This is a genomic window from Metapseudomonas otitidis (assembly GCF_011397855.1).
Lineage (GTDB): Bacteria > Pseudomonadota > Gammaproteobacteria > Pseudomonadales > Pseudomonadaceae > Metapseudomonas > Metapseudomonas otitidis.
Map to the genome: position 1 here is coordinate 57,672 of NZ_AP022642.1, position 110,794 is coordinate 168,465.

105 protein-coding genes (2 of these 105 only partly in view) are annotated in these 110,794 nt (G+C 69.5%); 58 read left to right on the forward strand and 47 right to left on the reverse strand.

The features are described from left to right. Positions 1-1,307 carry the 3' portion of a SulP family inorganic anion transporter gene (locus PotMrB4_RS00315; RefSeq protein ID WP_172432233.1) on the forward strand. 223 nt of this gene lie to the left of the window's left edge, so only the last 1,307 of its 1,530 coding nucleotides appear in the window; the start codon falls outside the window, past its left edge; it ends in the stop codon at positions 1,305-1,307. 3 nt (positions 1,308-1,310) lie between these two features. Here the strand turns inward: PotMrB4_RS00315 and PotMrB4_RS00320 are convergent, their stop codons facing one another. Next, positions 1,311-1,970, reverse strand: a complete 660-nt coding sequence (locus PotMrB4_RS00320; protein WP_044410208.1) for a hypothetical protein — start codon at positions 1,968-1,970, stop codon at positions 1,311-1,313. Positions 1,971-2,341: 371 nt separating this feature from the next. Between PotMrB4_RS00320 and coxB the strand changes: the two genes are divergently transcribed. Genes coxB through PotMrB4_RS00340 form a run of 4 tightly spaced genes read left to right on the forward strand, consistent with a single transcriptional unit; the run spans position 2,342 to position 6,532 of the window. After that, positions 2,342-3,469 carry a cytochrome c oxidase subunit II gene (gene coxB / locus PotMrB4_RS00325; protein ID WP_172432234.1) on the forward strand — a complete coding sequence of 376 codons (1,128 nt, stop codon included), beginning with the start codon at positions 2,342-2,344 and terminating at the stop codon, positions 3,467-3,469. Between the two features lies 1 nt (position 3,470). Continuing rightward, positions 3,471-5,075 (forward strand): cytochrome c oxidase subunit I, encoded by a 1,605-nt coding sequence (gene ctaD / locus PotMrB4_RS00330; protein ID WP_172432235.1) that lies wholly within the window; start codon positions 3,471-3,473, stop codon positions 5,073-5,075. Between the two features lies 1 nt (position 5,076). Further along, positions 5,077-5,622, forward strand: coding sequence for a cytochrome c oxidase assembly protein (locus tag PotMrB4_RS00335; RefSeq protein WP_044410214.1), 546 nt, complete (start codon positions 5,077-5,079; stop codon positions 5,620-5,622). Positions 5,623-5,644: 22 nt separating this feature from the next. Next, entirely contained in the window at positions 5,645-6,532 is an 888-nt protein-coding gene (locus PotMrB4_RS00340) for a cytochrome c oxidase subunit 3 (RefSeq protein WP_172432236.1), read from the forward strand. Positions 6,533-6,546: 14 nt separating this feature from the next. Here the strand turns inward: PotMrB4_RS00340 and PotMrB4_RS00345 are convergent, their stop codons facing one another. After that, entirely contained in the window at positions 6,547-6,750 is a 204-nt protein-coding gene (locus PotMrB4_RS00345) for a twin transmembrane helix small protein (protein ID WP_044410219.1), read from the reverse strand. 31 nt (positions 6,751-6,781) lie between these two features. Here PotMrB4_RS00345 and PotMrB4_RS00350 point away from each other — a divergent pair, with 31 nt between their 5' ends. The 14 genes from PotMrB4_RS00350 (at position 6,782) to PotMrB4_RS00415 (ending at position 21,726) form a co-directional block, all read left to right on the forward strand. Further along, positions 6,782-7,552 (forward strand): SURF1 family protein, encoded by a 771-nt coding sequence (locus tag PotMrB4_RS00350; protein ID WP_232060779.1) that lies wholly within the window; start codon positions 6,782-6,784, stop codon positions 7,550-7,552. Beyond that, positions 7,527-8,105 (forward strand): hypothetical protein, encoded by a 579-nt coding sequence (locus PotMrB4_RS00355; RefSeq protein ID WP_044410227.1) that lies wholly within the window; start codon positions 7,527-7,529, stop codon positions 8,103-8,105. The genes PotMrB4_RS00350 and PotMrB4_RS00355 overlap by 26 nt, the downstream gene beginning before the upstream one ends. Before the next feature lie 21 nt (positions 8,106-8,126). Continuing rightward, the gene (locus tag PotMrB4_RS00360) at positions 8,127-9,170 is read left to right on the forward strand and encodes a COX15/CtaA family protein (protein WP_107331451.1); all 1,044 of its coding nucleotides are present in this window, start codon (positions 8,127-8,129) and stop codon (positions 9,168-9,170) included. Between the two features lie 23 nt (positions 9,171-9,193). Then, the gene (gene cyoE, locus PotMrB4_RS00365) at positions 9,194-10,099 is read left to right on the forward strand and encodes a heme o synthase (RefSeq protein ID WP_074969925.1); all 906 of its coding nucleotides are present in this window, start codon (positions 9,194-9,196) and stop codon (positions 10,097-10,099) included. A 146-nt stretch (positions 10,100-10,245) separates the two neighbouring features. Next, positions 10,246-10,881 carry an SCO family protein gene (locus tag PotMrB4_RS00370; protein ID WP_074969927.1) on the forward strand — a complete coding sequence of 212 codons (636 nt, stop codon included), beginning with the start codon at positions 10,246-10,248 and terminating at the stop codon, positions 10,879-10,881. A gap of 84 nt (positions 10,882-10,965) precedes the next feature. Further along, positions 10,966-11,478, forward strand: coding sequence for an RNA polymerase sigma factor (locus tag PotMrB4_RS00375; protein ID WP_044410239.1), 513 nt, complete (start codon positions 10,966-10,968; stop codon positions 11,476-11,478). Positions 11,479-11,545: 67 nt separating this feature from the next. Next, positions 11,546-12,535 (forward strand): FecR family protein, encoded by a 990-nt coding sequence (locus PotMrB4_RS00380; protein ID WP_160483322.1) that lies wholly within the window; start codon positions 11,546-11,548, stop codon positions 12,533-12,535. A gap of 147 nt (positions 12,536-12,682) precedes the next feature. Continuing rightward, positions 12,683-15,343, forward strand: coding sequence for a TonB-dependent receptor (locus tag PotMrB4_RS00385; protein WP_197939503.1), 2,661 nt, complete (start codon positions 12,683-12,685; stop codon positions 15,341-15,343). A gap of 77 nt (positions 15,344-15,420) precedes the next feature. Further along, on the forward strand, positions 15,421-16,023 hold the full coding sequence (locus PotMrB4_RS00390; RefSeq protein ID WP_044410248.1) for a heme acquisition protein HasA: 603 nt from the start codon (positions 15,421-15,423) through the stop codon (positions 16,021-16,023). A gap of 156 nt (positions 16,024-16,179) precedes the next feature. Further along, the gene (locus PotMrB4_RS00395) at positions 16,180-17,955 is read left to right on the forward strand and encodes a type I secretion system permease/ATPase (RefSeq protein ID WP_172432238.1); all 1,776 of its coding nucleotides are present in this window, start codon (positions 16,180-16,182) and stop codon (positions 17,953-17,955) included. 13 nt (positions 17,956-17,968) lie between these two features. Continuing rightward, positions 17,969-19,291 (forward strand): HlyD family type I secretion periplasmic adaptor subunit, encoded by a 1,323-nt coding sequence (locus tag PotMrB4_RS00400; RefSeq protein ID WP_172432239.1) that lies wholly within the window; start codon positions 17,969-17,971, stop codon positions 19,289-19,291. Further along, positions 19,291-20,625, forward strand: coding sequence for a TolC family outer membrane protein (locus tag PotMrB4_RS00405; protein ID WP_107330552.1), 1,335 nt, complete (start codon positions 19,291-19,293; stop codon positions 20,623-20,625). The genes PotMrB4_RS00400 and PotMrB4_RS00405 overlap by 1 nt, the downstream gene beginning before the upstream one ends. 116 nt (positions 20,626-20,741) lie before the next feature. Then, a complete protein-coding gene (locus PotMrB4_RS00410) occupies positions 20,742-21,335 on the forward strand; it encodes a biliverdin-producing heme oxygenase (RefSeq protein ID WP_044403861.1) in 594 nt (197 codons plus the stop codon). Next, the gene (locus PotMrB4_RS00415) at positions 21,328-21,726 is read left to right on the forward strand and encodes a YbaN family protein (RefSeq protein WP_069565927.1); all 399 of its coding nucleotides are present in this window, start codon (positions 21,328-21,330) and stop codon (positions 21,724-21,726) included. The genes PotMrB4_RS00410 and PotMrB4_RS00415 overlap by 8 nt, the downstream gene beginning before the upstream one ends. A 562-nt stretch (positions 21,727-22,288) precedes the next feature. Here the strand turns inward: PotMrB4_RS00415 and PotMrB4_RS00420 are convergent. From PotMrB4_RS00420 to PotMrB4_RS00435, 4 genes are all read right to left on the reverse strand, one after another. Further along, positions 22,289-23,059 (reverse strand): MetQ/NlpA family ABC transporter substrate-binding protein, encoded by a 771-nt coding sequence (locus PotMrB4_RS00420; RefSeq protein WP_172432240.1) that lies wholly within the window; start codon positions 23,057-23,059, stop codon positions 22,289-22,291. A 55-nt stretch (positions 23,060-23,114) separates the two neighbouring features. Beyond that, positions 23,115-23,780, reverse strand: a complete 666-nt coding sequence (locus tag PotMrB4_RS00425) for a methionine ABC transporter permease (RefSeq protein ID WP_044403853.1) — start codon at positions 23,778-23,780, stop codon at positions 23,115-23,117. Next, complete coding sequence (locus tag PotMrB4_RS00430; RefSeq protein WP_044403850.1) at positions 23,780-24,787, reverse strand: methionine ABC transporter ATP-binding protein; 1,008 nt, start codon at positions 24,785-24,787, stop codon at positions 23,780-23,782. The genes PotMrB4_RS00425 and PotMrB4_RS00430 overlap by 1 nt, the downstream gene beginning before the upstream one ends. Positions 24,788-24,965: 178 nt before the next feature. Then, positions 24,966-25,778, reverse strand: coding sequence for a hypothetical protein (locus PotMrB4_RS00435; protein WP_172432241.1), 813 nt, complete (start codon positions 25,776-25,778; stop codon positions 24,966-24,968). Between the two features lie 234 nt (positions 25,779-26,012). Here PotMrB4_RS00435 and PotMrB4_RS00440 point away from each other — a divergent pair, with 234 nt between their 5' ends. Further along, a complete protein-coding gene (locus PotMrB4_RS00440) occupies positions 26,013-27,662 on the forward strand; it encodes a GMC family oxidoreductase (protein ID WP_172432242.1) in 1,650 nt (549 codons plus the stop codon). On the opposite strand, the gene znuB is transcribed toward PotMrB4_RS00440, so the two are convergent. The 3 genes from znuB to PotMrB4_RS00455 are packed head-to-tail and all read right to left on the reverse strand — an operon-like array spanning position 27,659 to position 29,740. After that, complete coding sequence (gene znuB / locus PotMrB4_RS00445; RefSeq protein ID WP_044403842.1) at positions 27,659-28,444, reverse strand: zinc ABC transporter permease subunit ZnuB; 786 nt, start codon at positions 28,442-28,444, stop codon at positions 27,659-27,661. The two genes, PotMrB4_RS00440 and znuB, sit on opposite strands and share 4 nt — an antisense overlap. Beyond that, positions 28,437-29,243: a zinc ABC transporter ATP-binding protein ZnuC gene (gene znuC, locus PotMrB4_RS00450; RefSeq protein ID WP_172432243.1), complete on the reverse strand. Its 807-nt coding sequence runs from the start codon at positions 29,241-29,243 to the stop codon at positions 28,437-28,439. The genes znuB and znuC overlap by 8 nt, the downstream gene beginning before the upstream one ends. After that, positions 29,240-29,740: a Fur family transcriptional regulator gene (locus PotMrB4_RS00455; protein ID WP_044403839.1), complete on the reverse strand. Its 501-nt coding sequence runs from the start codon at positions 29,738-29,740 to the stop codon at positions 29,240-29,242. The genes znuC and PotMrB4_RS00455 overlap by 4 nt, the downstream gene beginning before the upstream one ends. Between PotMrB4_RS00455 and PotMrB4_RS00460 the strand changes: the two genes are divergently transcribed. From PotMrB4_RS00460 to PotMrB4_RS00475, 4 genes are all read left to right on the forward strand, one after another. Then, complete coding sequence (locus PotMrB4_RS00460) at positions 29,739-30,716, forward strand: zinc ABC transporter substrate-binding protein (protein ID WP_172435025.1); 978 nt, start codon at positions 29,739-29,741, stop codon at positions 30,714-30,716. The genes PotMrB4_RS00455 and PotMrB4_RS00460 overlap by 2 nt on opposite strands. A 147-nt stretch (positions 30,717-30,863) precedes the next feature. Beyond that, positions 30,864-32,999, forward strand: a complete 2,136-nt coding sequence (locus PotMrB4_RS00465) for an adenosylcobalamin-dependent ribonucleoside-diphosphate reductase (RefSeq protein WP_172432244.1) — start codon at positions 30,864-30,866, stop codon at positions 32,997-32,999. 12 nt (positions 33,000-33,011) lie between these two features. Beyond that, positions 33,012-33,698 (forward strand): TSCPD domain-containing protein, encoded by a 687-nt coding sequence (locus PotMrB4_RS00470; RefSeq protein WP_044403830.1) that lies wholly within the window; start codon positions 33,012-33,014, stop codon positions 33,696-33,698. A gap of 396 nt (positions 33,699-34,094) precedes the next feature. Beyond that, positions 34,095-35,174: a DUF4419 domain-containing protein gene (locus PotMrB4_RS00475; protein WP_172432245.1), complete on the forward strand. Its 1,080-nt coding sequence runs from the start codon at positions 34,095-34,097 to the stop codon at positions 35,172-35,174. Here PotMrB4_RS00475 and PotMrB4_RS00480 read toward each other — a convergent pair. Together PotMrB4_RS00480 and PotMrB4_RS00485 are read right to left on the reverse strand one after the other, a co-directional pair. Further along, positions 35,171-36,121, reverse strand: a complete 951-nt coding sequence (locus PotMrB4_RS00480) for a homoserine kinase (RefSeq protein WP_172432246.1) — start codon at positions 36,119-36,121, stop codon at positions 35,171-35,173. The two genes, PotMrB4_RS00475 and PotMrB4_RS00480, sit on opposite strands and share 4 nt — an antisense overlap. Before the next feature lie 32 nt (positions 36,122-36,153). Beyond that, positions 36,154-36,438: a DUF2782 domain-containing protein gene (locus PotMrB4_RS00485; RefSeq protein WP_044403825.1), complete on the reverse strand. Its 285-nt coding sequence runs from the start codon at positions 36,436-36,438 to the stop codon at positions 36,154-36,156. Positions 36,439-36,515: 77 nt separating this feature from the next. Between PotMrB4_RS00485 and polA the strand changes: the two genes are divergently transcribed. Continuing rightward, positions 36,516-39,266 (forward strand): DNA polymerase I, encoded by a 2,751-nt coding sequence (gene polA / locus PotMrB4_RS00490; RefSeq protein WP_074969959.1) that lies wholly within the window; start codon positions 36,516-36,518, stop codon positions 39,264-39,266. A gap of 248 nt (positions 39,267-39,514) precedes the next feature. Here polA and yihA read toward each other — a convergent pair whose 3' ends face one another. After that, a complete protein-coding gene (gene yihA / locus PotMrB4_RS00495; protein WP_172432247.1) occupies positions 39,515-40,171 on the reverse strand; it encodes a ribosome biogenesis GTP-binding protein YihA/YsxC in 657 nt (218 codons plus the stop codon). A 177-nt stretch (positions 40,172-40,348) separates the two neighbouring features. Here yihA and PotMrB4_RS00500 point away from each other — a divergent pair, with 177 nt between their 5' ends. The 5 genes from PotMrB4_RS00500 (at position 40,349) to PotMrB4_RS00520 (ending at position 45,083) form a co-directional block, all read left to right on the forward strand. Continuing rightward, complete coding sequence (locus tag PotMrB4_RS00500; protein WP_044403820.1) at positions 40,349-40,639, forward strand: c-type cytochrome; 291 nt, start codon at positions 40,349-40,351, stop codon at positions 40,637-40,639. A gap of 54 nt (positions 40,640-40,693) precedes the next feature. After that, the gene (locus PotMrB4_RS00505) at positions 40,694-41,299 is read left to right on the forward strand and encodes a c-type cytochrome (RefSeq protein WP_044403817.1); all 606 of its coding nucleotides are present in this window, start codon (positions 40,694-40,696) and stop codon (positions 41,297-41,299) included. 151 nt (positions 41,300-41,450) lie between these two features. Continuing rightward, positions 41,451-42,083, forward strand: a complete 633-nt coding sequence (locus tag PotMrB4_RS00510; RefSeq protein ID WP_074969963.1) for a thiol:disulfide interchange protein DsbA/DsbL — start codon at positions 41,451-41,453, stop codon at positions 42,081-42,083. Positions 42,084-42,102: 19 nt separating this feature from the next. Then, positions 42,103-42,978, forward strand: coding sequence for an endonuclease/exonuclease/phosphatase family protein (locus tag PotMrB4_RS00515; protein WP_139233606.1), 876 nt, complete (start codon positions 42,103-42,105; stop codon positions 42,976-42,978). After that, on the forward strand, positions 42,975-45,083 hold the full coding sequence (locus tag PotMrB4_RS00520; RefSeq protein ID WP_172432248.1) for a GGDEF domain-containing protein: 2,109 nt from the start codon (positions 42,975-42,977) through the stop codon (positions 45,081-45,083). Before PotMrB4_RS00515 ends, PotMrB4_RS00520 begins: the two co-directional genes overlap by 4 nt. 7 nt (positions 45,084-45,090) lie before the next feature. On the opposite strand, the gene PotMrB4_RS00525 is transcribed toward PotMrB4_RS00520, so the two are convergent. After that, positions 45,091-46,509 (reverse strand): DASH family cryptochrome, encoded by a 1,419-nt coding sequence (locus PotMrB4_RS00525; RefSeq protein WP_044406225.1) that lies wholly within the window; start codon positions 46,507-46,509, stop codon positions 45,091-45,093. Between the two features lie 194 nt (positions 46,510-46,703). On the opposite strand from PotMrB4_RS00525, the gene PotMrB4_RS00530 reads away from it, so the two are divergent. The 3 genes from PotMrB4_RS00530 (at position 46,704) to PotMrB4_RS00540 (ending at position 48,772) form a co-directional block, all read left to right on the forward strand. Further along, positions 46,704-47,324 carry a hypothetical protein gene (locus PotMrB4_RS00530; RefSeq protein ID WP_172432249.1) on the forward strand — a complete coding sequence of 207 codons (621 nt, stop codon included), beginning with the start codon at positions 46,704-46,706 and terminating at the stop codon, positions 47,322-47,324. 72 nt (positions 47,325-47,396) lie between these two features. Beyond that, a complete protein-coding gene (locus PotMrB4_RS00535; RefSeq protein WP_142013132.1) occupies positions 47,397-47,990 on the forward strand; it encodes a MarC family protein in 594 nt (197 codons plus the stop codon). Beyond that, positions 47,987-48,772 carry an N-acetylmuramoyl-L-alanine amidase gene (locus PotMrB4_RS00540; protein ID WP_107331767.1) on the forward strand — a complete coding sequence of 262 codons (786 nt, stop codon included), beginning with the start codon at positions 47,987-47,989 and terminating at the stop codon, positions 48,770-48,772. The genes PotMrB4_RS00535 and PotMrB4_RS00540 overlap by 4 nt, the downstream gene beginning before the upstream one ends. Before the next feature lie 9 nt (positions 48,773-48,781). Here PotMrB4_RS00540 and PotMrB4_RS00545 read toward each other — a convergent pair whose 3' ends face one another. Both PotMrB4_RS00545 and algB read right to left on the reverse strand, forming a co-directional pair. After that, positions 48,782-50,569: a KinB sensor domain-containing domain gene (locus PotMrB4_RS00545; RefSeq protein ID WP_044406237.1), complete on the reverse strand. Its 1,788-nt coding sequence runs from the start codon at positions 50,567-50,569 to the stop codon at positions 48,782-48,784. Beyond that, entirely contained in the window at positions 50,566-51,915 is a 1,350-nt protein-coding gene (gene algB / locus PotMrB4_RS00550) for a sigma-54-dependent response regulator transcription factor AlgB (protein WP_044406239.1), read from the reverse strand. Before algB ends, PotMrB4_RS00545 begins: the two co-directional genes overlap by 4 nt. 285 nt (positions 51,916-52,200) lie before the next feature. On the opposite strand from algB, the gene PotMrB4_RS00555 reads away from it, so the two are divergent. The 6 genes from PotMrB4_RS00555 (at position 52,201) to PotMrB4_RS00580 (ending at position 55,328) form a co-directional block, all read left to right on the forward strand. Continuing rightward, positions 52,201-52,635, forward strand: coding sequence for a ferritin-like domain-containing protein (locus PotMrB4_RS00555; protein ID WP_044406241.1), 435 nt, complete (start codon positions 52,201-52,203; stop codon positions 52,633-52,635). A gap of 40 nt (positions 52,636-52,675) precedes the next feature. Next, complete coding sequence (locus PotMrB4_RS00560; protein WP_044406243.1) at positions 52,676-52,939, forward strand: hypothetical protein; 264 nt, start codon at positions 52,676-52,678, stop codon at positions 52,937-52,939. A gap of 17 nt (positions 52,940-52,956) precedes the next feature. After that, complete coding sequence (locus PotMrB4_RS00565; protein ID WP_074969975.1) at positions 52,957-53,163, forward strand: hypothetical protein; 207 nt, start codon at positions 52,957-52,959, stop codon at positions 53,161-53,163. Positions 53,164-53,191: 28 nt separating this feature from the next. Next, positions 53,192-53,353, forward strand: coding sequence for a DUF1328 domain-containing protein (locus PotMrB4_RS00570; protein WP_044406249.1), 162 nt, complete (start codon positions 53,192-53,194; stop codon positions 53,351-53,353). A gap of 9 nt (positions 53,354-53,362) precedes the next feature. Further along, positions 53,363-53,827 (forward strand): inhibitor of vertebrate lysozyme family protein, encoded by a 465-nt coding sequence (locus PotMrB4_RS00575; protein ID WP_142013126.1) that lies wholly within the window; start codon positions 53,363-53,365, stop codon positions 53,825-53,827. Positions 53,828-54,101: 274 nt separating this feature from the next. After that, a complete protein-coding gene (locus tag PotMrB4_RS00580; RefSeq protein WP_172432250.1) occupies positions 54,102-55,328 on the forward strand; it encodes a nucleoside recognition domain-containing protein in 1,227 nt (408 codons plus the stop codon). 290 nt (positions 55,329-55,618) lie between these two features. On the opposite strand, the gene PotMrB4_RS00585 is transcribed toward PotMrB4_RS00580, so the two are convergent. The 5 genes from PotMrB4_RS00585 to PotMrB4_RS00605 form a co-directional block, all read right to left on the reverse strand. Then, positions 55,619-56,650: a DUF5924 family protein gene (locus PotMrB4_RS00585; RefSeq protein WP_172432251.1), complete on the reverse strand. Its 1,032-nt coding sequence runs from the start codon at positions 56,648-56,650 to the stop codon at positions 55,619-55,621. 79 nt (positions 56,651-56,729) lie between these two features. Then, on the reverse strand, positions 56,730-58,103 hold the full coding sequence (locus PotMrB4_RS00590; protein ID WP_172432252.1) for a M16 family metallopeptidase: 1,374 nt from the start codon (positions 58,101-58,103) through the stop codon (positions 56,730-56,732). 69 nt (positions 58,104-58,172) lie between these two features. Next, the gene (locus PotMrB4_RS00595) at positions 58,173-59,756 is read right to left on the reverse strand and encodes a methyl-accepting chemotaxis protein (RefSeq protein WP_142013124.1); all 1,584 of its coding nucleotides are present in this window, start codon (positions 59,754-59,756) and stop codon (positions 58,173-58,175) included. Then, on the reverse strand, positions 59,753-61,984 hold the full coding sequence (locus PotMrB4_RS00600; protein WP_172432253.1) for a putative bifunctional diguanylate cyclase/phosphodiesterase: 2,232 nt from the start codon (positions 61,982-61,984) through the stop codon (positions 59,753-59,755). The genes PotMrB4_RS00595 and PotMrB4_RS00600 overlap by 4 nt, the downstream gene beginning before the upstream one ends. A 152-nt stretch (positions 61,985-62,136) precedes the next feature. After that, on the reverse strand, positions 62,137-62,451 hold the full coding sequence (locus tag PotMrB4_RS00605) for a hypothetical protein (RefSeq protein WP_044401429.1): 315 nt from the start codon (positions 62,449-62,451) through the stop codon (positions 62,137-62,139). A 179-nt stretch (positions 62,452-62,630) separates the two neighbouring features. On the opposite strand from PotMrB4_RS00605, the gene PotMrB4_RS00610 reads away from it, so the two are divergent. Then, positions 62,631-63,542, forward strand: coding sequence for a bile acid:sodium symporter family protein (locus tag PotMrB4_RS00610; RefSeq protein ID WP_044401433.1), 912 nt, complete (start codon positions 62,631-62,633; stop codon positions 63,540-63,542). Further along, positions 63,530-64,477, forward strand: a complete 948-nt coding sequence (locus PotMrB4_RS00615; RefSeq protein ID WP_172432254.1) for an SDR family oxidoreductase — start codon at positions 63,530-63,532, stop codon at positions 64,475-64,477. Before PotMrB4_RS00610 ends, PotMrB4_RS00615 begins: the two co-directional genes overlap by 13 nt. An 11-nt stretch (positions 64,478-64,488) precedes the next feature. On the opposite strand, the gene PotMrB4_RS00620 is transcribed toward PotMrB4_RS00615, so the two are convergent. Then, positions 64,489-65,526 (reverse strand): AraC family transcriptional regulator, encoded by a 1,038-nt coding sequence (locus PotMrB4_RS00620; protein ID WP_172432255.1) that lies wholly within the window; start codon positions 65,524-65,526, stop codon positions 64,489-64,491. 42 nt (positions 65,527-65,568) lie between these two features. Next, positions 65,569-67,266 (reverse strand): Na/Pi cotransporter family protein, encoded by a 1,698-nt coding sequence (locus PotMrB4_RS00625; protein WP_044401442.1) that lies wholly within the window; start codon positions 67,264-67,266, stop codon positions 65,569-65,571. A gap of 314 nt (positions 67,267-67,580) precedes the next feature. Here PotMrB4_RS00625 and recC point away from each other — a divergent pair, with 314 nt between their 5' ends. From recC to recD, 3 genes are read left to right on the forward strand one after another with little or no spacing between them, the layout of a single operon-like run. Beyond that, a complete protein-coding gene (recC, locus tag PotMrB4_RS00630) occupies positions 67,581-70,829 on the forward strand; it encodes an exodeoxyribonuclease V subunit gamma (RefSeq protein ID WP_172432256.1) in 3,249 nt (1,082 codons plus the stop codon). Continuing rightward, a complete protein-coding gene (recB, locus tag PotMrB4_RS00635) occupies positions 70,826-74,365 on the forward strand; it encodes an exodeoxyribonuclease V subunit beta (RefSeq protein WP_172432257.1) in 3,540 nt (1,179 codons plus the stop codon). The genes recC and recB overlap by 4 nt, the downstream gene beginning before the upstream one ends. Next, positions 74,362-76,227 (forward strand): exodeoxyribonuclease V subunit alpha, encoded by a 1,866-nt coding sequence (recD, locus tag PotMrB4_RS00640; protein ID WP_172432258.1) that lies wholly within the window; start codon positions 74,362-74,364, stop codon positions 76,225-76,227. Before recB ends, recD begins: the two co-directional genes overlap by 4 nt. Positions 76,228-76,361: 134 nt before the next feature. Here recD and PotMrB4_RS00645 read toward each other — a convergent pair whose 3' ends face one another. The 5 genes from PotMrB4_RS00645 to PotMrB4_RS00665 all read right to left on the reverse strand — a co-directional run bounded on the left by PotMrB4_RS00645 (position 76,362) and on the right by PotMrB4_RS00665 (position 81,420). Further along, positions 76,362-77,702, reverse strand: coding sequence for a hemolysin family protein (locus PotMrB4_RS00645; protein ID WP_172432259.1), 1,341 nt, complete (start codon positions 77,700-77,702; stop codon positions 76,362-76,364). Between the two features lie 112 nt (positions 77,703-77,814). Next, the gene (gene phoR / locus PotMrB4_RS00650; protein ID WP_044401457.1) at positions 77,815-79,119 is read right to left on the reverse strand and encodes a phosphate regulon sensor histidine kinase PhoR; all 1,305 of its coding nucleotides are present in this window, start codon (positions 79,117-79,119) and stop codon (positions 77,815-77,817) included. Positions 79,120-79,146: 27 nt separating this feature from the next. Beyond that, the gene (phoB, locus tag PotMrB4_RS00655; RefSeq protein ID WP_044401460.1) at positions 79,147-79,836 is read right to left on the reverse strand and encodes a phosphate regulon transcriptional regulator PhoB; all 690 of its coding nucleotides are present in this window, start codon (positions 79,834-79,836) and stop codon (positions 79,147-79,149) included. Between the two features lie 110 nt (positions 79,837-79,946). Continuing rightward, positions 79,947-80,837 carry a 4-hydroxybenzoate octaprenyltransferase gene (gene ubiA / locus PotMrB4_RS00660; RefSeq protein WP_172432260.1) on the reverse strand — a complete coding sequence of 297 codons (891 nt, stop codon included), beginning with the start codon at positions 80,835-80,837 and terminating at the stop codon, positions 79,947-79,949. 28 nt (positions 80,838-80,865) lie between these two features. Further along, positions 80,866-81,420 carry a chorismate--pyruvate lyase family protein gene (locus PotMrB4_RS00665; protein WP_172432261.1) on the reverse strand — a complete coding sequence of 185 codons (555 nt, stop codon included), beginning with the start codon at positions 81,418-81,420 and terminating at the stop codon, positions 80,866-80,868. Between the two features lie 161 nt (positions 81,421-81,581). On the opposite strand from PotMrB4_RS00665, the gene PotMrB4_RS00670 reads away from it, so the two are divergent. The 6 genes from PotMrB4_RS00670 (at position 81,582) to PotMrB4_RS00695 (ending at position 85,108) form a co-directional block, all read left to right on the forward strand. Next, entirely contained in the window at positions 81,582-81,749 is a 168-nt protein-coding gene (locus tag PotMrB4_RS00670) for a rubredoxin (protein WP_044401468.1), read from the forward strand. 169 nt (positions 81,750-81,918) lie between these two features. Beyond that, on the forward strand, positions 81,919-82,086 hold the full coding sequence (locus tag PotMrB4_RS00675; RefSeq protein WP_044401471.1) for a rubredoxin: 168 nt from the start codon (positions 81,919-81,921) through the stop codon (positions 82,084-82,086). Positions 82,087-82,152: 66 nt separating this feature from the next. Then, complete coding sequence (locus tag PotMrB4_RS00680) at positions 82,153-83,301, forward strand: NAD(P)/FAD-dependent oxidoreductase (protein ID WP_172432262.1); 1,149 nt, start codon at positions 82,153-82,155, stop codon at positions 83,299-83,301. A 188-nt stretch (positions 83,302-83,489) separates the two neighbouring features. After that, complete coding sequence (locus PotMrB4_RS00685; RefSeq protein WP_044401477.1) at positions 83,490-83,762, forward strand: HU family DNA-binding protein; 273 nt, start codon at positions 83,490-83,492, stop codon at positions 83,760-83,762. Between the two features lie 127 nt (positions 83,763-83,889). Beyond that, a complete protein-coding gene (locus PotMrB4_RS00690) occupies positions 83,890-84,282 on the forward strand; it encodes a helicase (RefSeq protein WP_074966932.1) in 393 nt (130 codons plus the stop codon). A gap of 94 nt (positions 84,283-84,376) precedes the next feature. Further along, positions 84,377-85,108 (forward strand): hypothetical protein, encoded by a 732-nt coding sequence (locus PotMrB4_RS00695; RefSeq protein ID WP_074966934.1) that lies wholly within the window; start codon positions 84,377-84,379, stop codon positions 85,106-85,108. 61 nt (positions 85,109-85,169) lie between these two features. On the opposite strand, the gene PotMrB4_RS00700 is transcribed toward PotMrB4_RS00695, so the two are convergent. The 6 genes from PotMrB4_RS00700 to exbB form a co-directional block, all read right to left on the reverse strand. After that, positions 85,170-86,570, reverse strand: coding sequence for an aminoacyl-tRNA deacylase and HDOD domain-containing protein (locus PotMrB4_RS00700; protein ID WP_074966935.1), 1,401 nt, complete (start codon positions 86,568-86,570; stop codon positions 85,170-85,172). A 90-nt stretch (positions 86,571-86,660) separates the two neighbouring features. Continuing rightward, entirely contained in the window at positions 86,661-88,736 is a 2,076-nt protein-coding gene (gene recG, locus PotMrB4_RS00705; RefSeq protein ID WP_044401489.1) for an ATP-dependent DNA helicase RecG, read from the reverse strand. Further along, positions 88,733-89,671, reverse strand: a complete 939-nt coding sequence (locus PotMrB4_RS00710) for a hydrogen peroxide-inducible genes activator (RefSeq protein WP_044401492.1) — start codon at positions 89,669-89,671, stop codon at positions 88,733-88,735. The genes recG and PotMrB4_RS00710 overlap by 4 nt, the downstream gene beginning before the upstream one ends. Before the next feature lie 87 nt (positions 89,672-89,758). Next, on the reverse strand, positions 89,759-90,505 hold the full coding sequence (locus tag PotMrB4_RS00715) for an energy transducer TonB (protein ID WP_074966937.1): 747 nt from the start codon (positions 90,503-90,505) through the stop codon (positions 89,759-89,761). Then, on the reverse strand, positions 90,506-90,928 hold the full coding sequence (gene exbD, locus PotMrB4_RS00720; protein ID WP_044400642.1) for a TonB system transport protein ExbD: 423 nt from the start codon (positions 90,926-90,928) through the stop codon (positions 90,506-90,508). It abuts the gene before it with no gap. A 3-nt stretch (positions 90,929-90,931) separates the two neighbouring features. After that, positions 90,932-92,077 (reverse strand): tonB-system energizer ExbB, encoded by a 1,146-nt coding sequence (gene exbB / locus PotMrB4_RS00725; protein WP_172432263.1) that lies wholly within the window; start codon positions 92,075-92,077, stop codon positions 90,932-90,934. Between the two features lie 196 nt (positions 92,078-92,273). Between exbB and PotMrB4_RS00730 the strand changes: the two genes are divergently transcribed. From PotMrB4_RS00730 to PotMrB4_RS00740, 3 genes are all read left to right on the forward strand, one after another. Further along, on the forward strand, positions 92,274-93,131 hold the full coding sequence (locus PotMrB4_RS00730) for an NAD-dependent epimerase/dehydratase family protein (protein WP_172432264.1): 858 nt from the start codon (positions 92,274-92,276) through the stop codon (positions 93,129-93,131). Position 93,132: 1 nt separating this feature from the next. Then, positions 93,133-93,933 carry a helix-turn-helix transcriptional regulator gene (locus PotMrB4_RS00735; protein WP_172432265.1) on the forward strand — a complete coding sequence of 267 codons (801 nt, stop codon included), beginning with the start codon at positions 93,133-93,135 and terminating at the stop codon, positions 93,931-93,933. Positions 93,934-94,017: 84 nt separating this feature from the next. Next, positions 94,018-94,638: a LysE family translocator gene (locus PotMrB4_RS00740; protein ID WP_044400653.1), complete on the forward strand. Its 621-nt coding sequence runs from the start codon at positions 94,018-94,020 to the stop codon at positions 94,636-94,638. A gap of 13 nt (positions 94,639-94,651) precedes the next feature. Here the strand turns inward: PotMrB4_RS00740 and PotMrB4_RS00745 are convergent, their stop codons facing one another. The 6 genes from PotMrB4_RS00745 to PotMrB4_RS00770 all read right to left on the reverse strand — a co-directional run bounded on the left by PotMrB4_RS00745 (position 94,652) and on the right by PotMrB4_RS00770 (position 100,012). Continuing rightward, complete coding sequence (locus PotMrB4_RS00745; protein WP_172432266.1) at positions 94,652-95,389, reverse strand: putative periplasmic lipoprotein; 738 nt, start codon at positions 95,387-95,389, stop codon at positions 94,652-94,654. A 60-nt stretch (positions 95,390-95,449) separates the two neighbouring features. After that, positions 95,450-95,830, reverse strand: a complete 381-nt coding sequence (locus PotMrB4_RS00750) for a RidA family protein (protein ID WP_044400660.1) — start codon at positions 95,828-95,830, stop codon at positions 95,450-95,452. 120 nt (positions 95,831-95,950) lie between these two features. Further along, positions 95,951-98,059 carry a bifunctional GTP diphosphokinase/guanosine-3',5'-bis pyrophosphate 3'-pyrophosphohydrolase gene (gene spoT / locus PotMrB4_RS00755; RefSeq protein WP_044400662.1) on the reverse strand — a complete coding sequence of 703 codons (2,109 nt, stop codon included), beginning with the start codon at positions 98,057-98,059 and terminating at the stop codon, positions 95,951-95,953. A gap of 61 nt (positions 98,060-98,120) precedes the next feature. Beyond that, positions 98,121-98,384: a DNA-directed RNA polymerase subunit omega gene (gene rpoZ, locus PotMrB4_RS00760; RefSeq protein WP_044400664.1), complete on the reverse strand. Its 264-nt coding sequence runs from the start codon at positions 98,382-98,384 to the stop codon at positions 98,121-98,123. A 132-nt stretch (positions 98,385-98,516) separates the two neighbouring features. Beyond that, entirely contained in the window at positions 98,517-99,137 is a 621-nt protein-coding gene (gene gmk, locus PotMrB4_RS00765) for a guanylate kinase (RefSeq protein ID WP_044400666.1), read from the reverse strand. A gap of 11 nt (positions 99,138-99,148) precedes the next feature. Beyond that, positions 99,149-100,012, reverse strand: a complete 864-nt coding sequence (locus PotMrB4_RS00770; protein ID WP_044400669.1) for a YicC/YloC family endoribonuclease — start codon at positions 100,010-100,012, stop codon at positions 99,149-99,151. Between the two features lie 131 nt (positions 100,013-100,143). Here PotMrB4_RS00770 and rph point away from each other — a divergent pair, with 131 nt between their 5' ends. Further along, complete coding sequence (rph, locus tag PotMrB4_RS00775; protein WP_172432267.1) at positions 100,144-100,863, forward strand: ribonuclease PH; 720 nt, start codon at positions 100,144-100,146, stop codon at positions 100,861-100,863. A gap of 29 nt (positions 100,864-100,892) precedes the next feature. Continuing rightward, positions 100,893-101,258: a DUF4870 domain-containing protein gene (locus PotMrB4_RS00780; protein WP_044400674.1), complete on the forward strand. Its 366-nt coding sequence runs from the start codon at positions 100,893-100,895 to the stop codon at positions 101,256-101,258. A gap of 54 nt (positions 101,259-101,312) precedes the next feature. Here the strand turns inward: PotMrB4_RS00780 and PotMrB4_RS00785 are convergent, their stop codons facing one another. Further along, a complete protein-coding gene (locus tag PotMrB4_RS00785) occupies positions 101,313-102,092 on the reverse strand; it encodes an exodeoxyribonuclease III (protein ID WP_044400676.1) in 780 nt (259 codons plus the stop codon). Between the two features lie 84 nt (positions 102,093-102,176). Between PotMrB4_RS00785 and pyrE the strand changes: the two genes are divergently transcribed. Next, complete coding sequence (pyrE, locus tag PotMrB4_RS00790; RefSeq protein ID WP_044400679.1) at positions 102,177-102,818, forward strand: orotate phosphoribosyltransferase; 642 nt, start codon at positions 102,177-102,179, stop codon at positions 102,816-102,818. A gap of 26 nt (positions 102,819-102,844) precedes the next feature. Beyond that, positions 102,845-103,429: a DUF4124 domain-containing protein gene (locus PotMrB4_RS00795; protein ID WP_044400682.1), complete on the forward strand. Its 585-nt coding sequence runs from the start codon at positions 102,845-102,847 to the stop codon at positions 103,427-103,429. Between the two features lies 1 nt (position 103,430). On the opposite strand, the gene PotMrB4_RS00800 is transcribed toward PotMrB4_RS00795, so the two are convergent. The 5 genes from PotMrB4_RS00800 to coaBC form a co-directional block, all read right to left on the reverse strand. Then, complete coding sequence (locus tag PotMrB4_RS00800) at positions 103,431-103,877, reverse strand: acyl-CoA thioesterase (protein WP_172432268.1); 447 nt, start codon at positions 103,875-103,877, stop codon at positions 103,431-103,433. Positions 103,878-103,985: 108 nt separating this feature from the next. Beyond that, positions 103,986-104,891, reverse strand: a complete 906-nt coding sequence (gene argB, locus PotMrB4_RS00805) for an acetylglutamate kinase (protein WP_044400686.1) — start codon at positions 104,889-104,891, stop codon at positions 103,986-103,988. A 15-nt stretch (positions 104,892-104,906) separates the two neighbouring features. Beyond that, a complete protein-coding gene (gene algC, locus PotMrB4_RS28085) occupies positions 104,907-106,301 on the reverse strand; it encodes a phosphomannomutase/phosphoglucomutase (protein WP_197939519.1) in 1,395 nt (464 codons plus the stop codon). Between the two features lie 1,271 nt (positions 106,302-107,572). Next, complete coding sequence (dut, locus tag PotMrB4_RS00815) at positions 107,573-108,028, reverse strand: dUTP diphosphatase (protein WP_044400693.1); 456 nt, start codon at positions 108,026-108,028, stop codon at positions 107,573-107,575. A 6-nt stretch (positions 108,029-108,034) separates the two neighbouring features. Continuing rightward, the gene (coaBC, locus tag PotMrB4_RS00820) at positions 108,035-109,243 is read right to left on the reverse strand and encodes a bifunctional phosphopantothenoylcysteine decarboxylase/phosphopantothenate--cysteine ligase CoaBC (RefSeq protein ID WP_160480716.1); all 1,209 of its coding nucleotides are present in this window, start codon (positions 109,241-109,243) and stop codon (positions 108,035-108,037) included. A 141-nt stretch (positions 109,244-109,384) separates the two neighbouring features. On the opposite strand from coaBC, the gene radC reads away from it, so the two are divergent. After that, entirely contained in the window at positions 109,385-110,059 is a 675-nt protein-coding gene (gene radC / locus PotMrB4_RS00825) for a RadC family protein (protein ID WP_172432269.1), read from the forward strand. Here the strand turns inward: radC and PotMrB4_RS00830 are convergent. Then, positions 110,056-110,616 carry a DUF2867 domain-containing protein gene (locus tag PotMrB4_RS00830; RefSeq protein ID WP_172432270.1) on the reverse strand — a complete coding sequence of 187 codons (561 nt, stop codon included), beginning with the start codon at positions 110,614-110,616 and terminating at the stop codon, positions 110,056-110,058. The two genes, radC and PotMrB4_RS00830, sit on opposite strands and share 4 nt — an antisense overlap. Further along, positions 110,613-110,794, reverse strand: the 3' end of a protein-coding gene (locus tag PotMrB4_RS00835) for an ABC transporter substrate-binding protein (RefSeq protein ID WP_172432271.1). 1,396 nt of this gene lie beyond the right edge of the window; only the last 182 of its 1,578 coding nucleotides appear in the window; its start codon lies beyond the right edge, outside the window; its stop codon occupies positions 110,613-110,615. The genes PotMrB4_RS00830 and PotMrB4_RS00835 overlap by 4 nt, the downstream gene beginning before the upstream one ends.

Genomic DNA, 110,794 nt, shown 5'->3' on the forward strand with positions numbered 1-110,794 from the left:
TCGAACTGGTGCGCGAGCACGGCGTGGCCATGCTCGGGCCGATCCTGGTGCTGGCCGGCGCCCTGCAACTGCTGGCCGGCCGCTTGCGCCTGGGCTGCTGGTTCCGCGTCACCGCCCCGGCGGTGGTGCAGGGCATGCTGGCCGGCATCGGCATCCTCATCGTGCTGTCCCAGGTCCACGTGATGTTCGACGCCAGCCCCCAGGCCTCCGGCCTGGACAACCTGCTGGCCTTCCCCGCCACGCTGCTGGAGGCGGCCCGCCAGTTCGGCCCCGGCGGCGACCTCGATGCCGCCCTGCTGGGGCTCGGCACCATCCTCGTGATGCTGGCCTGGGAACGCTGGCGGCCGGGCGCGCTGCGCTTCCTGCCCGGCGCGCTGATCGGCGTCGGCCTGGCCACCCTGGCGGCCAGCGGGCTCGACCTGCAGGTGAACCGCGTGCAGGTGCCGGCCACCCTCGGCGAGGCCATCGACTGGCTGCAGCCGGCGGACCTGCTGCGCCTGGCTGACCCTGAGCTGCTGCTGGCGGCGCTGGTGCTGGCCTTCGTCGCCAGTGCCGAGACGCTGCTCTCCGCCGCCGCGGTGGACCGCATGCACAGCGGCCCGCGCTCCGACCTGGACCGCGAGTTGTCGGCCCAGGGCGTCGGCAACCTGCTGTGCGGGGTGCTCGGCGCGCTGCCGATGACCGGGGTGATCGTGCGCAGCTCGGCCAACGTCCAGGCCGGCGCGCGGACCCGCCTCTCGGCGGTGCTGCACGGCGCCTGGCTGCTGGCCCTGGTGGCGCTGCTGCCGGGCCTGCTGCAGCAGATTCCCATCGCCAGCCTGGCCGGTGTGCTGGTCTACACGGGCATCAAGCTGGTGGACTTCAAGAGCCTGCGCGGCCTCGGCCGCTACGGGCGCGCACCGCTGGCGATCCATGCTGCCACGGCGCTGGGCATCGTCGCCTTCGACCTGCTCACCGGGGTGCTGATCGGCTTCGGTTTGACCCTGGCCAAGCTGGCCTGGAAGGCCTCGCGGCTGAAGATCGTCCTGGCGCCCATCGGCCCGAACGAGGCGGAGCTGCGCCTGGTGGGCGCAGCCACCTTCCTGCGGGTGCCGCAGCTGGCCGCGACCCTGGAGGGCGTGGCACCGAGCATGCGGCTGCACGTACCGCTGGACCGGCTCAGCTACATCGACCACGCCTGCATGGAACTGCTGCAGGACTGGGGCCGCAACGCCGAGCGTCAGGGTGGCGAGCTGTGCATCGAGGCGCGCGGGCTCAACCGGCGCCTGGAGGGGCGACGGCTGAGCCTGCGGGGGCGGACGGTCTGAGGGTCAGGCGGTGGCGCAGGGCGCCGGGTCCAGCTGCAGTTCGACGCCGAGCTGGCGCGACAGGCAGGGCCAGCGCTTCCACGCCGCCTCCACCTTCGGGTCGTGCAGCCGCGCGCGGTACTGCTGCACCGACTCGCGCTGGAACACGCCCGGGTCCAGCATGCCGTCCACCGCCAGGTGGACGGCCTCGTCCAGCTGGTTGGCGAAGGGCTCGCCGATGAGCTGGTGGGCGATCAGGTTGGCCACCGTGGTGTCCAGCGGGATCAGCGGTTCGCCCAGGTGGGCGATGTAGCGGTCGTTCACCTCCTCCACCAGGCGATGGGCCAGGTAGGCCTCGTCCAGCAGGCCGTCCAGCCCTTCGTGCCCGTGCACCACGCTGGGCGGCTGCAGGAAGAAGTGTTCGGCCACCTTCAGCACCGGCTTCACCTCCGCCTCGATACCGGCTTCGGCCGCGACGCTGGCGGCGGCGTCGAGCACGTCCGGCACCTGGTCGATGTAGGCCGCGACGAAGCGCGAGAGCACCCCGTGGGCATCATCGCCGGGCAGGCGGATGGCCGGGTGCAGGCGGGACAGCTGGGCATCGAGCAGGCGCGCCAGGTGGCCGTGGACGGCTTCCTGGGCGTGGGCCTGGCGGATCAGTTCGCGCAGGGCGAGGGTGTTCATGACTGCTCCTGATTCAGGACATGGGAAAGAGACGAACAGACCTTAGCCTGCCGTGGCCGGCGGCTAAGACCGGATTGTCATAATCGCGTAACGCTTATGCATCCAAGCGATAACGGGTCCCATTTACTTTACCAGCGAAGCCACGTCCGGCGCGGCCTGCGGCGCTGGGAACGTTCCGCACAGGATAAATTTCCCCGCGAATTGCCAGGTCGGACCCCCTGTCTATACTCCGACCCGAAGGCGTTACCTGATGACACCCGACTGTGCACCACGTGCTAGAGGTCGGCCGTTAAAGTCAGCCGTATTGACGACCGTCCCCCAGCCGCTGGCCCAGCCGGCGGGAAGAACAAGAACGATAAGGGGAACCCGCAATGATGCGACATCCGCGTGCCTGGATGGGATTCCTGCTGTGGTTGACGTTGACCCCGGTCCAGGCGGCCTGGACGGTCAACATGACGCCCGGCGCCACTGAAGTCAGCCAGACCGTTTTCGACCTGCACATGACGATCTTCTGGATCTGCGTCGTGATCGGCGTGGTCGTCTTCGGCGTGATGTTCTGGTCGATGCTCGTCCACCGGCGCTCCACCGGCCAGGAACCGTCCCACTTCCACGAAAGCACCACGGTGGAGATCCTCTGGACCGTCGTGCCCTTCGTGATCCTGGTGGCGATGGCGGTGCCGGCCACCCGCACCCTGATCAACATCTACGACACCTCCGAGTCGGAGCTGGACATCCAGATCACCGGCTACCAGTGGAAGTGGAACTACAAGTACCTGGGCCAGGACGTGGAGTTCTTCAGCAACCTGGCCACGCCCGCCGACCAGATCCACAACAAGGCCGAGAAGGGTGAGCACTACCTCTTGGAGGTGGACGAGCCGCTGGTGATCCCGGTGGGCACCAAGGTGCGCTTCCTGATCACCGCCGCCGACGTGATCCACTCCTGGTGGGTGCCGGCGCTGGCGGTCAAGCGCGACGCCATCCCCGGCTTCGTCAACGAGGCCTGGACCCGCATCGAGAAGCCCGGCCTCTACCGCGGCCAGTGCGCCGAGCTGTGCGGCAAGGACCACGGCTTCATGCCCATCGTGGTCGAGGCCAAGTCCCGCGAGGACTTCGCCAAGTGGCTCGACGAGCGCAAGGCCGAGGTGGCCAAGGTCAAGGAACTGACCGAGAAGGACTGGACCCTCGACGAACTGGTGGCCCGTGGCGACAAGGTCTACCACACCACCTGCGCCGCCTGTCACCAGCCCGAAGGGCAGGGCATGCCGCCCATGTTCCCGGCGCTCAAGGGCTCGAAGATCGCCACCGGGCCGAAGGAAGGCCACCTCGACATCGTCTTCCACGGCAAGCCCGGCACCGCCATGGCCGCCTTCGGCAAGCAGCTGTCGGAGGTCGACATCGCCGCCGTGATCACCTACGAGCGCAATGCCTGGGGCAACGCCAAGGGCGACATGGTCACGCCCAAGGAAGTCCTGGCCCTCAAACAAGCCGAGGAGAAATGACATGAGTGCAGTGATCGATCCGGACCACACTGGTCACGATCATGCCGGGCATGATCACCACCACGGCCCGGCCAAGGGCCTGATGCGCTGGGTGCTCACCACCAACCACAAGGACATCGGCACCATGTACCTGTGGTTCGCCTTCACCATGTTCCTGGTGGGTGGCTCCATGGCCATGGTGATCCGCGCCGAGCTGTTCCAGCCCGGTTTGCAGATCGTCGAGCCGGCCTTCTTCAACCAGATGACCACCATGCACGGCCTGATCATGGTCTTCGGCGCGGTGATGCCGGCCTTCGTCGGCCTGGCCAACTGGATGATCCCGCTGATGATCGGCGCGCCGGACATGGCCCTGCCGCGCATGAACAACTTCAGCTTCTGGCTGCTGCCGGCGGCCTTCGGCCTGCTCATCAGCACCCTGTTCAGCGCCGGCGGCGGACCCAACTTTGGCTGGACCTTCTACGCCCCGCTGTCCACCACCTACGCGCCGGAGAGCGTCACCTTCTTCATCTTCGCCATCCACCTGATGGGCATCAGCTCGATCATGGGGGCGATCAACGTGATCGCCACCATCCTCAACCTGCGTGCCCCGGGCATGACCCTGATGAAGATGCCGCTGTTCGTCTGGACCTGGCTGATCACCGCCTTCCTGCTGATCGCGGTGATGCCGGTGCTGGCCGGCTGCGTGACCATGATGCTGATGGACATCCACTTCGGCACCAGCTTCTTCAACGCCGCCGGCGGTGGCGACCCGGTGCTGTTCCAGCACGTGTTCTGGTTCTTCGGCCACCCCGAGGTGTACATCATGATCCTGCCCGCCTTCGGTGCGGTCAGCTCGATCATCCCGGCCTTCGCCCGCAAGCCGCTGTTCGGCTACACCTCGATGGTCTACGCCACCGCCTCCATCGCCTTCCTCTCCTTCATCGTCTGGGCGCACCACATGTTCGTGGTGGGCATCCCGCTCACCGGCGAACTGTTCTTCATGTACGCCACCATGCTGATCGCCGTGCCCACCGGGGTGAAGGTGTTCAACTGGGCCACCACCATGTGGCAGGGCTCGATGACCTTCGAGACACCCATGCTGTTCGCCGTGGCCTTCGTCATCCTCTTCACCATCGGCGGCTTCTCCGGGCTGATGCTGGCCATCGCCCCGGCGGACTTCCAGTACCACGACACCTACTTCGTGGTGGCCCACTTCCACTACGTGCTGGTGCCTGGCGCCATCTTCGGCATCTTCGCCTCGGCCTACTACTGGCTGCCCAAGTGGACCGGCCACATGTACGACGAGACCCTCGGCAAGCTGCATTTCTGGATGAGCTTCATCGGCATGAACCTCGCCTTCTTCCCCATGCACTTCGTGGGGCTGGCCGGCATGCCCCGGCGCATCCCGGACTACAACCTGCAGTTCGCCGACTTCAACATGATCTCCTCCATCGGCGCCTTCACCTTCGGCGCCACCCAGCTGCTGTTCCTGTTCATCGTCATCAAGTGCATCCGTGGCGGCAAACCCGCCCCGGCCAAGCCCTGGGACGGTGCCGAGGGCCTGGAATGGAGCGTGCCCTCGCCGGCGCCGTACCACACCTTCAGCACCCCGCCCGAGGTGAAGTGACATGGACGGCGAGCTGGGAACCCGCCGCCTGATCCTGCGACTGCTGGTGCTGGTGGTGGCGATGTTCGGCTTCGGTTTCGCCCTGGTGCCGATCTACGACGTCATGTGCGTCGCCTTCGGCATCAACGGCAAGACCAACGCCAGCGCCTACGAAGGCAGCCAGGTGCAGGACGCCCAGCGCCAGGTGCGGGTGCAGTTCCTCGCCACCAACGCGGCAGACATGACCTGGGAGTTCCGCTCCAAGGCGGACGACCTGGTGGTGCACCCGGGGGCCAGCAACGAAATGCTGTTCATTGCCCACAACACCACCGACAAGCCCATGACCGCCCAGGCGATCCCCAGCATCTCGCCGTCCAAGGCCGCCGCCTATTTCCACAAGACCGAGTGTTTCTGCTTCACCCAGCAGGTGCTGCAGCCGGGTGAGCGCATCGAGATGCCGGTGCGCTTCATCGTCGACCGCGACCTGCCGGCGGACGTGCACCACCTGACCCTCGCCTACACGCTGTTCGACATCACCGCCCGCAAGCCGCCAGTCGCCAAGAACTGAGGCGCGCAAGGAGAACGACACGATGGCTAGCCACGAGCAGTACTACGTCCCCGCCCAGAGCAAGTGGCCGATCATCGCCACCCTGGGCATGCTCATCACCGTCTACGGACTGGGCACCTGGTTCAACGACCTCAAGGCCGCGCGGCCCGAGTCCAACGGCCCGCTGATCTTCTTCATCGGCGCCCTGTGCCTGGCCTACATGCTGTTCGGCTGGTTTGGCGCGGTGATCAAGGAAAGCCGCGGCGGGCTCTACAGCCCGCAGATGGACCGCTCGTTCCGCTGGGGCATGAGCTGGTTCATCTTCTCCGAGGTGATGTTCTTCGCCGCCTTCTTCGGGGCCCTGTTCTACATCCGCATGTGGTCCGGCCCCTGGCTCGGCGGCGAGGGCGCCAAGGGCGTGGCCAACATGCTCTGGCCGAACTTCCAGTACACCTGGCCGCTGCTGAACACCCCCGATCCCAAGCTGTTCCCCGGGCCCAAGGCGGTGATCGACCCGTGGCACCTGCCGCTGATCAACACCCTCCTGCTGGTGTCCTCCAGCTTCACCGTCACCTTCGCCCACCACGCGCTGAAGAAGAACAACCGCAAGCTGCTGAAGATCTGGCTGGCCCTGACCATCCTGCTCGGCGCCAGCTTCCTCGCCCTGCAGGCCGAGGAATACGTGCACGCCTACCACGAGCTGGGCCTGACCCTCGGCTCCGGCATCTACGGCGCCACCTTCTTCATGCTCACCGGCTTCCACGGCGCCCACGTGACCATGGGCACCCTGATCCTCACCGTGATGCTGGTGCGCATCCTGCGCGGCCACTTCGACGCCGAGCACCACTTCGGCTTCGAGGCCGCCAGCTGGTACTGGCACTTCGTGGATGTGGTCTGGGTGGGGCTATTCATCTTCGTCTACGTGCTCTGAACCGCCCGCAGGCATTACCAGGTGGCGTGGGACACCAGCTGGCCGCTGTAGAAGCCCCAGGCCACCAGCGCCAGGATCGACGCGGCCAGCACCACACGGAGGGTCAGGGCGTTCACCAGGCGGGGGCCCTTGCCGGCGTCCTTGACCAGGAAGAACAGCCCGCTGAACAGGCTGGCCACCATGGCCAGCAGCAACACCAGGATGAGCGCCTTGAGCATGGGGCGACTCCGTCGACAGAAGGGGGACGTCGTGCAGTATAGCCAGCCCTACCCGGGCACCCGGCGACCCCGGGCCCGGCGCTTCCGACCCGGCTGGGTGCCCACCCTGGCGGTGCTCCTGCTGCTGCCTTTGCTGGTCGGCCTGGGCCTCTGGCAGCTCGGCCGCGCCGAGGAGAAGCGCCAGCTGCTGGCCGGCTACGAAGCCCGCCGGCAGGCCGACCCGGTGAGCGTGCTGGACCTGGAGCGCCAGCCCGACCCCGCCTTCATGCGGGTGCACCTGCAGGGCCGCTTCGACGCCCAGCACAGCCTCCTGCTGGACAACCGCATCCGCAACGGCCGCTCCGGCGTCGAACTGCTGCAACCCTTCTACGACCCCGCCAGCGGGCTCTGGGTGCTGGTCAACCGGGGCTGGCTGCCCTGGCCCGACCGCCGCACCCCGCCGACGTTCGACACCCCCGCCGCCGCCCAGGTGCTCGATGCCTGGGTCTACGTCCCGCCCGGTGCCAGCCTCGAACTGCGCCACGTGGAGAGCCGCGACTGGCCGCAACTGATCAACCAGGTGGACGCCACTGCGCTCTGGCAGCGCCTCGGCCGTGGCGGCCTGCCCCTGGAACTGCGCCTGGAGCCCGGCAGCGCCGCCTACGACACCGACTGGCCGGTGGTGGCCATGGGCCCCGAACGCCACCTGGGCTACGCCGTGCAATGGTTCGCCATGGCCGTCGCCCTCTGCGCCCTGTACCTCTACCTCGGCATCCGCCAAGCACGGGAGCTTCCTGATGACGCCAGCCCTCGCTCTGCCTGAACGCCCGCGCCGCGCCCGTGGGCGCCTGCAACTGCTGCTGATCCTCGCCGTGGTGATCGGCCCCATGGTGCTGGCCTCGGCCATGTACCACCTGCGCTTCTGGGTGCCCGACGGGCGCAGCTACCACGGCACGCTGATCGGCAACGGCCAGCAGCGCGAAGACCTTGGCGTGCAGGGCGCCGCCGCCCCCGAGCGCTGGCAGTTGCTGGTGACCGCGCCGGCCGGCTGTGCCGCCGACTGCCAGCAACTGGTCTACCTCGCCCGGCAGATCAACATCGGCCTGGGCCGTGAAGCCAATCGCGCCGACCACGCCCTGGCCCTGGGCGGCAGCCTCGACGAAGCCTTCCGCCAGACCCTGGAGCGCGACTACCCGCGCCTGGCCCGCTACGGCCTCGACCCGGCCACCTACAGCAAGGCCAGCGGCGGCAGCGTCCCGCAGCTGTGGATCGTCGACCCCCACGGCAACCTGGTGCTGCGCTACGACGGCCAGGTACCCGGCAAGCGCGTGCTCGACGACCTGCGCCACCTGCTGAAGCTGTCCAACATCGGCTGACCCGGCCCGCAGGAGACTGCCATGCCCCGCACCTCCCGACCCGGTTTCCCCCTCGCCGCCGTCGCCACGGTACTGGCCCTGGTGGTGGTGCTGCTCGGCGCCTACACCCGGCTCACCCACGCCGGCCTCGGCTGCCCCGACTGGCCGGGCTGCTACGGCTTCATCGGCGTACCGCAGACCGACGCCCAGCTGGCCCACGCCGAGCGCCACTTCCCCGAAGCGCCGGTGGAAGCGCAGAAGGGCTGGAACGAAATGGTCCACCGCTACTTCGCCGGCACCCTCGGCCTGGCCATCCTCGGTCTTGCGGTGCACGCCCTGGTGCGGCGCGGGCGTGACGGCCAGCCCCTGCGCCTGCCGCTGGTGCTGCTCGGTGTGGTCATCACCCAGGCCGCCTTCGGCATGTGGACGGTCACCCTCAAGCTCTGGCCCCAGGTGGTCACCGCCCATCTGCTCGGCGGCTTCACCACCCTGGCCCTGCTGTTCCTGCTCAGCCTGCGCCTCTCCGGTGCGCTGCCGGCGCTCGGCCTGCCGGCGAGCCTGCGGCGGCTGGCGGCAGCGGCCCTGGCCCTGGTGATCGGGCAGATCGCCCTGGGCGGCTGGGTCAGCTCCAACTACGCGGCGGTGGCCTGCGTCGACCTGCCCACCTGCCACGGCCAGTGGTGGCCGGCGATGGACTTCGCCAACGGCTTCCACCTCACCCAGCACATCGGCCCCAACTACCTGGGCGGCCAGCTGGACAGCGACGCCCGCACCGCCATCCACATGACTCACCGCCTCGGCGCCCTGGTGGTGACCCTGACCCTGCTGGCGCTGGCCTGGCGCCTGCGCGGCGAAGGCCTCGGCCGCCTCGCCGGGCTGCTCCTGGCGGTGCTGGCGCTGCAGGTGGGGCTGGGCATCAGCAACGTGCTCTTCCACCTGCCGCTGCCGGTGGCCGTGGCCCACAACGGCGGCGGCGCCCTGCTGCTGCTGACCCTGGTGCTGGTGAACTACCGCGTGCGCGCCCCAGCCCTGGCAACCGAACCGGGCGACCCCGCCCTGCGCCTGCCTGCCGGCAAGCCCGCCTGACGACAAGAAGAAGGAGAGACGCCATGGCCACGCTGCTCCAGCATGGACACACCCAGGTCCACGCCACCTGGCGGGACTACCTGGAACTGACCAAGCCCAAGGTCGTGCTGCTGATGATCATCACCTCCCTGGTGGGGATGTTCCTCGCCACCCGCGCCGGCGTGGCCTGGGAGGTCCTGGTGTTCGGCAACCTCGGTATCGCCCTCTGCGCCGGCGCGGCGGCGGCGGTGAACCACGTGGTGGACCGGCGCATCGACGCCATCATGGCGCGCACCCTCAAGCGCCCCGTCGTCAGCGGGCGCGTCTCGCCGCTGGCGGCCCTGGCCTTCGCCCTGTTGCTGGCGGTGGCCGGCCTGGCCCTGCTGCTGCGCTTCACCAACGAACTGGCGGCCTGGCTCACCCTCGCCTCGCTGCTGGGCTACGCCGTGCTCTACACCGGCTTCCTCAAGCGCGCCACGCCGCAGAACATCGTCATCGGCGGGCTGGCCGGGGCCGCCCCGCCGCTGCTGGGCTGGGTCGCCGTCACCGGCCACGTCTCCGCCGAGCCGCTGCTGCTGGTGCTGATCATCTTCGCCTGGACCCCGCCGCACTTCTGGGCCCTGGCCATCCACCGCAAGGCCGAGTACGCCAAGGCCGACATCCCCATGCTCCCGGTCACCCATGGCGAGCACTACACCAAGGTGCACATCGTCCTCTACACCCTGGTGATGTTCGCCGTCAGCCTGCTGCCCTACGCCATCCACATGAGCGGGCTGCTCTACCTGGCCTGCGCCGTGCTGCTCGGCGGGCGCTTCCTGCAGTGGGCCTGGAGGCTCTACCGCGACAGCCGACCGCACGCCGCCATCGGCACCTTCAAGTACTCTATCGCCTACCTTTTCCTGCTCTTCATCGCCCTGCTGCTGGATCACTACCTGCTGCTGGCGGTCTGAGCCCCCGGGCCCTGAGCAGGTCCTGATGCGTCGCCCCTCGCGCCCCGCGCCGCGAGGGGCAGGCCGCATCCCCGCGTTCGGACGAGCCCCGGCCCACCGGGCCTGATAGGCTTGCCGGCACCGCCCATTCCAAGCGAAGAGCAACCATGACCCGCGTGCAGAAAACCGTATTCGTCCTCATCGCCCTGGTGGCCCTGGTCCTGGGCCTGACCGTGAACAAGGTGCTTAACGGCCAGCGCCAGGCCGACCCCACCCGCCTGCTCGACGCCGGCATCGTCCTGCTGCCCCAGCCACGCACCGTGCCGGCCATCAGCCTGACCGACCAGGACGGCAAGCCGATCGCCATGAACGAACTGAAGGACAAATGGAGCCTGCTGTTCTTCGGCTACACCTTCTGCCCCGACATCTGCCCCACCACCCTGGCGCAGATGCGCGAGCTCAAGGGCCTGCTGCCCGAGGCCGCGCGTGACCGCGTGCGCATCGTCATGATCAGCGTCGACCCCAACCGCGACACCCCGCAGCAGCTCAAGCAGTACCTGGGCTACTTCGACCCGGCCTTCCTCGGCGCCACCGGCGAGCTGGCCAGCATCCAGAAGCTGGCCAACGCCGTCAGCATCCCGTTCATCCCGGCCGACACCAGCAAGGAGAACTACACCGTCGACCACAGCGGCAACCTGGTGGTGATCGGCCCCGACGGCACCCAGCGCGGCTTCATCCGCGCCCCGCTGAACAACCAGAAGCTCAAGGAACAGCTGCCGGTTCTGGTGACCCCGGCCAGCTGATTCCGTATCGATTTCTTATTTGAAATTGATTCTCAATAAAACTAGGATGGCGCTCCCTTCTCCTGTCAAAGCCAGGGAGCGCGCTTGTCGGAGCCCGATCTCAAGAGCCTGTTCATCCAGCACGCCAAGGCCCTTCGCAGCCTGCTGACGCGCAAGGTACGGGACCCGCAACTGGCCGCCGACCTGGTACAGGAAAGCTTCCTGCGCCTGGCCGAGCAGCGCGGCAAGGACGCCATCGACAACGGCCCCGCCTACCTCTACCGCACCGCCCACAACCTGCTGGTGGACCATGTGCGCCAGCAGGCCCGCCGGCGCACCGACCTGGTCCCCCAGGAAGCCCTGCACGAGATCGTCGAAGACGCCCCGCCCCTGGACGAACAGGCCGCCGCCGAGCAGCATCGGCGCCGCCTGCGTGAGGCCCTGGCCGAGCTGCCGCCGCGCACCCGCGAGATCTTCCGCCTCAACCGCCTGCACGGCCTGACCCATGCCGAAGTGGCGCGCCAGCTGGATATCTCCGACAGCTCGGTGCAGAAGCACCTGGCCAAGGCCCTCGCCCATGTCATGCAGCGCCTGCAGGACGGCCCGCGGAGCGACTGACGGATGGTTTACGGTGAATGGCGTCCCCGAACGTCAGCCTTCCTATAACGAGAAACGAGAGACCGACGTGATCAGCCAGCACCTGCGGGAGCAGCAAATACGCGAGGAAGCCGCCGACTGGGCGGTGCGCCTCAGCCAGGGCGACCCGGACCCGGCGACGGCCGAGGCCCTGGCGCGCTGGTGCCAGGCCGACCCGCGCCACCCCGAGGCGCTGGCCTTCGCCCAGGCCACCTGGGACGCCCTTGGCCAACTGGCCGACGAACCGGCTGCCGGTGAACCGCCGCGCCGCCGTGCACCCAGGGAAGCCGCGCGCCCGGCCCCCCGCACGCGCCGTCGCTGGCGCTGGGCCAGCGGGGTCGCTGCGCTGCTGCTGGTGGCGGTGCTCGGCGTGGACGCGGGCCGCCCGCTGCTGATGCCCCTGCTGGCCGACTACGCTTCCGGCACCGGCGAGGTACGCCGGGTCACCCTGCCCGATGGCAGCGAGGTGGAGCTGGACTCCCGCAGCGCCATCGACGTCCTCTACAGCGACGGCGAGCGGCGCGTCCGCCTGCTGGCCGGGGAAGCCTGCTTCAGCGTCGCGCCCATGGGTGGCGACGAACGCCGGCCCTTCGTGGTGGAAAGTGCCGGTGGCACCACCCGCGCCCTCGGCACCCGCTTCCTGGTGGGGGAGCGCGGGCAAGGGGCCTGGGTCGGCGTGCTCGAACACAGCGTCGCGGTGAACCTCGAAGGCGTTCCCGGTGAACGGGTACTGAGCGAGGGCCAGAGCGCCCGCTACGACCGCGTCCAGGGCATCCAGCCCCTGCTCGGGCTTGATCTGCAGCGGGCCAGCAGCTGGCGGCGCGGGGTGCTGGTGTTCGACCGGGTGCCCCTGGCCGAAGTGGCCGAACAGCTCAACCGCTACCGCACCCGCCGCCTGGTGGTCACCGACGCCCGCCTGGCGCGCCGGGAGGTCAGCGGCGTGTTCCGCCTCGACATCCTCGACGAGGCCCTCGACACCCTCACCCACGAACTGCACGCCCAGCGCCTGGACGTGCCCGGCGCCACCTTCCTCTATTGACCCTCCCGGGCCCGTATCGACGGGCCTGCGGCCTGCCCTCCCACCCGCGCGGAAATTTCTTTTACTGACTTTGCGTGAGTGGCGCGTCTTGCTGTTGAGAGTGATTTGCATTCACCAAACAACACCAAGCAGCCACAGGAACACACGATGAACGCACGCAAAGGGATGGGCCGGCGATTCCGCCGTTCGCTGCTCGTCTTGGGGGGACACTGGGCCCTGATCGGCGCGGGGGCCCTGCCCCTGGTCGCGGTGGAACAGGTCCACGCCGAAGCCGTCCAGGTCGCCTTCGACATCCCGGCCCAGGCCCTCGACCAGGCGGTGCTCACCTTCGCCGAACAGTCCGGCGTGCAGGTGATCTTCGACGCCTTGCGCTTCGCCGACCTCCAGGGCGCCCCGGTGCAGGGCCGCTACGCCGCCGACGAGGCCCTGCGCCGCCTGCTGCGGGGCACCCCGGTGAGCTTCCGCTTCACCTCCCCGCGTGAAGTCAGCCTGGTGCGCGAAGCCAGCGGCGACGCCCTGGAGCTGGGCGCCACCCAGGTTCAGGGCCAGGCCAACGCCCACGACTGGGTCTACGAGTCCCCCCGCTCGGTGGCGGTGATCGACCGCGAGCAACTGGACCGCAACCCGCCGCGTCACGCCGCCGACATGCTCGAACAGAGCGCCGGCGTCTACACCGCCGTCAGCCAGCAGGACCCGGGCCTCTCGGTGAACATCCGCGGCCTGCAGGACTACGGCCGGGTCAACATGAACATCGACGGCATGCGCCAGAACTTCCAGCAGAGCGGCCACCAGCAGCGCAACGGCACGATGTACATCGACCCGGAACTGCTCTCCGCCGTGACCATCGAGAAGGGCGCCACCTCCGGCATGGGCGGCGCCGGGGTGATCGGCGGGGTGGCCGAGTTCAGCACCCTCAACGCCCGCGACTTCATCCACGAAGGCAAGGAGTTCGGCGGCCGCGTGCGCGCCACCACCGGCCTGGGCGGCTACGCCAACGGCACCGACTTCATCGGCAGCAGTGCCTTTGCCCTGGGCAACGAGGTCGGCGACCTCCTCTTCGCCGCCAGCGAGCGCCACCTGGGCGACTACGACCCCGGCACCCACGGCAGCATCGGCCAGCTGCGCACCGGCTCCAGCTTCAACCCCGGCGTCGAGGAGCGCATCAAGCACTCGCCGGTGGCCTACTCCGGCTCCACCATGCGCTCGCGCCTGGCCAAGCTCGGCCTCAACCTGCCGGCCGACCAGCGCGTGCAGCTCAGCTACCTGCGCACCCAGGTGGCCTACGACGACGCCAACATGATGAACGTGGAGAAGGCCGAGCTCTGGGAGAAGCTCGGCAGCAGCAACGTGGTGTCGCAGAACATCGCGCTGGACTACAGCTACAGCCCCGACGACCTGCTGGTGGACTTCAAGGCCAAGCTCTACCACGTCGACAACCGCAACCGGCAGACCACCCTGGCCCGTGGCAGCAGCGCCGGCTACGCCATCACCTACCAGACCGACACCTACGGCCTGCAGCTGGAGAACACCTCCACCTTCCTGCTCGGCGAGCTCACCACCCTCAAGGCCAACTACGGCCTGGAGTACTTCCAGGACAAGGTCCGCCCCGACTCCACCCAGGCCGTGGCCAGCGGCTCCGCCGTGGGCTTCCCGGTGTCCGAAGGCATGACCCCCAAGGGCGACCGCGCCATGGGCAGCCTGTTCGCCAACCTGCAGCTCGACTACGACGACTGGCTGACCCTGGACGCCGGCCTGCGCTACGACCGCTACCACCTGGAGGGCGAAACGGGCTTCAACATGACCCTCTATCGCCTCAACACCCCCGGCAACCCCACCTACAACGTCCCGCTGCGCTACGAGGTGGACCGCGAGGAAGGCGCGTTCTCGCCCACCTTCGGCATCGCCCTCAAGCCCGGCCCGGACTGGTTGCAGCTCTTCGCCCGCTACGGTGAGGGCTGGCGCCCGCCGGCGGTGACCGAGACGCTGATTTCCGGGCGCCCCCACGGCAGCAGTGCGGAAACCATGTACCCCAACCCCTTCCTCAAGCCGGAAAGCTCCCAGTCCTGGGAAGTGGGGTTCAACATCTTCAAGCAGAACCTCTTCACCGACGGCGATGCCCTGGGCCTGAAGGTGGCCTACTTCGACACCCGCATCGACGACTTCACCTACATGTCGGTCGGGCTGCAGCGCCCGGGGGTGGGGGTGGCCGCCCTGGGGGTGTCGGCTTACGTCAACGACCGCACCAGCACCCGCTTCCGGGGCGTCGAGTACGCCCTCGACTACGACATGGGCGCCTACTACGGCAACCTCGCCTACACCCACATGATCGGCGAGAACCAGTACTGCTCGAACGACGCCTGGCTCGGCGGCGCGGTGTCCCCCGTCTACGGCAGCGGCCGCCGTCCGCCGGTGACGGGCTACGTGCCCAACGCCACCGCCAACGCCATGGTGAGCTGCGGCGGCCACATGGGCAGCGCCGAGCACATGCCCATGGACCGCGGCAGCCTGACCCTCGGCACCCGCCTGCTCGACCGCCGCCTCGATCTCGGCGCGCGGGCCCGCTACAGCGAGGGCTACGCCCTGGACGCCGGCGACGACGCCGCACGCGAGCAGGTCTACCCGGCGGACTGGAAGGCCTACACCGTCTACGACCTCTACGGCAGCTACAAGGCCACCGACAACCTGACCCTGCGCCTGGCCCTGGAGAACGTCACCGACCGCGCCTACCTAGTGCCCCTGGGGGACGTGCTCGCCTTCACCCTCGGCCGGGGCCGCACCCTGCAGGGCACCGTGGAATACACCTTCTGACCCGGATTTGCCCATGACGGGCAAAGCCGTCGCGCAGCGCCGTGCCGCGCGGCGGAAACCTCAACTGGAGACACTGCATGAGCCTTTCGATTTCCTACTCCGCCACCTACGCCAGCTGGACCATCACCGACTACCTGGCCGACTGGGCCGGCTACTTCGGCGATGCCAACCACCGCCCCGGCCAGGTGCAGGACGGCGTCAACACCGGCGGCTTCTACCCCGGCGCCCTCAGCGGCACCGAGTACGCCCTGACCAGCCCCAACAGCGACGCCGGCTTCGTTGCCGAAGGCAACCTCAGCTACTCGCTGTTCTCCAGCCCGGCCCACACCCTGTACGGCAACCTGGACAGCGTGTCCCTGGGCAGCGACCTGACCAAGACCGCCTCGGGCTTCGAGTTCGGCGCGGGCAAGGAAGAGGCCAGCTTCAGCGGCCTGGGGCTGTCGAGCCTGCTCAGCGAAGGCCACGCCGGCGCGGTCCACCAGGTGGTCTACGGCCTGATGGGCGGCAACACCAGCGCCCTGGAAAGCGTGCTGAACGACCTGCTGGACGACTACGGCGTGTCCACCGCCAGCACCTTCGACGCCGTGGCGGCCGCCCTGGCAGCCGGCCCGCTGAGCGTGGCACCGGCCGAAGCGGTGGGCCTGCAGCAGCCGCTGGACGACCTGGCCCTGGCGGCCTGATCGGCGGGAAAAGGAGACGCGAATGGAGGGTGACCCCCATTCGCGTGGAGTGACCCCCGCAGCCCGAGTCTTGGCGGGCGAGGGCTGCGGAGGGTGCGAATTCTGTGAGCCGCCGGGGTGGGCGTCAACCTGCCGCCGGCGCCTCTGGGGCCGTCCATGACCACCCTTCACCCTGATGACCTGCGCCAGGCCCTGGCCGCCAGCCGCCCGGCGCTGCTCAACGTCGGCCTGTTCACCGCCGTGATCAACCTGCTGATGCTGGTGCCGGCCCTGTACATGCTGCAGGTCTACGACCGCGTCCTGGCCTCGGGCAACGCCATGACGCTGCTGATGCTGACCCTCATGGCCCTCGGCCTGTTCGCCTTCATGGGCGCGCTGGAGTGGCTGCGCAGCCTGGTGGTGATCCGCCTCGGTGCGCGCCTGGACATGGCCTTCAACGCCCGCATCCACGATGCCGCCTACCGCGCCGCGAGCCGCAGCGGTGCCAGCCCGGCCCAGGCCCTGGCCGACCTCAACAGCCTGCGCCAGTTCGCCACCGGGCCGGCGCTGTTCGCCTTCTTCGACGCCCCCTGGTTCCCGGTGTACCTGGTGGTGATCGGCCTGTTCAGCCCCTGGCTCGGCCTCTTCGCCCTGGTCGGCGCCCTGGCGCTGGTGGCCCTGGCCTGGCTCAACGAGCGGGTCAGCCACGGCCTGTTGCAGCAGGCCGGGCAACTGGCGCAACAGGCCAGCCAACAGGCCACCGGGCACCTGCGCAACGGCGAGGCCATCGACGCCATGGGCATGCTCGGCCGCCTGCGGGCGCGCTGGCTGGCGCAGCACCGCGGCTTCCTCGCCTGCCAGGGGCTGGCCAGCGAACGTATGGCCGCCGTCGGCGCCCTCTCCAAGGGCGTGCGCCTGGGCCTGCAGTCCCTGGTGCTGGGGCTCGGCGCCTGGCTGGCGCTGGAACACCTGATCACCCCGGGGATGATGATCGCCGGCTCGATCCTCATGGCGCGGGTGCTGGCGCCCATCGACCAGCTGATCGCCGTGTGGCGCCAGTGGAGCGGCGCCCGCGACGCCTGGCAGCGCCTGCAGGCCCTGTTGCAGGCCGAACCGCCGCGCCGTGCCGGCATGCCCCTGCCGGCGCCACGGGGGGCGCTGGAGGTGGAGCAGCTGTCCGCCTTCGCCCCCGGCAGCCGGCGGCCCTGCCTGGCCGCCATCGGCTTTGCCCTGGAGGCCGGGCAGTCCCTCGGCATCATCGGCGCCTCCGGTTCCGGCAAGTCCAGCCTGGCGCGCCTGCTGGTGGGTGCCGCCGAGCCGGCCGGCGGCAAGGTCCGCCTGGACGGCGCCGACCTCGCCCAGGCCGACCGCGAGCGCCTGGGCGACCACATCGGCTACCTGCCCCAGGACGTGCAGCTGTTCGCCGGCAGCGTGGCCGAGAACATCGCCCGCTTCGCCGAGCCGGACCCCGAGCAGGTGGTGACGGCCGCGCGCCTGGCCGGCGTGCACGAACTCATCCTGCGCCTGCCCGAGGGCTACGACACGCGCCTGGGCGAGGGCGGCGCCGGCCTCTCCGGCGGGCAGCGCCAGCGCATCGGCCTGGCCCGCGCGCTCTACCGGCTGCCGGCCCTGGTGGTGCTGGACGAGCCCAACGCCAACCTCGACGAAGACGGCGAACGCGCCCTGCTGGACGCCCTCGCCCGCCTGGGCGAAGCCGGCCGCACCCGCGTGCTGATCACCCACAAGCCCAGCCTGCTGGCCAGCGTCGACCACCTGCTGGTGCTCAAGGGCGGCCAGATGCAGGCCTTCGGCCCCGCGGCGCGGGTGCTCCAGGCCCTGCAGCGCGAGCCCGCCGCTGCACCGCCCGCCGTCGCCCCGGCCCCTGCGCCCGCCCCCCGCCGGGCCGCCTCCGCCTACAGCCTCAACTACCGCCTGGATGCCACCCGCTCCTGAGCCGAGGATTGCCATGCCCGCCTTGCCCGATGCCTCCCGCCCCCTGGCCGATGTGCTGCCCCTCGACGACCACCGCCCCGCGCGGCTCGGCCGCTGGCTGGTGCTGGCTGGCTTCGGCGGCTTCCTGCTCTGGGCCGCCCTCGCCCCGCTGGACAAGGGCGTCGCCGTCAGCGGCAGCGTGGTGGTCGCCGGCCACCGCCAGGCCGTGCAGCACCCCACCGGCGGCGTGGTGGCGCGCCTGCTGGTGCACGACGGCGAGGCCGTGAGCGCCGGCCAGGTGCTGCTCACCCTCGACGCCACCCGCCCGCGCGCCGAACGCGACACCCTGCGCCAGCAATACCGCGACGCCCAGGCCGCCGCCGTGCGCCTGGCGGCCGAAACCGAAGGGCAGGCGCAGCTGCGCTTCCCGCCGAGCCTGCCGGCCGACGACCCCGACATGCAGGCCAGCCAGGCCCTGCACCAGCAGCTGTTCGCCAGCCGCCGCGAAGCCCAGCGCCTGCAACAGGCCGCCCTGCGCGAGGGGCTGGCCGGTGCCCGCGCCCACCTCGCCGGGCTGGAAAGCGCCCAGCGCTACCGCCGCGAGCAGCGCGAAGCCCTGCTGCAGCAGCTCCAGGGGCTGCGCGGGCTGGCGCAGGAGGGCTACATCCCGCGCAACCGCCTGCTGGAGAACGAGCGCCTGCTGGCCCAGCTCGACGGGGAGCTGGGCGAAGCCGTCGGCGCCATCGGCCACGCCCACCAGCAGGTGCAGGAGCTGGGCTGGCGCGAACGCCAGCAGGCCGAGGAGTACCGCCGCGACCTGCACCAGCAGCAGGTGGACAACCGCCTGCGCCTCGGCGAACTGGCCAGCCGCCTGGCCAGCGCCGAATTCGAACTGGCCCACACCGAGGTGCGCGCCCCGGTGGCCGGCACCCTGGTGGGGCTGGCGGTGTTCACCCCCGGCGGGGTCATCGCCCCCGGCCAGCAACTGATGGAGGTGGTGCCCCGCGATGCGCCGCTGCTGGTGGACGCCCGCGCCCCGGTGGAGCTGGTGGACCGCCTGCGCCCCGGCCTGCCGGTGGAGCTGCTGTTCGCCGCCTTCAACCAGAGCAGCACGCCCCGGGTGCCCGGCGAGCTGGTGCTGGTGTCCGCCGACCGCCTGCTCGACGAGCAGACCCGCGAGCCCTACTACCAGGTGCGCATCCGCGTCAGCGAGGACGGTGCCCGGCAACTGGCCGGCCTCGACATCCGCCCGGGCATGCCGGTGCAGGCGTTCGTCCGCACCGGCGAGCGCTCGCTGCTCAACTACCTGTTCAAGCCCCTGGCCGACCGCCTGCACCTGGCCCTGTCGGAGGACTGATGCGCGCCCTGCTCCCCGCCCTGCTGCTGGCGCTCGCCTGGCCGGCCAGCGCCCTCGACCTGCGCGACGCCTACGCCCTGGCCCTGCGCAACGACCCGACCCTGCAAGCCGCCCTGGCCGAGCGCGATGCCGGCCAGGAGGCCCGCGCCATTGGCCGGGCCGGGCTGCTGCCGACGCTGTCCTACAGCTACAGCAGCGCGCGCAACGACTCCGAAGTGACCCAGGCCAGCACCCAGGGCAACGTCACCAGCCAGCGTGACTACCGCAGCCGCGCCTCCACCCTGACCCTGCAGCAGCCGCTGTTCGACTACGCCGCCTGGGCCGCCTACCGCCAGGGCGAGGCCGAGGCGCTGATGGCCGACGCGCGCTACCGCGGGCGCAGCCAGGAACTCTTGGTGCGCCTGTTCAGCGCCTACAGCGAGGCGCTGTTCGCCCAGGACCAGATCGCCCTGGTCCAGGCCCAGCGCCGCGCCTATGCCGAGCAGCTGCAGCTCAACCAGCGGCTGTTCCAGGCCGGCGAAGGCACCCGCACCGACCTGCTGGAAACCGGCGCCCGCCTGGAGCTGGCCCGCGCCCAGGAGATCGAGGCTGTGGATAACCTCGACGCCGCCCTGCGCCAATTGCAGGCCATCGTCGGCGAGCCCCTGGCGGTGCAGGACCTCACCCCACTGGCGGAGGACTTCACCCTGCAGCCGCTGCAACCGGCGCGCTTCGAGACCTGGCGCGACCTCGCCCTGGCCGCCAACCCGGAGCTGGCCGCCCAGCGCCACGCCCTCGACCGGGCCCGCTACGCGGTGGAGCGCAACCGCGCCGGGCACCTGCCCACCGTCAGCGCCTACGCCAGCACCAGCAAGACCCGCTCCGGCTCCGAGAGCACCTACAACCAGGAATACGACACCGACAGCATCGGCCTGCAGATCAGCCTGCCGCTGTTCGCCGGGGGCGCCGTCAGCGCCTCCACCCGCCGCGCCGTGGCCGAGGTGGAGCAGGCCAGCCACAGCCTCGACGCGCAGACCGCCGAGACCCTCAACCAGCTGCGCCAGCAGTTCAACCTCTGCGCCAGCAGCGCCGCCAAGCTGCGTGCCTACGCCCTGGCGGTGGAGTCCGCCAGTACCCTGATCGAAGCGACCCGGCGCAGCGTGGCCGGGGGCGAGCGGGTCAACCTCGACGTGCTGGATGCCGAGCAGCAGCTCTACAGCGCCCGCCGCGACCTGGCCCAGGCGCGCTACGGCTACCTGCGTGCGTGGCTGCAGCTGCGGTATCTGGCGGGGCAGCTGGTGCCGGGGGATCTGGAGGCGCTGGCGGGGTACTTCAGCGACGAGGCGCGGGGCTAGCCGACACGGCATGACGGCGCTGTCCAATTATTTTTACTGAGTCTCGTTCGCTAAAACGTCATGTGTGAAAGGCCCGGCGCTTCGCCTGGGCAGTTCACTCGAATCGAGACATCGCCATGACCGCATCCCAGCCGCAACTGTCCCATCCCCTGCGCTCCCAGCGCCTGAACCAGGTCACCCACGAGCCCCACAGCCGCCTGGACGCGCTGGTGAAGAGCCACGACCCGTTCGGCAAGCGTGAGCACTTCGCCCGCTTCGTCGCGGCGCAGTACCTGTTCCAGATGGACCTGGCCGGGCTGTACGCCGACGCCAGCCTGGGCCAGCTGTTCGAGGACCTGCCGGCCCGTGCCCGTCACGAGCAAGCCAAGGCCGACCTGGCGGACCTGGGCCACCCGCTGCCGGCGGTCGAGGGCGAGGCGCCCACCGTGGGGCTGAGCCTGGGCGCGGCCCTGGGCTGGCTGTTCGTCTCCGAGGGTTCCAAGCTCGGCGCGGCGTTCCTCTACAAGCGTGCCGAGGGCCTGGGCCTCTCCGACACCTTCGGCGCCCGCCACCTGGGCGAGCCGGCCGGCGGCCGCGCCCAGGGCTGGAAGGCCTTCGTCGCCACCCTCGACGGCCTGGCCCTGGACGCCGAGCAGGAGCGCCTGGCCGAGGCCGCCGCCATCGCGGCGTTCAACCGCTTCACCGACCACCTGGAACGCTGCTTTGCCTGATACCCCCGCCCCCACACCTGGCCGCCTGCGCTGGCTGTGGGTGGCCCTGGCCTACCTGGCCATCGGCCTGGCGCTGCTGGGCGTGGTGCTGCCGGGGCTGCCCACCACCGAGTTCGTGCTGCTGGCGGCCTGGGCCGCCTCCCGCGGCTCGCCGCGCCTCAGCGCCTGGCTGGAGAACCACCGCCTGCTGGGCCCGCCGCTGCGCAACTGGCGCCGTGGCGGGGTGATCACCCGCCGCACCAAGCTCGCGGCCAGCGTCAGCATGAGCCTGGGGCTGACGCTGATGGCCTGCACCGTGTCGCACACGCCGTCGGTGGTCATGGCCGGAGTGGGGATGGCGTTCGGGGCCGCGTGGATCTGGTCGCGGCCGGAGCGGGTGGAGATCGGCTGATGGCGCTCGCCGGGCCTGCGCTCTGAAGGATGCTTCTTTCAATTCCGGCTCGAACGCGGCCTACACAATCGTCATGTACTGATCTTCTGTTGCCGCTCTCCAAAGCCCTGCAACTGACCCGGCCCCCACTCCCTGTATCGAAAGCGTTAGCAAGTCGTGAGCGCACGCTGTGCTTGCATTGAGCGTGTGAGGGTGGGGCGGCGACAGTGCCCCTTCAGTAGGCCGAGTGGAATCGTTGTGGAAGGGGTTGAGCGACATGGATGTCGCGAGAGCGCCGCCGGGCCATGGATGGCCCGTCGGCGCGTGCCCCTGTAACGACGATGGAGTGAGGGGACCCGGCGTAGCTGGGCGGGGACGCCAAGTTCGGATGCAGGGGCGAGCCTTTTTGGTTTCTTTTTTGTGGGCGGCATTCCGACGACTGAAAAAAGAGACTCGCCCGGGAGGGCGAAACGAAAAACACCCGCAAAACTCGATAACCGGCTTGGCTCCGCAACAAAGCACTGAGACAGCACCCACAAAAAAGCCCGCTCGATGAGCGGGCTTCTTCATGACCGGGAAGCGATCAGAACGCCGGTACCACAGCGCCCTTGTACTTCTCCTCGATGAACTTCTTCACCTCGGGGCTGTGCAGGGCCTTGGCCAGCTTCTGCATGTCGGCGCTGTCCTTGTTGTCCGCGCGGGACACCAGGATGTTCACGTAGGGCGAGTCGCTGCCTTCGATGGCCAGGGCGTCCTTGGTGGGGTTCAGCTTGGCTTCCAGGGCGTAGTTGGTGTTGATCAGGGCCAGGTCGACCTGGGTCAGCACGCGCGGCAGGGTGGCCGCTTCCAGTTCACGCACCTTGATGCCCTTGGGGTTCTCGGCGATGTCCTTGGGGGTGGCGGTGATGCCGGCCTCGGGCTTGAGGGTGATCACGCCGGCCTTGGCCAGCAGCAGCAGGGCGCGGCCGCCGTTGGTGGCGTCGTTGGGGATGACCACCGAGGCGCCCTGGGGCAGTTCGTCGAGCTTCTTGATCTTGGTGGAGTAGGCGCCGAAGGGCTCGATGTGCACGCCGGCGACGCTCACCAGCTGGGTGCCCTTGGACTTGTTGAACTCATCCAGGTACGGCTGGTGCTGGAAGAAATTGGCGTCCAGACGCTTCTCGGCCACCTGCACGTTGGGCTGCACGTAGTCGGTGAAGACCTTGATCTTCAGGTCCACGCCTTCCTTGGCCAGCTGGGGCTTGATGAATTCGAGGATCTCCGCGTGGGGCACCGGGGTGGCGGCCACGGTCAGGGTGTCGGCCTGGGCGGAGAAGGCGGCGAAGGCGGCAGCGGCCACCAGCAGTTTTTTCATGGAACGCTCCTTATGGGAATGCGAGGGCCGGGTCGGGTGGACGCCGGCCATCCTTTCATTTGCGGGAGAAATGCACCACCAGCTTGTCGCCGACGGTCTGCAGGATCTGCACCAGCACCAGCAGCAGGACCACGGTGACCACCATCACGTCGGTCTGGAAGCGCTGGTAGCCGAAGCGGATGGCCAGGTCGCCGAGGCCACCCGCGCCCACCACGCCGGCCATGGCGGTGTAGGACACCAGGGTGATGGCGGTGACGGTGATGGCGGCGATGATGCCTGGCCGGGCTTCCGGCAGCAGGGCGTTGACCACGATCTGGCGGGTGGTGGCGCCCATGGCCTGGGTGGCCTCGATGATGCCGCGGTCCACTTCGCGCAGGGCGGTTTCCACCAGGCGGGCGAAGAACGGCGTGGCGCCCACCACCAGCGGCGGGATGGCGCCGGCGACACCCAGGGAGGTGCCGGTGATGAGGACGGTGAAGGGGATCATCACGATCAGCAGGATGATGAACGGCAGCGAGCGCAGCACGTTCACCACCAGCGACAGCAGGCTGTAGACGGCGCGGTTCTCGAACAGCTGGCGCGGGCTGGTGAGGAACAGCAGCACGCCCAGCGGCAGGCCCAGCAGGACGGTGAACAGCAGCGAGCCGCCCAGCATCATGAGGGTGTCGAGGCTGGCCAGCCAGATTTCGTACCAGTCGATGTTGGCGATGAGTTCGTTCATCAGCGCAGGACCTCCAGGTGAACGTCCGCTTCACGGAAGCAGGCCAGCGCGGCCTCGATGTCGCCGCCGGTGAGGGCCAGGGTCAGCTGGCCGTAGGGGGTGTCCTTGATGCGGTCGATGCGCCCGGCCAGGATGCTGAAGTCCACCCCGGTCTGGCGGGCGACGGTGCCCAGCAGCGGAGCGTAGGTGGCTTCGCCCTGGAAGGTCAGGCGCAGGATGCGGCCCTGGACGTGGGCGAAGTCCTCGCGCTGCTCGCCTTCGTCCACCTGCTCGTCCTCCTGGACGAAGCGCTGGGTGGTGGGGTGCTGCGGGTGCAGGAAGACGTCGGCCACCGGGCCCTGCTCGACGATGACGCCGGCGTCCATCACCGCAACGCGGTCGCACACGCGGCGGATCACGTCCATCTCGTGGGTGATGAGGACGATGGTCAGGTTCAGCTCGCGGTTGATCTCCGCCAGCAGCTGCAGGACCTGGCCGGTGGTCTGCGGGTCGAGGGCGCTGGTGGCCTCGTCGCAGAGCAGGATCTTCGGCCGGGTGGCGAGGGCGCGGGCGATGCCGACGCGCTGCTTCTGCCCGCCGGAAAGCTGGGCGGGGTACTTGCGGGCGTGGGCGGCGAGGCCGACCCGGGCCAGCAGTTCCTCGACGCGCTGCTCGATCTCGGCGCGGGACAGTTCGCCGGCCAGCTTCAGCGGCAGGGCGACGTTGTCGGCGACGGTCTTGGAGGACAGCAGGTTGAAGTGCTGGAAGATCATGCCGACGCGCTGGCGGAAGCGCCGCAGGCCTTCGGCGTCGAGGGCGGTGATGTCTTCGCCGTCGATGACGATGCGCCCGCCGCTGGGCTCTTCCAGGCGGTTGATCAGTCGCAGCAGGGTGCTCTTGCCGGCACCGGAATGGCCGATCAGGCCGAACACTTCGCCTTGGGCCACGCTCAGGTCGGTCGGTCGCAGCGCGGGGATGTCGCGGCCTTCGACTCGATACGCCTTGTGGACGTCATGGAATTCGATCACGTAGGGAAACCTTGTGGGGCTCTCGGGGGCCCGATGGGGCCTAAAAAGCCGCGTAGTCTACCGCTTCGCGGGGGGTGGCCGAAAATCTTTGTCGGCCTAGGGGTATAGCCACTTGGAATAACGCGGGGGCGAAAGCGGGGTTTTGCGGCCCGGCCCGTGAGGGGGCCGGGCGCGGGGATCAGCGTGCGGGGTTCAGTTGCAGGCGCGGGGTCTGGCTGGGGTCGATGCTGTGGGCCAGGCGCAGCTTGTAGGCAGGGTCGAGCTTCTTCACCCGGGCCTGGAGCAGGGCCACCACCCAGGGGTATTGCTTGGCTTCGCGCACATGCAGGCGCACGTCGCAGTCGAAGGCGACCACGTCGGCGGCCACTGCGTCGAGCAGGCTGCGCAGGCGCTCGTTGTCGTCGTTGTCCAGCATCGGCAGGGCCACGTCGTTGGCGACGCGGCGCACCGGCCGTGCGGGGGCGGCGGGCTTCTCCTCCACCGGCTGGGCCTGGGGCGCCGGGGTGGCGGCCTGGCGCTGGGCGGCGAGCTGCTGCTGGCGCGCCTGCTCGGCACGGGCGGCGGCTTCACGGGCGGCGGCCAGTTGGGCGGCACGCTCGCTTTCGCTGGCTCGGGCGTGGGCGATGGCGCCGTCCAGGCCGGTGGTCAGCGCCGGGGCCTGGGGCATCAGGCTGCGGGCGTGGCTGAGGGCGGTGGTGGCGCTGTTGAGGTCACCCTGCTGCAGGGCGGCCTGGCCCTTCTTCAGCCAGGCTTCGGAGAGCTGGCGCTGGTACTGCTCGAGGCGGGTGTCGCCGGCGGCGCTGGTCTGCAAGGCCTTGAGCTGGGTCTCGGCCTCGGCGAGCTGGCCGTTGGCCAGGGTCAGGTCGAGCTGGCGGAAACGGGTGACCAGTTCATCGGCGGGGATGACGGTGTCCTGGGGTTTGCTCTGGCACGCGGCTAACAGCAGGGAAATCGCGATAACGGGAAGGTATCGGGTTGCGAACGGCTTCATTCCTGCGATTCTCGGTTTGTTCAAAAAACGCGCAATTCTACACGGCGCGACCGGGCAGGACAAAAGTGTAGGCGCGGGCCTGCCCTCAGCGTGCTATCAGACCCGTTGCCTGGCCTGGCGTTCGCCGGCTGTCGGGAAAATCAGCCGAGGCGGGTCCGACCTTTCCGGCCGACCGGGCCGGCGGCCTGCTAGGCTCGGCCCTGCCCGACAAAACGACAATAAGAGGAAGGCCCCATGGACCTCGAACCCCTCCCCTACGACTACCTGATCGTCGGCGCCGGCCCGGCCGGCTGCCTGCTGGCCAACCGGCTGTCGGCCGACCCGGCCTGTCGCGTGCTGCTGCTGGAAGCCGGCGGGCGCGACAACCACCCGTGGATCCACATTCCCGTGGGCTACCTGTTCTGCATCGGCAACCCGCGCACCGACTGGTGCCTGCGCACCGAGGCCGAGCCGGGGCTGAACGGCCGTTCCCTGGGCTACCCGCGCGGGCGGGTGCTGGGGGGCAGCTCGTCGATCAACGGGATGATCTACATGCGCGGCCAGGCGGCGGACTACGACCACTGGGCGGCGCTGGGCAACCCCGGCTGGGGCTGGAGCGAGGTGCTGCCGCTGTTCAAGCACTGCGAGGACCACTTCGGTGGCGCGTCGGCGCACCACGGCGCAGGGGGCGAGTGGCGGGTGGAGCGGCAGCGCTTGTCCTGGGCGCTGCTGGAGGCCTTCCGTGCCGCCGCCGGGGAGACCGGCATCGCCCCGGTGGATGACTTCAACACCGGTGACAACGAGGGCTGTGGCTACTTCCAGGTGAACCAGCGCGGCGGCGTGCGCTGGAACGCCTCCAAGGCCTACCTGCGGCCGGTGCTGGGCCGGCCGAACCTGCGGGTGCTGACCGATGTGGAGGTGGAGCGGGTGGTGCTCGAAGAGGGCCGCGCCTGCGGCGTGGTGGCGCGCTGGCGGGGCGACCTGTGCAGCTTCGCCGCGCGGGAGGTGGTCCTCGCGGCGGGGGCCATCGGTTCGCCGACGCTGCTGCAGCGCTCGGGGATCGGCCCGCGCCCGCTGCTGGAGCGCCTCGGCATCGGCGTGCGGCACGAGCTGCCGGGGGTGGGCGGCAACCTGCAGGACCACCTGCAGCTGCGGCTGATCTACAAGGTCAGCGGCGTGCCGACCCTCAACCAGATGGCCGGCAGCCTGTGGGGCAAGGCCGGCATGGGCCTGCGTTACCTGCTCAGCCGCAGCGGCCCGCTGGCCATGGCGCCGAGCCAGCTGGGCGCCTTCGCCCGCTCCGGCCCGGAGCAGCAACGGGCGAACCTGGAGTACCACGTGCAGCCGCTGTCCCTGGAGCGCTTCGGTGAGCCGCTGCACCCCTTCCCCGCCTTCACCGCCTCGGTGTGCAACCTGCGTCCGGCCAGCCGGGGCCGGGTGGACATCCGCACCGCCGAGGCGAAGGCGCCACCGCTGATCCAGCCGAACTACCTGAGCGAGGAGGAGGACCTGCGGGTGGCCGCCGACGCCATCCGCCTGACCCGGCGCATCGCCGCCGCGCCGGCACTGGCGCCGTACCGGCCGGAGGAGTACCTGCCGGGCCCGGCGTTGCAGAGCGAGGCGGAGCTGCGCCAGGCGGCGGGCGACATCGGCACCACTATCTTCCATCCGGTGGGCACCTGCCGTATGGGCGCGGACCGCGAGGCAGTGGTGGACGCGCGCCTGCGGGTGCACGGGGTGCCGGGGCTGCGGGTGGTGGATGCGTCGATCATGCCGACCATCGTGTCGGGCAACACCTGCTCGCCGACGCTGATGATCGCCGAGAAGGCGGCGCGGATGATCCTCGAGGATCGCCGCTCAAGCGTCCTCCAGCCCGCGCGCAGCGAGCCGGCGACGGTCGGCTAGGTGCGGCGCGGGGCGGCGAAGCTGAGCAGGAACAGCGCTGCCGCCGAGACCACGATGGACGGGCCGGCGGGGGTGTCCTTGAACCAGGACAGCGCCAGGCCGGCGCACACCGCCACCAGGCCCAGCAGGCTGGCGCCGACGGCCATCTGCTCGGGGGTGCGGGCGTGGCGCTGGGCAGCGGCGGCGGGAATGATCAGCAGCGAGGTGATCAGCAGCACGCCGACGATCTTCATGGCCACGGCGATCACCACGGCGATCAGCAGCATCAGCGCCAGGCGGATGGCGGTGACCGGCAGGCCCTCCACCCGCGCCAGCTCCTCGTGCACGGTGATGGCCAGCAGCGGCCGCCACAGCGGCACCAGCAGGCCCAGCACCAGGGCGCTGCCGCCGAGGATCCAGGCGAGGTCGGTGGGGCTCACCGCCAGCAGGTCGCCGAACAGGTAGCCCATCAGGTCCACCCGCACTTCGCTCATGAAGCTCAGGGCCACCAGGCCGAGGGACAGGGTGCTGTGGGCGAGGATGCCCAGCAGGGTGTCCGAAGCCAGCGGCTGGCGCTGCTGGAGGGTCACCAGCAGCACCGCCAGCAGCACGCAGCCGACGGTCACCGCCAGGGTCGGGCTGATGTCGAGCATCAGGCCCAGGGCCACGCCCAGCAGGGCGGCGTGGGACAGGGTGTCGCCGAAGTAGGCCATGCGCCGCCACACCACGAAGGAGCCGAGCGGGCCTGCCACCAGGGCCAGCGCAAGGCCGGCGAGCAGGGCGTTGACGAGGAAATCAGCCATGGTTGCAGTCGGGGCCGTGCTTGTGAACGGGGGTGAAGCGGGTGCCGGTGGGGAAGCCGGGGCGCTCGATCACTTCGCCGTGGAGGTCGTGTTCGTGGTCGTGGTGATGGTGGTAGACGGCCAGGCTCTGGGCGTCCTTGCCGAACAGCTCGACGAAGGCCGGGTCGAAGCTGACCTGCTCGGGGTGGCCGGAGCAGCACACGTGGCGGTTCAGGCACACCACCTGGTCGGTGGTGCTCATCACCAGGTGCAGGTCGTGGGAGACCATCAACACGCCGCAGCCGAGGCGATCACGCAGCTGGGTGATGAGGCGGTACAGCTCGGCCTGGCCGGCGACGTCGACGCCCTGCACGGGTTCGTCCAGCACCAGCAGCTCGGGCTCGCGCAGCAGGGCGCGGGCCAGCAGCACGCGCTGCAACTCGCCGCCGGAAACGGTCTGCAGCGGGCTGTCGATTACCTGGGGAGCGCCCACTTCGCTGAGGGCGGCGAGCGCCGCGGCGCGGTCGACCCCCGGCACCAGCCGCAGGAAGCGCAGCACGGTGAGCGGCAGGGTGGCATCCACCTGGAGCTTCTGCGGCATGTAGCCGATGCGCAGGCGCGGCTTGCGCCAGACGCTGCCGCGCTGGGGCTGCAGCAGGCCGAGCACGGTGCGCACCAGGGTGGTCTTGCCGGCGCCGTTGGGGCCGATCAGGGTGACGATCTCGCCGGGGCGCAGGGTCAGCCCCACGTCCTGCAGCACCGCCTGGCCGGCGAAGGTGACGCCGACGCCCTCCAGGCGGATCAGCGCGTCCTGGCTCATGCCTTGCCCCGGCAGGTGGCGCACAGGCCGACCACTTCCACGGTCTGCCCTTCCACGGCGAAGCCGACGGCCTGGGCGCTGGCGACGATGGCGTCGCTGATGGCCGACTGTTCCAGCTCGATGGCGGTCTGGCACTGGCGGCAGATCAGGAACTGGCCCTGGTGGGCTTCGCCGGGGTGGTTGCAGCCGACGAAGGCGTTGAGCGAGGCGATGCGGTGCACCAGGCCGTTCTCCAGGAGGAACTCCAGGGCGCGGTACACCGTGGGCGGTGCGGCGCGGCGGCCGTCTTCCTCGGTCAGCACGCCGAGGATGTCGTAGGCGCCCAGCGGCTTGTGGCTGGCCCAGACCAGCTCCAGCACGCGCTTGCGCAGGGCGGTCAGACGCAGGCCGTCGCGGGCGCAGAGGGCTTCGGCCTCGGCCAGCGCATCCCGCACGCAGTGGGAGTGGTCGTGGGGGCGGCAGGCCAGGGGGGCTTGGGTCTTGATCGGCTTGAGCATGGCGGCGACGTTGAGTCAAAGAGACGTTATTCTATTACGCCTTTGTGTCGGAGTCCTCCCCGTGTCGCGTCTCGTCCTGCTCGCCCTCCTTGCCTGCCTGGCGCTGCCGGCCGGCGCCGACGTCCGTGTGCTGACCAGCATCAAGCCGCTGCAGCTGATCGCCGCTGCCGTTCAGGACGGCGTGGGTGAGCCCGAGGTGCTGTTGCCGCCGGGGGCCTCGCCGCACCAGTACGCGCTGCGGCCGTCCGACGTACGGCGGGTGCGCGAGGTGCCGCTGCTGTATTGGGTCGGCCCGGACCTGGAAGGCTTCCTGCCCAAGGTGATCGCCGGGCGCAGCGCGCCGGCCGTGGCGGTGCAGGACCTGCCGGGCATGCAGCTGCGCCATTTCGAGGCCCTCGGCCACGACGAGCATGAGCACGAGGACGCCCATGAGCACGACCATGACCACCGCCCCGGCTCCCTGGACGCCCACCTCTGGCTGCTGCCGGCCAACGCCCGGGTGATCGCTGCCCGCATGGCGGCGGACCTGTCGGCGGCGGACCCGGCCAACGCGGCGCGCTACCAGGCCAACCTGAAGGCCTTCGGTGAGCGCCTGGACCAGCTCGATGTTCGCCTCAAGGCCCGCATGGCGGCTGTCAGCGGCAAGCCGTTCTTCGTCTTCCACGAGGCCTTCGACTACTTCGAGAGCGCCTACGGCCTGCGTCACACCGGGGTATTCAGCGTGGCGGCCGAGGTACAGCCGGGTGCCCGCCACGTGGCGGCGATGCGCGAGCGACTGCGGGCGGCCGGCCCCAGCTGCGTGTTCAGCGAGCCGCCGGTGCGCCCGCGCCTGGCCGAAACCCTGACCCAGGGCCTGCCGGTGCGCCTGGCCGAGCTGGATGCACTGGGCATGCAGGTGCCGGTGGCCGCAGGTGGCTACGAGCGCCTGCTGGACGACCTGGCCCAGGGCCTGGCGGGGTGCCTGGAGGCGCTTTGAGGCGCCCCAGGCCACTTATCCACAGCGCGTAACCTGCGCGCGCCCAAAAGCCACACCATCGGTCGAGTCGCGACGACTTTTCTTGGGTCGACGGTCTAACTTCCTCTCGGGACATCTCTGCCCCGGCGACAGGAGGCTCCGACCCCCATGACCCGCACCGGCTCCCCCGCGAAGACCCGCCTGCCGCTGCCCTTGCAGGCGGCTTCCGAAGACATCTGGGACAGCAAGTACCGCCTGCGCCGGCGCGACGGTACGCCGCTGGACGACACCCCGGACCACAGCCTGCAACGGGTGGCCCGGGCCCTGGCCGAGGTGGAGCCGAAGGACGTCGAGCACTGGTACGAGCGCTTCCTCTGGGCCCTGCGCCAGGGTGCGCTGCCGGCCGGGCGCATCCTCTCCAACGCCGGTGCCCAGGCCCACAAGCCGGCCACCTCGACCATCAACTGCACCGTCTCGGGGGTGATCCATGACGCCATGGACGACATCCTCGGCAAGGTCCACGAAGCCGGCATGACCCTCAAGGCCGGATGCGGCATCGGCTACGAGTTCAGCACCCTGCGCCCCCGGGGCGCCTTCGTTTCCGGTGCCGGGGCGCACACCAGCGGGCCGCTGTCGTTCATGGACGTGTACGACCGCATGTGCTTCACCGTCAGCTCCGCCGGGGGACGGCGCGGGGCGCAGATGGCCACCTTCGACATCGCCCACCCGGACGTGCGCGAGTTCATCCGCGCCAAGCGCGAGGACGGCCGCCTGCGCCAGTTCAACCTCAGCCTGCTGGTGACCGATGCCTTCATGCAGGCCGTGGAGCAGGACGCCGAGTGGCCGCTGGTGTTTCCCCTGCATGCCCGCGAGCTGGACGAGGTGGACCTGGACGACCCGACCCAGGTGCTCTGGCGCGACTGGCCGATCCACGCGGGCTACCAGGTGCGGGAGGATGGCCGGGTGGCCTGCCGCATCTACGGCCGGCTCAAGGCGCGGCACCTGTGGGACATGGTGATGGCCTCCACCTACGACTACGCCGAGCCGGGCTTCATCCTCATCGACCGGGTCAATGCGCTGAACAACAACTGGTGGTGCGAGGCGATCCGGGCCACCAACCCCTGCGGCGAGCAGCCGCTGCCGCCCTACGGTTCCTGCCTGCTGGGCTCGATCGACCTGACCCGCTTCGTCGACGACCCGTTCACCGACCAGGCGCGGTTCGACTGGGAGCGCTTCCGCGAGGTGGTGAAGGTCTTCACCCGCCTGCTGGACAACGTGGTGGAGATCAACGGCCTGCCCCTGGCGCAGCAGCGCGAGGAGATCACCGGCAAGCGCCGCCATGGCATGGGCTTCCTCGGGTTGGGGTCGGCGCTCGCCCTGCTCGGCCTGCGCTATGGCAGCCCGGAATCCTGCGTGTTCACCGAGGAGGTGGCCCGGGAGATGGCCCTGGTGGGCTGGCAGGCGGCCCTCGACCTGGCGAAGGAGAAAGGCCCGGCACCGCTGCTGGCGCAGCGCTTCACGGTGACCGAGGCGATGCTCCGGCAGCGCCCGGAGATGGCCGCCGACGGCTACAAGGTGGGTGACTCGGTGCCCGGCAGCGTGCTGCACGCGCGTTACTCGCGCTACATGCAGCGCATCGCCGAGCACGCGCCGGAGCTGGTGGCGCAACTGGCCGAGGTGGGCGCGCGCTTCACCCACCACAGCTCCATCGCCCCCACCGGCACCATCAGCCTGAGCCTGGGCAACAACGCCTCCAACGGCATCGAGCCGAGCTTCGCCCACGTCTATTCGCGCAACCTGATCCGCCCCGGGCGCAAGACCAAGCAGAAGGTCGAGGTGGTCAGCTACGAGCTGCTGGCCTACCGCGCCCTGGTGGACCCGCAGGCGGCGCCGGGGGCCGAGTCGGCGGGCCATGGCCTGCCGGAGTGGTTCGTCACCGCCGAGGACATCACCCCCGCCCAGCACGTGGACATCCAGGCGGCGGCGCAGAAGTGGGTCGACTCCTCCATCTCCAAGACCGCCAACGTGCCCACCGACTACCCCTTCGAGGCCTTCAAGGACATCTACCTCTACGCCTGGCGCCAGGGCCTGAAGGGCTGCACCACCTTCCGCTTCAACCCGGCGGCCTTCCAGGGCGTGCTGGTGAAGGACGCGGACCTGGAGAAGACCCGCTACCGCTTCGAACTGGAGGACGGCAGCGTGGTGGAGCTGAAGGGCAACGAGGAGGTGGAGTACGACGGCGAGGTGCACACGGCGGCGAACCTGTACGAGGCCCTCAAGGAGGGCTACTACGGGCGTTACTGAGCGGAGGCGGCGATGAGCGTGAAGATCAACCAGCGGATCAAGGGTTTCCAGGTGGTGGACGTGGAGGCCGAGCGCGCCCGCCGCGCCGCCGAGGAAGCGGCCGCCGTGGTGCAGATGGACGAGACCCTGCAGCGCCCGGAAACCCTGGTGGGGGCGACCTACAAGATCAAGTCGCCGCTGTCGGAGCACGCGCTGTACGTGACCATCAACGACATCGTCCTCAACCCCGGCACGCCCCACGAGCAGCGCCGGCCCTTCGAGATCTTCATCAACTCCAAGGGCATGGAGCACTTCCAGTGGATCGTCGCCCTCACCCGCATCATGTCGGCGGTGTTCCGCAAGGGTGGCGACTGCACCTTCCTGGTGGAGGAGCTGAGCGCGGTGTTCGACCCCCGTGGCGGCTACCTCAAGCGCGGCGGGCTGTACATGCCTTCCCTGGTGGCCGAGATCGGCGCCGTGCTGGAACGCCACCTGGTGGCCATCGGCCTGATGCAGGGCCCCCAACCCGACCCGGAGCAGCAGCGCTTCCTCGCCGAAAAGCGCGCCGCCTACGAAGCCAGCCTCGGCACCACCACCGCCGAACCCGGCGAAGGCTTCCCCCCCGGCGCCCAGCTCTGCGGCAAGTGCAACACCCAGGCCGTCGTCCGCATGGACGGCTGCGCCACCTGCCTCAACTGCGGGCACTCGAAATGTGGGTGAGCCGGATCAGGCGAAGCATGCTTCGCCCCGGCGAACGACCGGCCATGGATGGCCGGGCCGGGGCTGAGCTTGGGCAGCGGAGTACCGACAGGGATGTCTGCGCCTGAGTGGATCTTCACGCCAGACAAGCATGCGTTGCGCCGGCGAACCCCTTGAAACCGCCATGCACGACCGTCTACACCCCGCCATCCCTGGGCTGAAGCCCAGGCTACGGTTTGCGGTGTGCCCGAGCTTGGGCAGCGGAGTATCGACGGGGATGCCTACGACAGACCGGCAACCGCGTGGGCTGAAGCCCACCCTACGGTCCATCCCGACATGCTCGACAGACCCAGTGCGTAATCCACCCGGACCCGGCACCATGGCCGCTTCGTCATTCCACGGAAAGGAGTCACCTGCATGGTCCGTTTCACCCTTTCGGACGTGGCACAGGGCGCGCGCTACCCACGCCTGCCGGCCGACACCGTCATGCGTGTGCTGCTCAATCGGCCGGTGGAAGCGCTGGACTGCATGACCGCCGAACTGCTGGAGGAGGACAACTGCAACGCCTTCGCCAAGGCCGCATGCCGTGCCTTCTATGGTCACCACCCGCTGGTCATCCGCCCGGACGACATCTGGTTCTGCATCACCCAGGGCTTCGCGAACCATATGGCCCTGCATGGCGAGCGGTTGCGCCCTGACCTGGTGAGCCACCAGGGCAAGAAGACGCTGAGGGTGCTCTGCCCGGACTATCCCTTTGCCGACAAGAGCCGCTGGGTCGAGCTGTTCGGTGATTTTTCCCAGCAGATCGCCGGGGAGATACCGCAGCTCTCCGACTTCATCGCCACCGCCTTCTCCACCACCGGGCCCATCGAGCAGGCGGCCTTCTCGCTGTGCTGGATGGATGCGTTCAGCGGCTACTTCGACTACGAGATGCTGGCCGGCTGCGGCATCCCCGAGATCGAACTGCAGGGCACCGAGGACGACTGGCGCCTGATCATCGAGCGCCTCACCGCCCTGGAGGGCTACGGCCTGGGCCATTGGGTGGCGAGTCTGAAGCCGGTGCTGGAGGTGATCGCCCGCACCGCGGCCGGCGAGGTGGACCGTGCCTTCTGGGAGTCCTTCTTCCGCTATCGCAGCGGCTCGGGCCCGTCGGAGCTGACGGGCTGGATCCTGACGCTCTTCCCCTACATCGTCGACACGGCCACCGACGCGCTGCGGCCGAACCCCTACCTGTGGGATTGGCAGGTGCGTTTCGAGCGGGCGGGCGTGGCGGCGCTGAGTGGTGACTGGCTGATGCCGGACCAGGCCCAGGGGCCGGACATGCAGGCCATCCCCAAGAGCCTGGTGAGCGCGGCGCTGCTGATCGATGAGTTCACCATCGGCAAGAAGCGCAATGCACGGTTGGTGGGCGGGCTATTCGGCGTGGCCCAGCGCGACGAGGACGGCGCGCTGTACCCCGCCTTCGGCTGGGCAGTGGTGGAAGAGCCGGCCGCCTAAAGCGCAAAGGGCAGCGGCAGCTCCACCACCTGGCGATGGGCCAGGCGGCGCTGGAATTCGGCGGGGTCGTGGATCAGCACGTCCTGGCCGGCGAAGGCCTCGGCGGCGATCAGGCGCGACAGCCAGAAGCGCACGCAGGCGACGCGCAGCAGCGTCGGCCAGAGTTCGGCCTCGGCGGCGGTGAAGGGGCGCAGGGCAACGTAGGCGCCGAGCAGGGCGCGGGCGCGGGCCTCGTCGAGCTGGCCGTCGTCGTCTGAGCACCAGTCGTTGAGGGTGATGGCCAGGTCGTAGAGCATCGGGCCGGAGCAGGCGTTGTAGAAGTCGATCACCCCCGCCAGGTGCGGGCCGTCGAACAGGGCGTTGTCGCGGAACAGGTCGGCGTGCAGGTTGGCCCGTGGCAGGGCCTGGATGCGGGGCTTGAGGCGTTCGATCTCGGCCAGGGCCTGCTCCAGCAGCGGGCGGGCCTGGGCGTCGAGGCGCTCGGCCTGGTGCGGGCCTTCGCTGAGCATCCAGTCGAGCCCGCGGTCGCTCTTGCGTTCGATGGGCTGGTCGCGGGTGGCCAGGTGGATGCGCGCCAGCAGCGTGCCGACTTCTCCGCAGTGGTGCGGGTTGGGTTCGCGCAGGTGGCGCCCGGCGAGGCGCGGCTGCAGCAGCGCGGGCTTGCCGGCGAGGTTGCGCAGGGCCTGGCCGTCTTCGCTGCGCAGGGCGTAGGGCACCGGCAGGCCGGCGCTGTGGAGCACGTCCAGCAGTTCGATGAAGAACGGCAGGTCGGCCACCGGGCCTCGTTCCACCAGGGTCAGGACGTATTCACCCCGCTCCAGGCTGACGAAGAAGTTGCTGTTCTCCGAACCTTCGGCGATGCCCTTGAAGTCCCGGAGCCGGCCCAGCCCGTAGGGGGCGAGGAAGGTTTCGAGTTCGGGGCGCTGCAGCGGGGTGAAAACGGACATTCGACTACCTTGTTACGGCCACCGTGGCGGCCTTACCAGCTGAAGATCTCCCACTGCGGGATCAGCATGTCGGGGTTGTCCGACCGGATGAAGTTGCTGTCGCCGTCAGCGCGGACCAGGAAATAGGGTTTGCCACCCTTGGGGGTGACCTTGATCGCATAGAGGAAGCCGTTCACACGGTATTCCTGGATGGTCTTGTCGCCGTCCTGGCGGATGGTGACGTCGGGTTCCGGCGAGGGGGCCTCGTCGTCGGCGAAGACACTCACCGGCAGGAGGGCCAGCAGACCGGCGAGCAACAGGCGGTTGAAAGCGCGCATGGTGGTAACCTTGTCCCTTATCGTCAATGACCGGGCCATTCTACTGCGGGTCCGGTGAATAAAGGTTGAATTCACGCATGAGCCAAGCCCCTCTCGTCCTCGTCGACGGTTCCTCCTACCTGTACCGCGCCTTCCATGCCCTGCCGCCGCTGATGACTTCGGCGGGCCTGCCCACCGGTGCGGTCAAGGGTGTGCTGAACATGCTCAAGAGCCTGCGCAAGCAGTACCCGGACAGCCCGTTCGCGGTGGTCTTCGACGCCAAGGGCGGGACCTTCCGCGATGCGATGTTCGCCGAGTACAAGGCCAACCGGCCGTCCATGCCGGACGAGCTGCGGGTGCAGGTGGAGCCGCTGCACGCAACGGTGCGGGCCCTGGGCCTGCCGCTGTTGTGCGTCGAGGGCGTGGAGGCCGATGACGTGATCGGCACCCTGGCCCGGCAAAGCGCGGCGGGCGGGCGCCAGGTGGTGATCTCCACCGGCGACAAGGACATGGCGCAGTTGGTCGATCCGCACATTACGCTGGTCAACACCATGACCGGTAGCACGCTGGACATCGATGGCGTGAAAGAGAAATTCGGCGTCGGTCCTGAGCTGATCATCGATTACCTGGCCCTGATGGGCGACAAGGTCGACAACATCCCCGGCGTGCCCGGCGTGGGCGAAAAGACCGCCCTGGGCCTGCTCACCGGCGTGGGCGGCGGGCTCGATGTGCTCTACGCCAGCCTGGACAAGGTGCCCGAGCTGCCGATCCGCGGCGCCAAGGGGCTGCCGGCCAAGCTGCTGGAGCACAAGGACATGGCCTACCTTTCCTACCAGCTCGCTACCATCAAGTGCGACGTGGAGCTGAACGTCGAGATCGATGCCCTGCACCCCGGCGAGCCGGACCGCGAGGCCCTGGCCGAGCTGTACCGCACCCTGGAGTTCAAGAGCTGGCTGGATGACCTGCAGCGCCAGGCCAAGTCGGACGGCGAACAACTGGCCCTGCTGGATGCCCCTGCGGAGCCGGCCGTCGAGACGCGCTATGAAACCGTGCTGGAGCAGGCCCAGTTCGACGCCTGGCTGAAGAAGCTGGAGGCGGCGCCGCTGATCGCCTTCGACACCGAGACCACCAGCCTCGACGCCCAGCAGGCGCAGGTGGTGGGGGTGTCCTTCGCCGTGGAAGCCGGCGAGGCCGCCTACGTGCCCCTGGCCCACAGCTACATGGGCGTACCCGCGCAGCTGGACCGCGACGCGGTGCTGCAGGCCCTGAAGCCGCTGCTGGAAGACCCGGCCAAGGCCAAGGTCGGCCAGCACGCCAAGTACGACATGAACGTCCTGGCCAACGCCTCGACCCCTATCACTGTCCAGGGCATCGCCTTCGACACCATGCTCGAGTCCTATGTGCTGGACTCCACGGCCACCCGCCACGACATGGACAGCCTGGCCCTGAAGTACCTGGGCCACAGCACCATCCGCTTCGAGGACATCGCCGGCAAGGGCGCCAAGCAGCTGACCTTCGACCAGATCGCCCTGGAGCAGGCCGGCCCCTACGCCGCCGAGGACGCCGACGTGACCCTGCGCCTGCACCAGGCACTGTGGCAGAAGCTGGAGGCTGTCCCGTCCCTGGTCACGGTGCTGAAGGACATCGAGATGCCGCTGGTGCCGGTGCTGGCGCGCATCGAACGCAACGGTGCGCTGGTGGACGGCAAGCTGCTGGGCCAGCAGAGCCTGGAACTGGGCGAGAAGATGGTGGCCCTGGAGCGCCAGGCCTACGAGCTGGCCGGGCAGGAGTTCAACCTGGGCTCGCCCAAGCAGCTCGGCGCCATCCTCTACGAGAAGCTCGGCCTGCCGGTGCTGGCCAAGACCGCCACCGGCCAGCCGTCCACCGCCGAGAACGTGCTGGCGGACCTGGCCGAGCAGGACTTCGAGCTGCCCAAGGTGATCATGCAGTACCGCTCCCTGAGCAAGCTCAAGAGCACCTACACCGACAAGCTGCCGGAGCAGATCAACCCGCGCACCGGGCGCATCCACACCTCCTACCACCAGGCGGTGGCGGCCACCGGGCGCCTGTCCTCCAGTGATCCGAACCTGCAGAACATCCCGATCCGCACTGCCGAAGGGCGGCGCATCCGTCAGGCCTTCGTCGCACCCAAGGGCTACAAGCTGCTGGCGGCGGACTATTCGCAGATCGAGCTGCGCATCATGGCCCACCTGGCCAAGGACGAAGGCCTGCTGGATGCCTTCCGTCACGACCGCGACGTGCACCGGGCGACGGCGGCGGAGGTCTTCGGCGTCGAGCTGGACCAGGTCAGCAATGACCAGCGCCGCAGCGCCAAGGCCATCAACTTCGGCCTCATCTACGGCATGAGCGCCTTCGGCCTGGCCAAGCAGATCGGCGTCGACCGCAAGCAGTCCCAGGCGTACATCGACCGCTACTTCGCCCGCTACCCCGGCGTGCTTGCCTACATGGAGCGCACCCGCGAGCAGGCGGCTGCCCAGGGCTTCGTCGAGACGCTGTTCGGGCGCCGGCTGTACCTGCCGGAAATCCACTCGAAGAACCAGGCCATGCGCAAGGGCGCCGAGCGCACCGCGATCAACGCGCCGATGCAGGGCACTGCGGCGGACATCATGAAGCGCGCCATGGTGGCGGTGGATGCCTGGCTGCAGGAGAGCGGCCTGGATGCGCGGGTCATCCTCCAGGTGCACGACGAACTGGTGCTGGAGGTGCGCGAGGACCTGGTGGACACCGTGCGCGACGCCATCCGTCCGCTTATGAGCGATGCCGCCGAGCTGGATGTGCCGCTGGTGGTGGAAGTCGGGGTGGGCGACAACTGGGACGAGGCGCACTGAGTGCGCCCATCGGCTTAGCGCTGTTTCGCATAAGGGGCAGCGCTGACCGGACGAATAATTTCTGACGCAGCGGTGAACTTTTGTGAAGCACGCCCGGTCAGAGACTGGGAATGGCTGGTGAAGCCTTCGATGCTCCTTTTGCTGTGTTTAGTGTTGGCAGATATCTGAACCCCGCCCTAGCGGTTCAGACTTGAACCCCGGAACTTCCCCCTCCCCATACGAAGTCCGGGTTTTTTTTTGCCTGCGATTCAGGCGTCGGATGCGTCGTCGCCGCCTTCCTCGAATTCCTCGCCCAGCTGCAGCCAGCGGGCCAGCACGGCCTGGGCCTCTTCCACGCCCTGGCGCTTGGGTGCGGAGAACAGCTGGATGCTGACGGCATCGCCCCAGCCCTTGCGGATCTCCTGGCGCACCTTCAGCAGCGCGTTCTTCGAGGCGCCATAGGCCAGCTTGTCGGCCTTGGTCAGGAGGATGTGCAGCGGCATGTGGCCGGCGCTGGACCAGTCCAGCATCAGGCGGTCGAAGTCGGTGAGCGGGTGGCGGATGTCCATCATCAGCACCAGGCCGACCAGGCTCTCGCGGCTGCTCAGGTAGGCCTCCAGGTGGTGCTGCCAATGCTGCTTGAGAGGGATCGGCACCTTGGCGTAGCCGTAGCCGGGCAGGTCCACCAGGCGGCGGTCCTCGTCCAGGGAGAAGAAGTTGAGCAGCTGGGTGCGGCCCGGGGTCTTCGAGGTACGCGCCAGGCTGGCGTGGGTCAGGGTGTTCAGCGCGCTGGACTTGCCGGCGTTGGAGCGGCCGGCGAAGGCGACCTCCAGGCCCTGGTCGGGCGGGCACTGGTCCACCTTGGCGGCACTGATGAGGAAGCGGGCCTGCTGGCACAGGCCGATGATCGGATTCTTGAATGACATGAAGGAGTCCACAGGGTGCGACCTGGTGTCGCAGAGGGCGGTTTCGTTTCCGTTTGGGCAGCGCCAGTATATAATGCCGCAGATTTAGTGTGCGCTTTATCCCCCAGGGTACAAGGGCCACGGGAACGACCAGGGCACTGCAGAAAGCCCGGCGAAGCCCCTCTGATGAGGTTGATCATGAAGAAGATGGTATTCGTCGCAAGCCTTGCGGCGCTGGCCTTTGGCGCTCAGGCTGCTCAGGATCCGGAAGCCGTTTTCAACCGGACCTGCGGGGCCTGCCACAATGGTCAACTGCCTATGGCGCCCAAGAAGGGCGACAAGGCGGCCTGGGAGCCGCGACTGGCCAAGGGCACTGATGCTCTGGTTCAGAGCGTCACCAATGGTTTGAACGCCATGCCTCCCCGAGGCTTGTGCATGGACTGCAGTGCCGAAGACTACAAAGCGGTCATCCAGTGGATGAGCCAATAACGAAGGTAGTCGGGCGCTAGATTCTTTCACCCTTAGCCGTAATTGGATTAGCTGATGAACAAAGTACTCGTGAGTCTGCTGTTGACCCTGGGCATCACCGGTCTGGCCCACGCCGCAGGCGACGCCAAGGCCGGCCAGGCCAAAACCGCCGTATGCGGCGCTTGCCACGGTCCGGACGGCAACAGCCTTGCCCCGAACTTCCCCAAACTCGCCGGCCAGGGCGAGCGCTACCTGCTCAAGCAGCTGCATGACATCAAGGACGGCAAGCGCCAGGTGCTGGAAATGACCGGCCTGCTGACCAACCTCAGCGACCAGGACCTGCAAGACATCGCCGCCTACTTCTCCAGCCAGTCCGGCAGCGTCGGCGCCGCCGATCCCAAGCTGGTGGCCCGTGGCGAAGCCCTGTTCCGTGGCGGCAAGCTGGAAGAAGGCATGCCCGCCTGCACCGGCTGCCACTCCCCGAACGGCGCCGGCAACGCCGCTGCCGGCTTCCCGCACCTGGGTGGCCAGCATGCCCAGTACGTGGCCAAGCAGCTGACCGATTTCCGCGAAGGCAACCGCACCAACGACGGCGACAACATGATCATGCGCGCCATCGCCGCCAAGCTGAGCAACAAGGACATCGAAGCCGTTTCCAGCTATATCCAGGGTCTGCACTAAGCTTTCCCGAGCGGTAGTAAACGGTAAATGAAAGGGTGGCTATGGCCACCCTTTTTCATTGGCAGCCTCGCTACAATGCGGAACCCGCCCAGCGGCCCCCGGTCGAAGCTGGGCCCGTCGCAGAACCCCACGATCCGTCTAGGAGCCAAGCATGCGTAACCTGATCCTTTCCGCCGTACTCGCCAGCGCGAGCCTGTTCGGCATGACCGCCGCCCACGCCGAAGACATCCAGGCGGGCAAGCAGTATGTCGAGCTGAGCAGCCCGGTGCCGGTCTCCAAGCCCGGCAAGATCGAGGTGGTGGAGCTGTTCTGGTACGGCTGCCCGCACTGCTACCAATTCGAACCGACCGTCAACGCCTGGTCCGAGAAGCTCCCGGAAGACGTCAACTTCGTGCGCGTTCCCGCCATGTTCGGCGGCCTGTGGAACGTCCACGGCCAGCTGTTCATCACCCTCGAGAGCATGGGTGTGGAGCACAGCGTGCACAAAGCCGTGTTCGATGCCATCCACAAGGAAGGCAACAAGCTCGCCACCAAGGAAGCCATGGCTGATTTCCTTGCCGCCCACGGTGTCGACAAGGAAGCCTTCCTCAAGGCCTTCGACTCCTTCGGCGTGAAGAGCCAGATGGAGAAAGCCAAGAAGCTGGCCGTCGCCTACCAGATCTCCGGCGTACCGACCCTCATCGTCAACGGCAAGTACCGCTTCGACATCGGCTCCTCCGGTGGCCTGGAGCAGACCACCGCCGTCGCCGACTACCTGATCGCCAAGGAGCGTGCCGCGAAGTAAGCGGCACCGGGGCAGGCCCATGCTGCGCCGCTGGAGCAACGATCGCACCGCTGGCCTGCGCACCGCGCAGGTCAACCCTCATTGCGACGCCAGCGGCTTGCCCGAAGACGGCCGGCTGCGCCTGCTCAGCTTCAACATCCAGGTCGGCATCAACACCGGCCACTACCGCCACTACCTCACCCGCGGCTGGCAGCACCTCCTGCCCCATGCCGGGCGAGCCGGCAACCTCCAGCGCATCGGCGCCCTCCTGGGTGACTTCGACCTCGTCGCCCTGCAGGAAGTGGACGGTGGCAGCCTGCGCTCCGGCTACGTCAACCAGGTCGAACACCTGGCCCAGCTCGGTGCCTTCCCCTACTGGTACCAGCAGCTCAACCGCAACCTCGGGCGCCTGGCGCAGCACAGCAACGGCCTGCTCAGCCGCCTGCAGCCCACCCAGCTGGAAGACCACCCCCTGCCCGGCCCGCCCGGTCGCGGCGCCATCCTCATGCGCTTCGGCGAGGGCGACGACGCCCTGGTGGTGGTCATGATGCACCTCGCCCTCGGCACCAAGGCCCGCACCCGCCAGCTCGCCTACATCCGCGAGCTGATCGGCAACTACCGCCATCAGGTGCTCATGGGCGACATGAACACCCACGCCACCGACCTGCTGCACCACTCGCCCCTGCGTGACCTCGGGCTACTGGCGCCGCAGGTCGAGGCCACCTTCCCGAGCTGGCGCCCCCAGCGCTGCCTCGACCACATCCTGCTCAGCCCCAGCCTCACCCTGGAGCGCGTGCAGGTGCTCAGCCAACCCATCTCCGACCACCTGCCGGTGGCCGTGGACATCCGTCTGCCCGCCTCCCTGCGCGGCGACGCACTCCCGGCCAGGCTCGACCCTTCCGGATCCGCACCATGAGCGACGACGGCCAGCGCTGGAAAGCCAAGTACCTGGAAAGCCTGGAAGAGCAGGAAAAGCTCGAACGCCTCTGGGAGGCGCGCCTCGACCTGCTGCGCCGGGGTCTGGTGCGCAGCTCCCTGGCCGCCGAAGGCACCGACAAGGCGGTGGACGCCTGCATGCAGGAGCTGCGGGAGATCATCCGTGGCGACAAGATCGACGCCGGCCTGTCCGCCCTCATCCCCCGGCTGGAAAAGGCCGTGCTCGACTCCGAGCAGCGCCGCCAGCAACGCATCCAGCAGAACGTCGGCGCCCTGGGTGGCCTGGCCAACCAGCTGCTCAAGCTCGACGTCCCGCGGGAGGTGCGCAAATCCCTCAAGCAGTTCGCCAAGCGCCTCGACGAGCGCGCCGGCAGCTCCCGCGAGATGCCCGCCCTGCTCAGCGAGCTGAGCGAGCTGCAGAACCGCGCCCTCGAAGTGCTGACCGGCGACGCCCCGCCGCCGCGTCCCGGCCTGTTGCAGCGGCTGTTCGGCAACGGCGAGGGCGGAGCCGACGAGGCCCAGCCCGGCGCGCCGGACGCCCCTGTGGCCAGCGCCCCGGCCACGCCTGCGCCGGTGCCGGTCCAGTCCCCGGCCGACGACGAGGACGACGACGAGGACGACGACGCGCTGGACAGCCCCGCCGCCGCGCCCCAGCCTGCTGCACCTGCACCTGCACCTGCACCTGCACCTGCACCTGCACCTGCACCTGCACCTGCACCTGCACCTGCACCTGCACCTGCACCTGCACCTGCACCTGCACCTGCACCTGCAACCAGCACTGCAGCCCCGCCGAGCGCTCCCGAGCCGGTAGCAGACGTCGTCGCCTCCAGCGCGCCAGCGCTGGATGCCCCGCCCGCTGCCGCCCCGGTCGCCCTCGCGCCCAGCCCGGCCACGCCCGAGGCAGCGCCCGCGTCCGCCGTCCGGCCCGTAGCCGCTGCGGATGAACCCCGCCCGGGCCTCGACAGCCTGCCCATGCCCCACAGCCTGATCACCGGCGAAGGGGACCCGGCCTACGAACTGCCGCCCGCCCCCGAGCCCGGCTACAGCGCGGTCGCCCCCCACGTCGCCGCCAGCCTGCGCAGCCTGCTGGACGAGCTGGAGCTGCCCGAACGCCACAAGCCCCAGGCCGAAGACCTGCGGCGGCGCCTGGAAGGCAACCTCAACTGGTACGAACTGGTCCCCGTGCTGGATGACCTCGCCGTGCTGGTGCTGGCCATCACCGACAACGGCCACCGCGAATTCGCCGGCTACCTGCAGCAGCTCAACGAGCGCCTGGCCGCCTTCGTCGCCACCCTCACCAGCGCCCACCAGGGCTACAACGACGAACTGCAGAACGCCCGCCAGCTCGACGACCAGCTGCGCGAGCAGGTCAGCGGGCTGCAGAACAGCGTGCAGGAAGCCACCGACCTGGACGACCTCAAGCGCGCCGTCGAGCAGCGCCTCGAAGGCCTGCTCAGCACCATGAACAGCTTCCAGCGCGAGCGCGAAGTGCGCGAGGCCGAGGTCAGCGGGCGCCTGCAGAGCCTCATCGAGCGCGTGTCCACCATGGAGCAGGAAGCCAACACCTTCCGCGACCACCTCGAAGAGCAGCGCCAGAAAGCCCTGCGCGACACCCTCACCGGCCTGCCCAACCGCGCCGCCTGGAGCGAACGCCTGGAGCTGGAGGTGGCGCGCTGGAAGCGCTACGGCGGCGAGCTGCTGCTGGGCGTGCTGGACATCGACCACTTCAAGCGGATCAACGACAACTACGGCCACCTGGCCGGCGACAAGGTGCTCAAGCTGATCGCCGGCGAGATCGCCAAGCGCCTGCGCAAGACCGACTTCATCGCCCGCTTCGGTGGCGAGGAGTTCGTCCTGCTGATCCCCGCCACCCAGCTCGACGGCGGCCGCCAGCTGCTGGACAACCTGCGTGCCGGCATCGAACAGTGCCCGTTCCACTTCAAGGGCGAGCCGGTGACCATCACCCTCTCGGGCGGGCTGGTGTCCTTCGCGCAGGGGGAAAGCGACGCGGCTGCCTTCGAACGGGCCGACCAGGCTCTCTACCGGGCCAAGCGCGGCGGTCGCAACCGCATCGAACTGGGTTGAGCGCCGCCTACGCGGCGCTCGTCAGGTAGGGCTTCCACGCTTCCGGCACCTGCTCCAGACGCGGGTAGTCCAGCGCATCCAGCTGCAGGCGCGACAGCACGAAGGGCGTGTGCCGCAGGTTGCGCGGCACCGCCCGCAGCTCCGGCAGCCACAGGCTCACGTACTCTGCCTCCGGGTCCAGATGGCGTGCCTGGCGCAGGGCATTGAACGCCTGGCTGCGCTGCGGATCGCTCGCCACCCCGGCCAGGTAGGCCCAGTTGCCCCAGTTGCTCGCCGGGTCGTGGTCCAGCAGGTGCTCCTCGAACCAGGCCGCGCCATGGCGCCAGTCCTGCTGCAGGTCGCTGACCAAGTAGCTGGCCACCACCTGGCGCAGGCGGTGGGCGAGAAAGCCCGTGGTCGCCAGCTCGCGCATGGCCGCATCCACCAGGGGCAGGCCGGTGCGCCCGTGGCACCAGGCCTCGAAGCGCGCGTCCAGGTTCTGCGGTGCCCGCGCCGTGGCGCGCACGCCGCCGGGCTGGAACAGCGCCTCGCCGTGGCGCAGCAGCGTCCAGCGGAAGAAGTCGCGCCACAGCACCTGTTCCCACAGCAGGCGGGTCGAGGCATTGGCGCCGTACTGCGCCTCGTGGCGGCGCAGCTCCGCCACCACCCGGCGCGCCGACAGGCAGCCGTTGGCCAGCCAGGGGGAGAACTTGGAGGAGTATTCGGTTCCGGTCAGGCCGTAGCGGGTGGTCTCGTAGTCGCGGACCCCGCGCCCTTCCCACAGGTAGTCGCGCACCCGGGCCAGGGCCGCCGGTTCGCCGCCGGCGAAGGGGAAGGTGCTGTTCACATGGGCCAGGGGCTCCCCCAGGCCGAGGCGGGACAGGCTCGGCAGCGGCTCGAACAGCCGGTCCGCCGGTTCCGGCGTCGGGGGCAGGGCGGCCGGGGCCGAGCGCGGCTGGAACACGCTGAGGCGTTGCTGCACCTGGTCGCGGAACTGGCTGAACACCGCCGGCAGGGCCTCCACCGGCGCCGGCAGCTCCTCGCGGCGCAACAGCGTATCGCCGGCGAAGGTGGTCAGCGGCACGCCGGCCAGGGCCTGGCGGGTCTCCTCGATCAGCGTCCGCGCCGCCGGTGCCACCTCGTCCAGGGTCAGCACCTCGTCCAGCTGCAGGTGGTCCACCAGCGCCGGGATCACCTGGGACGCCACGCCCTGCACCACCAGCAGGCGTGAGCCGCGGTGGCGCAGCTCGCCGTCCAGCGCCGCCAGGCTTTCCAGCAGGAAGCGCATGCGGTGCACGCCCATCGGGCGGGTGCCGAGGGGGCCGGGGCGCAGCAGGGTCGGGTCGAAGACGTACAGCGGCAACACGCGCTCGGCGCCCAGGGCGGCCTGCACGGCCGGGTGGTCGTCGAGTCGCAGGTCCTGTTTGAACCAGAGCAGGCGACGCATGGCGAGGGTCCTCATTGGGCAGGTCCGTTTCCCGGGTTGTCCTTGTGTCTGTACACGTTATAGGCAATTTCCGGTTGTTGAACAGTGCCGTCCGGAAGGGCCGGACGCACGCCGGGCGGCTGCGTATAATCGCGCCCCCTTGCCTGGCACCCCCGCGATGAACGGGGGGCCGTCATCCTCACCGGAGCCTTTCGATGCGTGCATCTTTCCACCGCGCCGCCTGCTGGCTGGGCGCGCTGGCCCTGGGCCTGTGCTCCGCCCAGGCGCCTGCCGAATCCCTGCTGCCGCTGATGGACAGCAACCTGGCGTTCACCACCCTGCCCTATTCCGCCGGGGAGAGTTTCGTCCGCCCTGGCAACGAGGCCCCGCGCCCGCCCATGGCCAGCGCCGGCCTCGGCTGGCACGCCAGCAGTGCCGAGCACCTGGCCCTGAGCGGGCTCAGCCTGATCGTCGCCGCGCCGGAGCTGGAGCTGCTGGACCTGGCGCTGCTGCCCCGGGACGACGCCCGCGAACCGGGGCGCACCGCCCAGCTCAGCGGCACCTGGCTGTATGCCTTCGGCATCGGCGACAGCGAATGGCTGCTGGACGGCGGCCTCGACTGGGCCGGCAGCGAAGGCTCGCGGGCGGCCGGCTTCGGCTTCAGCCCGCAACTCAGCTTCGATGCCGGCGACTACTTCTTCTCCCGCGAGCGCGAGCTGCTGCTCGGCCTGCAGTACCTGCAGCAGAGCGGCGGCCTGGGCCAGGGCGACGACCGCCTGCTGCCCCTGCCGGGCGACCAGCGTGCCCTGCGCGGTACCCTGCGCTACCGCTTCTGACACGTCGGCGGGTGCCGCTCGACGGCACCCGGCCCACCCTCCTACCATTCCGTATCCCGCACAGGAGCGCTCATGGACATCCTCGGAATCGCGGTGCTGATTTTCCTGGTCACCGACCCCTTCGGGAACATCGCCATCTTCATCGCTGCCCTGAAGAACGTCGCCCCCGAGCGGCGCCTCAAGGTCGCCCTGCGCGAGCTGGTGTTCGCCCTCGGCCTGCTGCTGCTGTTCCTCACCTTCGGCGAGAACATCCTCAGCGGCCTGGGCCTGTCCCGCGAGGCCATCGCCATCGCCGGCGGCATCATCCTCTTCATCATCGCCCTGCGGCTGATCTTCCCCCGGCCCGAAGGCGTGCTCGGCGACCTGCCCGGCGGCGAACCGATGCTGGTGCCCCTGGCCACCCCGGCGGTGGCAGGCCCTTCCGCCCTCGCCGTCCTGATGACCCTGCGCAACACCCACCAGGGCCAGCTGTGGGAGCTGTACATCGCCGTCATCCTGGCCTGGGCCTGCACCGCCGTGATCCTCCTGCAGGCCGCCTTCCTCCAGCGCTTCCTCGGCGAGCGCGGCCTCATGGCCGTCGAGCGCCTCACCGGCATGCTGCTGATCATGCTCAGCGTCGACATGCTCCTGGACAACCTGCAAAGCGTGTTGCACATCCGCCCATGAAACGACTTCTCCCCCTCGGCCTGTGCCTGACCCTGCTCGGTGGCTGCGCCCACGACGGCCTGCAGATCGACCGCAGCCACCCCTCGCAGAACCAGAACAGCCGGGTGCAGTACATCGTCCTGCACTACACCTCCACCAACCTGGCCAACTCCCTGCACCTGCTGACCGAAGGCGACGTCAGCGCCCACTACCTGATCGGCGCCCAGCCGCCCACCGTCTACCAGCTGGTGGGCGAGGACCGCCGCGCCTGGCACGCCGGGCAGAGCGAATGGCAGGGGCGCACCTGGCTGAACGCCAGCACCATCGGCATCGAACTGGTCAACGAAGGCTACCGGCAGACCGGCCACGGGCTGGAATGGGAGCCCTTCGACGAGGGCCAGATCAACGCCCTCATCCCGCTCCTCAAGGACCTGGTCAAGCGCCACGGCCTGCCTCCGGGCAGCATCATCGGCCACAGCGACATCGCCCCCCAGCGCAAGGTCGACCCGGGCCCGCTGTTCCCCTGGAAGCGCCTGGCCGACGCCGGCCTGGTGCCCTGGCCGGACGACCGCGCCGTGGCCGAGGAACAGGTGCGCTTCGCCACCGCCCTGCCCACCGTGGACTGGTTCCAGATGCAGCTGGAGCGCCAGGGCTATGCCGTGCCGCGCAACGGCCAGCTGGACGAAGCCACCCGCAACGTCATCGCCGCCTTCCAGATGAAGTACCGCCCGAGCCGCTACGACGGCCAGCCGGACGCCGAGACCGCCGCCCTGCTGCTGGTGCTCAACCGCGGCGCGCGCTGAGCGCCGCTTCTACACCGGCAGCGTCAGGTAGAACTGCGCCCCCTCGCCGGGGCGCGAATAGATGCCGATGCGCCCGCCGTGCAGCCGCACGATCTCCTTGCACAGCGCCAGCCCCAGGCCCACGCCGCCGGGGTTGTGCCCCAGCTGCACGAAGGGCTCGAAGATGCGCGCCTGCTGGCTGTAGGGCACGCCGTCGCCGTTGTCCTCCACGCTGAGGATCACCCGCTCGCCGTGGCGGCGTGACTGCAGGCGGATGCGCCCGTCGCGGGGGGCGTGGCGCAGGGCGTTGCTCATCAGGTTGTCCAGCACCCGCTCCAGCTGCGGCCGGTCCACCGGTACCCGGGGCAGCGGGCCCTGCAGGTCCAGCTCGATGGCCACCTGCCGCTCCTCGGCCTGGGCCAGGAAGCGCTCGCGCACCCCGCCGAGCAGCTCGTCCAGGTCGCAGGGCGCCAGGGTCAGGGTCTGCATGCCGTTCTGGTAGCGGGAGAAGTGCAGCAGGTCGTTGATCAGCCGCACCAGGCGCTGCATCTCCTCGTCCACCGTCTGCAGCAGGTCCGCCTCGCGGGAGTCCGGCGCCACCTTCACCCGCTCGCGCAGCAGGCCGAAGGCCATCTGCATGCCGGTCACCGGCGTGCGCAACTCATGGGAGGCGCGCAGCACGAACTCGTTGCGCACCCGCTCGAAGGCACGCTGCTCGGTCACGTCGCGCAGCACCATCACCGCGCCCATCACCCGCGCGTCGTCCAGGCTCACCGGGGTCAGCCGCCAGCTCAGCAGGCGGTGCTCGCCCTCGGCGAGGATGTCCAGGTCCGGGTGCACCTGGTCCAGCGCCTGGCCGGCCAGCACCCGCCGGGTGGTCTCTTCCAGCGCCGGCACCGCCAGGGCCCGGCTCAGCGGCTGGCCCAACTGCTCGGTGTCCCAGGCCAACTGGCGCTGCGCCACCGGGTTGGCGTGCTCGATGCGGCCATCGCGGTCAAGGATCAGCAAGCCGTCGTCGATGCTGTCCAGCACCGCCTTCAGCCGCCGCTGCTCGGCCAGCATCTTCTCGATATTGGTTTCCTTCAGCTGTCGCAGGGCCTCGGCCATCAGCCCGAAGCGCCGGCTCAGGGAGGCCATCTCGCTCACCGAGGAGAGCGGCAGGGTGACCTGGAAATCGCCCTGGCCGATGCGGTCCGCCGCCCGCGCCAGCGCCTCGATGGGCGCGCCGAAGCGCCGCGCGATGCCGTGGGCGGTCACCACCCCGATCAGCAGCACCGCCAGGGCCAGCAGGCCCAGCAGCCCGGCCACCAGCACCGCCCGCTCGCGGGTGTAGCGCTCGGAGGCCGACACGCTGTCCAGCGCATGGCGCTGCAGCTCCATCATCGCGTTGCGGGTGGCGTTCAGGGCCTCGCTGAAGGCCTCGTCGTCCATCGGCCGCTGGTCCTGTTCCGCCGCCACGGCAGACACCTCGACGAAGCGCGCGAAGCGCTCGGCGATGGCCCGGAAGCCCTCCCGGGTGGCTTCGTCCCGGGCGTTCATCAGGCCCTCTTCCAGCACCTTGCGGAACTGCTGCTGGGAGGCATGCAGCTTCGCCGCGTCAGTGTGTGGCGCGGTGATCAGCACCAACTGGTCGCCCAACTGGCGGCGCATCTTCTCGCCCTGGTCGATGGTGGCGAAGTTGTAGGCGATCAGCTGCTCCTGGGAGCGCGCCAGCTGCATCACGCTGGTCACCCCCAGCAACAGCCCCAGCAGGGCCACGGTGATCAGCGCGGAGATGCTGAGGAACAGCCGCGTGCGCAGCTTCATCGGGAACCTCATAGGCCGTACTGCTTGCGCTTCCGGTACAGCGTAGAGGCGTCGATGCCGAGCGTCCGGGCTGCCTGGTCCAGGGTGTCGCTGGTGGCCAGCACCGCCGCGATGTGGGCCTTCTCCAGGTCCTCCAGGCTCATGGCGGCGCCGATGCGCGGGGCGTTGTTGGCGCTCGGCGCCTCGCTCAGGCCGAGGTTGCCGACGTCCACCAGCTCCTGGCCGCAGATGATGCTGGCGCGCTCGATGACGTTGCGCAGCTCGCGCACGTTGCCCGGCCAGGCGTAGTTCAGCAGCGCCTCCCGCGCCGCCTCGCTGAAGCCCCGGGCCGGCCGCGCGTAGTCCTTCACGAAGCGCGCGAGGAAGCGCTCGGCCAGGCCCAGCAGGTCCTCGGTGCGCTCGCGCAGCGGCGGCAGGTGCAGGGTGATCACGTTCAGGCGGTAGAGCAGGTCCTCGCGGAAGCGCCCCTCGCGGACCATCTCGTCCAGGTTGAGGTTGGTGGCGGCGAGGATGCGCACATCGGCGCGGCGGGTCACCGCATCGCCCACCCGCTCGTATTCCTTGTCCTGGATGAAGCGCAACAACTTGGGCTGCAACGTGAGGGGAAAATCGCCGATCTCGTCGAGGAACAGCGTGCCGCCGTCGGCCTGGCTGACCCGGCCCAGGGTGCTCTCGCTGGCCCCGGTGAAGGCGCCACGGGTGTGGCCGAACAGCTCGCTCTCCATCAGTTCCGCCGACAGCGACGGGCAGTTGATGGTCACGCAGGCCTTCTTCGCCCGCTTGCTCCAGCCGTGGATGGCGCGGGCCAGCTCGCCCTTGCCGGTGCCCGACTCGCCGAGGATGAGGATGTTGGCGTCGGTGTTGGCCACCTGCCGGGCCGTTTCCAGCACCGCCATCATTGCCGGGCTCTGGGAGTCCAGGCCGTCACCGGGCTTGCGCACCTCGCCCTCCAGGGCTTCCAGGCGCGCGGTCAGCTGGCGCACTTCCAGCTGCTTGGCCGCCGACAGGCGCAGCTGGTCGGGGCTGCAGGGCTTGACCAGGTAATCCGCCGCGCCGGCCTGCATGGCGTCCACCGCCGTGTCCACCGCCGAATGCGCGGTGACGATCACCACCCGCATCCACGGCGCCTGCACGCGCATCTGTGCCAGCACGTCCAGGCCGTTGTCCTCGCCCAGGCGCAGGTCGAGGAAGCACAGGTCGAACACCTGCCGCTGCAGGATCGCCTCCGCCTGCGCCGCGCTGCTGGCGGTGGCCACGCTGTAGCCCTCGTCCTCCAGGCAGTACCGGAAGGTGCGCAGGATCGCCGATTCGTCATCCACCAGCAGGATGCGTCCGCGGGTTTCCGTTGCCGATGCCATGTTCTTGCTCCGCTGTGTCGTGTCGTTGTTCGAGGGCGCGTACCCCGCCATCGGGGCGGGACGCGTAGGGGGCCCAGGTGGCCGTCTGGTGCTTAGTCCAGGAAAGATCGTGCAAGTTGCAAGATGATTTCTTACACGGATTGCAGCCTGCATGCAGGCGGTATTTTCGGGGCGAGGCTAACTGACTGTTTTAAAAGGAAAAACGACTTTTTCAAAACCTGGCACAACGCTTGCGAAATCTCCTGTCGAGAGCGTCCGGAATCGCTCGGACCAGGAGAACGGAAGATGACCAGCACCACCGCACAACTGAATGAACTGATCGAGATCACCCGCGACGGCGAGCGCTTCTACCAGCACGCCATCGAAGAAGTCCGCGACCCCAACCTGCAGAGCCTGTTCCGCGAGATGGCCAGCGCCAAGACCGAGGTCATCCAGGCGCTCACCGTGCGCGTCGCCGCCAACCACGAGACGCCCTCCACCGGCGGCACCCTCATGGGCACCCTGCGCCAGGTCTATGCCGACACCCGCGCCGCCCTGGCCAAGGACGAGTACGCCGCCTACGTCGGCCAGCTGGAGCAGGCCGAGGACCGCATCCTGCACGCCTTCGAGGATGCCCTGGAGACCGCCGAACCCAAGGTCCGCGAGCTGATCGCAGTGGAAATGCCCAAGGTCCGCGCCTGCCACGACCGCATGCGCAGCCTCAAGCAGTCCATGGCCTGAGGCGGCCCCGTCCGCCACCTGTGCAGGGAGGAGAACCGGCATGAACCGTCCACAACCCCGTCTCGCGCTCATCGGCAAAGGCCTGCTGGTCGCCTTCGCGGTGTTCCTGCTGATGCTGGTGGAACACCAGCTGCGCAGCGCCCTCAAGGCCCGCGAACACCTGCCCGCGCTGCCCGCCCACATCGAAGTGGTGCCCACGCCGGCGGCGGACCAGCGCCCGGCCACCGCGCCGGCGGACGACCTGCACACCGTGGCGCAACAGCGCTTCCTCGAACCGACGCAGCAACCGCGCTGGGTGTTCTGACCCCAAGGAGCACGACCATGTGGACCCTGGCCCTCGTATTCGCCGCCCTGCTCACCCTCAGCCTGCTGGCCCTGGCCAGCGCCCTGGCGATGGGCAACGCGCTGCTGGAAAGCCATTACCTCAGCGACCTCGACCTCGACACCCCGGATCCCCACACGCCCCAGGACGAAGCCTCCGCCTCGTTCGGTGCACAGCACGACCTCGGCCTCGGCCTGGCGCGCTGAACCTACCTACCACGCAGGAGAACTCACCATGCTCAGTTGGGCCCTTACCTTCCTCGTCATCGCCATCGTCGCCGCTGTCCTGGGCTTCGGCGGTATCGCCGGCACCGCCGCAGGCATCGCGAAGATCCTCTTCGTGCTGTTCCTGGTGCTGTTCATCGTCTCGTTCATCTTCGGCCGCCGCCGCGGCTAGGGAGGCCCGATGCGCACGCTGCGCCCACTCTGCGCCGCCCTGCTGCTTGGCCTTGCCGGCAGCACGGCGCTGGCCGCCGACACCGACGCCGAGTACCGCCTCAACGAACTGCTGGGCACCGACCCGCAGTACCGCGAGACCTGGCAGGACCTGGTGGAGGACGAAAGCCGCCTGCCCGAATGGGTGATGAACCTCAGCGGCACCGCCACGCCCATGCAGGCGGTCAACGAGGATGGCGACAAGTACCTGGTGGGCCAGCTGTGCGACAGCGCCGACTGCGCCCACCAGAAGCTGCTGGTGGCCTTCAGCTGGGACAAGGAGGACGCCTACGCCCTGCTGGTGCAGGTCCCGCCGGGCCTGCCGGCGGACAAATCGCCCAGCCGCCACGCCAGCCTGCGCTGGCTGGGCGAGCCGGACGAGGCCCAGAAGGCGATCCTCGACGCCGAGCTCCGGCGTGATCCGAACTGGTACTGAGCATTCAGACCACAGGCCCCGCAGGCGGGGCCACATGACCAGGGGGCCGGGTTGTTCCGCGTCGACAGGAGCGGCATGACCTAGGGGTACAGGGGGTACCTCCGCACAGGCGGGCCGGGTCAGGCGAAACCGACGCCGGGCGTTCCACACGGGACGCCCGGCGCGGCTCATTGATGTCCAGCCCACAGCTGGCCACCCGTCCGGCAGCCCTTCTGGCGCCGCCCCGATGCCCGCCGCTATCATCCGCCCCCATCGGATTCGAGGGACATCCCCCATGCTCAACGGCCTCTGGCTCGGCTTCTTCCTGGTGGCGGCAACCGCCGCAGCGGCACGCTGGATCGGCGGCGATCCCGGCGTCTGGGCGGCCATGGTGGAGAGCCTGTTCGCCATGGCCAAGCTCTCGGTGGAGGTCATGGTGCTGCTGTTCGGCACCCTCACCCTCTGGCTCGGCTTCCTGCGCATCGCCGAGCGCGCCGGGCTGGTGGAGCGCCTGGCCTGGCTGCTGGGGCCGCTGTTCCGCCGGCTGATGCCCGAGGTGCCGGCCGGGCACCCGGCGCTGGGGCTGATCACCCTCAACTTCGCCGCCAACGGCCTGGGCCTGGACAACGCCGCCACCCCCATCGGCCTCAAGGCCATGAAGGCCCTGCAGGAGCTCAACCCCAGCGCCACCGTGGCGAGCAACGCGCAGATCCTGTTCCTGGTGCTCAACGCCTCGTCCCTGACCCTGCTGCCAGTGTCGATCTTCATGTACCGCGCCCAGCAGGGCGCCAGCGACCCGACCCTGGTGTTCCTGCCCATCCTGCTGGCCACCACCGCCTCGTCCCTGGTGGGCTTGCTGAGCGTTGCCGTGATGCAGCGCCTGCGCCTGTGGGACCCGGTGGTGCTGGCCTACCTGGTGCCCGGCGCGCTGCTGCTGGGCGCCTTCATGGCGGTGCTCTCCGGGCTCTCTGCCACCGCCCTGGCGGCGCTGTCCTCGCTGCTGGGCAACCTGGTGCTGTTCGGGCTGATCCTGGTCTTCCTGCTCGCCGGGGCCCTGAAGAAGGTGCCGGTCTACGAAGCCTTCGTGGACGGCGCCAAGGAAGGCTTCGACGTGGCCAAGGGCCTGTTGCCCTATCTGGTGGCGATGCTCTGCGCCGTCGGCGTGCTGCGCGCCTCGGGCGCCCTGGAGTTCGGCCTGGACGGCATCCGCAGCCTGGTGGAATGGGCCGGCTGGGACACCCGCTTCGTCGACGCCCTGCCCACCGCGCTGGTCAAGCCGTTCTCCGGCAGCGCCGCGCGGGCCATGCTCATCGAGACCATGCAGAGCCAGGGAGTGGACAGCTTCCCCGCCCTGGTCGCCGCCACCGTGCAGGGCAGCACCGAGACCACCTTCTACGTGCTCGCCGTGTACTTCGGCGCCGTCGGCATCCAGCGCGCCCGCCACGCCGTGGGCTGCGCCCTGCTGGCGGACTTCGCCGGCGTGCTGGCCTCCATCGGCGTGTGCTACTGGTTCTTCGGCTGATCCCGGTTCCCCGGCGCTTCCCGGGCTGAAGCCCGGGCTACGGCGCTCCGCATCGAACCCGGCGCCCGGGCAATGATGGGCTTCGCACCGCTCAGCCCATCCTGCGTTTGCCGCCATGCCCGCTTCGTAGGGGGGATCGCGCTTCACCGATCCACCGTCATCATCGTGCCGAGTGCCGTCCGTAGGATGCGGTGAGCTCGGCGAACCGCATCGATCCCGGAGCCACCGTTCGTAGGGTGGGCTTCAGCCCACCGCCACGGCATCCCTCCGCCGCTGGGCCGTGGATCCGCTCAACGGGGCTTGGGCGGCAACGGGTCTTCGGTGACCTCGAAACGCAGGGTGCCGATCATCTGGCCGGCCTCGGTCACCACCCGCACCTGCCATTGGCCCACCGGGTTGGCGGGGAAGCGCTGCTTGTGGGTCCAGGCGCGGTAGCCGGCCTCGCGGCCGCCGTGGATGTCGAGGGCGATGCGGTCCACCTCGCGGCCCTCGAAGCGCCACACGTGGTAGATGCGCTCGTTCAGCCCGCGCGGGGCGTTGATCGCGGTGTAGGCGTAGAGGCCGTCGGCCCGCAGCTTGGCGGCGGAGATCTGCTCCACGCCCTGCCCCGGTGTGCGCTGGTTCATCTCCGGCGTCACCGCCACTTCGGTCAGCCACAGGGTGGCCGGCGGCACCATCACCCGGCCCAGCCAGCCGGCGGCGCCCAGGGCCAGGGTCAGCCCCACCAGGGCCAGGCCCCGGCGCAGGCTGCGCACGCGCATGGCGCTGCACAGGCTGAGGAACGACAGCAGCACGGCGATGCCCAGGGACCACTGGAAGCTCTGCGCCGTGGTCAGGTGCAGGATGATCGGCAGCGCCGTCAGCAGCACGGCGAACAGCGCCAGGGAGTGGTAGGCCAGGTACAGCCAGCGGCGCGGTGCCAGGGCGTTGTTGTAGACCGGGTCGGTGATGGAGAACAGCGCCGCCAGCCCCAGCACCCCGGTGAACAGGGCCTGGCCGCTGTTCCAGCTGGTGGTGATGAAGAAGAACGGCAGCACGAAGAAGAAGCTTTCCTGGTGGATCAGCTGGGTCAGGAAGCGCGTCAGCGCCGGCGGCAGCTCGATCTTCAGCCAGCGCTCGATGGCCCGGCGGAACAGGTTCTCCGCCAGCAGCCAGACCCAGCTCACCAGCATCAGCACCGCCACCACCTTGGCCAGGCGCGCACCACGGTCCACCAGGATGAAACTGCCCACCCCCGAGCAGAACCCGTACAGCGCCACCAGGCGCGGGTGGCGCTGGATGAAGGCGATGAGGGCGAACAGGCGGTCTTTCCAGAACGTCATGGCAGGGCGGCGTGGCAGGCGGGGGGGCGGAAGGATACTGCCGTCGGCCGCAGGCTGAGAAGCCGGGCCGACGGCCAGTTCAGCGCCGCAGGCGGCGGTGCAGCCACCAGCCGGCCAGGGCCAGCAGGGCGAGCAGCGCGGCCAGCAGCCAGGCCAGTTGCTCGTAGGTCAGCAGCGGTGCCTCGATGCGCAGGTAGCCCGGCTCGGCGAACAGCGCGCGGACGGTGCTGTCGACCTGCTCCGGGGTGACCTGGGCGAAAGCCTTGGCGGTGCTCTCGAAGCGCCCGTCCTGGTAGGTGCCGAGGGCGCCCCAGTAGTAGTCCGCCAGGGCCACGTCGCCCTGGGCGGCCCAGGCCTGACGGTCTACCGCCAGCCGGCGCAGGCGCTCGAAGCTGGTCCGGTCGACACCGTGCTCGCGCAGGCGCCGGGTGGTGTCCTGCAGCACCTGCACCGCTTCGTCGAGGTCCTCGCGCTCCAGGTCGGCGTTGAGGCTGGTGAAGCTCTGCCCGCCATAGGCGCGGCGGTCGGTCCAGGGGCCGTAGGAGAGGCCGCTGCGGATGCGCAGCTGCTGGTACAGCTCCCAGTCCAGGTAGTCCTGCAGCAGCTCCAGGGTGGCGTAGTCGGCCCCGTCCTCCAGCGGCTCGGGGAAGATCCAGTGCAGGGTGGCGCCATTGCCCACCAGCCCCTTGCGCAGGGTCAGGCGCGGCGCGGCCTCGGCGCTGATGGTGGGCAGCGCCGGGTGCTCGCGCACCTCCACCGGCGGCAGCTCGCCGTAGCGGCGGTCGAGGTAGGCGGGCAGGCGCGGGTCGAGGTCGCCGACCACGATCAGGGACATGTTGTTGGCGCCGTACCAGGTGTCACGCACATCCTGCAGGCGCTCCAGGGTCAGCCCCTCCACCGAGGGGCGCTCGGCGCACGCCAGGCCCAGCTCCACGGCGAGCTGCTCGTGGGCCTCGCGGCCCAGGGACTGGTGGTCCAGCAGGCGCTCCAGGTGCGAGTAGTGGCCGCCCCCCTCGCGCTGCACCACGCGCTTGGCGGCGGCGACGCGGCCTTCGTCCAGGGGCGTTTCGCGGAGGATCGCCAGCAGCAGGTCGAGGGCCTGGCGCTGGTTGCGTGCGGCCACTTCCAGCACGAAGGCGGTGTCGCTGTCGCTGGTGAAGGCGTTCCACTCGCCGCCCAGGGCCTGCATGCGCGCCTCCAGGTCGGCCTCGCCGTTGCCGGGCAGGCCACTGAAGAACAGGTGCTCCAGCAGGTGCGGCAGCTCTTTCTCGTCGCAGGCGAAGTCGTCGAAGCCGACCCCCACCACCAGGCGGATGGAGATGTGGCCCCGGTTCGGGGTGGGCTTGAGGATGACCTGCAGGCCGTTCTCCAGCAGGTAGCCCTCGACCTGGTCACGGTCGAAGGCGTGGGCCGGGGTGCCGAGCAGGAGCAGCAGGCAAAGCAGGTAGCGCATGGCGGGCGGGGACGGCGGCTGGCGGGAACGAAGCGCCGAGCATAGCGGATCGTCCGCCCCCGTGCCCGCCTACGACAGGCTGCGCCGCCCGCTCCAGAACTGCAGCGCCAGCTGCCGCAGGTTGACCGCCAGCCCCGCCACCTCGCCGGCGCTGTGGTGGCTGCACTGGCCGCTGGCGGCGTTCTGGTCGGCCGCCAGGCGGATGGCCTCCAGGCTGCGCTGGATCTCGTCGCCGGCGGCGCCCTGCTGCTCCACCGCGCTGGCGATCTGCAGGCTCATGTGGGTGATGGCCGCCACCTGCTGGTTGACCTGCTCCAGCGCCTGGCTGGCGCGCCGGGCCTGTTCCAGGCTGTCGCCGGCGCGTTCGCCGCTGCGGCGCATGGCCTGCATCGCCTGTTCGCTGCAGCTCTGCAGGGCGCTGATCATGCGGTGGATCTCGGCGGTGGACTGCTGGGTGCGCCCGGCCAGGGCCCGCACTTCGTCGGCCACCACGGCGAAGCCGCGCCCGGCCTCGCCGGCACGGGCCGACTCGATGGCGGCGTTGAGCGCCAGCAGGCTGGTCTGCTCGGCCACGCCCCGGATCACGTCGAGCACCTGGCCGATCTCGCCGCTGCGGGCCTGCAGGGTTTCCACCACCCAGCCGGCCTCGCGCACCTCGCGGTCCAGTTCGGCGATCCGCTCGCAGGTGGCCTGCACTTCCTCGCGGCCCAGGCGGGCGGCGTCGTCGGTGCGATCGGCGGCGCTGGCGCTGTGCTGGGCGCTGCGTGCCACCTCCTGCACGCTGCTGGCCATCTGGCTCATGGCGCCGGCCACCTGGTCGGTCTCCTCCAGCTGGCGCTGGCTGCCGGCGCTGCCCCGGCTGACCGCCTCGGCCAGGCGCTCGGCGTGCTCGGCCAGCAGGTGGGAGGATTCGGCGATGCGCCCCACCAGGGCGCCGGCTTCGGTCTCCAGCATCTGCAGGCACAGCGCCAGGCGGCCGAATTCGTCGTGGCGCTGGCAGTACACCGCCTGGCTCAGGGGGTTGTCGGCGATGGCGCCGGCCCGCGCCAGCAGGGCATCCAGCGGGCGCAGCTGCCAGCGCAGCCAGGCGCCGGCGGTGAGCACCGCCACCAGCAGCGAGGGCAGCGCGGCCCACTCGCCCTCGGGGGCCAGCACGGCGTGGGTCAGCAACCCGAGCACGCCACCCAGCAACGGGCCGCCCAGCAGGCGCAGGTGCAATGGCAGGGGCGGCGGGCGCAGCGGGCGCCCGCTGGACAGCTCGGCATAGAGCCGCTCGGCCCGGGCCACCTGCTCGCGGGTGGGGCGGGTGCGCACCGACTGGTACTCCACCACCTGGCCTTCGCGCACCACCGGGGTGACGAAGGCGCTGACCCAGTAGTGGTCGCCGTTCTTGCAGCGGTTCTTCACCAGGCCCATCCAATTGCGGCCGGCCTTGAGGGTCTGCCACAGGTGCTCGAAGGCCGCCGGCGGCATGTCCGGGTGGCGCACCATGTTGTGGCTGCGGCCCAGCAGCTCCTCGCGGGTGAAGCCGCTGATGTCGATGAAGTCCTGGTTGACGTGGGTGATCACGCCCTTCAGGTCGGTGGTGGAGAGGATGTTGGCGTCGGCGGGGAAGTCCACCGCGCGTCCGGTGACGGGCAGGTTGCGCTTCATCGCTGGGCCCCCTCGAAGGTGCGGCTGGGCTGGCCGTGCAGGCAGGCGAGGCTGTCCTCGCCGTCCAGCAGGCGCTGCAGATGGTCCGGGGCGCGCGGCTGGCTGAACCAGAAGCCCTGGGCGTAGTGGCAGTCCTCGTCGAGGAGGAAGTCCAGCTGGGCCGGGCTCTCCACGCCTTCGGCGATCACTTCCAGGCCGAGGCTGGCACCCAGGCCGATGATGGCGCGGGAGATGGTGCGCAGCTCGGCGTCGTCGGGCACGCCGGCGATGAAGCTGCGGTCCACCTTGAGGATGTGCAGGGGGAAGCGCTTGAGGTAGCCGAGGGACGAGTAGCCGGTGCCGAAGTCGTCCAATGCCAGGCGCACGCCCTGGCAGGCCAGCTCGCGCAGGCAGGCGAGGGTGTCGGCGCCATCCTGCATCAGCAGGCTCTCGGTGATCTCCAGCACCAGGCTGGCCGGGTCCAGCCCGGTCTCGGCGAGGATCGCCCGCAGCCGCTGGGCGAAGCCCGGCTGGTGCAGCTGGCGGCTGGAGAGGTTGACCGAGCAGCGCAGGTCGGCCTGGCCGGCCCGTTGCCAGGCGCGGGTCTGGCGGCAGGCCTCGCGCAGCACCCAGTCGCCTACGGCGAGGATCTCGCCGGACTCCTCCAGGGCCGGGATGAAGCGCGCCGGGGACACCAGGGCATCGCCCTGGCGCCAGCGCAGCAGGGCCTCCACCGCCACCAGGCGCGGCTGGCCCTGGTCGACCCGGCAGATGGGCTGGTAGTGGAGGAAGAACTCCTGCCGCGCCAGGGCCTGGGCCAGGGCGCTTTCCAGCTCCAGGCGCTGCTTGGCGGCGGTCTGCAGGTCCTGGCTGAAGCGGGCGATCTGCGCCTTGCCGGATTCCTTGGCGCGGTACAGCGCCAGGTCCGCCGCCTGCAGCGCGTCGATGGTCTGGCCTTCGGCCTGCAGGGCGGTGAAGCCGATGCTGGCGCTGACCACCAGGGTGCGGTCGTCCAGGTGCAGGGGCTGGTGCAGGCTTTCCAGCATGCGCTTGGCCACCTGCTCGGCATCGCCCAGGTGGGCCAGGTCGTCCAGCAGCACGACGAACTCGTCGCCGCCGAAGCGCGCCAGGTGGTCGCCGGGGCGCAGGCAGCGCTTGAGGCGCTGGGCCACCTCCACCAGCACGCGGTCGCCCACGGCGTGGCCGAGGCTGTCGTTGATCAGCTTGAAGCGGTCCAGGTCGATGAACAGCAGCGCCGCCTGCCGTGCGCCGGGCTTGAGCTGGCGCTGCAGGGCCTGTTGCAGCAGCTCGTCCAGGCGCAGGCGGTTGGCCAGGCCGGTGAGCGGGTCGTGGCGGGCGGCATGGCTGAGCTGGTGCTCGGTGGCCTTGCGCTGGCTGATGTCGCTCTGGGAGCCGGCCATGCGCTGCCCTTCGGCGACGCCGCGCACCTGCACCCAGAGGTAGCCGCCGGTCTGCTGGCGGATGCGGTACTCGTGGCTGAGCCAGGGCGCGTCGCCACGCAGGTGGGCGTCGATGGCCTGGCGCAGGGCTGGCAGGTCGTCGGGGTGGACGCGGGCGAACCAGGCGGCGCTGGTCTCGCCGAGGGCGTCCCGGGGCAGGCCGAGCATGCTCGCCCAGCGCTCGGAGACGTAGAGCCGGTCGTGGGCCAGGTCCCAGTCCCAGATGCCGTCGTGGGCACCGCGCAGGGCGCGGGCGAAGCGCGCCTCGCTGTCTTCCAGGGCCTGGCGCTGGGCGGCGCTGTAGGTGTCCACCGCCAGGGAGATGTCGAAGAACACCACCTTCAGCAGGCTGCCCAGGGTGCGGGTGGCGTCGCTGTCGCCCAGCAGGCTTTCGACCATCTGCGCCAGGTACAGGCGGTAGGCGCCCAGGTACCACTTCAGGTCCACGCCGACGTGCTGGTGCACCAGCCCCACGCGCAGCCGGTTGAGCACGTAGTCCGTGTCGTAGGGGCCGCTCCACAGGCGCTTGTAGTAGTCCAGCTGGCTGGCCTTGAGCCGGGCCAGGGTGGTCGGGTTGCGCAGGATGCTGGCCAGCGGCGGGAACGCCTCCAGGTGCGCATAGAGGTGCTCGACGAAGGCCAGGTGGACGGCCTCCATGGCGTCGGCATGGCGGTTCAGGCGCTCCGCGTCCAGGGCCTGCCAGTCCAGGTAGCGGCAGCGCTGGTCGATCTCGCGGTTGCTCAGGCCGATGCGTGCGCGCAGGCCTTCCAGTTGTCCTTTCAGCTCCATAGCGTCTCCCATGGATCACGGGCAATAAAAAAGGCGCCACGGGAGGCCGTTCCAATTGGAACGGCCTCCCGTGGCGCCTTGTCTTGCAGGCCCTTCGTCCTGCCCGGCAAAGCCGGCCCCCGCTGCCTGCGGGGCCTTCGCAGCGCTGGGTTTTACACCAGCGGGGCGGGGTGCGACAACTCTTCCCGCGCCTCTTCCAGGCGCCGACGCAAGTGCCCGAGTTCACGGGATTTGAAGGCATGGCGGGTGCGTTCGAGCACCGCGATGGCCTCGTCCAGCAACAGGCGCAAACGGATCGCGTCGCTCAAGGACGCGTCATTGAGCCAGCGGCAAAGTGGAGCGCGGGAGCAGTCGGCGGCGTCCTCGACGACCTCGCAGACAATGCCCATGGCCGGCAGCATGTCGCGCAGCAGGCAGGCCAGCGCGGGGTCGTTGATGGCGACGAGCGGTGGTTCGGAGCGGTCCATGGGCAGGGGCTTCAGGCTGATGGCAAAAGGCTACGCACTCTAGGCAGCGGCCCCTGGTCGAATATTGACCCGCGTCAGTCTGTCGCGATTCGCCATGACCGCTGGCCGGACCGGTCACTGCCGGCGGCCACGGGGGGCAGGTAGAGTGCCTGGCACAACGACAATGACAGGCGCCCTGCATGAACTACGACGCGAACCAGCAACTGGTGCTCGGCCTGGTGCTGGCGGTGATGATCTTCGGCGTGTCCCTGGAGCTGCGCACCGCCCAGTTCCTCGCCGTGCTCCGGCAACCGCAGCCGGTGCTGGCGGGCATGCTCGGGCAGTGCCTGATCCTGCCCTGGGCGACCCTCGGGGTGACGCTGCTGGTGGACCTGCACCCGGGCCTGGAGCTGGGCCTGCTGCTGGTGGCCTGCTGCCCCGGCGGCAACCTGTCCAACGTGATGACCCACCTGGCGCGGGGCAACACCGCGCTGTCGATGAGCATGACCGCGCTGTCCAGCCTGCTGGCGCTGGTGCTGCTGCCGTTCAACTTCGCCCTCACCAGCAGCCTCAACCCCGAGGGCGCGGCCTACCTGGCCGGGCGCCTGGATGCCCTGGCGATGGACCGCGGCGGCCTGCTGGTGAGCGTGTTGCTGCTGCTCGGCCTGCCCCTGGCGCTGGGCATGCTGGTGGGCAATTTGTGGCCGCGCTGGGCGACCCGGGCGATGCCCTGGTTCAAGCGCTTCGCGCTGCTGGCCTTCGTGGTTTTCGTGGCCGGCGCGGTGGCCGGCAACTGGCGGCTGTTCGTCGACAACCTCGGGCTGGTGTTCTTCATCGTGGTGCTGCACAACGCCAGCGCCATCGTGCTCGGCTGGCTGATGGCGGTGCTGGCCCGCCAGCACGGCGCCAACCGCCGGGCCATGGTGATCGAGATCAGCATGCACAACTCCGGACTGGCGCTGGGGCTGATCTTCGCCCAGTTCGGCGGTGAGCCGAACATGGCCCTGGTGGCGGCCTTCTGGGGCACCTGGCACCTGGTCAGCGGCCTGCTGCTGGTGGCGTACTGGCGCAACCGCCCGTTGCCCGAGGAGGTGCCGGCATGCGCGTCCTGATCACCGGCGGCGCCGGCTTCATCGGCCGGCAACTGGTGGAGGCCCTGGCCGCGCGCCACCCGGACTGGCCGCTGCTGGCCACCGACGTCCGCGAGTGGCCGGCACCCGAGGGCGTGGCCCGGGCCTGGCTCGACGTCAGCCAGGCCCGGGCGGTGCATGACTGCATCCGCGCCTGGCGCCCGGACGCCATCGTCCACCTGGCCTCAGTGGTGACGCCGCCGCCGGGCATGGACGAGGCCACCCTGCACGCCATCGACGTGGGCGGCACCCGCGCGGTGCTGGACGCCGCCATCGCGGCGGGCGTCGGGCAACTGGTGGTGACCAGCTCCGGCGCCGCCTACGGCTACCACCCCGACAACGCCGAGTGGATCGACGAGGACCAGCCCCTGCGCGGTCACGACGCCTTCGCCTACGCCCGCCACAAGCGCGAGGTGGAGCGGCTGCTGGCCGAGGCGCGCCGGGCGCATCCGCAGCTGCGCCAGCTGGTGCTGCGCCCCGGCACCATCCTCGGCCGGCAGGTGGACAACCAGATCACCGCGCTGTTCGAGAAGCCCAGCGTGCTCGGCGTGCGCGGGCACGACAGCCGCTTCGTGTTCATCTGGGACGAGGACGTGGTGGACATCCTCGTCCAGGGCCTGGAGCGCGGCAGCACCGGGCTCTACAACCTCGCCGGGGATGGCGCGCTGTCCCTGGCGGAGATCGCCGGGCTGCTGGGCAAGCCCTACCGGCCGCTGCCGGCGGGGCTGATCCGCCTGGTGCTGGGGCTACTGCGGCCGCTGCGGCTGACCCGCTATGGGCCGGAGCAGCTGGACTTCCTGCGCTATCGGCCGGTGCTGGACAACCGGCGGCTGAAGGCAGTGTTCGGCTATGTGCCGAGGTACAGCAGCCGCGAGGCGTTCCTGGCCTTTCTCGCTGCCCGGGGCGGGCGCCGCTAGCGCCGCCCCGGCTACGCCTTTGCCGCCTGGCGCCGGGCCTGGCGGTATTCGCCGGGGGTCATCCCGGTCCACTGGCGGAAGGCGCGGAAGAACACGCTGGGCTCGGAGTAGCCGAGCAGCAGGGCGATTTCGGCGATGGGCAGGTCGGCGTCCTGCAGGTGCCGCTCGGCCAGTTGCCGGCGGGTGTCGATCAACAGGTGCTGGTAGCTGCTGCCTTCTTCAGCGAGACGACGCTGCAGGGTGCGTTCGCTGAGGCCGAGGGCGCTGGCCAGGGCGGCGCGGTCGGGTTCGCCATGGGCCAGCTGGGCACCCAGCAGGGCCACCACCCGCGCCCGCAGGCCTTCGCTGGGCAGGCGTGCCAGCAGGGCTTCGGCGTGCTGGCGCAGCACCGCCTGCAAGGGCGGGTTGGCCTGCTTGAGCGGGGCCTGGCGCAGGCTCAAGGGCAGCACCAGGGCGTAGTCGGCGGCGTCGAAGACCAGGGGGCAGCCGAAGCAGGCCTGGTAGGGCGCCAGGTCGGCCGGGGCCGGGTGCTGGAAGGTGGCGCGCAGCAGGCGCAGGTCGTCCAGCAGCGGGCGCATCAGCCCCACCCAGAAGGCCATCAGCGCCAGCACCCGTGGGCGGGTGGCGGGCGCGTGGGGGTCGAGGGGGCGGTAGAGGGTCCAGAGCTCGTCGCCCCGGGCGTCCACCACCAGGGTGCCGCCCTCGCCCACCAGGCGCTGGTAGCGCAGTTCCGCTTCCAGGGCCTCGCCCAGGGTCGGGCTGCTCTGCAGCAGGTAGCCGAGCACGCTGAACTGCCCGGGGGCCAGGGCGCGGCCCAGGGCCAGGCCGGGTTCGGGGGCGTCGAGGTGACGGGCGATGCTGTGCCAGAGGGCTTCCTGCCGGGTGAAGGGGATGCGCGCGTCGGGGTCGTTGAGGTCGGCTTCGGCCAGGCCGCTGTCCTGCAATAGCGTGGCCCTGGGCAGGCCCAGGGCCACGGCGGCGTGCAGCACGGCCTGGGTCAGGCTGGCGCTGACCGAGGCGTGTCCGGAGGGGCTGGCAGGCGGGCTCATGGGCAGGATTCTGCCCAAGGCCGCGTCTGTCGGAAAGCGCTGTCAGCGGTGCGAGGTGATCTCCGGCGGGTAGGCCACTTCGACGTCGCGCTGCGGGTCGATGTCGTCTTCGTCCCGGGCGCTGAGCGGGGCCTCGGGGTTGTCCAGCACGGCGTAGGAAATGGCGCAGAACAGCGAGTTGAGGCGCTTCATGTCGCTGATCAGGCCCAGGTGCAGGGCGCTGGTCTCCATGCTTTCCACCACCTGCTGGTGCAGCCGCTCCAGGTGCGCATGGGACAGCCGTCGCACCAGCACGCGGAAGCGCTGCTTGGCGCGGCGCAGGCGCTTGGCGTTCTCCTGGTCGCCGTTGAGGAACACCGAGAGGCTCAGGCGCAGGTTGTCCACCAGTTGCTGGTGCAGGTCGCCGATGTCGGCCAGGCCGGCGTCGGAGAAGGAGCGCTGCTGGGCGGTCTTCTTGTGCTGCACGTCGCCGAGCATGCGCTCGATCAGGTCGCCGGCCTGCTCCAGGTTGATGGTCAGCTCGATGATCTCGGCCCAGCGCCGGCTGTCGCGCTCGCTGAGGTCCTCGCGGGGCATGCGCGCCAGGTAGAGCTTGATGGCGGTGTAGAGGGCGTCGATGTCGTCGTCCAGGCGGTGGATCTCGCGGCCCAGGCTGGGGTCGGCACCGCGCATCAGCGCTAGCAGGTGGTTGAGCATCTGCTCGACGATGTCCCCCAGGCGCAGGGTCTCGCGCACGGCGTTGGCCAGGGCCAGGCTCGGCGTGTCCAGGGCGGTGGGGTCCAGGTGGCGCGGCCTCGCGACGTCGGTGGGCTGCTCGCGGTCAGGCAGCAGCCAGTCGCAGAAGCGCGCCATGTAGGGCGTCAGCGGCAGGAACAGCAGGCAGCGCACGCTGTTGTAGAGCACGTGGAAGGCGATCACCAGTTCGGCGGTGGAGAACGGCCAGGTGTCCAGCCAATTGGCCAGCGGGCCCACCAGCGGCAGCACCAGCAGGGTGCCGGCGAGCTTGAACAGCAGGCTGCCCAGGGCCACCCGGCGGCCGGCGGCGTTCTGCGAGGTGGCGCTGATCATCGCCAGGATGCCGCTGCCGACGTTGGCGCCGATCACCAGGCACAGCGCCACCTTGAGCGGGATCACCTTGGCCGCCGCCAGGGTGGCGCTGAGCAGCACCGCCGCCAGGCTGGAGTAGGTGATCATGGCGAACAGCGCGCCGGTGAGGGCGTCGAGCATCACGTCGCCGGTCAGCGAGGAGAACAGCACCTTCACCCCCTTGGCGGTGGTGATGGGCTCGGCAGCGGCGACGATCAGCTGCAGCGCGAGGATGATCAGCCCCAGGCCTATGGCCACCCGGCCCATCTGGCCGAGGCGGGTCTGCTTGCGCGAGAGGAACAGGATCACCCCGAAGAAGATCAGCAGCGGCGACAGCCACGACAGGTCGAAGGTCAGCACCCGCGCCATCAGCGCCGTGCCGACGTCGGCGCCGAGCATGATCGCCAGCCCCGAGGACAGCCCCATCAGCCCCTGGGCGACGAAGGATGTGACCAGCAGCGCGGTGGCGTTGCTGCTCTGCACCAGCGCGGTGACGCCGATGCCGGCGGCGAAGGCCAGCGGGGTGCGGCGCATGGCGTGGCCGAGCAGGCGCCGCAGGTCGCTGCCGTAGACCCGGAGGATGCCGGTCCGCACGATGTGGGTCCCCCAGACCAGCAGGGCCACGGCGGAAAGCAGGTTGAGCAAGGTGAGCATCGGACCCCTCCTTCAAGAAGCCGGTCGCGCGCCGCCCCAATTGCCGGGCGGAGATCGCGACACGTTCCCGGGGCCCTGGCTGCCGCCATTCCCTGGCAGGTCCAGGCCCCCACAGACGAGGGCGCCGCGTGGCGGCGCCGTGACATCAGACTGTCACGCGATTGTCATGTTCCGAGGCGCATCGGGCCAGCCCCGCGCTGCGCGCATCCACCTCCCTGTAAGCCAGTTAAGTCGGCAATTCCTGTCCGCGCGCGGCGTCGCCCCCAATCGGGTCAACTGATACCCTGTGCGCTCCCGATCGACGCGGCCCGCCCATGCTCAACCTCTACCACGCCAACGACCTGGAAAGCCTCGGCGAGCTGGCCTGCGCCCTGCTCGCCCAGCCGCTGGCGGACCCGCTGGCCCCGGCCAAGGTGGTGGTACCGAGCCAGGGCATGGGCCGCTGGCTGACCCTGCAACTGGCCCGCGCCCAGGGCATCGCCATGCAGCTCGACGTGCAGCTGCCGGCGCGCTTCGTCTGGGACCTCACCCGCCAGGTGCTGGGCGAACTGCCGCCGCAGTCGGCCTTCAACCCCACCACCCTGACCTGGCGCCTCTACGACTGGCTCTGCGAGCCCGCGCACCTGGAGCAGGCACCACGCTTGGCGCAGTACCTGGAGGGCGGGGACGAGCGCCGTCGCCTGACCCTGGCCGCACGCATCGCCGACGTCTTCGACCAGTACCTGCTCTATCGCGACGACTGGCTGGCCGCCTGGGAGCGCGGCGAGCTGCTCGGGCTCGGCCCCGACGAAGCCTGGCAGGCGCTGCTCTGGCAGGCCCTCACCGTCGACGGCCATCCCCACCGCGCGCGCCTGCTGGGCGACCTGCTGGCGCGGCTGCACGACCCGGCGCCCCTGGCCGGGCTGCCCGAGCGCCTGGTGGTGTTCGGCATCAGCAGCCTGCCGCCGCACCACATGCGCGTGCTGGAAGGGCTGGCGCGGCACTGCGAGGTCATCCTCTTCGCCCTCAACCCCTGCCGCGAAGCCTGGGGCGACATCCGCGACATCCGTGAGCTGGCCGCCCTGCCGGAGCCGGGCATCGACGACTGGTACCTGGACGTCGGCCACCCGCTGCTGGCCAGCCTGGGTAAGCAGGGGCGCGACTTCTTCGACGCCCTGTTCACCCTCGGCGGGCAGGACTTCGGCATCTACGCCGAGGACGACGGCCTGGACGACAGCAGCCTGCTGCGCGCCATCCAGAACGACATCCTGCGGCTGCGCACCCGCCACGCCGACGAGCGCCTGGCGCTGCGCCCGGACGACCGCTCGCTGGAGGTGCACGTCTGCCACTCGCCGCTGCGGGAAGTGGAGGTGCTGCACGACCAGCTGCTGGCCCGCTTCGCCGCCGACCCCGGGCTGACCCCCGACCAGGTGGTGGTGCTGACCCCCAACATCGAGCGCTACGCCCCCTACATCGAAGCGGTGTTCGCCCCCCGCGAGGGCGTGCCGCGCATCCCCTACAGCCTGGCCGACCGCAGCCTGCGCGCCGAGCTGCCGCTGGTGGAGGCCTTCCTCGCCCTGCTGGAGCTGCCCCAGAGCCGCTTCGCCGCCGAGGAACTGCTGGCCTGGCTGGAGCTGCCGGCCCTGGCGGCCCGCGCCGGCATCGACGCCGATGACCTGCCGCTGATCCGCGACTGGCTGCGCGAAGCCGGCGTGCGCTGGGGCCGTGATGCCCGCCACCGGGTGCGCCTGGGCCTGCCCGAGGACGACGCCTTCAGCTGGCGCCAGGGCCTGGAGCGCCTGGTGCTGGGCTTCGCTGCGCCGCCCCGGCTGGCCGGCGAGGCCCCGCCGCTGCTGGGGGACAGCTGGCCGCTGGATGCCCTCGAAGGCGCCCGCGCGCAACTGCTCGGCCGCCTGGCCGGCTTCATCCAGCGCCTTGGCGTGCTCGCCGACGACCTGGCCCGGCCGCGCCCGCTGGCGGACTGGGCCGAGACCCTGCAGGGGCTGATCGACCAGCTGTTCGACGAACGCGAGGCCGGCGAGACCCTGCTGCTGCTGTCCCAGGCCTGCGGCGAGCTGCGCAAGCAGGGCGAGGCCGCGCTGATCACCCGCCCGGTGGAGCTGGCCCTGGTGCGCCAGCAACTGGTGGCCGCGCTGGATGCCGGCGGCGGCGCCTCGGGCTTCCTCACCGGCGCCGTGACCTTCTGCACCATGGTGCCCATGCGCAGCCTGCCGTTCCGCCTGGTGTGCCTGCTCGGCCTGGACGACGGCGCCTTCCCCCGGCGCACCCCCGCCGCCGGCTTCGACCTGATCACCCGCCGGCCGCGCCGGGGCGACCGCGCCCGGCGCCTGGACGACCGCTACCTGCTGCTGGAAACCCTGCAGTCGGCCCGCGATGGCCTCTACATCAGCTACGTCGGCCGCGACCCGCGGGACAACGCCTCGCTGCCGCCCTCGGTGCTGGTCAGCGAGCTGCTGGAAACCGTCGACCTCACCGCCCACGCCGACGGCGCCCCCGCCAGCCAGCGGGTGCTGGTCAATCACCCGCTGCAGCCCTTCGCCCCCGGCAACTTCGCTGGCGGCGTCCACCGTGGCTATGCCGCCCCCTGGTTCCGCGCCGCCCAGCGCCTGGCTGGCGAACCGCAGCCGGCCGCCGCGCCCTTCGCCGAGCCGTTGCCGGCGCCCGACGCCGACTGGCTGACCCTGGAACCCTCGATGCTGGTGCAGTGCTTCCGCCACCCGGCGCGCTTCCTGCTGGAGCAGCGCCTCGGCTTGCACCTGGCCGAGCCCGAGGAGGCCCTCGCCAGCGACGAACCCTTCGCCCTCGAAGGCCCCGCCTGGCGCGGCCTGCGCCAGCTCGCCCTGGACGCCGTCGAGCGCGGCTGGTCCGAGGCCGACGAGCGCCGCATCGCCCGCGCCGCCGGCTGGCTGCCCAGCGGCGAGCTCGGCCACGCCCTGTGGGGCCAACTGCGCGGCCCGGTGCGTGCCTTCGCCCCCCGGCTGTTCGAAGCCCGTCCGGAGAGCGCGCCGCAACCGCTGCTGGTGGACCTGGAACTGGCCGGTGTGCGCATCCACGGCTGGCTCGACGGGGTGACCGAAGACGGCCTGTTCGGCTGGCGCCTGAACCGCCTCGGCGAATGGGAGCTGGCGCCCTTCTGGCTGCGCCACCTGCTGCTGAACATCGCCGCGCCCCCCGGTATCGCCCGGGAGAGCCGCCTGCTGTCGCCGGCCGGAGACTGGCAGGCCGGCCCCCTGGCCAACGCCCGGCAATTGCTGGAGCCCTGGCTGGTGGCCTACCGCGAGGCCCTCTGCACCCCGCTGCCGCTGATCACCAAGGCCAGCCACGGCTTCGCCCACGGCCTGCGCAAGCCCGGCCGCAAGGAGCCCCTGGAGGCGGCCCGCAGCAAGGCCCGCCTGGCCTGGGAAGGCCTCGACTTCGGCCCCCGTGGCGAATCCCAGGACCCCTGGTACGCCCTCGCCTTCCGCGACCGCGACCCCCTGGACGCACGCTTCGAAACCCTCGCCGAGACCCTGCTCGGCCCGGCCCTGGACGCCCTGGCCGATGATGGCGAGGAGGACGCATGAGCCTCGACCTGCTCGACTCCCCCTTCGACGGCCGCAGCCTGATCGAGGCCAGCGCCGGCACCGGCAAGACCTGGACCCTGACCGCGCTCTACGCCCGCCTGCTGCTGGAGCGCCAGCTCGGCGTCGGGCAGATCCTGGTGGTCACCTACACCACCGCCGCCACCGCCGAGCTGCGCGAGCGCATCCGCGCGCGCCTGGCGGCGCTGCTGGCCATGTACGAGGGCGCCCCGGCGCCGGACCCGGTGCTGGCCGGGCTGCATGCCCGCTACCCGGGCGAGGACGCCCACCGCCGCCTGCTGCTGGCGGTGCACGGTTTCGACGAGGCGGCCATCTTCACCATCCACGGCTTCTGCCAGCGCGCCCTGCAGGACGCGGCCTTCGAGGCCGGCGGGGATTTCGACAGCGAACTGGCGGCCGACGACCGCGATGTGCTGGACGCCCTGCTCGCCGACCTCTGGCGTGCCGAACTGGCCGCCGCCGAGCCGGCCTGGGCGCGCTTCCTGGCGCAGAAGCGACTGACCCCGGCCAGCCTGCGCCAGCGCCTGCGCGGGCACCTGGGCAAGCCCTACCTGCGCATCGAGCCCCGTGACGCCGCCCCGGGCGACCTGGCCCCGGCCTGCGACGCCTGGGAACACGCCCGCAGCCTGTGGCTGCGCGACGCGACCAGCTGCCTGGCCGAGCTGGCGGCCTTCGACGGGCTCAACAAGCGCAGCTACGACGCGGCCAAGTTCGCCCTCTGGCACAGCGAACTGGACGCCTACTTCGCCGATCCGGCGGCGCTCTTCGCCCCGCCGGCAGGCCTGGAGAAGCTCGCCCGCGAGGCGCTGGCCAAGGGCTGCAAGAAGGGTTTCGACCTGCCGGATTACCCGCTCTGCTCGGCCCTGCAAGGCCTGGTGGACGCGCTGGAGGCGGCCAAGCCGGCCGGCGAGGCACGGCTGATCGCCCTGCAGGTGCGCCTGCTCGACACCCTCAATCGCGAGCTGCCCCAGCGCAAGGCGGCCCAGCGCCTGCTGGCCTTCGACGACCTGCTCAACCGCCTCGACGAGGCGCTGCAGGGCGAGGCCGGCGACGCCCTGGCCGCCGCCCTGCGCGAGCGCTACCCGGTGGCGCTGATCGACGAATTCCAGGACACCGACCCGGTGCAGTACGCCATCTTCCGCCGCGTCTACCCGGGCGGCGAAGCCGGGGGCGACCTGTGCTTCGTCGGTGACCCCAAGCAGGCCATCTACGCCTTCCGTGGCGCGGACCTGGCCACCTACCTCAAGGCCCGCGACGAGGCCGCCCGGCAGTACAGCCTGGCCACCAACCACCGCTCCGTGCCACGCCTGATCGCCGCGCTGAACCGGGTCTTCGACCGCCCCCGCCCGTTCGCTGAGCCGGGGCTGGACTACCCGCCGGTGGGCGCCAGCGACAAGCCGCGCCCGCAGCTGGTGCTGCCCGAGGGCGGTGCCCCGCTGGAACTGGTGTGGCTGGGGGACGAGCCCCTCGGCAAGGGCGAGGCCGGCCGCGCGGTGGCCATCGACACCGCCCGCCGCATCGCCGCTTTGCTGGCCGCCAGCGCCGCCGGCCAGGCCTACTTCGAGGCCGACGGCGTGCGCACCCCGCTGCGCGGCGGCGACTTCGCCGTGCTGGTGGCCAGCCACCGCCAGGCCGGCGACGTGGCCGCCGAGCTGGCCACCCGTGGCGTGCCCAGCGTGCGCCGTGGCCGCGACAGCGTCTGGCACAGCGAAGAGGCCGCCGAACTGGCCGCCGTGCTCGCCGCCTACGCCGAGCCGGGGCGCGAGGGCGTGCTGCGCTATGCCCTCTCCACCCGGCTGCTGGGCCGCGACGCCCAGGCCCTGGCCCGCTGCCAGGACGACGAGCACGCCTGGGACGAGGAACGCGAACGCGCCGAGCGCTACCACCAGCTGTGGCAGCAGCACGGCTTCATGCGCGCCTTCCGCGCCTGGCTCGATGAGCAGGCGGTGGCCGAGCGGCTGATCGCCCTGCCCGACGGTGAGCGGCGCCTGACCAACCTGCTGCACCTGGCCGAACTGCTGCAGGCCGAGAGCCTGTTGCGCCCCGGCCTGGAGCCGCTGCTGGCCTGGTTCATCGCCCAGTGCCAGGCCGAGAGCCACGGCGACGACGCCCTGCTGCGCCTGGAAAGCGATGCCGAGCGGGTGCAGATCGTCACCGTGCACACCTCCAAGGGCCTGGAATACCCGCTGGTGTTCTGCCCCTACCTGTGGGACGGCGCGCTGCTGCGCCGGGACGAAGACATCACCTGCCACGCCGAGGACGGCACCCCGCTACTGGACCTGGGCGGCCCCGAGCTGGAGGCCCACCGCGAGCGCGCCCGCCGCGAGCGCTTCGCCGAACGCCTGCGCCTGGCCTACGTGGCCCTCACCCGCCCCCGCGACCGCCTCTGGCTGCACTGGGGCCCGGTGGCGGTGCCCAAGCCGAAGAAGGACGGCGGCCTGCCCGATGACGGGCTGCACACCAGCGCCCTGGCCTGGCTGCTGCACGGCCGCACCCTGCCCGGCGACGCGCCCCTGGACGAACTGGCCGGCCACCTGGCGGCCCTGGAAGGCCCCGGCCTGCGCCAGGAGCTGGAGGCCCTGGCCGCCGACAGCGCGGGCGACATCGCCGTGGTGCCCCTGCGCGAGGCCGAGGCCAGCGCCCAGGGCGAGCACCGCGCCCCGCCGCCGACGGCCCTGGCACAGCTGCAGCGCACCCTGCACAGCGCCTGGCGGGTCGGCAGCTTCTCCGGCCTGGCGGCCGGCATGCACATGGAGGCGCCGGACCGCGACGCCTTCTTCGTGCCGCCGGCCACCGACCCGGGCAGCGGCTTCCACGCCTTCCCGCGCGGCGCCCGGGCCGGCACCTGCCTGCACGCCATCCTCGAGGACTGGGTGCGCGGCGAGGGCGAGCTGGCCGCGCTGGTGGACACCCACCTCAAGGGCCACGGCCTGCCGCTGGAATGGGCCGAGACCGCGACCCTGCACCTGCGCCAGGTGCTGGACACCGGCCTCGACGGCGCCGGCCTGACCCTGGCCGGGCTCGACCCGGCGCGGCGCCTGCCGGAACTGGGCTTCACCTTCCCGGTGCGTCAGCTCGACCTGCACGGCCTGCGCGCGGTGCTGGCGGACCCGGCCCACGGCCTGCCGGCGCCCATGCGCGCGGCGGCCGAGCGCCTGGAGTTCGACACCCTCAACGGCTTCATGAAGGGCTTCATCGACCTCACCTTCGAACACCGGGGGCGCTGGTACATCGCCGACTACAAGTCCAACTGGCTGGGGCCCGACGCCAGCTACTACGGCGGCGAACGCCTGGAGCAGGCCATCGCCGCCGAGCACTACCACCTGCAGTACCTGATCTACCTGGTGGCGCTGCGGCGCTTCCTGCGCCAGCGCCTGGACGGCTTCGGCCCGGACGGGCTGGGCGGCGCCTACTACCTGTTCCTGCGCGGCATGCCCGACGCCGGGGTGTACTTCCACCGCCCGGACGACGCGCTGCTGGACGCGCTGGACCGGCTGTTCGAGGAGGGCCACCCGTGACGCTTGCCGACCTGCCCCTGGGTCCGCTGGAGCGCTTCTTCGCCGACAGCCTGCTGCACCTGGAGCCCGACGCGCCGCTGCCGGTACTGGTGGCCGGGGTGCTCTGCTGCCAGGCCCTGGCGGCGGGCGACGTGTGCCTGCCCCTGGCGCGCCTGGCCGGCCAGCGGGTGTTCGACGAGGGCATCGAGGGCTTCGACCTGCCGCCCCTGGACACCTGGCGGGCACAGCTGGCGGCCTCGCCGCTGGTGGCCACGGCCGGCGGTTACGCGCCGCTGACCCTGGACGGCGACCGCCTCTACCTCAGCCGCTACCACGCCTACGAGGCGCGCCTGGCCGAGGCCCTGCTGGGGTTGGCCACGGCCCGCCCGCCGGTGGACGAGGCGCAGCTGGGCGAGTCCCTGGCGCGGTTGTTCGCCCGCAACACCCAGTCGCCGGACTGGCAGCGGCTGGCCGCTGCCCAGGCGGTGCGGCGCAACCTGGCGGTGATCTCCGGCGGCCCCGGCACCGGCAAGACCACCACCGTGGTGCGCCTGCTGGCGTCCCTGCTGGAGCAGCCCGGCGGCGAGCGCCTGGCCATCGGCCTGGCGGCCCCCACCGGCAAGGCGGCGGCACGCATGGCCGAGGCGATCCGCAACGCCAAGGCCGACCTGCCGGTGAGCGACGCGGTGAAGAATCTGTTGCCGGAGGAGGCGCGCACCCTGCACCGCCTGCTCGGCAGCCACGGCGACAGCCCCCGGGTGCGCCACCACGCCGAGAACCCGCTGCCGCTGGACGTGCTGGTGGTGGACGAGGCCTCGATGGTGGACCTGGCGTTGATGGCCAAGCTGGTGGACGCGCTGCCCCCGGGTGCGCGGCTGATCCTGCTGGGGGACAAGGACCAGCTGGCGGCGGTGGAGGCCGGCGCGGTGTTCGCCGAACTCTGCGAGGGCCGGGGCCTGGACGCCACGGCGGCGGCCGAGCTGGAGCGCATCACCGGCCAGCCGGTGCCGACGGAGACGCCCACCTCGCGCCTGGGGGATTCGGTGGTGCTGCTGACCCACAGCCACCGCTTCGCCGGGGACAGCGGCATCGGTGAGCTGGCGCGGCGGATCAACGCCGGCGACGCCCGCGGCACCCTGGCGCTGCTGCGTGAGGGCCGCGCCGACCTGGCCTGGAACGCCGGGCCGCTGCAGGTCGCGCTGCTGGAGCGCCTGGATGCGGGCTACGCCCCCTTCATCAGTGCGGCGCGCCGGGGCGACCCGACGGCCGCCTTCGCGGCCTTCGCTGAGTTCCGCGCCCTCACCGCCCAGCGCGAGGGGCCCTGGGGCGTGGCCGGGATCAACGAGGCGCTGGAGGCGCGCATCAAGCGCCGCCTGGGCATCGCCAGCCGCGAGCGCTGGTACCCGGGGCGGGCGGTGATGGTGCGGCAGAACGACTACGCGCTGGGGCTGTTCAACGGCGACGTCGGCATCTGCCTGCCGACGCCCCATGGGCTGCGGGTGTTCTTCGAGGGCGAGGACGGCCACCGACCCTTCTCCCCGGCCCGCCTGCCCAGCCACGACAGCGCCTTCGCCATGACGGTGCACAAGAGCCAGGGCTCGGAGTTCCGCGAGGTGCTGCTGGTGCTGCCGGAGCAGCCGAGCCCGCTGCTCAGCCGCTCGCTGTTCTACACCGGTATCACCCGCGCCCGGCAGCGGGTGGAGATCTGGGGCCTGCCCCAGCGCCTGGCCGAGGCAGTGAGCACCCGCGCCGAGCGGGCGGCGGGGCTGGCCGAGCGCCTGGCCCGTGAGCCGCAGCCGGCGGCGCCTCCGGCATCGGTGGCCGTTTCTGCGGCTCCGGCGGTATCGGTGCTGCCGGCTGGGGAACAGTTGGATCTGTTCTAGGGTGCTGGAGCGTTTGAGCGGTGGGCTGAAGCCCACCCTACGCCCACCCCACCCTCGCTCTGCGCCTGGCCGAGTCACAGCCTGGGCGGGAACGAGAACGGGGCCCGTGGGCCCCGTTGTCATGACGCGGTGGATCAGTCGATCCGCAGGACCTTGGCGAGGACGATCTTCGGGCCCTTCATCTTCTTGACGATGATGCGCAGGCCTTCGGTCTCCAGCACTTCTTCCTCTTCGGGAACCCGGTTGAGGCTGTCGTAGATCAGCCCGGCCAGGGTGTCGGCTTCGACATGGTCGAGGTCGATGCCGAGCAGGCGCTCGACCTTGAACAGCGGGGTGTCGCCGCGCACCAGCAGCTTGCCGGGCTGGTAGGCGAGCACGCCGCGCTCGGTCTTGCGGTGTTCGTCCTGGATATCGCCGACCAGCACTTCGAGCACATCTTCCATGGTCAGGAAGCCGACCACCTTGCCGTCGGCCTCTTCGACCAGGGCGAAGTGCGCGCCGCCCTGGCGGAACTGCTCCAGCAGGCGCGGCAGCGGCATGTGCTTGCTGACGCGTTCCACCGGGCGGGTGAGTTCGGCGAGGTCGAAGGACTCGGGCAGGCTGTCCAGGGCGGACAGGGCCAGGAGCAGGTCCTTGATGTGCAGGACGCCGATGAACTCGCCCTTGCGGTCGTCGTAGACCGGGTAGCGGCTGTACTTGTGGCGGCGGATGACGCCGAGGATGTCGGACAGCGGGGCGTCGTGCTCCAGGTAGATCAGGTCTTCCCGGGAGTTGGCCCAGTCCACCACTTCCAGTTCGCCCATCTCGACGGCGGAGGCGAGCACGCGCATGTCCTGGTCGCTGGGGTCGCGGGCGCGGCTGGAGTGCAGGATCAGCTTGAGCTCGTCACGGCTGTAGTGGTGCTCGTGGTGCGGGCCGGGCTCGCCCTGGCCGGCGATGCGCAGGATGGTGTTGGCGCTGGCGTTGAGCAGCCAGATGGCCGGGTACATGAGCCAGTAGAAGAGGTACAGCGGCACCGCCGTCCACAGCGACAGCAGCTCGGGCTTGCGGATGGCCCAGGACTTGGGCGCCAGCTCGCCGACCACGATGTGCAGGTAGGAAATGATGAAGAAGGCGGTGAAGAAGGAGATGCCGTGGAGCAGCTTCTCCGACTCCACGCCGACGGCGCTGAGCAGCGGGCCGAGCAGGTGGGCGAAGGCTGGCTCGCCGACCCAGCCGAGGCCGAGGGAGGCCAGGGTGATGCCCAGCTGGCAGGCGGAGAGGTAGGCGTCCAGCTGGTTGTGCACGGTGCGCAGGATGCCGCCGCGCCAGCCGTGCTGGTCGGCGATGGATTCCACGCGGGTGGCGCGCAGCTTGACCATGGCGAACTCGGCGGCGACGAAGAAGCCGTTGAGCAGCACGAGGAAGAGGGCGAACAGGACGAGGCCGAAATCGGCGAAATAGCTGGAGAAGGTGGAGCTTGTGGAAGGGTCCATTAGGGGTCAGGGCTGGCGAATGATCGGCTAAGGGTGAAGGCTGGGCCTTGAGTTTGCAAGCGGGCGGAAGGCCCCGGGAGCATGGGGCCCGGGGCTCGCCGTGATGCCTGTCTCAGCGCTCGCCGGCCACCTGTGCGGGGGGGAAATGGCAGGTGAAGGTGCTGCCGTGGTTGAGCACGGAGCTGATGTCCAGGCGGGCGCGGTGGCGGATCAGCACGTGCTTGACGATGGCCAGGCCCAGGCCGGTGCCGCCGGTGTTGCTGGCGCGGCTGGAGTCGACCCGGTAGAAGCGCTCGGTCAGGCGCGGCAGGTGCTTGGCTTCGATGCCGATGCCGGAGTCCTGCACGGCCAGGTGCGCGCCGAGTTCGTCGCCCCACCAGCGGATGCGGATGTCGCCGCCGTCGGGGGTGTACTTCACGGCGTTGAACACCAGGTTGGAGAAGGCGCTGCGCAGTTCGGCCTCGCTGCCGCGCAGGCGCACGCCGGCGTCGGCCTCCAGTTCGATGCGGTGCTGGCGGCTGCCGGACAGGGCGAGGGCGTCGTGGCGGATGCTCTGCAGCAGGGCCTCGACCTCCACCGGCTGGTTGTCGGAGGGGTAGTCGGTGGCTTCCAGCTTGGCCAGGAGCAGCAGGTCGTTGAGCAGGTTCTGCATGCGCCCGGCCTGCTGGTGCATCTGTTGCAGGGCGCGGCCCCAGCGCGGGTTCACGTCGTCGACGTTGTCCAGCAGGGTCTCCAGGTAGCCGGCGATCACCGTCAGCGGGGTGCGTAGCTCGTGGGAGACGTTGGCGACGAAGTCCTTGCGCATCTGCTCCAGCTGGTGGAGCCGGGTGATGTCGCGCACCAGCATCAGGTGCTCGCGGTTGCCGTACTGGGTGATGTGGAACTGCAGGCGCAGGCGGTCGTTGACCGGTGAGGGCAGTTCGAGGGCCTCGCGGTAGTTCTCCTGCTCGAAGTACTCCTTGAAGCGCGGGTGGCGCACCAGGTTGGTGACCGGCTGGCCGCTGTCCTGGGGGGTCTTGAGGCCCAGCAGGTTCTCGGCGGCGCGGTTCCACCAGTCGAGGTTGCCCTCGCTGTCGAGCATCACCACGGCGTCCTTGAGGGCGGCGGTGGACTCCTGCACGCGGTCGATCACCGCCTGCAGGCGCCCGCGCACGCGCTGGTCGCGGCGTTGCAGGTGGTAGATGCTGTCGAACACTTCGCCCCACAGGCCGTAGCCGTCCGGCGGCGGCTCGTCGGGTTTGTGCTCCTTGAGCCATTTGTGCAGGCGCAGCAGCTGGCTGAGGGTCCAGCCGAGGTAGGCGCCCAGGCCGATGGCCAGGGCCCAGCCGTATTCACCGGAGATGAAGCCGGCGAGGAGGCAGGCACCGAGCAGGAGGATCAAACGGCGGATTACGGCACGGCGCCAGTCCTGGTTCAACGGTCGCGTCCTTGTACGGCGAGGGCTCTAGCCCTTGGTGGAGAAACGATAACCGGTGCCGCGCACCGTCTGCACCAGGTTCTCGTAGGCGTCGCCCAGGGCCTTGCGCAGGCGGCGGATGTGCACGTCCACGGTGCGTTCCTCGACGTAGACGTTGCCACCCCAGACCTGGTCCAGCAGCTGGCCGCGGGTGTAGGCGCGCTCCTGGTGGGTCATGAAGAACTGCAGCAGGCGGTATTCGGTGGGGCCCATCTCGGCCGGTTTGCCGTCGATGGTGACGCGGTGGCTGATGGGGTCCAGCAGCAGGCCGCCGATCTCGATGGGGGCTTCGCTGTCGGTGGGGCCGGCGCGGCGCAGCACGGCCTTGAGGCGGGCCACCAGTTCGCGGGGCGAGAAGGGCTTGGTGATGTAGTCGTCGGCGCCGACTTCCAGGCCCTGGATCTTGTTGTCCTCCTCACCCTTGGCGGTGAGCATGATGATTGGGATGTCGCTGGTCAGGTCGTCGCGCTTCAGGCGCCGCGCCAGTTCGATGCCGGAGGTGCCGGGGAGCATCCAGTCCAGCAGGATCAGGTCGGGCTTGCGGTCGATGATGCTGGCGTGGGCCTGCTGGGTGTTCTCCGCCTCCAGGCACTCGTAGCCGGCCATTTCCAGGGCCACCGCGATCATTTCGCGGATCGGTGCTTCGTCGTCGACGATCAGGATGTTCTTGCCAACCATGTATCCGCCTCGGGTCGCTGGTTCTGAGGGTTTGCGCGCATTAGATAACGGAATTATTGCAGTGATATGACACGGCCGTGGCGGAGACGACGGCCGTGCCGGGCGCGTGCTCAGCGCAGGGCGTAGTCGGCCACCACGCCGATGAAGATCGCCAGCCCCGCCCAGTGGTTGTGCAGGAAGGCCTTGAAGCAGGCCTGCGGGTCGCGGTCGCGGGTGCTGTGGAATTCCCAGGCGAAGCAGGCCAGGGCACCGAGCAGGCCGAGGTGGAAGTACAGGCCCAGTTCGAAGCGGCTGCCGGCCAGCAGCAGGCACAGCAGGGCGAGGCCCTGGAGGGTGGCGATGATCACCCGGTCGGCGTCGCCGAAGAGGATGGCGGTGGACTTGATGCCGATCTTCAGGTCGTCCTCGCGGTCGGTCATGGCGTAGTAGGTGTCGTAGGCCACGGTCCACAGCAGGTTGGCGATGTAGATCAGCCAGGCGGTGGCCGGCAGTTCGCCGGTGGCGGCGGTGAAGGCCATGGGGATGCCCCAGGAGTAGGCGGCGCCCAGCACCACCTGGGGGTAGAAGGTGTAGCGCTTCATGAAGGGGTAACAGGCGGCCAGGGCCACGGCGCCGAAGGACAGCCAGACGGTGGTGGCGTTGGTCAGCAGCACCAGGCCGAAGGCGATGGCCAGCAGCACGGCGAAGAACACCAGGGCTTCCTTCGGGCGGATGGCGCCGGTGGCCAGGGGGCGGGCGTGGGTGCGGGCGACGTGGCCGTCGAAGTTGCGGTCGGCATAGTCGTTGATGGCGCAGCCGGCGGCGCGCATGACGGCGACGCCGAGGACGAAGACCAGTACGTTCTTCAGGCTGGGTTGGCCGTCGGCGGCGATCCACACGGCCCAGAGGGTGGGCCAGAGCAGCAGGTAGACGCCGATGGGACGGTCGAGCCGGGCGAGCTGGACGAAGTCCCAGGCACGCGGGTGCAGGCGGTTGAGCGATCGCAGGAACTGGATGTACATCGGGGGCCTCCGCTGGACGTGCGGCGGATTATACGGCCTCGATTCCGGCCTGCCGCCACAGCGTGGGGAGGAATATCTCGGCCACCAGCACGCCCAGCCCGTCGCGGCGGAAGCAGGAGCGGCGGCCCCAGAGGCGTTCCTCGCGCACCTCGGCCGGCAGCAGCGACGCCGGGTAGCGGGTGACTTCGATGGCGCCGCGGGTGAAGGCGCGGTCGCTGAACAGCAGCTCGCCAAGGGAGCGGCCGCCGAGGTCGGCCAGGGCCAGGCCGGAGCCTTCCAGGGCCTTGCGGGCGGCGACGCTGCGGGCGAAGACCCAGGGTTCGCCATGGCCGCGCAGGTACACCTCGCGCACCCAGCCCTGGCTGCCGTCGGGCACGCCGAGGGCCTGGCATTCGTCGCTGCGCAGCACCTGCCAGGCTTCGTGGAGCGGGGTGACGCTGAAGGCGCCCTGGGCCTGTGCGGTGAGGCGGCGGGTCAGCGAACCCTGGTCGAACAGCCAGTCGCGCACCTCGGCAGCGGGCGCGGGGTGCAGCTGCTGGGCGCTGAGCCAGCGGGGCGGGTGGACGAGGACGGCGTTCGACACGGTGGACCTGCGGGGGGCTTGGGCGGCGCGGGAGTGTAGCACGCAGCCCGGCGCGCTCCGGACGGGCCCGGTTGTCGCAGGGCGGTGGTCGGCGGGCGTCTTGGCGCTGCCCGGCGATTGGGTTAGGTTGCGCGCGCAACCGTGAGTTTCCCGAGGCAGATATGAAGAAATGGCAATGCGTGGTCTGCGGACTGATCTATGACGAAGCCCAGGGCTGGCCGGACGACGGCATCGCCCCCGGTACCCGCTGGGAAGACGTGCCGGCCGACTGGCTGTGCCCGGATTGCGGCGTGGGCAAGCTGGACTTCGAGATGATCGAGATCGGCTGATCCTCCCGGGCCCCCGCGTTCTGCGTGGGGCCCTGTTTCTCTCCCTCCCCGCTCCTGTCACCCCCTGGTCACGCCCCAACCTCCGTCGGGGCGCGCGGCTGCCTGCTTGGCGAGTGCGGGCGGTTTGGAGTAGGTTCGGCCGATCGTTCCCGCTGGGGTGGAGGTGCGTGTGCGCAAGTGGCAATGCGTGGTGTGCGGCTTCATTTATGACGAGGCCCTGGGGCTGCCCGAGGAGGGCATCGCCCCCGGTACGCGCTGGGAGGACGTCCCGGCGGATTGGGTCTGCCCTGATTGCGGGGTGGGCAAGGTGGACTTCGAGATGATCGAGATCCGCTGAGTCCTGGTGGTTTTCTGAGCGACGGCCTGCGGGCCGTCGCGTCGTTTTTCGTCCTAGGAGTGAGTGATGAGTGCACCTGTGGTGATCGTCGGGACCGGCCTGGCCGGCTACAACCTGGCCAAGGAGTTTCGCAAGCTGGACGGCGAGACGCCGCTGTTGCTGATCAGTGCCGACGACGGCCGCTCCTATTCCAAGCCGATGCTGTCCACCGGCTTTGGCAAGAACAAGGACGCCGACGGCCTGGCGATGGCCGAGGCCGGCGCCATGGCCGAGCAGCTGAAGGCGGAGATCCGCACCCACACCCGCATCACCGGCATCGACCCGGGGCACCGGCAGATCTGGATCGGCGAGGAAGCCGTGGCCTACCGCGACCTGGTGCTGGCCTGGGGCGCCGAGGTGATCCGCGTGCCAGTGGAGGGCGATGCGGGGGACGCGGTGTTCCCCATCAATGACCTGGAAGACTATGCGCGCTTCCGCGCGGCAGCCGCCGGCAAGCGCCGGGTGCTGATCCTCGGTGCCGGGCTGATCGGCTGCGAGTTCGCCAACGACCTGACCCTGGGCGGCTACGAGGTGGAGGTCGTCGCCCCCTGCGAGCAGGTCATGCCCGGCCTGCTCCACCCGGCGGCGGCCGGCGCCGTGCAGGCGGGGCTGGAGGCCATCGGCGCGCGCTTCCACCTGGGGCCGGTGCTGGCCAGCCTGAACCACGCCGGCGAGGCGCTGGAGGCGCACCTCTCCGACGGCACCCACCTCAGCTGCGACCTGGTGGTCTCCGCCGTGGGCCTGCGTCCGCGCACCGCCCTGGCAGCGGCGGCGGGCCTGGACGTGAACCGCGGTGTGGTGGTGGACCGCGAGCTGCGCACCTCCCACGCGAACATCTACGCGCTGGGGGATTGCGCGGAAGTGGACGGCATCAACCTGCTCTACGTGATGCCGCTGATGGCCAGCGCCCGGGCCCTGGCGCAGACCCTGGCCGGCACGCCTATGGCGGTCAGCTACGGGCCGATGCCGGTGACGGTGAAGACCCCGGCCTGCCCGCTGGTGGTCTCGCCGCCGCCCCGTGGCCTGGACGGCGAATGGACGGTGGAAGGGGCCGGCGCGGACATCAAGGCGCTCTGCCGCGATGCCTCCGGGCGCCTGCTGGGCTATGCGCTCACCGGCGCGGCGGTGCAGGAGAAGCTCGCGCTGAACCGTGAACTGCCGCCGGTCTTGGCATGAACGGCCGGCCTTCTGTCGGATCCGCCCTCGGCTTGTAGGTCAAAACTGTCGGACAACACTGGCGCAGGCCTTTGTGGCATGCCATCCTCCCCGAGGTCTGCCGCAGCGCAGAGCTGTTGCGGCGCCTTGGGCGCTGTTCTGGATGAACAGCACGGACACAAAAACAACAAACCGTCACAGAGGCATCTATGCGTAAACCGGAACTCGCCGCCGCCATCGCCGAGAAGGCCGATCTCACCAAGGATCAGGCCAATCGTGTTCTCAACGCCGTTCTCGAAGAAATCACCAACGCGCTGCACCGCAAGGACAGCGTGACCCTGGTCGGTTTCGGCACCTTCGTGCAGCGCCACCGTGGTGCTCGCACCGGCAAGAACCCGCAGACCGGCCAACCGGTCAAGATCAAGGCCAGCAACACCGTGGCCTTCAAGCCGGGCAAATCCCTCAGGGACTCGATCAACTAAGGACAGTGTTCCCGGGGCCCCCAGCCGGCCCCGGGAGCGTTTCAACCCATCTCCAGGCTGGGCTGTAGTCCCGCTCGCAAACCGCTACAATGCGCGCCCGTTCCCCTTCCGACCGAGGCGCTCGCCGATGAAATTCCGACTCCTGCTCTGGGTCCTGGGCCGCATGATGGCCAAGGCCAGCCGTGACAATGCCGCCTTCCGCGAGCAACTGGCCGGCAAGGACCTAGTGTTCCAGCTGCACACCCTCGATGGCAAGGTGGCCCGTCATTTCGTGGTCAAGGACCAGCGCGTCACCAGCAAGCGCGGCGTGGCGGCTTCGCCGGCCTTCGCCATCGGCTTCAAGGATGGCGCCTACGGGTTCGCCACCATGAACGCCAAGAACAAGCAGCTGGCCTTCATGCAGGGCATCCAGAACAAGGACATCCAGATCCAGGGCAACCCGGCGCTGGTGCTGTGGTTCCAGGGCCTGACCAAGCACCTGGTGCCGAAGAAGAAGCCCGTCGACAAGCAGGCGGCCTGAGCCCCTTCGCTGGTGAGCCTCCAGGCGTTTCGCTAGGCTGAACAGGCGCGTTCCGCGAGGCGCGCGCCCGCGTCGTCCTGATGGAAGCCTGCCCATGCGAGTCCTGATCGCCCTGCCCCTGCTGCTCGCCAGCGCCGCTGCCTTCGCAGCCCCCACACCCCCTGCCCCCGCCCAGCTGGACCGTGCCTTCGAGCTGGCCGGCGTGCGCCTGCTCTGTGAGCAGAGCGGCACGCTGTTGCAGCGGGGTGCCCCCGAGTCTTATCAGAAGCAGCTGGCCAGCGCCTTTGCCGCCGAGGCGGTGTGCGCCGACCTGGCGGCGGCCGTGGCCCCTCGGCTGGAGGCGGCGCAGCTGGCCGAGGTCGAGCAGGCGCTGGACAGCGAGCTGGCCCGGCGTTTCACCGCCGCCGAGCGCGAGGTGGACGACGGGCTGGTGGACTACCGCAAGCAACTGGCCGACAAACCGCCCCGGGCCGACCGCGTGGAGCTGGTGCACCGCCTGGACCGCGCGGCCCGCACCACCGACCTGGCAGCCCTGCTGCGCTACGAGGTGGGCAAGACCCTGGCGCTGCTCAGCCTGCGCCAGCGGGGCGAGCGCATCAGTGAGCCGGCCCTGGCCCAGCAGACCGCCCAGCAGGCCGAGGGCATCCACGCCAGCAGCGCCCAGGCGGTGGAGTCTTTCATGCTCTATGCCTACCGGCAGATGCCCAGCGAGCAGGTCCAGGCCTATGCCGAACTCTACGAGCGGCCGGCCGTGAAGCGTCTGCTGGATGCGAGCCTGGAGGCCCTGCCCGGGGTCTTCGCCAAGCGCCGGGCGCTGCTCAAGTAGCCGGCAGTTCCGCGCGCAACAAAAAGGGCCCCGAGGGGCCCTTTTTCGTGACGCGCATGGCTCAGTGGTTGAACTGGGAGGCCAGTTCGCGCAGCGCGGCTTCGGCTTCGAGCACCTTGTTCACGGCGTCGTCGGCCTTCTCCCGGGACAGGCCCAGGCGCTCGAACAGCTCGTCCGGCAGGGCGATCTGCGGGCCCATGCCGATGCCCCGCTGGCGCAGCAGGCCGACGGCCAGGGTCACCAGGTTGGGGTAGGCGTGGTTGGCGCCGTCGTAGTTCGGGTCATGCTGGAAGCGCAGGGCAGCGGAGAGCTCCTCGGGCATGTCCCAGAAGCGCATCAGCCAGCTGCCGATCTGCTCGCGGGTGATGCCCAGCAGGTGCTGCTCGATGTAGCTGTGGGGCAGGTGCGGGTTCACTTCCAGGTGCCGGCAGATCAGCGAGAAGTGCGGTGGGAAGACGTGGGCCAGGACCAGGTAGCCGAAGTTGTGCAGCAGGCCGCCGAGGTAGGTGAGGCCGGCCTCCGGGCGCTGGGCGCGGGGGATGGCGCGGGTCAGGCCTTCGATCACGGCGGCGGTGTAGACCGCCTGCTGCCAGTAGGGCGTGGCCTGCTGGGGCTGGTCCTTGGGCAGGCTCAGGGTCTTGCCCAGGGCCAGGCCGAGGGCCAGGTTGATCACCAGGTCGAAGCCCAGCACGCGGACGATGGCGTCCTCCACCGAGCGGATCTTGCCCGGTGCGGCGTAGTACGGCGAGGCGGCCCAGCTCACCACCTGGGCGGCCAGGGCCGGGTCGGTCTCCACCACGCCGGTGATGTCGTCGACGGTGGCGTTGGGGTCGACCCGCAGCTTGATGATCTTCTGCGCGGTTTCCGGCAGCGGCGGGATCTCGATGGTTTCCTCGAGGCGCTGCTGGATGCGTCGGGCGGTGAAGGCCTGGACGGCCTGGCTGATCTCGGCGCGGTCGTCGTCCGGGCGGTCGAGGTTCAGGCGGATGCCGTCCAGCGGCTCGCCGAAGCGGGCGGCGCTGGCCTTGCTGAGCAACTGGCGGTACTGCTCGGTGGGGATCTCCAGCACCAGGCCGGTGTGCCCGGAGTCGATCAGCAGCGAGGGTTCCTGCAGCAGGCGCTCGTCGTACAGGCACGGCGAGCTGGTCAGCGGCGGCAGGGCCGGCAGGGTGTTCAGGTCGTGCTTGCCGAGCATGCGCTCGAAGCGCTCGGGCTTGATGGTGACCAGCTTGCGGCCGGTGAGCTCGGCGAGGCGGTTCAGGTCCAGCAGCTGGCTGCGCGGGTAGAGCACCAGCAGGGCGCCGACGGCATCCTCCAGCAGCACCGCCTGGACCCGGCGCTCGGCCGGCAGGTCGGGCGTGTCGGCGCGGACCTGGCTGGCGATGCCCAGCTTGTCCAGCAGTTGCAGGATCACGTCGGGGGCGTGGGGTTCCTGGTCCGGGGCGAATGCGACTTCGGTCATGGCGTTATCCGGCTTCAAAGCGACTGCCCGGAGTATAACGAGCAGCCATCAGGACTGATGGGTCAGGCGACCGGCGCACTGTGCGCTGGATCACACTTGCCCGTATTGCTGGCCGTGTCTCAGCCAGCGCTCCAACAACGGACTCACATGCTGCGGCCAGCGTTCCATCAGGGCCTGGGCGGCGTCGCGCACGGCCGGCAGCAGATCGGCATCGCGCATCAGGTCGGCCACCTTGAACTGCAGCAGGCCGGTCTGCCGGGTGCCGAGCATCTCGCCGGGGCCGCGCAGTTCCAGGTCCTTCTCGGCGATGACGAAGCCGTCGCAGGTCTCGCGCATGATGCCCAGGCGCTCGCGGCCCAGCTGCGACAGCGGCGGGTGGTAGAGCAGCACGCAGTGGCTGGCGGCGCTGCCCCGGCCGACGCGGCCGCGCAGCTGGTGCAACTGGGCCAGGCCAAGGCGCTCGGGGTTCTCGATGATCATCAGGCTGGCGTTGGGCACGTCGACGCCCACCTCGATCACGGTGGTGGCCACCAGCAGCTGCAGTTCGCCGCGTTTGAAGGCGTCCATCACGGCGGCCTTCTCGGGGGCCTTCATGCGCCCGTGGATCAGGCCGACGCGCAGGTCGCCGAGGGCCAGGGAGAGTTCTTCGTAGGTGGTCTCGGCGGCCTGGCAGGTCAGCTCCTCGGACTCCTCGATCAGGGTGCAGACCCAGTAGGCCTGGCGCCCTTCATGGCAGGCGGCGCGTACGCGCTCGATGACTTCCTCACGGCGGTTGTCGGCCACCAGCACGGTGTTCACCGGCGTCCGCCCGGGGGGGAGTTCGTCGAGGATGGAGGTGTCCAGGTCGGCGTAGGCGCTCATGGCCAGGGTGCGCGGGATGGGGGTGGCGGTCATGATCAGCTGGTGCGGGCTGAGGCGGCCGTCGATGCCCTTGCGGCGCAGGGCCAGGCGCTGCTGTACGCCGAAGCGGTGCTGTTCGTCGATGATCACCAGGGCCAGGCGGCGGTAGGTCACTTCGTCCTGGAACAGGGCATGGGTGCCGACCACCATCGGGGCGCCGGCAGCGATGCGTTCGAGGGCGGCGGCACGGGCCTTGCCCTTGAGCTTGCCGGCGAGCCAGGCGACTTCGATGCCCAGCGGCTCCAGCCATTTGCTGAAGTTGAGGTAGTGCTGCTCGGCGAGGATCTCGGTGGGGGCCATCAGCGCCACCTGGTAGCCGGCCTCCAGGGCCTGCAGGGCGGCCAGGGCGGCGACCACGGTCTTGCCGGCGCCGACGTCGCCCTGCACCAGGCGCAGCATGGGCTCGGGCTGGGCGAGGTCGTAGGCGATCTCGGCGGCGACACGCTGCTGGGCGCCGGTGGGCTGGAAGCCCAGGTTGGCTAGGTAGCGACGGGGCAGGTCCTTCGCCGGGGGCAACTGCGGTGCGGCCTGGGCCCGTTGCTGTTCGCGCAGGCGTTGCAGGGACAGCTGGTGGGTGAGCAGTTCCTCGAAGGCGAGGCGGTGCTGGGCCCAGTGGCGGCCTTCGGCGAGCTCTTCGAGGTCGGCATCCGGCGGCGGCCGGTGCAGGTAGCGGATGGCTTCGTCCAGCGGGCCGAGGCGGTAGTCGCGGGCCAGTTCGTCCGGCAGCCAGTCAGGCAGGCTGTGGGGGCCGAGGCGTGCCAGGGCGAGCTGGCTGAGGTTGCGCAGGCGTTGCTGGGTCAGCCCTTCGGTGGTCGGGTAGATGGGCGTCAGGGTCTGTTCCACCGGCGGCGGCTCGTCGCCGTTCAGGGCGCGGTACTCGGGGTGGTAGATCTCCAGGCCGGAGGCACCGGGGCGGACCTCGCCGTAGCAGCGCAGCTGGGTGCCACGCTTGAGGCCGTCCCGCTGGGCGTTGCTGAAGTGGTAGAAGCGCAGGCTCAGCGAGCCGCTGCCGTCATGCAGGCGCACCAGCAGGCTGCGGCGCTTGCCCATGACCACGTCGGCGCCGGTCACCTGGCCTTCGATCACGGCATCCTGGCCGGGGCGCAGGGCGCCGATGGGCACCACGCGGGTGCGGTCCTGGTAGCGCAACGGCAGGTGGAAGAGGATGTCCTGGAGGTTCTCCAGGCCGACCCGGGCGAGCTTTTCGGCCAGCGCCTCGCCCACCCCCTTGAGCGCGGTGACCGGGACCTGTGCCAGTTCGGTCATGTGGCGCTGGGTTCGCCTTCAGCCTGGGGGCGGGCGACCGAGCAGAGGCGGATGGAGTCGGCCAGCACTTCGATGGCGCGGGGGCGCGGGAAGCTGGCGCGCCAGGCGATGGCCACGGTGCGGAACGGTACCGGCGGGGTCAGCGGGCGGACCTCGATGACGCCAGGGGCGTAGTGGTGGCTGTCGACGGCGGAGAACGGCAGGATCGAGACGCCCAGGCCGGAGGCGACCATGTGGCGGATGGTCTCCAGGGAGCTGGATTCCACGGTGGTGTGGCGGGCGGTTTCCTCGCTGCCCTTGCGCAGGGTCGGGCAGGCTTCCAGCACCTGGTCGCGGAAGCAGTGGCCCTCGCCGAGCAGCAGCAGGCTCTTGTCGTTGAGCAGCTCGCTGTCGATGGTCTTCTTCGCCGTCCAGGGGTGGTCGGCGGGCAGCAGCACGTAGAAGGGCTCGTCGTAGAGCGGCTTGGTCAGCACGTCGGCCTCGGCGAACGGCAGGGCGATGATGATCGCGTCCAGCTCGCCGGTGCGCAGCTTGTCGCGCAGGACGTGGGTGAAGTTCTCTTCGATGTACAGCGGCATCTGCGGGGCGACCCGGTGCAGCTGGGGAATCAGGTGCGGGAACAGGTAGGGGCCGACGGTGTAGATGGCGCCGAGCTTGAGCGGGGCGGCCAGCTGGTTCTTGCCGGCCTGGGCCAGCTCGCGGATGCCCTGGGCCTGTTCGAGGACCTTCTGGGCCTGGGTGACGATGCCCTCACCGACCGGCGTCAGGCGCACGGCGCTCTTGCTGCGCTCGAAGATCAGTACGCCCAGTTCGTCCTCGAGCTTCTTCACCCCGACGGAGAGGGTCGGCTGGCTCACGTGGCAACGTTCGGCGGCACGCCCGAAATGCTGTTCCTGGGCGAGGGTGACGATGTAGCGCAGTTCGGTGAGGGTCATAGCGATTTTCCATTGAAGAGGCGCAAGCATAGCGGCTGCAGTCAATGGAACCAACCGCTGTGCCGCCCCGGGCGGGGCGGCGGTCGCTCAGCGGCGATCCTTGCGCAGGGAGTAGACGAAGGGGGCCGTCACTTCCCGCGCGCCGTTGACCAGAATCTCCGGCGGCGGCGGGGGCAACGGCTGGGCGCGGCGGATCATTTCCAGGGTGGCGCGGTCCAGCGAGGCGCTGCCGGACTTGCCGGTGAGGGCGTAGGCCAGGACCTTGCCTTCGGCGTCCACCGTGAAGCTCAGGCGGTTGACTCCTTCGATGTTGCGACGGCGGGCGTCCTCCGGGTAGCGCTTGTACTTGGCCAGGTGCGCCAGCAGCTTGCTCTGCCAGGTCTCGCGGGCCTGGGTCATGGCGCTGGCCATGCTCTCCTGCTGGGCGGCGGGCTTGGCGTCGCTCGGCGGTGCCGGCGGCGTGGGCGCGGCCACCTGCTCCTTGGGCGACTCCTGCTCCTGGGGCTTCTGCTCGGGCTTGGGCTCCGGGGGCTTGGGCTTCGGCGGTTTCGGCTTGGGTTTGGGCTTCGGCGCGATGGCGATGGTCGGCTTGGGCGCTTCGGCCAGCTTCGGCAACGGCTCGGGCTCCGGCTCCACCTGGGGCGGTGGCGGCGGGGCGGGCGGCGGCGTGGGGGCCGGCAGCGGTTCGAGCTGCACCATCATGGCCGGCGGCGGCAGCTCGATGGGCTCGGCGCTGACCTTCCAGAACAGGGCCCAGCAGAACAGGGCGACGTGCAGGCCGAGCACCACCAGCAGGCTGATGGCCCAGGACAGGTTTCGCTTTGCCTGGCTCATCTAGTTCCCGACCGTCTCGAGTCCCACCAGGCCGATCTTCAGGTAGCCGGCGCCGCGCAGGGCGTCCATCACTTCCATCAGCCGGCCATAGTCCACCGCCTTGTCGCCACGGACGAAGATGGTCTTTTCCTTGTCGCCGCCGGTGCGCTGGTCGAGCACGGCAGCCAGTTGCGCCTGGTTCACCGGGTCGTTGTCCAGGAACAGGCTCTTGTCTTCCTTGATGCTCAGGTAGATGGGCTTGTCCGGACGTGGCGCGGGCTTGGCGGTGGAGGCTGGCAGGTCGACCTTGATGTCCACCGTGGCCAGGGGCGCCGCGACCATGAAGATGATCAGCAGCACCAGCATGACGTCGATGAATGGGGTGACGTTGATCTCGTGGCTTTCCTGGAGATCGTCACCGCCTTCGTTCAGATGCAGTCCCATGAATCAGCCCACTTTGACCATGTGCGGGGCCGGCGCGCGGTCGGCCGGCGGGTGGTCCAGGTCACGGCTGACCAGCAGCAGGACCTGGGCGGAGGCGTCCGCGACCTGGGCCTTGTAGCCGGTGATGGAACGGGCGAAGACGTTGTAGATGACCACGGCGGGGATGGCCGCGACCAGGCCCATGGCGGTGGCCAGCAGGGCTTCGGCGATACCGGGGGCGACCACGGCGAGGTTGGTGGTCTGGGATTTGGCGATGCCGATGAAGCTGTTCATGATGCCCCACACGGTGCCGAACAGGCCGACGAAGGGCGCGGTGGAGCCGATGGTGGCGAGCACGCCGGTGCCCATGCTCATCTTGCGGCCGCTGGCGGCGACGAGGCGCTCCAGGCGGAAGCTGACGCGTTCCTTGATGCCGTCCTTCTCGCGGGTGTTGGTCGAGAGCTTCAGCTCGTCGAGGGCGTCCTGCACCAGCACCTGGGACAGGTTGTTCGGGGCGGCGGTCTTGTCGGCGGCTTCCGGCAGGTTGCGCGCGGCCTTCAGGGCCACCAGCTCGCGGCGCAGGCGACGCTTGGCACCGAGCAGCTCGATGCTCTTGGCCAGCCAGATGGTCCAGGTGAGGATCGAGGCGAGCACCAGGCCGATCATCACGCCTTTCACCACGATGTCGGCGTTCTGGTACATGCCCCAGGGCGACAGGTCGTGGGCCGGCAGGCCTTCTTCGACGGCTTCGGGCGCGGTACCGGCCAGGGCGGCGGCGAGGTCGTTGCCCAGGCTCAGGCCCTGGTCGATGGCGGCGAGGGTCTTGTCGATCTCTTCCGGTGCAACGCCCTGTGCCTGCAGGGTCTGGCGGGCGGTGTCGCGGATCTGCTCCGGGGTGGCCTGGGGGCCGAGGGCCTGGAGCGTGCTCAGCAGTTCGGCGTTGGCCGGTGCGGCGGGCGCGCTGGCGATCGGCTGTGCACCTTCGGTCGGCGCGGTAGCGCTCGGCGTTGCGGCTGGCTGGGCGCTGGCCGTGGCGGCGGCCGGTGCAGTGGGCTCTTCGGCGAAGGCCGCGCCGGCGGGCAGCAGGGCCAGGCCGAACAGGAGTGCCGCCAGGGGGCGGGCGCGACGGGAGAGCGAAACGGGCTGGGCGTTGGGTGCAATAGGTTTCATGGCCGGACCTGAAGGTTAATTGCGGTTTCGCCCGCCGTTGAGGAGCTGTCGCGGACAAAGGTGGAGCATTATTGCAAGTAATTCTTGTTTGTAAAAGTGATAATGTAACCCCTCCGCCGCGATCCGGACGGACGTACGCGATTTCGCATCACCCCGCCCCAGCCCTTATTCTCAGCACTTTTACGGAGACGCTCCCATGTCCGAATCCCCGCGTTTGCTCATTGCCGGCTGTGGCGATGTAGGCAGCCGACTGGCCCTGAGGATGTTGGCCGAAGGCTGGCGGGTCCATGGCCTGCGGCGAAATGTCTCGGCGCTGCCGGCGGGCGTGTTGCCCATCGCGGGTGACCTGGAGCGTGCCGAGCGGCCGGTTGACTGGCCGACGGACGCGCTCGATGCGGTGGTGTTCTGCGTGGCGGCGAGCCGCCATGACGAGGAAGGCTACCGCTCGGCCTACGTCGAGGGCCTGCGCCACGTGCTGGCCTGGTTGCGCGAGAGCGGGCAGCAGCCCCGGCGCCTGCTGTTCGTCTCCAGCAGCGGCGTCTACGGGCAGCGCGATGGCGAGTGGATCGACGAAGACGCCCCCGCCGAGGCGGATGGCTATTCGGGTCGCGTCATGCGCGAGGCCGAGCAGCTGGCGCTGGACAGCGGCCTGCCGGCCACTCTGGTGCGCCTGACCGGGCTCTACGGGCCGGGCCGCGAGTGGCTGCTGAACCAGGTGCGCATGGGTTACCGGGTGGCGAGCGAGCCGCCGCTCTACGGCAACCGCATTCATGTGGACGATGCCGCCGGCCTGCTGGCCCACCTGCTGCGTGTTGAACAGGCCGGGACGCCGCTGGCGCCCTGCTACCTGGGCGTGGACGATGCGCCAGCACCGCTTGATGAGGTGGTGGCCTGGCTGCGCGAGCGCCTGGGGGTGACGCACTGGTCGGAGTCCTCCACCGTGCGTCGGGCCGGCAGCAAGCGCTGCAGCAATGCCCGGGCCCGGGCGTTGGGTTGGGAGCCGCAGTACCCTAGCTTCCGCGAGGGCTACGCGGCGATCCTCAAGGACGCCTGAGGTGGATGCCAACCGGCTGCTGGCCAAGGCCTGGCTGCCTGGGGTCGAGCTGTTCCATGCCGACTTCTCCGGCCAGCCCTTTGGCCGTCACAGCCACGATGCCTTCGCCATCGGTGCCATCCTGCATGGCGTAGGCGGCTACCAGTGCCGGGGTGCACGGCATGCCCTGCCCGTCGGCACCCTGTCGCTGATGAACCCGGAGGAGCCTCACACGGGACACGCCGAGTCGCCTCGGCTGGTGTACCGGATGCTCTACGTGGAAGAAGCCCGTCTGCCGGCCCTGCTCGGGCGCAAGGCCCTGCCACGGGGGTTTGGCGCGCTCAACCCGGGCGATGACGGTGCCGTGGCCCAGGCCTTGGCACGCCTGGCCGGGGAGTTCGAGCGAGGCGACGCACTGGCGTTGGAAAGCGAGCTGCTGGAGCTGCTGGAGCTGGTGTTCGTGCGTCATGGGGGGCTGCGCCCCACGGGCAGCGGTGCGCGCGACGGCGGGGTGACCGCCCAGTTGCGCGATTACCTGGAGTCGCACTACCGCGAGGCAGTGAGCCTGGAGCACCTGGCCAGCCTGCTGCAACGCCATCCACGCCACCTGATCGAGGCGTTCCGTCGTGCCTACGGAGTGCCGCCCCACACCTATCAGCTGCAGCGCCGGGTGCGTGAGGCCAAGCAGCGGCTGCTGGCAGGCGAACCCTTGGCAAGTCTGGCGCTGGAGCTGGGGTTCTACGACCAGGCGCACTTCTCCAGCACCTTCCGCCGTTTCACCGGGGTGACGCCTGGCCGTTTCCGCCGTGAGGCGCTGCGCTGACGGGCGCCCTGCCCGACCCGACTTTCTTCCAATACGCGAGCCTTGGGCCCTGGTGAGACTCCACCGCCTTGCCGTGGAGGTCATATGCTCGCTCTGTTCCTGCTGGTCGCCAGCACCCACTTCGCTGCCCTGTTGTCACCCGGTCCGGATTTCTTCCTGTTGTTGCGCGCGGGACTCACCCGTGGGCGCCTGCACGCCGCCGGCTGTGCCTGGGGCATCGCGTTGGCGAACCTGGCGAGCATGCTGCTGGTATTGCTGGCACTGAGCCTGCTGCCTGCGGAGGGCGGCTGGGTGTGGCGCGCCCTGCAACTGCTGGGTGGAGGCTACTTCCTGTGGCTGGGCGCTCAGGCCTTGATGGCGCGGCGCCGGCTCGACCTGCCCGAAGCCAGCGCGGATGCGGGTCTTGGCTCCTGGCGAAGGGGTGTGCTGGAAGGGTTGCTGGCCAGCAGCGTCAATCCGAAGTTGCCGATCTTCTATGCCGGGCTGTTCGGGGTGCTGCGCTCGGCGCAGATGCCCGACTGGGGGCTGGCCCTGTGCATGGCCTGGATGACCCTGGTGGTGCTGGGCTGGGATCTGGGGCTGGTGCGCCTGGTGTCACACCGCCGTTGGCAGGCCTGGCTGCAACGGCGGGTGGTGGTGCTGGATCGGCTGTGTGGCGGGCTGCTGGCGTTGCTGGGGGGCTGGCTGGTGGTCGGGGCTTTCTAGCCGCTGCCGGGCTTTACTGGCGCTCCAGCACCCAGGCGCGCTTGCCGGGGTAGTACTCGGGCATCTCGTCGATCTGGGCACGATTGCCGGTCTCGAGAATTTCCAGACGGTTGCCGTCGTGGACGAAGATCCAGGGCGCGCCCTGGTCGCCGAGTTGCAGCCACATGCTGTCGTTCTCGCCGCTCATGGCGGCGCAGTCGCCGGCCAGGCAGAGGGCGAAGCGGTCGGCGCCGGGCAGCCCTTCCAGGCGGCCGTCGGGGTGGAACAGCACCAGGCCGCCCTGCCCCGTGCCTTCGAGGATCTTCCAGGTGCCGCCGAGGTAGGTCTTGTAGAGGGCGTATTCGAAGCTGCTGCCTTCCGGTGCGCCGTCGGCGGCGGGTTCGGCCGGGCGTACGAAGTGCTGTTCGGGGAAGTTCTCGCTGGCTTCCTGGATCAGCTGGCGCCCCTTGAGGGTCAGGTGCTCGTGGTAGTCGTCGCCGTAGAAGTCCACCTGCCAGCGGCCCTTGCCCTGGGGTACCAGGCGGCCCTCGCCCAGTTCGAAGCCGTTGCTGTAGTTGGCGGTCCCGGCGTGGGTGTCGAGGCTCCACTCCAGGTTGGGGCCGTAGGCGAGCAGGGCCTCGCGCAACTTGCCTTCACGGGCGGCTTCGTCGATGGCGGTCTGGTTGATCCAGACGCCGCTGGGGTCGCTGGGCGTGCCGGCACAACCGGCCAGCAGGGCGGCGCAGATGAGGGGGATGAGGGCTTGGCGCATGGCAGGGTTCCTTCCTTTGGCCGGGTGCAGCGGGCAAGGTGCCCGCTGCGGCCATCGGGTTTACTCGAGGACCAGGATGGCGTCCATCTCGACCTGAGAGCCACGGGGCAGTGCGGCCACGCCGATGGCGGCGCGGGCCGGATAGGGCTGCTCGAAGTAGCGGCCCATCACTTCGTTGACCTTGGCGAAGTGGGACAGGTCGGTGAGGAAGATGTTGAGTTTGACGATGTCCTTGAAGGACCCACCGGCGGCTTCGGCGACGGCCTTCAGATTCTCGAACACCTGGACGGTCTGGGCTTCGAAGCCTTCCACCAGCTCCATGGTCTTGGGATCGAGGGGAATCTGCCCGGACATGTAGACGGTGTTGCCGGCCTTGATCGCCTGGGAGTAGGTGCCGATGGCGGCGGGAGCCTTGTCGCTGTTGATCACGGTCTTGCTCATGGAAACTCCTTGTACAGGTGAAAGCACCCCGGGCTGTGCCCGGATGGGCGCGGTTGGAGACGGGCCTGGCCATGGGCGGGTGTGCCCGGGCGGCCTCGCCTCCGTGGGTTCAGCGGGCCGTCAGGCGCGCACCCGGGTGATGCGGATCACCCCCTTGAGGGCTCGCAGTTTCTTGATGACCCGGGCCAGGTGCACGCGGTCGTGCACGCTGATCACCAGCTGGACGACGCTGATGCGGCCATCGCGCTCGTCCATGCCGATCTTCTCGATGTTGCCGTCGGCGGCGTTGACGCTGCTGGCCAGCAGGGCGATCAGGCCGCGCTGGTGCTCCAGCTCGACGCGCAGCTCGACGTTGAATTCGCCGGTGACGTCCTTGGCCCAGGAGAGTTGCACGCACTTCTCCGGGTTGTGGCGGATGTCGCCGATGTTCTTGCAGCTTTCCAGGTGCACCACCATGCCGCGGCCGGCGGAGAGGTGGCCGACGATGGGGTCGCCGGGGATCGGTGTGCAGCACTTGGCGTAGCTGAGCACCAGGCCTTCGGTGCCACGGATCGCCAGCGGGCCCTCGGGGCTGGGCAGCTGTTCGCCATCGCTGGCCAGCAGGCGGCGGGCCACGACGTAGGCCATGCGGTTGCCGAGGCCGATGTCTTCCAGCAGGTCTTCCAGCACTTCCAGGCGGTATTCGCCAAGGACGGCCTGGATGCGCTCGGGGGTGATCTTGTCGAGGCTGCTTTCGAAGCCGGCCAGCACCTTGTTCAGCAGGCGTTCGCCGAGGTTGATGGACTCGGAGCGGCGCTGCAGCTTGAGGGCGTGGCGGATGTGGGTGCGGGCCTTGCCGGTGACCACGAAGTTGAGCCAGGCCGGGTTGGGCCGTGCGCCGGGGGCGGTGACGATCTCCACCGTCTCGCCGCTCTGCAGCGGCTCGGACAGCGGCGCCAGGCGACGGTTGATGCGGCAGGCGATGCAGGTGTTGCCGACGTCGGTGTGGACCGCGTAGGCGAAGTCGACTGCGGTGGAGCCCTTGGGCAGCTCCATGATGCGGCCCTTGGGCGTGAAGACGTAGACCTCGTCGGGGAACAGGTCGATCTTCACGCTCTCGATGAATTCGAGGGAGTTGCCGGCACGTTGCTGCAGTTCCAGCACGCCCTTGACCCATTGGCGCGCGCGGGCGTGGGTGCCTTTGGGCTGGTCGTCCTCGGCGGACTTGTACAGCCAGTGGGCGGCGATGCCGTTGTTGGCCATCTCTTCCATTTCGCGGGTGCGGATCTGGATTTCGATGGGCACGCCGTGCATGCCGAACAGGGTGGTGTGCAGGGACTGGTAGCCATTGGCCTTGGGAATGGCGATGTAGTCCTTGAAGCGACCGGGCAGCGGTTTGTACAGGTTGTGCACGGCGCCGAGCACGCGGTAGCAGGTGTCCACCTTGTCGACGATGATGCGGAAGGCGTAGACGTCCATGATCTCGTTGAACGCCCGGCGCTTGCCGCGCATCTTTTTGTAGATGCTGTAGAGGTGCTTCTCGCGGCCGATCACCTCGCCTTCCATGCCTTCGCGGGCGAGGCAGTGGGTGAGGGATTCCTCGATCTTGGCGACAATTTCCTTGCGGTTGCCCCGGGCCCGGCGGACGGCGGCACGGATGCGCTCGGAGCGCATGGGGTGCATGGCCTTGAAGCCGAGGTCCTCGAATTCCACGCGCATGCTGTGCATGCCCAGCCGGTTGGCGATGGGGGCGTAGATTTCCAGGGTTTCCTTGGCGATGCGCCGGCGCTTTTCGCCGGAGAGCACTTCCAGGGTGCGCATGTTGTGCAGGCGGTCGGCCAGCTTGACCAGGATCACGCGGATGTCGCGGGCCATGGCCATGGCCATCTTCTGGAAGTTCTCGGCCTGGGCCTCGGCCTTGGACTCGAAGTTCATCTGGGTCAGCTTGCTGACCCCGTCCACCAGCTCGGCCACGGTGTCGCCGAACTGGGCGGTGAGCGCCTCCTTGGCGATGCCGGTGTCCTCGATCACGTCGTGCAGCATGGCGGCCATCAGGCTCTGATGGTCCATGTGCATGTCGGCGAGGATGTTGGCGACGGCCAGGGGGTGGGTGACGTAGGCCTCGCCGCTGCGGCGACGCTGTCCGTCATGGGCCTGTTCGGCGTAGTAGTACGCCCGGCGGACCAGGTTGACCTGGTCCGGGCCGAGATAGGTCGAGAGCCGTTCGGCGAAGGTTTCTATGCCAGGCAAGGCAGTTCTCCTTTCCGGCTATGGCCTCCCTGCGCCGTGCGACGTCGACCGGGCATGGGAATCAGAGCGCCTCGTTGGACTCGTCCTCGAAGGCAGCGAACAGCGGCTCTTCTTCCACGATGTCTTCCTGGGCGATGACTTCGTAATCAACCAGGCCGGCGGCGATCTCACGCAGGGCGACGACGGTGGGCTTGTCGTTTTCCCAGGCTACCTTCGGCTCCTTGCCGCCGGTGGCCAGCTGACGGGAACGCTTGGTCGCGAGCATGACCAGCTCGAAGCGGTTATCGACGTTTTCCAGGCAGTCTTCAACGGTAACGCGGGCCATGGTGTTCCTCGTAGCACAGAGTGGGATGGCGATGGCTTTGCCCGGAACGGGCGGAGCGGACTGGATAGTCTAAAAAATCACCAGCATTAAGGGAAGCGCTGAATGCTCAGCGCTTCCCGGTGGTCATGCTGATCAGGCCAGCAGACGGGCGAGAAGCGCGCCGTGGGTGATCTGCTGGCTGGCCTGGGCGAGGCGCTGGCTGCGGAAGATCGCGCGCAGATCTTCCAGGGCGACGGCGAAGTCGTCGTTGATCACCAGGTAGTCGTATTCGACGTAGTGGCTCATCTCGCTGACGGCTTCGCGCATGCGGCGCTCGATGATCTCGGCGCTGTCCTGCCCGCGGTTGTCCAGGCGCTGGCGCAGGGCTTCCTGGCTCGGCGGCAGGATGAAGATGGACTTGGCCTGGGGCATCAGGTGGCGAACCTGCTGGGCACCCTGCCAGTCGATCTCGAGGATCAGGTCGTGGCCTTCGGCGAGTGCCTGCAGCAGCCAGCGCTGGGAGGTGCCGTAGAGGTTGCCGAAGACTTCGGCGTGCTCGATGAAGTCGCCGTGCTCGAGCATGTGCACGAAGGCTTCGCGGCTGACGAAGTGGTAGTTCACGCCATCGACCTCGCCGGGGCGCATGCCGCGGGTGGTGTGGGAGACCGAGACGCGGATGCGCGGGTCGGTGTCCACCAGGGCCTTGACCAGGCTGGTCTTGCCGGCGCCGGAGGGGGCCGAGACGATGTACAGGGTGCCGGGGGTGACGGTCATGGATGGGTCTCTTACTCGATGTTCTGCACTTGTTCGCGCATCTGTTCGATCAACACCTTGAGGTTGACCGCTGCCTGGGTGGAGCGTGGGTCGAAGGCCTTGGAGCCGAGGGTGTTGGCTTCGCGGTTGAGTTCCTGCATGAGGAAGTCGAGGCGGCGGCCGGCGGCGCCACCGGCCTTGAGTACGCGGCGTACTTCGGTGATGTGGGTGCCGAGGCGGTCCAGCTCCTCGGCCACGTCGCTCTTCTGCGCCAGCAGCACCAGCTCCTGCTCCAGGCGCTGGGGGTCGAGCTCGGCCTTCATCTCGGCGAAACGGTCGAGGATCTTCTGCCGCTGCAGGCCGAGCATCTGCGGTACCAGTTCTCGCAGGGCGACGACTTCCTCCTGCATGGCGTCGAGCCGCTCGTTGAGCAGGCGGGCCAGGTCGGCACCTTCACGGGCGCGGCCGGTCTTGAGTTCTTCCAGGGCCTTGCCGAAGGCCTCCAGGGCCGCGGCGTTCAGGGCCTGGGGGTCGGCGGCGTCGGCCACCAGCACGCCAGGCCAGGCGAGAATCTCCAGCGGGTTGAGCGGCGCCGGCTGGCTGACCAGGGCGGCCACGGCTTCGGCGGCGGCCACCACCTGGGCGGCTCGCTCGCTGTCGACCTGCAGGGGCTTGCCAGCCTCGGCTTCGGCGAAGCGCAGGGTGCATTCGACCTTGCCTCGGGACAGGCCCTGGCGCAGCGCTTCGCGCACGGCCCCCTCCAAGTCGCGGAAGGCTTCTGGCAGGCGCAGGTGGGGTTCGAGGTAGCGGTGGTTGACCGAGCGTAGTTCCCAGCTCAGGGTGCCGTGGGTACCGGCCTGCTCGACGCGGGCGAAGGCGGTCATGCTGTGCACCATGGGGAGTCCTCTCGGTATGGGTAAGGGCGGCGATTGTAGCCGACTCCGTGGCCCCTCCCAACGCGATGATGTCCCGGGGGCGGAGGCCCCTCTATAATGGCCGGGATTTTCCCTCCGACAGGTATTCCCAGATGAAACGTCCCAGTGGCCGCGCAGCTGAACAGCTGCGTTCGATCCGCATCACCCGCAACTACACCAAGCACGCCGAAGGCTCGGTGCTGGTCGAATTCGGGGATACCAAGGTGATCTGCACCGCCAGCGTCGAGGCCGGCGTGCCGCGCTTCCTCAAGGGCCAGGGCCAGGGTTGGCTGACTGCCGAGTACGGCATGCTGCCCCGCTCCACCGGTGAGCGTAACCAGCGCGAGGCGAGCCGTGGCAAGCAGGGTGGTCGTACCCTGGAGATCCAGCGCCTGATCGGCCGCTCCCTGCGTGCCGCGCTGGACATGAGCAAGCTGGGCGAGAACACCATCTACCTGGACTGCGACGTAATCCAGGCCGACGGCGGCACCCGCACGGCCTCGATCACCGGTGCCATGGTGGCCCTGGTGGATGCGCTGAAAGTGCTGAAGAAGCGCGGTGCCCTGAAGGGCGAGCCGCTCAAGCAGATGATCGCTGCCGTCTCTGTCGGCGTTTACCAGGGCGAGCCGGTGCTGGACCTCGATTACCTTGAGGACTCGGCGGCCGAGACCGACCTTAACGTGGTCATGACCGACGGTGGTGGCTTCATCGAAATCCAGGGCACCGCCGAGGGCGAGCCCTTCCAGCCCGAGCAGCTCAATGCCATGCTGGCCCTCGCCCGCCAGGGCATGGACGAACTGTTCCGGATCCAGAAGGCCGCTCTGGCCGACTGACCCGGCCCATCACGACGAGGACGCACCCCATGAATGAGCCCACCCCCGTACAGCAACCGAACCAGGACGTCAGGCAGTGGGCGATGTTCTGCCATTTCGCTGCGTTCCTCGGTGCGGTCTTTCCCTTTGGAAACCTGCTGGGGCCGCTGATCCTCTGGCAGATGAAGAAGGACGTGGACCCCTTCATCGATGCCCAGGGCAAGGAAGCGCTGAACTTCCAGATCACCGTAAGCCTGGCGGGGCTGCTGTGCATCCTGCTGATGTTCGTGGTGATCGGCGTCTTCCTGCTGCCCCTGCTGGGCATTGCCGCGCTGGTGCTGACCATCATCGGAGGCATCAAGGCCAACGAGGGCAAGGACTACCGCTACCCCTTCGCCTGGCGGCCATTGAAGTAGCGCATGCACGAACGAAAAAGCCGGCGAATGCCGGCTTTTTTATGGGCGCTGCACTCAGATGCTCAGCAGCCAGTCGTAGTCGACGATCAGCGGAGCGTGCTGGGAGAAGCGCGGCTGGCGAGGCAGGCGGGCACTGCGCACGGTGCGACGCATGCCGGGCGTGAGGATGTGGTAGTCGAAGCGCCAGCCGAGGTTGAGCATCTCGGCCTGCTCGCTGTCCGGCCACCAACTGTACTGGTCGCCTTCGCGGCTGACTTCGCGCAGGGCATCCACATAACCCATGTTGCCGAACACTTCGTCCATCCATGCGCGCTCGGGCGCCAGGAAGCCGGGGAGCTGCTGGCAGTCGCGCCAGTTCTTCACATCCAGCTTCTGGTGGGCGAGGTAGAGCGATGAGCAATAGATGTACTCGCGACGCTTGCGGCGCTGCTTGTTCAGGTAGTGCGCCAGGTCTTCCATGAACTTGAACTTGTGGTTCAGGTTCTCATCGCCACCCTGGCCCGAAGGCAACAGCAGGGAGGCGATGCTCACTTTGTCGAAATCCGCCTGCAGGTAGCGCCCATAACGATCGCAGGACTCGAAACCGAGTCCCCAGATCACTGCCTTGGGTTGCAAGCGCGAATAAAGCGCCACGCCGCCTTGGCTTGGCACTTCAGCATCGCTGGCATAGAGGAAATAGCCATCCAGTTGGAAGGCCGGGTCGTCCAGGTCATAGGCAGAGGCACGGGTGTCTTGCAGGCAGATCACGTCGGCATTCTGTGCTTGCAGCCAGCTGAGGAGTCCTCGCTCGGCTGCAGCATGAATACCATTCACGTTCACACTGATGATCCGCATAAATGGCCCCCAAAAACTCGTGCGTGTATGATACCCGAGCTCTTTCTATTTAGCTAAATCCGTGCCGTCCGGGGCTTTTTCACCATGCAGGCGTATCAGCGCGACTTCATTCGCTTTGCCATCGAACGCGGTGTACTGCGTTTTGGCGAATTCACCCTCAAGTCCGGGCGCACCAGCCCCTATTTCTTCAACGCCGGCCTGTTCAACAGCGGCCTCGCGCTGGCTCGCCTGGGGCGCTACTACGCGTCGGCGATCGTCGACAGCGGGCTCTCCTTCGACGTCCTGTTCGGCCCTGCCTACAAGGGCATCCCGCTGGCGGCTTCCACCGCCGTGGCGCTGGCCGAGCACCATGACCGCGACCTGCCCTGGTGCTTCAACCGCAAGGAAGCCAAGGACCACGGCGAGGGCGGCACCCTGGTGGGCGCACCGCTGGCCGGGCGTGTGCTGATCATCGACGACGTGATCACCGCCGGTACCGCGATCCGCGAGGTGATGCAGATCATCCAGGGCCAGCAGGCCCAGGCCGCTGGCGTGCTGATCGCCCTCAACCGCCAGGAGCGTGGCAAGGGCGAGCTGTCGGCGATCCAGGAAGTGGAGCGTGACTTCGGCATGCCGGTGGTGAGCATCGTGTCCCTGGAGCAGGTGCTGGAATATCTGGCCGGGGATGCTGAACTGAAGTCGTACCTGCCTGCGGTGGAGCGTTACCGCGCAGACTACGGAATCTGACTCTCCAGCGACCACAGGGTGTGCCGATGCTGAAGCCGGGTGCGATCCGACTTGCCTTGATTCTGGGTGCGATGGCACCGCTGGCCGCCCAGGCCGAGCTGTACCGTTACACCAATGAAAAGGGTGTCACCGTACTGGACCGCCTCGGCGTTCCGCCGCAGTTCATCGACAAGGGCTACGAGGTCCTCAACGACCAGGGCCGTGTGGTGAAGACCGTGCCGCCGGCGCCCACCCTCGAGGAACGCCAGCGCATGCAGGCCGACAAGGCCCGTGCTGGCTCCGATGCCCAGCTGCTGCGGCTCTACACCAGCGTCGAGGACGTCGACCGCGCGCTCCAGCGCAAGCTCTCCGAGCTGGACGGGTTGATCACCGTGGCCAAGGGTAACCAGCAGTCCCTGCGTACCCAGCAGGCCAACCTGCAGGCCCAGGCCGCCGACAACGAGCGTGCCGGGCGCCAGGTGCCCGAGGCGCTGGTGGCCCAGATCGACAACGTGCGCAGCGAATACAAGCGCCTCGACGACGACATTGCCCGCTACCAGGACGAGCGCAAGAAAGCCCAGGCGACCTTCGCCGCCGACCGCGCCCGCCTCGCCGAGCTGTTGAACCGCTGAGTCACTCCTCGGCAGCGCAGCGCTCGAAGCCCCTCACCTTTTCCCTCAGCCAGGCTGGCAAGGGCCGGCTCGTCCGCGTCGTTGCATCGGCGTGCACGTACACGATCTCCCCGCTGGTCAACGCCTCCTCGCCTCCCCAGATGCCCAGCGCAAACGTCAGGCTCGAGCCGCCCAATCGGCGTGTCCGGATGCCCAGGGTGAGCGTGTCGTCGAAGCGGGCCGGCGACAGGTGCTCCAGCAGGGTACGCACGGCGAAGAAGTCCCCGCCGTCGGCGATCAGGTCCTGTGGATAACGCACGCCCAGCGCGCGGAAGTACTCGGTGATGGCGACATCGGCGTAGGTCAGGTAGTGGCCGTTGAAGACGATCCCCTGAGGATCGACCTCGGCCCAGCGTACGCGCAGCGGGTGAAGGAAGGTGAAGGCGTTCCGGTCGGGTGGTGCGGGCATGGCACGGCTCCTGATGAGGATGTGCCGAGCATTCCCGTCGGGGTGGAGGGATGCAAGCCGGATCGGGGAAATGAATAAGCCGGATCGCTCCGGCTTATTCGGGGGGGCTCAGGCGCGGCGGCGGTTGCTGATCAGGGTGCCGACGCCACTGTCGGTGAAGATCTCCAGCAGCACGGCGTTGGGCACACGCCCGTCGATGATGTGCGCGCTGGTGACGCCACCCTGCACTGCATCGAGGGCGCAGCGGATCTTTGGCAGCATGCCGCCGTAGATGGTGCCGTCGGCGATCAGCTCGTTGACCTGCTCGGTGGTCAGGCCGGTGAGCACCTTGCCTTCCTTATCCATCAGGCCGGCGATGTTGGTCAGCAGCATCAGCTTCTCGGCCTTGAGAGCCTCGGCCACCTTGCCCGCTACCAGGTCGGCGTTGATGTTGTAGGACTCGCCGTCCTGGCCGACGCCGATGGGGGCGATGACCGGGATGAAGTTGCCCTTCACCAGCATGTTCAGCAGCTCGGTGTTCACGCTGGTCACTTCGCCCACATGGCCGATGTCGATGATCTCCGGCTGGGTCATCTCCGGGGTCTTGCGGGAGACGGTGAGCTTCTTCGCACGGATCAGCTCCGCGTCCTTGCCGGTCAGGCCGATGGCGCTGCCGCCGTGGCGGTTGATCAGATTGACGATGTCCTTGTTCACCTGGCCGCCGAGCACCATCTCCACCACGTCCATGGTCTGCGCGTCGGTGACGCGCATGCCGTCGATGAAGTGGCTCTCGATGGACAGGCGCTTGAGCAGGTCGCCGATCTGCGGGCCGCCGCCATGCACGACCACCGGGTTGATGCCCACGGCCTTCATCAGGACCATGTCGCGGGCGAACCCGGCTTTCAGCTCGTCGCTTTCCATGGCGTTGCCGCCGTATTTCACGACCAGGGTCTTGCCGACGAAGCGGCGGATGTAGGGCAGTGCTTCGGACAGGACCTGGGCGACTTGGGATGCGGCGTCACGGCTGAGGGTCATGCGGGGCTCCGTGGATCAGAACGGCAGGTTGATATCGGGGGCGACGGCGTAGAGCTGGGCGCGGAACACTTCCTTGATGCGCTCCAGTTCCGCCTCGGAGTCGGCCTCGAAGCGCAGCACCAGCACCGGCGTGGTGTTGGAGGCGCGCACCAGGCCCCAGCCCTTGGGATAGTCGACGCGCACGCCGTCCAAGGTGGTGAGGTTGGCATCGCCCCAGGTGCCCTCGCGCTGCAGACGCTCGATCAGGCGGAACTTGCTCTCGTCGGTGACGGTGATGTTGATCTCCGGGGTGGAGATGTCCTTCGGGAAGGCGGTGAACACGTGTTCGGCGTCGCGCTTGTCCTGGCTGAGGATCTCCAGCAGGCGGGCGGCGCTGTAGATGCCGTCGTCGAAGCCGTACCAGCGCTCCTTGAAGAAGATGTGGCCGCTCATCTCACCGGCCAGCAGTGCGCCGGTTTCCTTCATCTTCTTCTTGATCAGCGAGTGGCCGGTCTTCCACATCACCGGACGGCCGCCGTAGCCGCTGATGAGGGAGGTCAGGCGACGGGTGCACTTGACGTCGAAGATGATGTCGGCGCCCGGGTTGCGGGACACCACGTCCTTGGCGAACAGCATCAGCAGGCGGTCGGGGTAGATGATGGTGCCTTCGTTGGTCACTACGCCCACGCGATCGCCGTCGCCGTCGAAGGCCAGGCCCAGGTCGGCGTTCTCTTCCTTCACCTTGGCGATCAGGTCTTCCAGGTTCTCCGGCTTGCCCGGGTCCGGGTGGTGGTTCGGGAAGGTGCCGTCAACGTCGCAGTACAGCGGGATCACGCTGCAGCCCAGGGCCTCGATCAGCTTGGGTGCGATGACGCCGGCCACGCCGTTGCCGCAGTCCACCACCACGCGCATGGACTTGGCGATGGCGATGTCGTCGCGGATCTGCTGGAAGTAGCGGTCGAGGATTTCGACCTGCTGGACGCTGCCCACGCCAGTGGCCAGGTCGTTGTTCTTGATACGGGTGTGCAGGGCGGTGATCTGCTCGTTGGCCAGGGTCTCGCCGGCGACCACGATCTTGAAGCCGTTGTAGTCCGGCGGGTTGTGGCTGCCGGTGAGCATCACGCCGGACTTGCCGTCCAGCACGTTGGCGGCGAAGTACAGCACCGGGGTCGGCACCATGCCGATGTCGGTGACATGGCAGCCGCAGTCCATCAGGCCCTGGATCAGCGCTTGCACCAGCTCGGGGCCGGAGAGGCGGCCGTCGCGGCCGACCGAGACGTTCGGCTCACCACGGGCGAGGCTTTCGGAGCCGATGGCACGGCCTACCCAGTAGGCGGTTTCGGCGGTCAGGGTATCGCCGACCACGCCACGGATGTCGTAGGCGCGGAAAATGCTGGCGGGCAGGTTGGGGGCGGCTTGCGGGGTGCTCATGGCAGGGGTTTGCTCCAATCCCAGGAGGTCCTGGTCTTCGTCGAGAATGTCGATATCGAGGATGTCGGTATCTTGGAAAAGCGGGTTGGCCAGCTCCAGGGGTTCGATCACCTTGGCCGGTGCGGCAGCCGGGGCTGCTGCAGGGCTGGCCTTGCGCTCGTCGCCGACGCTGGGCGCCACCGGTTCCGGTTTGCGCCGCAACTGCCGGGCCAGCGACTGGGCCAGCGCATCCAGCGCCGGCAGCCGCAGGCTGTTGGGTTTGACGCTTTTGCCGCTGGAGAGTTCTTGCACCAGTTGGCTGAGCTGGGTGACGTCTTCCCTCAGCTTGCGCTGCAGGCCGCTATGCACCAGGTACAGGCCGGCCAGGGCGCCCACCAGGGACAGCAGGGCGGCGAGTCCGAGCAGCGGCACCGGCATGCCTGAGCTGCCCAGCTGGCTGCTGGGCGTGAAGGTCAGTTTCCAGTTGGGGTTGCCACTGGCCACGGCGATGGGCGTGCCGTCGGCGGCACTGCCGCGCTGGGCCAGGATCTGGGCGGGGGCGTTGCCGAACTGCTGGGTGAACTGCAGCTGGCCGGTGCCATCCGGCAGCGGGGCCAGTGCGCTCAGCAGGCGCTCCAGGTCCACCACCAGCAACAGCGTGCCCTGGATCGGGGCGTTGTCGGCCAGGCGGATCGGCGCGGCGCTGTAGACCAGCCAGCGCTGGCCGACCTTGTAGGCCTCGGGTGCGGGCTTCTGCCCGCTTTCGGCGCGGCGTAGCATGTCCAGGGCGGCGAAGTTCATCGGCGCTGCGCGCTGGCTGTTCTGCTGGGCCTGACCGGGCAGGTTGAGGTGGGCATCCACCACGGCATTCCAGTAGCCCAGGCCGCGCTCGGCGACCTGCACGCGGGACGGGTCGTCGCTGTTGAGGGCGTCCGCCAGCGCCGGATTGCGGGCGGCGGCGGTGGTGTCGGCAACCAGCTGGCCGAGGGCCTGGCGCAACGAGGCGCCCTGGCTGTCCGCCCAGGCCTGCGCCAGTTGGGCGCGCTGGGCTTTTTCGCCGCTGTCCACCAGGGTGAGCCAGAGCAGCGCACTGCCCGCGGCCACGCCGACGGCGGAGGCGATCAGCCCGGGCATCAGGTCGGTGAGCAGGCCGCTGCCAGCCTTGGCGCCCTTGGCGGGCTCCTTGGCTTCGGTGGGGCTGGCCAGCATGCCGGTGTCGGTGTCCTTGGCATTGCGCTTGAAGAGTTTCACTGAAGGTCTCCCCCGCGATTCATCCTGAGGTCAATGCGGAATCAGTGGCTGCCCGAATGGCCGAAGCCGCCGGCGCCGCGCTCGCTCTGGCCGAACTCGTCGACGAGTTCGAAATGCGCTTGCACGACAGGCACCAAGACTAGCTGGGCCAGGCGTTCGCCGACGGCCAGGGTGAAGGCGCTCTGGCCACGGTTCCAGCAGGACACCATCAGCTCGCCCTGGTAGTCGGAGTCGATCAGGCCCACCAGGTTGCCGAGCACGATGCCGTGCTTATGGCCCAGCCCGGAGCGCGGCAGGATCAACGCGGCCAGGCCCGGGTCGGCGATGTGGATCGAGAGGCCGGTGGGAATCAGCACGGTCTGGCCGGGCTCCAGCGTCAGGTCTTCCTTGAGCATGGCGCGCAGGTCGAGGCCGGCGGAACCGGGGGTGGCGTACTGGGGCAGCGGGAATTCGCTGCCGAGGCGGGGGTCGAGGATCTTGGCTTGCAGTGCGTGCATGGAGTCTCAGGCCTGGTTGAGGCGGTCGGCGATGAAGGCAACCAGCTGGCGGGCGATCTTGCCCTTGCTGGTCTGGGAGAAGCTGGTCTGGTGCAGCCCGCGATCGATGATGGTGATCGCGTTCTCCTCGCTGTTGAAGCCGATGCTGGGGTTGGCCACGTCATTGGCAACGATCAGGTCGAGGTTCTTGTCGCGCAGCTTGCGCGAGGCGTACTCCAGCAGGTTCTCGGTCTCGGCGGCGAAGCCGACGCTGAAGGGGCGATCGGGCCGGCCGGCCAGGGTCGCGAGGATATCGGGGTTGCGCACCAGCTGCAGCAGCAGGCCTTCGCCGCTGGTGGGGTCCTTTTTCATTTTGTGCGGTGCGACCACTTCGGGGCGGTAGTCCGCCACGGCAGCCGCGGCGATCAGCAGGTCGCAGGGCATGGCCGCTTCGCAGGCCGCGAGCATGTCGCGGGCGCTGACCACGTCGACCCGGTTGACCCGGTCGGGGGTCGGCAGGTGGACGGGGCCGGTGATCAGGGTGACCTTGGCGCCCGCCTCCACCGCCGCTTCGGCCAGGGCGAAGCCCATCTTCCCGGAGCTGTGGTTGGTGATGTAGCGGACCGGGTCGATGTTCTCCTGGGTCGGACCGGCCGTGATCAGCACGTGGCGGCCGGTCAGTGCCTGGTGTTCGAACAGGTTGGCGGCCTGCTGGGCCAGCTCGTCGGCCTCCAGCATGCGGCCCGGGCCGACATCGCCGCAGGCCTGGCTGCCGGCTGCCGGGCCGAACAGGTGCAGGCCGCGCTGGGCCAGGCACTGGGCATTGGCCTGGGTGGCCGGGTCGCGCCACATGGCCTGGTTCATCGCCGGGGCCAGGGCGACCTTGGCGTCGGTGGCCAGCACCAGGGTGGTCAGCAGGTCGTTGGCCAGGCCCTGGGCCAGGCGCGCCATCAGGTCGGCGGTGGCCGGGGCGATCAGCACCAGGTCGGCCCAGCGGGCGAGCTCGATGTGGCCCATGGCGGCTTCGGCGGCCGGGTCCAGCAGGTCGAGGTGCACGGGGTGGCCGGACAGGGCCTGGAGGGTCAGCGGTGTGATGAACTCGCGGCCGCCCTGGGTCATCACCACCCGGACTTCCGCGCCCTGGTCGCGCAGGCGGCGGATCAGCTCCGCACTCTTGTAGGCGGCAATGCCGCCCCCCACGCCCAGGACGATGCGTTTCCGATAGAGCCGCTGCATAGGCCTGCCTTAGTAATAGAGGTGGAGTGGTGCGCTGCGGTGTCGGCGCCTCCCCAGGGCCGGATCACCGCGCAAAAAAGGTTGGTTAAGATAGCACAGCGCCCGCATGGGAACAGCGGCGCAGCTGACCAGGGAGGTGTCATGAGCATCCGTCATTGGCCCGCAGCGGAACGCCCGCGGGAGAAGCTACTCGAACAGGGCGCGGCGGCCCTTACCGACGCCGAACTCCTCGCCATTTTCCTGCGCACCGGGCTGCCGGGGCAGAGCGCCGTGGACCTCGCGCGCCAGATTCTGGTCCAGTTCGGCGGGCTGCGCCCGCTGCTGGAGGCGGACCTGGCCACGTTCTGCCTGCGGCCGGGTCTCGGGCCGGCCAAGTTCGCCCAGTTGCAGGCGGTGCTGGAGATGGCCCGTCGGCACCTGGCCGAGGGATTGCGGCGGGATTCGGCACTGGAGAACCCCCGGGCGGTGCGGGATTACCTCAAGGCCCAGTTGCGGCACGAGCCCCACGAAGTGTTCGGCTGCCTGTTCCTCGATACCCGCCACCGGGTGCTGGCCTTCGAGGTGCTGTTCCGCGGCACCATCGACGGCGCCAGTGTCTACCCGCGCCAGGTGGTCAAGCGCGCCCTGGCGCACAACGCCGCCGCGCTCATCCTCACCCACAACCACCCTTCCGGTATCGCCGAACCCAGCCAGGCCGACCGCGACCTTACGCACCGCCTGAAGGATGCGTTGGCGCTGGTGGATGTGCGGGTGCTGGACCACTTCGTGGTGGGCGATGGCGAGCCGCTGTCCCTGGCCGAGTACGGCTGGCTCTAGGCCGCGCTCGCGAGCTGGCGGCGAATGGCTGCCAGCATGCGCCGCCGGATCAGCCCGCTGGCGGGGCGGATGGCCAGCCAGTAGGGGGTGAACAGCAGGCGGCTGCGGCGATCCGGGCAGTGGACGCGCGTCTCCGTGTGCAGGCGAACACCCGCCGGGCGTGGTGAGCAGTGGAAGGTCATCACCAGCTTGGCGACGCCCGGTTCCTCATACCTCATGAAGGCCTGTGCGTCAGGGACCGCTTCCAGACCGAAATCCGTACGCCAGAAGCGCCCGATCAGGCCGTAGGCCATTGCCTGGTCGCCGTCGCGTTCCAGCAGTGTGAACTCATGCAGGCCGAAGGCCGGCCGGGCCTCCAGTGCGTTGCGCCAGCCCAGTCGGTTGGCCAGGCGCGCGGGGGCTTCGCGCAGGCGGAGCAGGCTCCTGACCAGCGGATCGTCGTGGGTGGAGAGCTGGCTGGCAGCGTCCAGTGCCTGTGCAGCGGAGGTGTCCAGGTCGAGGTGATGACGCTCGACGAACTGGAAATTCGGCAGGTAGCGCTCGGCCAGCTCGTTCAAGGCGCCAGCTCCACCTTGGAGAAGTCCTGCCGGCCGAAGGGGTTGGCCTCATAGCCGCGCACATTGGCACGCACCAGGGCGAATGCCGTGGGGTGGGCCAGGGGCAGCCACAGGGCCTGCTCATGGATGATCGCCTGGGCTCGGGCGTAGAAATCGCTGCGCGCCGTGGTGTCCGGCG

Bases quoted from the DNA above. Each gene is read 5' to 3' on its own strand.
- PotMrB4_RS00605 (WP_044401429.1), bottom strand. From the start codon at position 62,451: ATGGACCGCTCCGAACCACCGCTCGTCGCCATCAACGACCCCGCGCTG.
- PotMrB4_RS00470 (WP_044403830.1), top strand. From the start codon at position 33,012: ATGAGCGTGAAGATCAACCAGCGGATCAAGGGTTTCCAGGTGGTGGAC.
- pyrE (WP_044400679.1), top strand. From the start codon at position 102,177: ATGCAGGCGTATCAGCGCGACTTCATTCGCTTTGCCATCGAACGCGGT.
- PotMrB4_RS00685 (WP_044401477.1), top strand. From the start codon at position 83,490: ATGCGTAAACCGGAACTCGCCGCCGCCATCGCCGAGAAGGCCGATCTC.
- PotMrB4_RS00385 (WP_197939503.1), top strand. From the start codon at position 12,683: ATGAACGCACGCAAAGGGATGGGCCGGCGATTCCGCCGTTCGCTGCTC.
- PotMrB4_RS00615 (WP_172432254.1), top strand. From the start codon at position 63,530: ATGCGCGTCCTGATCACCGGCGGCGCCGGCTTCATCGGCCGGCAACTG.
- algC (WP_197939519.1), bottom strand. From the start codon at position 106,301: ATGAGCACCCCGCAAGCCGCCCCCAACCTGCCCGCCAGCATTTTCCGC.
- PotMrB4_RS00460 (WP_172435025.1), top strand. From the start codon at position 29,739: ATGGCGGCGACGTTGAGTCAAAGAGACGTTATTCTATTACGCCTTTGT.
- PotMrB4_RS00535 (WP_142013132.1), top strand. From the start codon at position 47,397: ATGGACATCCTCGGAATCGCGGTGCTGATTTTCCTGGTCACCGACCCC.
- PotMrB4_RS00505 (WP_044403817.1), top strand. From the start codon at position 40,694: ATGAACAAAGTACTCGTGAGTCTGCTGTTGACCCTGGGCATCACCGGT.
- PotMrB4_RS00625 (WP_044401442.1), bottom strand. From the start codon at position 67,266: ATGCTCACCTTGCTCAACCTGCTTTCCGCCGTGGCCCTGCTGGTCTGG.
- PotMrB4_RS00480 (WP_172432246.1), bottom strand. From the start codon at position 36,121: ATGTCCGTTTTCACCCCGCTGCAGCGCCCCGAACTCGAAACCTTCCTC.
- PotMrB4_RS00510 (WP_074969963.1), top strand. From the start codon at position 41,451: ATGCGTAACCTGATCCTTTCCGCCGTACTCGCCAGCGCGAGCCTGTTC.
- coaBC (WP_160480716.1), bottom strand. From the start codon at position 109,243: ATGCAGCGGCTCTATCGGAAACGCATCGTCCTGGGCGTGGGGGGCGGC.
- PotMrB4_RS00405 (WP_107330552.1), top strand. From the start codon at position 19,291: ATGCGCGCCCTGCTCCCCGCCCTGCTGCTGGCGCTCGCCTGGCCGGCC.
- PotMrB4_RS00540 (WP_107331767.1), top strand. From the start codon at position 47,987: ATGAAACGACTTCTCCCCCTCGGCCTGTGCCTGACCCTGCTCGGTGGC.
- PotMrB4_RS00580 (WP_172432250.1), top strand. From the start codon at position 54,102: ATGCTCAACGGCCTCTGGCTCGGCTTCTTCCTGGTGGCGGCAACCGCC.
- ubiA (WP_172432260.1), bottom strand. From the start codon at position 80,837: ATGTACATCCAGTTCCTGCGATCGCTCAACCGCCTGCACCCGCGTGCC.
- exbB (WP_172432263.1), bottom strand. From the start codon at position 92,077: ATGAAACCTATTGCACCCAACGCCCAGCCCGTTTCGCTCTCCCGTCGC.
- PotMrB4_RS00395 (WP_172432238.1), top strand. From the start codon at position 16,180: ATGACCACCCTTCACCCTGATGACCTGCGCCAGGCCCTGGCCGCCAGC.
- PotMrB4_RS00420 (WP_172432240.1), bottom strand. From the start codon at position 23,059: ATGAAAAAACTGCTGGTGGCCGCTGCCGCCTTCGCCGCCTTCTCCGCC.
- PotMrB4_RS00780 (WP_044400674.1), top strand. From the start codon at position 100,893: ATGAATGAGCCCACCCCCGTACAGCAACCGAACCAGGACGTCAGGCAG.
- PotMrB4_RS00335 (WP_044410214.1), top strand. From the start codon at position 5,077: ATGGACGGCGAGCTGGGAACCCGCCGCCTGATCCTGCGACTGCTGGTG.
- PotMrB4_RS00770 (WP_044400669.1), bottom strand. From the start codon at position 100,012: ATGGTGCACAGCATGACCGCCTTCGCCCGCGTCGAGCAGGCCGGTACC.
- PotMrB4_RS00560 (WP_044406243.1), top strand. From the start codon at position 52,676: ATGAACCGTCCACAACCCCGTCTCGCGCTCATCGGCAAAGGCCTGCTG.
- PotMrB4_RS00370 (WP_074969927.1), top strand. From the start codon at position 10,246: ATGACCCGCGTGCAGAAAACCGTATTCGTCCTCATCGCCCTGGTGGCC.
- znuB (WP_044403842.1), bottom strand. From the start codon at position 28,444: ATGGCTGATTTCCTCGTCAACGCCCTGCTCGCCGGCCTTGCGCTGGCC.
- PotMrB4_RS00515 (WP_139233606.1), top strand. From the start codon at position 42,103: ATGCTGCGCCGCTGGAGCAACGATCGCACCGCTGGCCTGCGCACCGCG.
- PotMrB4_RS00455 (WP_044403839.1), bottom strand. From the start codon at position 29,740: ATGCTCAAGCCGATCAAGACCCAAGCCCCCCTGGCCTGCCGCCCCCAC.
- PotMrB4_RS00670 (WP_044401468.1), top strand. From the start codon at position 81,582: ATGAAGAAATGGCAATGCGTGGTCTGCGGACTGATCTATGACGAAGCC.
- dut (WP_044400693.1), bottom strand. From the start codon at position 108,028: ATGCACGCACTGCAAGCCAAGATCCTCGACCCCCGCCTCGGCAGCGAA.
- PotMrB4_RS00440 (WP_172432242.1), top strand. From the start codon at position 26,013: ATGGACCTCGAACCCCTCCCCTACGACTACCTGATCGTCGGCGCCGGC.
- PotMrB4_RS00795 (WP_044400682.1), top strand. From the start codon at position 102,845: ATGCTGAAGCCGGGTGCGATCCGACTTGCCTTGATTCTGGGTGCGATG.
- PotMrB4_RS00700 (WP_074966935.1), bottom strand. From the start codon at position 86,570: ATGACCGAAGTCGCATTCGCCCCGGACCAGGAACCCCACGCCCCCGAC.
- recG (WP_044401489.1), bottom strand. From the start codon at position 88,736: ATGACCGAACTGGCACAGGTCCCGGTCACCGCGCTCAAGGGGGTGGGC.
- PotMrB4_RS00730 (WP_172432264.1), top strand. From the start codon at position 92,274: ATGTCCGAATCCCCGCGTTTGCTCATTGCCGGCTGTGGCGATGTAGGC.
- PotMrB4_RS00425 (WP_044403853.1), bottom strand. From the start codon at position 23,780: ATGAACGAACTCATCGCCAACATCGACTGGTACGAAATCTGGCTGGCC.
- PotMrB4_RS00695 (WP_074966934.1), top strand. From the start codon at position 84,377: ATGCGAGTCCTGATCGCCCTGCCCCTGCTGCTCGCCAGCGCCGCTGCC.
- polA (WP_074969959.1), top strand. From the start codon at position 36,516: ATGAGCCAAGCCCCTCTCGTCCTCGTCGACGGTTCCTCCTACCTGTAC.
- PotMrB4_RS00565 (WP_074969975.1), top strand. From the start codon at position 52,957: ATGTGGACCCTGGCCCTCGTATTCGCCGCCCTGCTCACCCTCAGCCTG.
- PotMrB4_RS00610 (WP_044401433.1), top strand. From the start codon at position 62,631: ATGAACTACGACGCGAACCAGCAACTGGTGCTCGGCCTGGTGCTGGCG.
- PotMrB4_RS00585 (WP_172432251.1), bottom strand. From the start codon at position 56,650: ATGACGTTCTGGAAAGACCGCCTGTTCGCCCTCATCGCCTTCATCCAG.
- PotMrB4_RS00320 (WP_044410208.1), bottom strand. From the start codon at position 1,970: ATGAACACCCTCGCCCTGCGCGAACTGATCCGCCAGGCCCACGCCCAG.
- phoB (WP_044401460.1), bottom strand. From the start codon at position 79,836: ATGGTTGGCAAGAACATCCTGATCGTCGACGACGAAGCACCGATCCGC.
- PotMrB4_RS00590 (WP_172432252.1), bottom strand. From the start codon at position 58,103: ATGCGCTACCTGCTTTGCCTGCTGCTCCTGCTCGGCACCCCGGCCCAC.
- algB (WP_044406239.1), bottom strand. From the start codon at position 51,915: ATGGCATCGGCAACGGAAACCCGCGGACGCATCCTGCTGGTGGATGAC.
- PotMrB4_RS00575 (WP_142013126.1), top strand. From the start codon at position 53,363: ATGCGCACGCTGCGCCCACTCTGCGCCGCCCTGCTGCTTGGCCTTGCC.
- PotMrB4_RS00785 (WP_044400676.1), bottom strand. From the start codon at position 102,092: ATGCGGATCATCAGTGTGAACGTGAATGGTATTCATGCTGCAGCCGAG.
- PotMrB4_RS00485 (WP_044403825.1), bottom strand. From the start codon at position 36,438: ATGCGCGCTTTCAACCGCCTGTTGCTCGCCGGTCTGCTGGCCCTCCTG.
- PotMrB4_RS00410 (WP_044403861.1), top strand. From the start codon at position 20,742: ATGACCGCATCCCAGCCGCAACTGTCCCATCCCCTGCGCTCCCAGCGC.
- PotMrB4_RS00715 (WP_074966937.1), bottom strand. From the start codon at position 90,505: ATGAGCCAGGCAAAGCGAAACCTGTCCTGGGCCATCAGCCTGCTGGTG.
- recB (WP_172432257.1), top strand. From the start codon at position 70,826: ATGAGCCTCGACCTGCTCGACTCCCCCTTCGACGGCCGCAGCCTGATC.
- gmk (WP_044400666.1), bottom strand. From the start codon at position 99,137: ATGACCGTCACCCCCGGCACCCTGTACATCGTCTCGGCCCCCTCCGGC.
- PotMrB4_RS00345 (WP_044410219.1), bottom strand. From the start codon at position 6,750: ATGCTCAAGGCGCTCATCCTGGTGTTGCTGCTGGCCATGGTGGCCAGC.
- PotMrB4_RS00595 (WP_142013124.1), bottom strand. From the start codon at position 59,756: ATGAAGCGCAACCTGCCCGTCACCGGACGCGCGGTGGACTTCCCCGCC.
- PotMrB4_RS00620 (WP_172432255.1), bottom strand. From the start codon at position 65,526: ATGAGCCCGCCTGCCAGCCCCTCCGGACACGCCTCGGTCAGCGCCAGC.
- PotMrB4_RS00600 (WP_172432253.1), bottom strand. From the start codon at position 61,984: ATGGAGCTGAAAGGACAACTGGAAGGCCTGCGCGCACGCATCGGCCTG.
- yihA (WP_172432247.1), bottom strand. From the start codon at position 40,171: ATGTCATTCAAGAATCCGATCATCGGCCTGTGCCAGCAGGCCCGCTTC.
- PotMrB4_RS00555 (WP_044406241.1), top strand. From the start codon at position 52,201: ATGACCAGCACCACCGCACAACTGAATGAACTGATCGAGATCACCCGC.
- rph (WP_172432267.1), top strand. From the start codon at position 100,144: ATGAAACGTCCCAGTGGCCGCGCAGCTGAACAGCTGCGTTCGATCCGC.
- znuC (WP_172432243.1), bottom strand. From the start codon at position 29,243: ATGAGCCAGGACGCGCTGATCCGCCTGGAGGGCGTCGGCGTCACCTTC.
- PotMrB4_RS00400 (WP_172432239.1), top strand. From the start codon at position 17,969: ATGCCCGCCTTGCCCGATGCCTCCCGCCCCCTGGCCGATGTGCTGCCC.
- PotMrB4_RS00360 (WP_107331451.1), top strand. From the start codon at position 8,127: ATGCCCCGCACCTCCCGACCCGGTTTCCCCCTCGCCGCCGTCGCCACG.
- PotMrB4_RS00465 (WP_172432244.1), top strand. From the start codon at position 30,864: ATGACCCGCACCGGCTCCCCCGCGAAGACCCGCCTGCCGCTGCCCTTG.
- rpoZ (WP_044400664.1), bottom strand. From the start codon at position 98,384: ATGGCCCGCGTTACCGTTGAAGACTGCCTGGAAAACGTCGATAACCGC.
- PotMrB4_RS00525 (WP_044406225.1), bottom strand. From the start codon at position 46,509: ATGCGTCGCCTGCTCTGGTTCAAACAGGACCTGCGACTCGACGACCAC.
- PotMrB4_RS00570 (WP_044406249.1), top strand. From the start codon at position 53,192: ATGCTCAGTTGGGCCCTTACCTTCCTCGTCATCGCCATCGTCGCCGCT.
- PotMrB4_RS00745 (WP_172432266.1), bottom strand. From the start codon at position 95,389: ATGCGCCAAGCCCTCATCCCCCTCATCTGCGCCGCCCTGCTGGCCGGT.
- PotMrB4_RS00690 (WP_074966932.1), top strand. From the start codon at position 83,890: ATGAAATTCCGACTCCTGCTCTGGGTCCTGGGCCGCATGATGGCCAAG.
- coxB (WP_172432234.1), top strand. From the start codon at position 2,342: ATGATGCGACATCCGCGTGCCTGGATGGGATTCCTGCTGTGGTTGACG.
- PotMrB4_RS00500 (WP_044403820.1), top strand. From the start codon at position 40,349: ATGAAGAAGATGGTATTCGTCGCAAGCCTTGCGGCGCTGGCCTTTGGC.
- argB (WP_044400686.1), bottom strand. From the start codon at position 104,891: ATGACCCTCAGCCGTGACGCCGCATCCCAAGTCGCCCAGGTCCTGTCC.
- PotMrB4_RS00390 (WP_044410248.1), top strand. From the start codon at position 15,421: ATGAGCCTTTCGATTTCCTACTCCGCCACCTACGCCAGCTGGACCATC.
- cyoE (WP_074969925.1), top strand. From the start codon at position 9,194: ATGGCCACGCTGCTCCAGCATGGACACACCCAGGTCCACGCCACCTGG.
- PotMrB4_RS00800 (WP_172432268.1), bottom strand. From the start codon at position 103,877: ATGCCCGCACCACCCGACCGGAACGCCTTCACCTTCCTTCACCCGCTG.
- PotMrB4_RS00750 (WP_044400660.1), bottom strand. From the start codon at position 95,830: ATGAGCAAGACCGTGATCAACAGCGACAAGGCTCCCGCCGCCATCGGC.
- radC (WP_172432269.1), top strand. From the start codon at position 109,385: ATGAGCATCCGTCATTGGCCCGCAGCGGAACGCCCGCGGGAGAAGCTA.
- PotMrB4_RS00740 (WP_044400653.1), top strand. From the start codon at position 94,018: ATGCTCGCTCTGTTCCTGCTGGTCGCCAGCACCCACTTCGCTGCCCTG.
- PotMrB4_RS00340 (WP_172432236.1), top strand. From the start codon at position 5,645: ATGGCTAGCCACGAGCAGTACTACGTCCCCGCCCAGAGCAAGTGGCCG.
- PotMrB4_RS00520 (WP_172432248.1), top strand. From the start codon at position 42,975: ATGAGCGACGACGGCCAGCGCTGGAAAGCCAAGTACCTGGAAAGCCTG.
- PotMrB4_RS00530 (WP_172432249.1), top strand. From the start codon at position 46,704: ATGCGTGCATCTTTCCACCGCGCCGCCTGCTGGCTGGGCGCGCTGGCC.
- PotMrB4_RS00645 (WP_172432259.1), bottom strand. From the start codon at position 77,702: ATGGACCCTTCCACAAGCTCCACCTTCTCCAGCTATTTCGCCGATTTC.
- PotMrB4_RS00680 (WP_172432262.1), top strand. From the start codon at position 82,153: ATGAGTGCACCTGTGGTGATCGTCGGGACCGGCCTGGCCGGCTACAAC.
- PotMrB4_RS00710 (WP_044401492.1), bottom strand. From the start codon at position 89,671: ATGACCCTCACCGAACTGCGCTACATCGTCACCCTCGCCCAGGAACAG.
- PotMrB4_RS00435 (WP_172432241.1), bottom strand. From the start codon at position 25,778: ATGAAGCCGTTCGCAACCCGATACCTTCCCGTTATCGCGATTTCCCTG.
- exbD (WP_044400642.1), bottom strand. From the start codon at position 90,928: ATGGGACTGCATCTGAACGAAGGCGGTGACGATCTCCAGGAAAGCCAC.
- recC (WP_172432256.1), top strand. From the start codon at position 67,581: ATGCTCAACCTCTACCACGCCAACGACCTGGAAAGCCTCGGCGAGCTG.
- PotMrB4_RS00355 (WP_044410227.1), top strand. From the start codon at position 7,527: ATGACGCCAGCCCTCGCTCTGCCTGAACGCCCGCGCCGCGCCCGTGGG.
- ctaD (WP_172432235.1), top strand. From the start codon at position 3,471: ATGAGTGCAGTGATCGATCCGGACCACACTGGTCACGATCATGCCGGG.
- PotMrB4_RS00545 (WP_044406237.1), bottom strand. From the start codon at position 50,569: ATGAGGTTCCCGATGAAGCTGCGCACGCGGCTGTTCCTCAGCATCTCC.
- PotMrB4_RS00475 (WP_172432245.1), top strand. From the start codon at position 34,095: ATGGTCCGTTTCACCCTTTCGGACGTGGCACAGGGCGCGCGCTACCCA.